Source organism: Escherichia sp. E13S3, assembly GCF_004212325.1.
Taxonomy (GTDB): Bacteria; Pseudomonadota; Gammaproteobacteria; order Enterobacterales; family Enterobacteriaceae; genus Escherichia.
In genome coordinates this window covers 57,672-173,014 of sequence record NZ_RHJR01000017.1, presented here as the reverse complement: position 1 = coordinate 173,014, position 115,343 = coordinate 57,672, and the positions used below count along the sequence as shown (strand labels likewise).

The window sequence follows — 115,343 nt, the reverse complement described above, 5'->3', positions numbered from 1 at the left end:
TTATTCGTTCAGCCAGCGCATTCTGGTCGCAGTCATAACCAACGGTCATTGAGCAGGTTATCCCGATTCTCTCATGCACTGACTGATAAAGAGCTACCCGGTTCAGAATGTATACTTCATACCCAGCATGGCAGAGGCGTCGCTGTATCCCTCGTCACCGAGTTGTACACCCACATTGCCCCACAGGTTCAGATGGTCATTTATCTGCCCCTCAACACCGGTTTTTACTTCTCCGATATTGCTGGCGCCGTCCTGATGTACCGTCACACCGTTCATGCGAGTGCCAAAATCACGGGTGTTGTGCAGCCAGTTCACCTCAACGAACGGACGGAACTCATGGGATTTGCCGTCATTCATTCTGCTGTGTTCCTTAATCCAGGTCTTCACGCCCAGACGGGTACCGACGTTACCGTCACCGGTGCTTTCAACACGGGTACCATTGCGTTCGCGGTGCTCATCAGCTTTTACGCCCATCCAGATAACCTGAGCCTGAGGCTGGACATACCATTCGTTCAGACTGCCATGGCTGCCGGTAAACTCACCGGCTTTCCAGGCATAACCGGTTTCCAGTGAGGCTGTCAGACCTTTTGATTTCCAGGATTCCCCCGGCAGGCCGTCACCTTTCACATCGTTATCGAACCAACTGTACTGTGCCCAGCTATCCAGATAAGCCCCGCTATGTGTCTCATCATTAGCATACCAGGTGGCATACAGACCTGCGTTGTATCCTTTCACACTGCCTTTTGACCTGTATCCGGTACGTACAGAATCTGTATTGTTATGGTCATTACCGTAACCAGCCATAACTCCCAGATGCCAGCGGTCAGAGCTGTTCCGGCTCCACTGAGCCAGGTCACCGCCCAACTGCAGGACGTAACGGTTACCCTGTGTTTTCAGTTGACCTGTACCGTCACGCCAGCGGTTGTGTTCCCCTTCATGGTGCATCCACATGCTGGTTTTTTCCTGCTCACCAGTAATCACATCGGTGTAATGCATCGGCCCCAGGCGTTCATGAAGACGGGATACGAACATGGTGTTTGCGGCAGCCATGTTCGCCGTATAGGAGCCAGCTTCCGGGCGCAGGTCGTTGTCATGACCACCCGGAGCAGGTTCAGGGGCAGGGGGTTGCATTGCTTTCAGAGCGCGCAGCAGGAACGGAGTGTTTTTACCACTGGTCAGATACCAGTTATCACGGTTGCTTCCCCGACCACGTCCCAGCGTGTAGTCATAAGCCCCGGCGGCAATACGCCCGGCCTGAATAAATTCAGCACTGTCAGCATTTCCGTCGACATGAATCAACTCAATACCGTTCAGTGTCTGTGCTCCGGTACCACCTGCATTTATAACAACCACACGGGTCTGACTGGAAGCATCGCCTCTGATTACCAGTTTGTCTGTTGCGGAGTTGTCATTCCCCAGAGCGGTGTTCATGAGCAGTAAGCCATTATTACCGGTATAGTTACCCCCGATCGTCAGTACATTACCCGGAGCATCGGCTCTCAGGTCAAGAGTACCGCTGTTGGTTACGTTCCCGGCGACACCACCAGAGCCGGAGAGTGTCCCCTGCTGAGCGATGGTGACCTGGCTGTTAGCAAGCATGACAGGTGCATCAGCCTTGCCCAGAATCAGTGTGCCGGCAGTGTTAACCGAGCCTGCTCCCAGTCCGTCAGTATTAAGCACCTTCACTATTGCCTTATCTGCGATAGCAATGGTGGCATTCAGGGCGCGGCTGGCACCAGTAATATCGAACACGCCACCGCTGATGTTCAGGGAGCCAGAGCCGATGAGGGTACCTGCAGACAGGCCTCCACCTGTGAGGGTCAGATTACCGCCATTAATGTTCAGTATGGAACCTGCTGCGCTGTTCAGTTTGCCTGCGGTCTGGCTGTGACCGTTCATATCCAGCATGGTGTCAGCTGCCAGGCGAATCTCGCTGGTCTGCCCCAGAGCACTGTTGCTGTTCATGCGGACATTGCCGCCGCGGATGTCTGTTACACCCGTGTAAGTGTTTTGGGAGGACAGAATCAGTGTTCCTTCGCCGGCTTTGGTCAGCGTTTTTCCATCCCAGCCATGAGATAACTGAGCCGCATTGTTATCTGCAAGTCGTACCTTCAGCTCTAACACCGCGCCATATCTCAGGTCAAACGTGCCATATCCATTTCCTGAAGGGTCATTCCACTTCAGGGAAGAACTCACCTCTTTTACTGTCTGCCCGTTACCACTAAGTGATGTTAAAACATAGTCTTCAGCACCATCACTCAGTAGATTATTATGCTGATAAATATTATTTTCAGAGAGCCCTGTTATGCCCTTGGAGGTCGTCAACAAGCCGTACTCATTTTGCTTCCATATTGTCATGGCAGTATCAACATTAAGCACTGCACCGTTATTGAACTGAATACTTTTGGCAGTTAAATGACTGGAACCTGTGCTCATATTCAGCGATGAATCTGTGTCAAATACCGAACTTCCGCTAAAGGTGACATCAGCTCCCGAAACGGAAACATGTGTACCTGTACCCGCACTCAGATTGCCTTTTATCTCAGAGCTGGCGGAGTCTTTATTTGTAATGGACAGAGAATTACCATCAGCATTATTTTCAACATTATTCAAAACAATATCACCTTGAATGACAGAACCAGCGAAGAGATTCAACGAGTTAGTTCCACCATTCAGAGATATTGCGGTATCACAATCTTGCCCTCTGTTACCAGATACTCCTCCGGAGAAGATAACGTTACTTTCACCTTCCTGTCCGCCACTCCCAGGCAATATCCTGCCATGATTATTTATCGTGATATTACTCCCGGAGATAGCAGTACCACCATTACCTCCGTTGCCACCATTACCTCCGGCACCAGTTTTATTATTTTCATGGGAACGCCCTCCATCGCCACCATTACCACCAGTGCCGCCATTTCCACCAATAATATTTCCATAATTATTTATTTCCATATTATTTCCAGATATGGCAATCCCCCCGGTGCCACCAATACCTCCCGTACCACCAGAACCAAGGGGCGCTGAGTCAGTGTGATCATATTCATCTGTACCACCGCTACCACCTTCACCACCAGTGCCTCCCTGTCCGCCAGTTATATCTCCCGTATTATTTATCTTAATATTATTACCATATATAGCAGACCCTCCAATACCACCACTACCACCGCTACTTCCATTAATATTCTGATCGGTAGTAAATTCGACACTACCTTCACCACCGCGAGCACCATCCCCCCCCTGGCCACCTGTAATGTGATTATTATTTGTTATCTCCATATTATTTCCGGATATTGCCGTGCCTCCATTCCCTCCTGTGCCGGCAGAAGACCCCCATACCGCCCACCAGGCACCACTACTACCTTGCCCGGCAGTGATGTTTCCGTTATTGCTTATTTGAAGATTATTGCCAGATATGGCAGTCCCACCAACAGCAGGAGTCCCCGTTAAACCACCACTCTCATCGCCATAACCACTGGCTCCAGGCATTCCACCATCGCCACCCGTAATGCTTCCGTTGTTCGTAATGGTAAGATCATCTCCGGAAATAGCGGTACCCGCTTCACCTCCATCGCCCCCGCCATTACCATAACCTCCCCAACCACCCTTACCACCGGAAATATCACCATAATTAACAAGAGTAAAATTATTTCCAGTAATAGCTGTGCCGCCCAGGCCTCCTGCAGAACCCATCTTAGTAACATCATCATCACCAGCCCATCCGCCTTCACCGCCACCAATGTAAGTTCCGCTGTTAATTGTCAGGATATTTTCATCCTGTAACGAACCGGGTACAACATTAACAATGAGAGCATCTTCACCGGCTTCTCCATCATCACTACCTGGGGGGTGACGCGCGCCATCAGCACCAATGATATTTTCAGATATTTCAGCAGGGTTTCCTTCAGAAAGAGTAACTTCCTTTTTGGCTCCCAAAGCAGGCTGAATGGCCAGAGTGGCAGATATAAGACTGAATAGTAATGTTGTCTTCATTCCCTCTTGCGTTACGCCGAATGTTTTTCTGTTTTTTATATAGATATCAAATTTTTCTTTTTTATTAATTTTCATTTTCACAAAAGCTCCAATTTTTTTGTTTAAGAATGGTGGGTTAGATGTTTTGACTGTGTAGATGTCATTGGGAATAATATGCATTATCTAATCATCATACAAATGATCGATGCGAGCATTATTGCAAATAAACAGAAAAAATCCATCTCAAGCAATCAGGTTGAATTTTTTTTACGAGTAATTTGAAATTGTAATGTTTTCTGGATGTTAGTTTGTTTAGTGATTGGTGTAATTTTAGATAGTGAGTGTTTCTCTGCTTTTTTATAAGAAAAGTGCCTGAAAATATCGTCAGGGAATATAATATTTTTATCCTAAAAATAGACCTGGATATAAATAATAATTAATGCAGAGATAATGATTACCATATTAATGAACGGGTATTGATAACAGGCTTGATCAACCTAAGATGCCAGGAGAAGTTATCCCCGTAACCAGGGGACATCAGATTTTCTGCTTTATGGACATAAGCAGCCTTTACACCGTTACGTTCCTGATGAACCATCGGACATTCAACAGCATCACGGGACCACAAATCTGATTCTATTAACACACTACCTGCTATCGCCCGGAATCCATGAGTACTACAGTTGCCATATGCTCAACGAAAGACCGAGAAAACTCCAGAGTACGAATCACCCGCAGATCGGTTCAACCAGTGTGTTGCATCCCTCGGTTGAACTCACAGTAGGGAACGTGTCAACGCTATTCTGGACGGGCATAATGACAAAAAAGGGCGCTTTAATCGGTGCATTTTTTATTTATACGTTTCCAGCGTGCATAATAACAAGATCACAACAACACACATCGGAGGCTTTTATGCCACTGCATAATTTAACTCGTTTTCCACGGCTGGAGTTTATCGGCGCACCGACACCGCTCGAATATCTGCCACGTTTTTCTGATTATCTCGGGCGGGACATTTTCATCAAACGGGATGACGTCACCCCGTTGGCAATGGGCGGAAATAAGTTACGCAAACTGGAATTTCTCGCAGCAGACGCCTTGCGCGAAGGTGCCGACACACTGATTACAGCCGGAGCGATTCAGTCTAACCATGTGCGCCAGACTGCCGCAGTGGCCGCAAAACTTGGTCTGCATTGCGTGGCGCTGCTGGAAAATCCCATTGGCACTACCGCAGAAAACTATTTAACCAACGGCAACCGCTTGTTGCTGGATCTGTTCAATACTCAGATTGAAATGTGCGATGTGCTGACCAATCCTGATGCCCAACTGGAAGAGTTAGCGACTCGCGTCGAAGCGCAAGGCTTTCGCCCATACGTCATTCCGGTTGGCGGTTCCAATGCTTTAGGCGCGTTGGGCTATGTGGAGAGTGCGCTGGAAATCGCCCAGCAGTGTGAAGGGGCGGTTAACATATCGTCGGTGGTGGTAGCATCAGGCAGTGCCGGAACTCACGCCGGGCTTGCAGTTGGGCTGGAACAACTGATGCCTGAAACAGAACTGATTGGCGTGACTGTTTCACGTTCTGTTGCTGACCAGTTGCCGAAGGTGGTTAGCCTACAACAGGCGATCGCGAAAGAACTGGAGCTGACTGCATCAGCGGAAATTTTACTCTGGGATGACTATTTTGCGCCTGGCTACGGTGTGCCGAATGACGAAGGCATGGAGGCGGTGAAACTGCTGGCGCGTCTGGAAGGCATTCTGCTTGATCCCGTGTATACCGGAAAAGCGATGGCGGGGCTGATTGATGGTATAAGTCAGAAACGCTTCAAAGATGAAGGGCCGATTCTGTTTATTCATACCGGCGGCGCACCTGCACTGTTCGCCTATCACCCCCACGTTTAGCTCCGGAAACGCTCATGCAAGAAAGCATACAACTGGTTATTGATTCGCTGCCATTCCTGTTGAAAGGGGCAGGGTATACGCTGCAACTCAGCATTGGCGGCATGTTTTTTGGCTTACTGCTGGGATTTATTCTCGCGCTGATGCGCCTGTCGCCCGTCTGGCCAGTGCGCTGGCTGGCGCGTTTTTATATCTCCATTTTCCGTGGTACGCCACTCATCGCACAGCTGTTTATGATCTACTACGGCTTGCCGCAGTTTGGCATTGAATTAGACCCGATTCCGTCAGCGATGATTGGCCTGTCACTGAACACCGCCGCCTATGCAGCCGAAACGCTGCGGGCAGCGATTTCGTCTATAGATAAAGGTCAGTGGGAGGCGGCTGCCAGTATCGGCATGACGCCGTGGCAAACTATGCGTCGTGCTATTTTGCCACAGGCCGCGCGGGTAGCACTGCCGCCGCTGTCGAACAGTTTTATCAGCCTGGTAAAAGATACTTCTCTGGCTGCGACGATTCAGGTGCCAGAGTTGTTCCGTCAGGCGCAGTTGATTACTTCGCGCACACTGGAAGTTTTCACCATGTATCTGGCGGCTTCGCTCATCTACTGGATTATGGCGACGGTGTTATCGACGTTGCAGAACCATTTTGAGAATCAACTTAATCGCCAGGAGAGGGATCCAAAATGAGTGCCATTGACGTTAAAAACCTGGTGAAAAAATTCCACGGTCAGACGGTGCTGCATGGCATAGATCTGGAGGTTAAAATCGGCGAAGTGGTGGCGATTATAGGTCCAAGCGGCTCCGGGAAAACCACGTTGCTACGCAGCATAAATTTGCTGGAACAACCAGAAGCGGGGACGATTACCGTCGGGGATATCACCATTGATACCGCGCGTTCGTTAAGTCAGCAAAAATCCCTGATTCGTCAGTTGCGCCAGCACGTTGGTTTTGTTTTCCAGAACTTTAATTTGTTTCCGCATCGTACGGTGCTGGAAAACATTATTGAAGGGCCGGTGATTGTCAAAGGTGAACCTAAAGAGGAAGCCACGGCGCGCGCACGTGAGTTGTTGGCGAAAGTTGGCCTTGCAGGCAAAGAAACCAGCTATCCACGTCGTTTATCTGGCGGTCAACAGCAGCGTGTGGCGATTGCCCGAGCGCTGGCGATGCGCCCCGAGGTGATTTTGTTTGATGAGCCAACCTCGGCACTGGACCCAGAGTTGGTGGGCGAAGTCCTGAATACTATCCGCCAGCTGGCGCAGGAAAAGCGCACAATGGTGATTGTGACACACGAAATGAGCTTTGCCCGAGATGTTGCTGACCGCGCGATCTTTATGGACCAGGGGCGGATAGTAGAGCAGGGATCGGCGAAAGCGTTATTTGCCAATCCACAGCAGCCCCGTACCCGCCAGTTTCTCGAGAAGTTTCTACTGCAATAATAAGAAAAAATCAGCCCCGGTGAGTTAGTGACCGGGGCGAACCACTCTTCTGAAGACTCAATAAACGGTCAATAAATCAGCATAACTCATTAATAACATAAGAGAATGCGATGTCTTGCAAAAGTAATTCATTATCTGAATAATATAAATTATATATAAATCTTATTTATGTGATAGCTTGAGTTTTCAGTATAAATGATACTCACTCTCAGGGGCATTGCGGTTTACTATGCAGGATACGGATTTTTTTAGCTGGCGTCGCACAATGCTGTCGCGCTTTCAGAGGATGGAGGCCGCAGAAGAGGTCTACCATGAAATAGAGCTTCAGGCTCAGCAGCTCGAGTACGATTACTATTCGTTATGTGTTCGCCACCCGGTGCCATTCACGCGACCCAAAGTGGCTTTCTACACCAATTACCCTGAGTCGTGGGTTAGTTATTATCAGGCAAAAAACTTTCTCGCTATTGATCCCGTGCTCAACCCTGAAAACTTCAGTCAGGGCCATTTATTGTGGAATGATGACTTATTCAGTGAAGCCCAGCCATTATGGGAGGCTGCGCGTGCACATGGTTTACGCAGGGGAGTTACTCAGTATTTAATGCTACCGAACCGGGCGTTGGGATTTTTGTCATTTTCTCGTAGCAGTACGCGCGAAATACCTGTTCTTAGTGATGAGCTGCAATTAAAAATGCAGCTACTGGTGCGCGAAAGTCTGATGGCGCTGATGCGTTTAAATGATCAAATAGTGATGACGCCGGAGATGAATTTCAGTAAGCGGGAAAAGGAAATTTTGAAATGGACCGCGGAAGGTAAGACATCGGCAGAGATTGCGATGATCTTGTCAATCTCCGAGAACACGGTTAATTTTCATCAGAAAAACATGCAGAAAAAAATCAACGCGCCGAATAAGACCCAGGTTGCCTGTTACGCCGCCGCAACTGGCTTAATATGACCTCTATTACATTCTGCGTGCCAGGTGTAAAACCGGCTGAAAGGTGTGCTTTCAGCCGGTTTTATATTACTGACGGTAGGCCTGTTTAATTTGCTTAACCGTTTTGGAAAATACCGCAGCCTGGGTTTCGTCTTCGATCAGCGCAAGCTGTTTTTCCATCTTTAACATCACGCGGCCCGCGTCAGCTTGTCCCATCGCCTGCAGCATCAGCGTCAGCATCGCTTTCAGGCAGGAGACTTCATTTGCCAGTTCTTGATTATTCTCGGCAGTAGAAAAATCAGGCGTACTCATTTATTTTCCTCGTCATGTTGCAATGAAAATTTGCAGTAAAAAATGTTAAGGCGGCGGAGTATACCATAAGCTTTGCTAAAAATAGCAGTGGTTGTTTTTTGCTCACTGAATCATCATTGATATTAAATTAGTTAATATAGTGGTTAATAAATATTTATATCATGAATGTTTTTTGTGCGTATTTATTGAGTTAATTAATGTTACATATTCATGCTGATGATTTTTCATTTGTGCTGAATGAAGTCAATTTTTGTCACATTTCAGTCTAACCGGCAGGTTACAACGCTGCGGAAGCTTTTTGGTGACGGACGTGACCATAACTGCGGACAATCGAATTATCAAAAATGAGAGAAAAATCGAATACCCACCATTTTTAACGTTTCAAAGTTGCAATAAAACCCGCTAATATACGGATGACTAACTATCAGTAGCGTTATCCCTATTTCTGGAGATATTCCTTTGATCAACGTTCTACTTGTTGATGACCACGAACTGGTGCGCGCAGGGATACGACGCATTCTGGAAGATATAAAGGGTATTAAAGTCGTTGGTGAGGCTTCCTGTGGTGAAGATGCCGTTAAGTGGTGCCGGGCAAATTCCGTCGACGTGGTGCTAATGGACATGAGTATGCCTGGCATTGGCGGCCTTGAGGCGACGCGTAAAATCGCCCGTTCAACCGCAGATGTCAAAATCATCATGCTTACGGTTCACACCGAAAACCCTTTACCAGCAAAAGTTATGCAGGCTGGCGCTGCGGGCTATCTAAGCAAAGGTGCGGCCCCGCAGGAGGTGGTGAGCGCGATTCGTTCTGTCTATTCTGGGCAGCGTTATATTGCTTCTGACATTGCGCAACAAATGGCGTTAAGCCAGATCGAACCAGAAAAAACAGAAAGCCCATTTGCCAGTTTGTCTGAACGCGAATTGCAGATTATGCTGATGATTACCAAAGGCCAGAAGGTCAATGAGATTTCAGAACAGCTTAATCTCAGCCCGAAAACGGTGAACAGCTATCGCTACCGTATGTTCAGTAAATTAAACATTCATGGCGATGTTGAGCTGACTCACCTGGCTATTCGCCATGGTCTGTGTAATGCGGAGACGTTAACAAGTCAGTGAGTGTTCAGTTTGACGCAAAAGCGTTTTTAAAAACCGTCACCAGCCAGCCGGGCGTATATCGCATGTATGATGCTGGTGGTACGGTTATTTATGTCGGTAAAGCGAAAGACCTGAAAAAACGGCTTTCAAGCTATTTCCGTAGCAATCTCGCTTCGCGCAAAACGGAAGCGTTGGTCGCCCAGATCCAGCAAATCGATGTCACGGTGACTCATACTGAAACCGAAGCATTATTGCTGGAACACAACTACATCAAACTCTATCAGCCGCGTTACAACGTTTTGTTACGCGACGACAAATCTTACCCCTTTATCTTCCTCAGTGGCGATACACATCCACGTCTGGCGATGCATCGCGGTGCGAAGCACGCCAAGGGAGAGTATTTCGGCCCGTTCCCGAATGGTTATGCGGTGCGTGAAACTCTGGCGTTGTTGCAAAAGATTTTCCCCATTCGACAGTGCGAAAATAGCGTTTATCGCAATCGCTCGCGTCCATGTCTGCAATACCAGATAGGGCGCTGTCTTGGGCCGTGCGTGGCCCGGTTGGTTAGCGAAGAAGAGTATGCCCAGCAGGTTGAATATGTGCGCCTGTTTTTATTGGGTAAAGACGATCAGGTGCTTAAGCAACTGATTAGCCGCATGGAAACAGCCAGCCAGAATCTGGAGTTTGAAGAGGCGGCACGTATTCGCGACCAAATTCAGGCGGTGCGACGCGTCACCGAAAAACAATTTGTCTCTAATACGGGCGACGACCTTGATGTTATTGGCGTGGCGTTCGATGCTGGCATGGCATGTGTCCATGTTTTGTTTATTCGTCAGGGCAAAGTGCTCGGTAGTCGTAGCTATTTCCCGAAGGTGCCGGGCGGTACGGAACTGGGCGAAGTAGTGGAAACCTTTGTTGGTCAGTTCTATTTACAGGGCAGCCAGATGCGCACTCTCCCGGGAGAGATCCTGCTCGATTTTAATCTTAGCGATAAAACGCTGCTCGCCGATTCATTATCAGAACTGGCGGGGCGCAAGATTAACATTCAGACCAAACCGCGTGGCGACAGGGCGCGTTACCTGAAACTGGCGCGGACGAATGCAGCAACAGCGTTAACCACCAAACTTTCGCAGCAATCAACCGTTCATCAGCGACTGACAGCGCTTGCCAGCGTGTTGAAATTGCCGGAAGTGAAACGGATGGAATGTTTCGATATCAGCCATACGATGGGCGAACAAACCGTTGCCTCGTGCGTGGTGTTTGATGCTAATGGCCCACTGCGTGCGGAGTATCGGCGCTATAACATCAATGGCATTACGCCGGGCGATGATTATGCGGCGATGAATCAGGTGCTGCGTCGGCGTTATGGTAAAGCCATCGATGACAGTAAGATTCCGGACGTGATCCTGATTGATGGTGGCAAAGGACAACTTGCGCAGGCGAAAAATGTCTTCGCCGAGCTGGACGTCCCCTGGGATAAAAACCATCCGTTGTTACTTGGCGTTGCCAAAGGGGCCGACCGTAAGGCTGGGCTGGAAACATTGTTCTTCGAGCCTGAAGGCGAGGGCTTTAGCTTACCGCCAGATTCGCCTGCGTTGCACGTCATCCAGCATATTCGCGATGAATCACACGATCATGCGATTGGCGGACATCGCAAAAAACGGGCGAAGGTCAAAAATACCAGCACCCTGGAAACCATTGAAGGCGTCGGGCCAAAACGTCGGCAAATGTTGTTGAAATATATGGGCGGTTTGCAAGGTTTACGTAACGCCAGCGTCGAAGAAATTGCAAAAGTGCCGGGTATTTCGCAAGGTCTGGCAGAAAAGATCTTCTGGTCGTTGAAACATTGATGTCTCTGTAGCAACATAGGGGTAATCTTACTGACAACAGATAGTTACCCGTCATTATGCAATTTAATATCCCTACGTTGCTCACACTGTTCCGTGTCATCCTTATCCCATTCTTTGTATTGGTTTTTTATCTACCTGTTACCTGGTCGCCGTTTGCTGCCGCGCTCATTTTCTGCGTCGCGGCGGTGACTGACTGGTTCGATGGTTTTCTGGCGCGTCGCTGGAACCAGAGTACCCGTTTTGGTGCCTTCCTTGATCCAGTAGCAGACAAAGTGCTTGTCGCCATCGCCATGGTGCTGGTAACCGAGCATTATCATAGCTGGTGGGTGACCTTACCGGCGGCAACGATGATTGCCCGTGAAATTATCATTTCTGCTCTGCGTGAATGGATGGCTGAACTCGGTAAACGTAGCAGTGTGGCCGTATCCTGGATTGGTAAAGTCAAAACGACTGCCCAGATGGTCGCGCTGGCCTGGTTGCTGTGGCGCCCGAATATTTGGGTTGAGTACGCCGGTATTGCTCTTTTCTTTGTGGCTGCGGTGCTGACACTCTGGTCAATGTTGCAATATTTGAGCGCTGCTCGCGCAGATTTGCTTGATCAGTGATCGTTTCGACGCAAATTTCAGCAAACGATCAAAAGTGGTGAAAAATATCGTTGACTCAACGCGTCAGGTAAGTAGAATGCAACGCATCGAACGGCGGCACTGATTGCCAGACGATAATAAAATCAAGTGATTAGCTGATTGCTTGATGATTGCGGGAATAGCTCAGTTGGTAGAGCACGACCTTGCCAAGGTCGGGGTCGCGAGTTCGAGTCTCGTTTCCCGCTCCAGTTTAAAAGGCATCGGCATTAAGCGGGTGTCTGGCTGAAAAGCCTGAAGAATTTGGCGCGTTAACAAAGCGGTTATGTAGCGGATTGCAAATCCGTCTAGTCCGGTTCGACTCCGGAACGCGCCTCCAATTTTTCCCGAGCCCGGATGGTGGAATCGGTAGACACAAGGGATTTAAAATCCCTCGGCGTTCGCGCTGTGCGGGTTCAAGTCCCGCTCCGGGTACCATGGGAAAATAAGAATAAAATCAAAGCAATAAGCAGTGTCGTGAAACCACCTTCGGGTGGTTTTTTTGTATTTTCTTTTTCATTTCCGAAGATGCGTCCGAAGATCTCTGGACGCATCATCATTCATTTTCTCTGGCCACCAACTACGGGCACTACTTTAACTTTCCGGTCATAGGCAGCTGTCTGTCGTGGGTTCTTATGCCCGGAAATTGCTTGCTTCTCTTCCAGGCTGCCTTCCAGATCAGAGATACCTTTTGCTTTCAGATCATGAAATGTGAAGTCTATTTGCAGATGAGGATATTTTTCCTGTGCTGCCGCTTTGACATCACGCCAACGAGAATTAAAACCATCACGGGTGTACTTGCCTCCGGTAGTTCCATATAGCGCCGAATATGTTCAGGTTTGATTTTATCCGGGGCGATCTTCCCGAAGACAGGCAGAACTTTTCCGGAATATTTTGTGTAGTCTTTCCTGGTTTCAGCTGCCAAATTCAGTAAACCAATACACTCATACCAGACCTAAATAGCCTCGTCATCCAGCCTGAAAGTTATTGAGCAACGGTTAATAAGGGCGTTTTTTGTAGGTGTGCCAGTTGGTGGTTCTGAACTTCGGGTTTGCTACGTGACTGCATGTGTTGTCAGCAAATGCTTTAACTGGCCCTACAGCTCAGCAAAAGCTCAATTTTTTCATCAATGCCCAATTGGCGATGAGGATCACCAAAAATGACATATAACTTATATATACAGTACCAAATTCAAATTTCTCCCTATAAGATAGATCTCAATTCCGCGGATGTGGTTTACAAGGAAAGACGGTCAACATGCATCGCACTATTTCTGAGTTTTATCGCATTCCCCCTTTACTTATTCGGGCGCTAAAAAGCGGAGTCTCCTCCGTAGTGGAGTTTCATCTCAGCAGGGGATTGCCGAAAGATTCACGAGATTCTCTGGGAAATAGCCCATTGATGATCGCAGCCCAGAATGGTCATTTCGCTATTTGCGAAATGTTGTTGTGCGAGGGTGTCGATGTAGAACATCGAAACGACCTCGGGTTGTGTGCCAGTGACCTCGCGCAGGAGCAAACGTTGCGCGATCTGTTGGCCCGTTATCGACAATCTCCTTCGCCTGCCGGGCAGCAACCTGCAGGGGAGCCAGTTGAAATTGAAGCCAAAGCCGAATCAGATGTTGACGTTGAAACAGAGCCTCCCGAAACCGAAGCCGCAATGGATTTTATGCAATGGGATGCTGAAGTCGAATCGGAACCCGCCGAAGATAATCTGACATTACGACAAGCTTCCGCGAAGGCTCAGCAATTATTATCACACTATCGCCCGAAAGATGACTCTGCAGAGTGGAGCGATATCGAACTCACCCTCCCTGATCCACCGACACCAGTTTCTCACTCCCCGCAAAATTACCCTTGTCTCTCAACGTTGCTCACCGGCGCACTGGATACCGGTCGTGTCTCTGTGCGTGACATCCGGCATGCCGGGGAAGAGGATTTCGGTATGCCGTGGTCTGAATTCCGGCTCAGCGTAGAGGCATTGATTAGGGACTTACCGACGATTGTGGATGGCGATGATACTTTTCCGGAAAGTGACGCCTGTGGGGAATTAGCGGCGAGTGATGATCTCGAGCCCTGGTTTGACGCTTTCGGGGCATTGCGGCAGCCCGGTATATTTGAACGTTATCTTGTGGACATTCGGCAATGGGATGTTGTCGATAAAACAAAGGAAGAGCGATTCGGGCAGCGCATGGATACGGCGCTTATCAATTTGATGACGATCCTGGCGGGATTACCCGAAGCAGAATATCTTCAGTTGCTGCATCCGTATCGCCTTCCGCCGCCAGCGCCTGAGAAAACTGAAGAGGAAGACTACGAGGAAGAAGCGGATGAGGAGATCTCTTCCGCAGCCGATGACGATTACGATGACGCCATCAGCTTTAACGATCTGCTCTTTCTGCTTAGAAGTGGGAAAGCAGAAGAGTACCAGGATAATCATATCCCCCGCCCGGAGTACGCAGACCTGCAACAGATAGTCGAGCGCGCCCAAAAGCTCATCCCTGATGAATGCCTTAAAGTGAGTCTGTATGTCAGTAATTACAGAGACGCATGGGAGGGATTAATCCACGCCAATTTACGTCTTGTAGTCGCGATTGCGAAAAAACACTGCGGGCGAGGATTAGATATTGAGGACCTGATCCAGGAAGGTAATTTGGGTTTGATCAAGGCAGTTGAAAAATTCGACTATCGGCGTGGATTTAAATTCTCCACCTATGCCTCCTGGTGGATCCGCCAGAAAATCACCCGTGCGATTGCCGATCAGGCGCAGCTCATTCGTTTACCCGTTCACTTCTATGATCAATTCAGACGCTGGCGGAGCAGTCGGGATCAGCTGCTGCATCGCCAGGGGATAACGCCCCTCCTTAGACAGTTGCAGGAAATGACCGACCTGTCAGAGCGTCAACTTCTTCAGATGGCTAAATATGAAGAACAGACGGTGCTGATTGGTGATTTTCATGATGACGCCCAGGACCTGTCGGGAGACGTGCTGTTGACCAGAAGGGATTTCACCAGTGCTCCTGTTCAGTCTCTGGAGCTAAGAGAACATATTTCATCGGTTCTGGATACGCTGTTGCCACGCGAAGCACAGATCATAAAAATGCGTTTTGGTATCGGTATGACGCAAGATTTCACGCTGGAAGAGGTGGGTAAACAGTTTGATGTCACGCGAGAAAGGATACGTCAGATAGAAGCCAAAGCGCTCCGTAAGCTCCGCTATCACAGCCGGGCGTCGAAATTAGGCGGCTTTGTCGAACAATGGGAAACCGCGTTGAGCGAGATGCAGGAAGAAGAAGAATGACGACCATGCGCCATGCGCCACCGAATGCAGCTATTATGATCGAAGCGCTGCGGGGACTCGGTTACAACACCGCCACCGCACTGGCTGATATCATCGACAACAGTATTAGTGCCGGTGCTCGTAAGGTCGATCTGACCTTTCACTGGCGTGAGTCGGATAGCTATATCGTGGTTCGGGATAATGGTTGCGGCATGTCGGCCGCTGAACTGGATGTTGCGATGCGGCTGGGTGTCAAAAACCCGCTGACAAAGCGCCCGGGACACGATCTGGGCCGCTTCGGTCTTGGACTCAAAACCGCCTCCTTTTCGCAATGTCGCCGTCTGACTGTCTCCTCCAAAAAAGAGGGGATAACGACTGTCCTGCGGTGGGATCTGGACATTCTCGCCGCCAGTACGGACGACGGTTGGTATTTGCTTGAAGGTGCTGACCCAGGAAGTCAGGATGCGTTAGCAAATGCGGAACCTGACTCCCAGGGTACGCTAGTGCTGTGGGAAGTTTTAGACCGAATTGTCACACCCGGTTACGGTGAGAAAGATTTCCTCAATCTGATGGATGGCGTTGAACAACATCTGGCGATGGTATTTCACCGATTCCTTGAGGGGCACTCTCCCCGGCTCACTCTCACCCTTAATGGTCGCAAAATTAAAGCCTGGGATCCCTTTCTCAGCGGGCATCCTTCCAAGCCCTGGCATTCGCCTTTGGCAATGGCGCCAGGTGCTCCTGCCGTGAAGGTGGAGTGTCATGTTCTGCCGCATCAGGATCATCTGACGACGCAGGAGTATCAACAGGCTCAAGGACCGGCAGGATGGACGGCTCAGCAAGGATTCTATGTATATCGGAATGAGCGATTGCTGGTCGCGGGCAACTGGCTTGGACTCGGTAGCCCCCGGGCCTGGACGAAAGATGAAACCCACCGCCTTGCGCGGATCCGTCTGGATATCCCTAATGATGCCGACATAGACTGGAAGATTGATATTCGTAAGTCGATGGCGCGCCCGCCGGTTTCGCTGCGTCCCTGGTTATCCCAACTGGCGCAATCAACACGCGATCGTGCGGTAAGGACATTTGCAAAACGCGGGAAAATGAATAAGCGCAAGCCCGGGGAGGAACTCGTTCATCTCTGGCAAGCTCAGAAGACGCAATCCGGTGTTCGTTACCAGATTTCGTTACAACATCCTGTCATCAGCAATGTCCTTTCCCTGGCTGGTGAATTATCCCCACAAATTCAGGCCATGCTAAGACTGATTGAGGAAACCGTTCCTGTTCAGCAAATCTGGCTTGATACGGCTGAGACAAAAGAGACGCCGCGAACAGGCTTTGAAACCGCACCGCCCGCAGAGGTGTTGTCCGTATTGCAGGTCATGTACCAGACTATGGTTGGACAGCAGGCGATGTCACCAGCGCTGGCGAAACAGCACCTGCAAAATATGGAACCCTTCGATAATTATCCCGAATTAATTGCACAACTCCCCGACGATCAACATGAGAAATCGCTATGAGTCTTAATCCCCTGGATGACACGCAGCTGAGCGTATTGCAGATTGTGCAAACGTTCCTGCAAAGTCAGGATAAAAGCACGATCACGCCCGGTATTCTGCGCCAACATATTGATATGGTTTGTCAGATGAAACCTGAGTGGAGCAGCCTTGATAGCCGTGAGATTCTGGTCGAAGAGTTGATCCGCCGTTACAGCATCTGGATGGGGGAAGATTCTTCTCTGAGTAATGACGAAGGCCATCAACCCTGGTTGACCGCTGATGCGAAACGCGAATGGCGCTACTGGCATCGATATCGCCAGTGGCTTGGCAAAACGATGCCCTGGGGAGTCCTGGATACCCTGGACCGTTCAACGGATCGTGTTCTTGGATTACTTGAGCAACCGGGGCGGGAAGGGCGCTGGGACCGGCGTGGACTGGTGGTCGGCCATGTTCAGTCGGGGAAAACCAGCCACTATACCGGTCTAATCTGTAAAGCCGCGGATGCGGGATATAAGATAATCATTGTGCTCGCTGGTTTGCATAATAACCTTCGATCGCAGACCCAAATGCGTCTTGATGAAGGATTTCTTGGTTACGAGACAAGTCCACTCAGAGAAAAAGTGACCATCATTGGGGTGGGCGATATTGATAGCGATCCTGTCATTCGTCCCAATTATGTCACCAACCGATCTGAAAAGGGCGACTTCAGTGCCGGAGTGGCTAAGAATCTGGGAATCAGCCCCGAGCAACGGCCCTGGCTGTTCGTGGTAAAGAAAAATAAGTCTATTTTGAAACGTCTGCATACCTGGATTGAAAACCATGTAGCCACCAGCGTTGATCCCGTCACCGGAAAGCGTTTTGTTTCGGAATTACCGTTGCTGATGATTGATGATGAAGCGGATAACGCCTCAGTTGATACAGGGGAAATCGTCTACGATGACGATGGAAAACCGGATGCTGAACATCAGCCAACGGCAATCAATAGCCTGATTCGTAAGCTGTTGATGCAGTTCAGCCGAAAGGCGTATGTCGGCTATACCGCCACGCCCTTTGCCAATATTTTTATTCACGAGAGCAATGAAACGCGTGATGAAGGCCCGGATTTGTTCCCTTCCGCCTTTATCATTAATCTCGGCGCTCCCTCTAACTACATCGGCCCTGCGAGGGTATTTGGGCGGGCCGCCGCGGAAGGGCGGACCGGTGAACTGCCTTTGATCAGGCGGGTGAGCGATCATTGCAGCGATGACGGAAAAAGAGGGTGGATGCCGGTTTCTCATAAGAGCTCGCACTATCCCACACTGGATACGCTAACTCATTTCCCGGACTCGTTAAAACACGCCATCGATAGCTTTTTGCTGGCGTGCTGTGTCAGAGAATTACGTGGTCAGGGAGAAAAACACAGTTCGATGCTGGTCCATGTGACCCGCTTCAATAAAGTGCAATCGGTTGTTTATGAAAATATTGATGCCTACATTCAGGACGTGAGGCAGCGACTGACGCGAAAGATTGGACACGAACCTTTTTTACATCAGCTTGAGTCACTCTGGCAGGCCGATTTTTTGCCGACGAGTCAGGTGATCCGCGACGTTATGCCGCAGCAGTTTCCGGACGACGCCTTTGAGTGGCGGGAGATCGTCGACAAGCTATATACCGTGATCGAAAACGTGTCGGTAAGAATGATAAACGGAACGGCGAAGGATGCGCTTGATTATTCGGACAGTGCGACAGGTTTAAAAGTCATTGCGATTGGCGGAGACAAACTGGCTCGAGGGCTAACGCTTGAGGGATTATGCACCAGTTATTTTTTACGCGCCTCCCGCATGTATGACACGTTAATGCAGATGGGACGTTGGTTTGGTTATCGCCAGGGATATCTGGATGTATGCCGGCTTTATACCACCGATGAGCTGATTGAATGGTTTGAGCACATTGCGGATGCATCGGAAGAGCTGAGAGAAGAGTTTGACAATATGGTTGCCAGCGGCGGAACCCCACGTGATTTTGGGCTAAAAGTGAAATCACACCCGGTGTTAATGGTGACATCCCCCTTAAAAATGCGTAGCGCGCGCTCACTATGGCTCTCTTTCAGTGGCACGGTGGTCGAAACGATTTCGTTGTTTAAAGAGCCGGAGTACCACAAGCGTAACTATGCGGCCTTCCAGCATCTGACCGGGCGCGTCGGCGCTGGTGCGCCGATACCTGAGAGACGGCGCGGAGAGAAGATTGAAAAATGGAAAGGGGTCATTTGGCAAAACGTCTCTCCCGAGCCGATCATTGATTTCTTATCGGAATATGAAACCCACACTCAGGCCAGGAAGGCCAACAGCAAACTGCTGGCGGATTTCATTGTGCGGATGAATCGTGTCGATGAACTTACCCAATGGACGGTGGCGGTTATTGGGGGGGGCGTCGATCGTCATCATGATGTCTGTGGCTTCCCGGTCCCGCTTATGATGCGTAAAACGTCTGAGGGGGTCACTGACCGCTATTCCATTGGCCGTTTACTTTCCCCACGCGATGAAGGGATTGACTGCGATGAATCGACCTGGCTTGCCGCGCTGGCAGAAACGCGGCGTATTTTTCATGCTGATCCCGGACGCAATGAAGGGCGAGAGGAGCCCGTCATTCCTGGTGGCGTAGTACTGCGTCGGATTAAAGGATTTGGCATAAACGACATCCCGGCACAGCGTCAAAAAGGGCTACTGCTCATTTACTTACTGGACCCGCAACAGGCATTGTCGCCAGCGGAATATCAGGATGATGCCTTGCCTGTGGTGGCTTTTGGCATCAGTTTTCCGGGAAGTAGCAGTGGGGTAACGGTGGAGTACAAAGTGAACAACGTACTGTGGGAGCAAGAGTATGGTGCGGCTGAGTAAAGATGATCTGCTGGCGGCCTGGAAAGCCTTAGACCGATCTCAGATAGACGAACAGCACGGCGCTCAGGGCTGGCGCGGGATTCGGCTTTTTACACACCAGGGTTGTAACTTTCATGCCGGACGTCGTCAGCCTGATAATGAAGAAATGCTGATTGCCGTGTTTCCTCATCCTCTTTCGCCGGGGTCGACGGCGCTGCCGTCCTGTAAAGGATTTCGCGTTGAGATGACTGGAACAGAGGAGGGGCGGCAGAACGGTTTGATGATCCGTCGCCAGCAAACGGGGAATGCGGATGTTTTTACGACGATGATTCTGGATATTCTCCATTCGCTCCTGAACGTTTCTGAACCGCGTCTATTTGAAACCCTGCTTCGTCGGATTCGTTTATGGCAGGCGTTTATGGAACGCGATACCCGTCCACTCAGCCACGAAGAAGAAGTGGGGTTAATCGGGGAATTGACGTGTCTGGAGCGGTTGATCGAGAGCGGTCTTGCGTCGTCAACGGCAGTCGAAGCATGGGTAGGCCCGCAGCATGGCCTACAGGATTTTGAACTCGATGAACGCGCCATTGAGGTAAAAAGCACCACTGCAGAGCAGGGTTTTTGCGTAACCATCCACGCTCTGGAACAACTGGACTGGCAGCGACCTGGCTCGCTCATGTTATGCGGTTTGCGCTTCAGCGAGCATCCTACCGGCGCGACCCTGAATCACCTCATTCACCGTCTTCGTCAGCGGTTTGAGGGAAACGCTCCGGCGACCTGTCTTTTTGAGGGATCGCTTTGTCACGTCGGATATTTCACTGAACATGCTGAATTCTATACACGTCATTTCTTGCTGACAGAGGCGTTCGCACTCCCCATTGAAGCGGATTTTCCCTCTTTGACGCATGCCAATGTCCCGTTGCCGGTGGTGAGTGCGTGCTATCAACTCGAACTCCAGACACTTATTCCCCAGGCTCAAAATTTTAACCATTGCTTGTCAGACTTTGCAGGATTACCACATGGAACTTATTGATTTTTTACGTCAAACCCAGAATGAGATTCGCAAGGAATATCAGGATCAAATGGCGCAGCCTGGGGTAGAGTCGCCTTTTCCGGAGCTGATTTTTACCGATATTGTTATGCGTCATATGGCCGAGATCGGCATGACATTCGACGATGCTGAGACGTGTCACTTTATGGCGAAAGTCAGTGGACACAATGTGCGTCTCAGCGGTTATGCCTTCTCAGAAGATGGCGATCAACTTGACCTTTTTGTCAGTATTTATCACGGTAGCGACGAGCTTTGTCACGTCCCGGATGCTGAGACAAAAGCGATTGCCGGTCACTGCATTCAATTTTTGCAGAAGTGCGTTGACGGTAAATTATCATCCACGCTCGATCAATCCAATGATGCCTGGCAACTGGTGACGACCATCGAACAGTCGTATACGGAACTGGAGCAAATCAGAATCTATGTTCTGACTGATGGTCAGGTGAAAACCCGATGGTATCAGTCCCGAGACGTGGCCGGTAAAACTATTAAATTAGAGGTTATGGACATTGTCCGCCTGTTCAACCACTGGCAGGAGGGTAAGCCACGCGACGAACTGCAGGTTAATTTTGATGAGGTAGCGGGTGGCGCACTCCCCTGCGTCTGGATCCCGGATGAAATGGGTGAGTACGATTATGCGCTGACGGTGGTTCCGGGCGAGACGCTGCGATTTATCTATGAAAAATATGGCAACCGGATTCTGGAAGCGAACGTTCGCTCATTTTTGAGCCAGACGGGGAAAGTCAACAAGGGGATTCGCGACACTTTACGTGAGCAGCCTGAGCGTTTTATGGCTTATAACAACGGCATTGTGATTGTTGCTGATCAGGTCAGGCTTGGTGAAGCGCCGGGAGGTGGCCCCGGTATTGCGTGGATGCAGGGGATGCAGATTGTCAACGGTGGGCAGACTACGGCTTCCATGTTTTTCACCAAAAAGAAATTTCCGGCAACCAATCTGCGTAACGTGCGTGTACCCGCAAAAGTCATTGTGCTGAAACAGACGAATAATGCACAAGAGGAGATGCTAATTGCGGATATTTCGCGCTTCTCGAATAGCCAGAACAAAGTCAATATTTCCGATCTGTCAGCCAATCGACCGGTACATGTACAGCTGGAAAAAATGGCAAACACAGTGTATTGCCCGGACGGATACAGCCGTTGGTTTTACGAGCGAGCGAACGGCAGTTATAAGGTTATGCTGGAACGGGAAGGTAAAACACCCGCTGGAATCAAACGGCTAAAAGACGCGATACCTCCCTCTCGTCGAATAACGAAAACGGATTTCGCAAAATATCACTGTGCCTGGCTCCAGCGTCCGGATTTAGTCAGCCTTGGCGGACAGAAGAACTTTGCCGCATTAATGACGATGATCGACAAGGATACTGAGCGTTATGGGAATGAATTGAACATTGAGAGTTTTAAAAATTACATCGCGCAGGCCATTATTTATAAGAAAGCCTATAAGCTGATTAATTCACTTTTCCCAGCATTTAAGGCGAATATCGCCGCCTATACGGTGGCCGCCTATTCACATCTTTATGGCAACCAAACGGATCTGGCAGAGATCTGGAATCAACAAGGCATTGATAAAACGATGGGGAACCGCCTTGTCAGCTTAGCCTATCGGGTGAATAGTCTTCTGGCTGAATCCGCGAATGGCAGGATGATTTCGGAGTGGGCGAAGAAACCTGAATGCTGGGAGTATGTGCGCAGTAAAATCTATTTCTCCGTACTTGAAAAAATGGAAGATCACATGAGTAGTTAAATTGTCCACTGAGTTCATTATTGAAGCCCTGCGTGTGTATTATGGGTTGCTCGCTGCGGGGCTTTGTTGAATAAACCGAACTTTTTCTTAGTTGAAGACTCAGATTACACATCATCTTTCTTTAAAATATTCTCAGGCAGGAAACTGTTCTCCTGAGCTGTTCCTGTGCACAACATTATCCATGCCTATCTATTTACTGCCAGGCCAATTACAGTAAAGTAGAGGGGCAATTTCAGCAAAGTTTCGCAATGCACTGCTATATAACTCATAGAGTGTGCTTAGGGTTTAAAATCCCCTGGAAGCAGTGTCGTGAAACCACCTTCGGGTGGTTTTTTTGTGTCTGCAACTTGTCGTTACACCCTCTCTGATTTTTAATCTCCGGGTAATCCACTCGAAAAGTATCTCTATGCCAGACCGACATGTAATATAGGCGCTGGCGAGTCGAGATCCACAAGGAAAAGCGTATGAAAACTGGACCGTTAAACGAAAGTGAGTTGGAATGGCTGGATGATATCTTGACCAAATACAACACAGACCACGCCATCCTTGATGTGGCAGAGCTGGACGGTTTGTTGACGGCGGTGTTGAGTTCTCCGCAAGAAATTGAACCAGAACAGTGGCTGGTTGCTGTGTGGGGTGGGGCGGATTATGTGCCGCGCTGGGCGTCAGAGAAAGAGATGACGCGCTTTATGAACCTGGCGTTTCAACATATGGCCGATACTGCAGAGCGCCTCAATGAGTTTCCTGAACAGTTTGAACCGTTATTTGGTCTACGAGAAGTTGACGGTAGGGAGCTGACGATTGTCGAAGAGTGGTGCTTTGGCTATATGCGTGGCGTTGCGCTTTCTGACTGGTCAGCATTGCCTGACTCATTAAAACCGGCGCTTGAAGCGATTGCGCTGCATGGTTCTGAGGAAAACTTCGAGCGCGTAGAGAAGATGTCGCCAGAAGCGTTTGAAGAAAGCGTGGATGCCATTCGACTGGCGGCGCTTGATTTGCATGCTTACTGGATGACGCATCCTCAGGAAAAAGCTGTTCAGCAACCGATTAAAGCTGAAGAAAAACCTGGTCGTAACGACCCTTGCCCATGTGGTAGTGGCAAGAAATATAAGCAGTGCTGCCTGCATTAAGAGGCTATATTGGGTGTCAGAATTAACTCTGGCACCCATGTTTTAAGGATGCGGACAAAAATCTGGACTATGTCCATATACACGGCAAAGCGTTTATCCCACTTCTGGCAACAATCCTGCCGCAATCAAAAATTGCACACCAATCACACCAATGCCACAGATAAACACCAACACCAGTGCGGGACGTCCACCTTTCACCCGATAGCTTGCTTGTGGATTATGCTTCCTGCTCTGCCAGGTCAGCAGTGAAGGAATTATCAACGCCAGTACTGCCAGCGCTACGCCAGCATACCCGAGCGCCATTACAAAACCACGTGGATAAAACAGCGCAAACGCCAGTGGCGGCAGAAAGGTAATTACACCGGTTTGCAGTCTTCCACCAACGGTATTGGAACGCTGAAACAAATCCGCCAGATAATCAAATAAGCCTAACGCTACGCCCAGAAAAGATGTGGCGAGGGCTAAATCAGCGAATAAATGCACTGCCAACTCGACATGCGGCGAGGCCACCACTTCGCGTAATGCCTGTAACAGCCCATTTAATCCAGCATGATTCGCCAGCAGTCCCATAAAGGTTGTTGAATCAATGCTGCCCAGAGTCGCCAGTTGCCAGAAAATATATGCCACCAGAGGGATCGCGCTACCGGTAATAAACACCCAGCGCAATTTACGAATGTTGCCATCCATATAGCTGACGATGCTCGGTACGCTACCGTGAAAACCAAACGAGGTAAAAATCACCGGAATTGCAGACAATGCCAGACCCTGTTGCAGTGGCAGCGTTAGCAGATTGATATTATGAATATGTGGTAGCAGCAATACCAGCATTAGCACCAGGAAAATAATCTTGGCGCTGAACAAAAAACGGTTAAACAAATCGACCAGCGACGTCCCAACACAAACCACACCACCGGCAACAAAAGTAAACAACAGCACACCAGCGGTTGTGGTCATTGAAATGCCTGTCCAGTCGCTGATGCTGGAGGCGAGCAATTCACCGGCACCGCTGATATATGCTGCGGTCAGGGCATACATTAAAAACATCATACTGAAGCCGGTCAGCCACTGACCGTAGCGGCCCAGATAGCGTTTTGCCAGCGTACCTAAGCCGGTATCTGCAGGGACATGCTGATACACTTCCAGCAGTAACAGCGCGGTGTAACACATCAAGGCCCACAGGCCAATTAACAATGTCAGAGTGACGGTAAAACCGACGCCAGCCGCTGCCAGCGGCATTGCCAGCATACCTGCGCCAATTGTGGTTCCCGCCACGATAAAAACACTTCCCAGAGTTCTGTTTTTCACGCTTTCTTCTGTCCTGACGATCTTTATGAGTGATATCTGCGGCGCAGGTTAAGGCATTATCCAAACTTCGTCAAATCGACGTTACATCTAGTGTAAATAAAAATGTACGATAAATGCATTCAGAACTGAGCTGGCGCAAAGCCATAAGGCGCGGGGATCGTTACGCTATGCTTTTCTTGAGGAGGAACGATGGAATCGATTCACGGTCATGAAGTGTTAAATATGATGATTGAATCAGGTGAGCAATATACGCACGCCAGCCTGGAAGCGGCGATCAAAGCGCGTTTTGGTGATCAGACACGTTTTCATACTTGCTCGGCTGAAGGGATGACTGCGGGAGAGTTGGTGGCTTTTCTGGCGGCAAAAGGCAAATTTATTCCCTGTGAAGAGGGGTTCTCAACCGATAAAAGTAAGATTTGTCGTCACTAATCTGAAACGGCGGCAGAAAATCTGCCGCCAGAGAAGATTAGTTTTGTGCGTCGAGGGTAGAGAGTTCTTTATCGATGAAATAAAGTCCTTCGCCGCTTTTCCCCGCCAGGCTCAATTTATCAATAATAGATTTGAACAATTTCTCTTCTTCGTGTTGTTCAGATACATACCATTGCAGGAAATTGAACGTTGGGTAGTCCTGATTGGTCATTGCAGCATGAGCCAGTTCGTTAATTTTTTGCGTAATTAATTGTTCGTGTTTATAGGTTTCCTGGAATAATTCATCAAGTGAAGAATATTCAGCAAACGGTGATTCAACGGTATTAATTCGCGGTAAATTTCCGGTATCGGTCAGGTAATCAAACAGACGCTGCATATGCGTCATCTCTTCCTGGGCGTGGCGACGCAGAAACGCGGCAGCACCTTCGAAGGTGTGATAGCTGCACCATGCGCTCATTTGCTGATAAAGCAGTGAAGAGTAGAGTTCCAGGTTCATCTGCTCATTAAGTTTTTCAATCATTTCTGGTTTCAGCATGATAGTGCTCCACAAAGGTTATATTTGTTGCTGTGGCGCCACTATAATTTGTTATTTTATTATTTGCAAAAGGTAAAATATTAAATTCAATTATTAAAAATGCGAATGTGAATAAAACGCATTAACGCTATTTGTGATGTTAATTAACCAGCGAAGCCTCCCTCGCTGATTAAAATCTTTATTGATAAGCCGAGGGTGTTAAGTATCGGCACTGATACGATAGTGTAAATTGCGTATTCAGACATAATGATCCCGCAAACAAACTACAGTTACTTACAGGTTGCCCAAACGCAAAGGCGCGGTTAAATCCAACCTGCTGACATGCGCGGTTCGCGATTCCCTGATCGAGATAGTTGTCAGTGCGGGCGTGTTGTAAAAAAGCCTGATTATAAACGAGGCGTACAATGCCACTCGTGGCGTCAACATCGCTCAGGTGAGCCTGACGAGTTACGGTACAGCCCGCTACTGTTAAAAGTGAAAAAACAATTATCAGATGTTTCATGTCACAGCCTGAAGAGGGAGAAGAAACAGGTATTGTACTTGTGGACACAGCCAGGCTATGGACAGAAAAGACGACGGATTAGCGCTATTCCTTGCTTTCTGCAGAATGTACACGCCTTGTGGTTATCATTTACGTAACATCAAAGTGGTATTTATGTGATTTGTATCACATAAAGATTGATTTTTGTGATGGGTGTCATATTATAAGCAGCAAGAACAATAACATCTGCATAACAAATAATCGGAGTGGCGCGATGAAACTGCGTAAGATCCTGAAAAGCATGTTCAATAATTATTGCAAGACGTTCAAAGACGTACCGCCTGGCAATATGTTCAGATAACAAAAAAACCTGCTTCGGCAGGTTTTTTTGTACCCTGATGCGGGCTGATGTGACTATCGTTGAGGAAGGGAAGCCGCTACTATAACGGCTTTCAAAATGCTATCAGGAGTTTAGGATGTCCCAGCCGCTGAATGCCGATCAGGAACTGGTTTCTGATGTTGTTGCTTGCCAGTTGGTGATCAAACAAATTCTCGACGTGCTCGATGTGATCGCGCCTGTTGAGGTACGTGAAAAAAGGTCCAGCCAGCTGAAGAATATTGATTTTACTCACCATCCGGCTGCTGCTGACCCAGTCACTATGCGCGCTATTCAAAAAGCCATCGCGTTGATTGAGCTAAAGTTCACCCCACCAAACGAATCCCATTAAAAAAACCGCTGCCTCAGTAATGTGAGGCAGCGGTTTTCACCACTTTTTTGTATTCGGCGCATCTTTTTATGCGCCGATTTTATTAATGTATCTGATGCGACACGACATTCAGAACATGCTGGTCGGTCTGGACAGGGCACATACCGGCCAGTTTCGCACTGCGTACTTCATCAAGAATGGTTTGCAGTAAGAGGCCATCGTGCTGCTGTTCTTTTTCCAGATCGCGCAGAAAATCGACAGTAGAATCATCATTCAATTCTTTAGCTTCATTTGCTAATTGCGCCAGCGTGCTTGAACGCTGCTCATATTCTTCCAACGTTTTTTGGAAGAGTTCTTCCAGAGAGTTCAGTTTTTCTCCAGGTACATCAATGGCTTTAACGATGGGCGTCGCTCCGACACTTTTCATGAAGTTAAACATGCGCATCATTTGAGTCACGTTACTTTGTGCCTGGGAGCGAAGAAAAGTCGCGGTGCCATTCAGACTTTGTTCAGAACACCAGTTGCTCAGGTGAAGGTAGAGATTGGATGCATAAAACTCGCGGTTCATTTGGGTGTTGAGTTTGAGAAGCATTCCAGTGGTTGCCATACCTAATATCCTTATATCCAGAAGACGAGAGGTGCAAGATAAATCAAAACACCGTAATTACTGTTTGCAGAATAATTCCTTTCTGCGGGTCCGAAATGTGATCCTGGAGTCAATTCTGACGATGATCTGAAATAAGCATAACGTCTGAAGCATTATAAGAAAATCCTTAAATCACCAAGTTTATATTTTTTTACATTTCATTGATTAGGGTTATTGATTTGCAATAACTCTCAATGTTGTGAATTTCTGGATGTTATTGATATTAAATGAATTTATCAATTTCATGATGCTGTTCTTATATTTTCAGTTATTTTTTCAGTTTTGCGATGATGCTCGCATTATGGATTTATCCTTCATTAATGAAGGTGGTGATAATTAACAGCGAAAGGAATTTTGTCTGGAGTTTTTATTCTTCTTACATCATTCACCATTCAGCTGTAATGAGCAGCTTCTTGCCCGAGCAAATTAGATTAAAAAGAAGACACGCCAGAGCTATCAAATGATGCCACAAGGATTTCCAGGCTAATCTTATGGACTAATCTGCTAAGTCATTTCTCATTTGTCATACAATTGACGTCTTCCGTATGTCTTTTATTGCTAAATTCATGCACGTTCTCACTGTAATTCTGCGGTGTGATATTGCTCTCCTATGGAGAATTAATTTCTCGCTAAAACTATGCCAACACAGTCACTTATCTTTTCGCCAAAGGTAATGCTTTGTTTTCCGATTGAATTAACAAAAGTTCTTAGGTTTTGCCCTACACAAAATGATGCTAAAGCTGGAGATAACCATGCACAAATTTACTAAAGCTCTTGCAGCCATCGGTCTGGCTGCCGTTATGTCACAATCCGCTATGGCGGAAAATTTGAAACTCGGTTTCCTGGTGAAGCAACCAGAAGAACCGTGGTTTCAGACTGAATGGAAGTTTGCCGATAAAGCCGGGAAAGATTTAGGCTTTGAAGTTATTAAGATAGCCGTACCTGATGGCGAAAAAACACTGAACGCTATTGATAGCCTGGCAGCCAGTGGCGCGAAAGGTTTTGTTATCTGTACTCCGGACCCGAAATTGGGTGCAGCCATCGTGGCGAAAGCGCGTGGCTACGATATGAAAGTTATTGCCGTGGATGATCAGTTTGTTAATGCCAAAGGTAAGCCGGTTGATACCGTTCCATTGGTGATGATGGCGGCGACGAAAATTGGCGAACGTCAGGGCCAGGAACTGTATAAAGAGATGCAGAAACGTGGCTGGGATGTGAAAGAAAGCGCCGTAATGGCGATTACTGCCAACGAACTGGATACCGCCCGTCGTCGTACCACCGGTTCTATGGATGCGCTGAAAGCCGCCGGATTCCCGGAAAAACAAATCTATCAGGTTCCTACCAAATCTAACGATATTCCGGGGGCGTTTGACGCCGCCAACTCAATGTTGGTTCAGCATCCTGAAGTTAAACACTGGTTGATCGTCGGTATGAACGACAGCACCGTGCTGGGTGGCGTACGCGCGACGGAAGGTCAGGGCTTTAAAGCAGCTGATATTATCGGTATCGGTATTAACGGTGTGGATGCGGTGAGCGAACTGTCAAAGGCACAGGCTACGGGTTTCTATGGTTCACTGCTACCAAGTCCGGACGTTCATGGCTATAAATCCAGCGAAATGCTTTACAACTGGGTAGCAAAAGACGTTGAACCGCCAAAATTCACTGAAGTTACCGACGTGGTGCTGATCACGCGTGACAACTTTAAAGAAGAACTGGAGAAAAAAGGTTTAGGCGGTAAGTAATCTGCCGGAAAAATTCCCCTCTGCGTTATGCAGAGGGGGTGTAAAACGACCAGTGATTCACGGAGACGTTATGCAACAGTCTACCCCGTATCTCTCATTTCGCGGCATTGGTAAAACCTTTCCAGGCGTCAAGGCGCTTACGGATATCAGTTTTGACTGTTATGCCGGTCAGGTTCATGCATTGATGGGTGAAAATGGCGCCGGAAAATCAACACTTTTAAAAATCCTTAGTGGAAACTATGCGCCAACCACGGGTTCTGTAGTGATTAATGGGCAGGAAATGTCCTTTTCCGATACCACCGCAGCACTGAATGCGGGTGTCGCGATTATTTACCAGGAACTGCATCTCGTGCCGGAAATGACCGTCGCGGAAAACATCTATCTCGGCCAGCTTCCTCATAAAGGCGGCATCGTGAACCGTTCACTGCTGAATTATGAAGCTGGGATACAGCTCAAACATCTGGGTATGGATATTGACCCGGATACACCGCTGAAATATCTCTCCATTGGGCAATGGCAGATGGTTGAAATTGCCAAAGCTCTGGCACGTAACGCCAAAATTATCGCTTTTGATGAACCAACCAGCTCCTTATCCGCGCGTGAAATAGACAATCTGTTTCGCGTCATTCGTGAACTGCGAAAAGAGGGACGGGTGATCTTATACGTTTCTCACCGTATGGAAGAAATTTTTGCGCTCAGCGATGCCATCACTGTCTTTAAAGATGGTCGTTACGTCAAAACCTTTACCGACATGCAGCAGGTAGATCATGACTCGCTGGTACAGGCAATGGTTGGTCGCGACATCGGCGATATCTACGGCTGGCAACCGCGCAGCTACGGCGAGGAGCGGTTGCGTCTGGATGCGGTAAAGGCACCAGGCGTGCGTACGCCAATAAGCCTGGCTGTTCGCAGTGGCGAAATCGTCGGTCTGTTTGGTCTGGTGGGGGCAGGGCGCAGCGAATTAATGAAAGGCATGTTTGGCGGTACGCAAATTACCGCTGGTCAGGTTTATATCGACCAACAGCCGATCGATATCCGTAAACCGGGCCACGCCATTGCCGCGGGCATGATGCTCTGCCCGGAAGATCGCAAAGCGGAGGGCATTATTCCAGTGCATTCGGTGCGCGACAATATCAACATCAGCGCTCGTCGCAAACATGTGCACGGCGGGTGCGTGATCAACAACGGCTGGGAAGCCAATAATGCCGATCACCACATTCGTTCTCTCAACATCAAAACACCAGGTGCAGAGCAATTGATCATGAATCTTTCCGGGGGTAATCAGCAAAAAGCCATTTTGGGGCGCTGGTTATCCGAAGAGATGAAAGTCATTTTGCTTGATGAACCTACTCGCGGCATCGATGTGGGGGCTAAACATGAAATTTATAACGTGATTTATGCGCTGGCCGCGCAGGGCGTGGCGGTACTGTTTGCCTCCAGTGACCTGCCCGAAGTCCTTGGTGTCGCCGACCGCATCGTAGTTATGCGGGAAGGTGAAATCGCCGGTGAATTGCTACACGAGCAGGCAGATGAGCGTCAGGCACTAAGCCTTGCTATGCCTAAAGTCAGCCAGGCAGTTGCCTGAGTAAGGAGAATAAGATGTCTTCTGTTTCTACATCGGGTTCTGGCGCACCTAAGTCGTCATTCAGCCTCGGGCGTATCTGGGATCAGTACGGTATGCTGGTGGTGTTCGCAGTGCTTTTTATCGCCTGTGCCATCTTCGTGCCGAACTTTGCCACCTTTATTAATATGAAAGGGCTGGGACTGGCAATCTCCATGTCGGGGATGGTGGCTTGCGGTATGTTGTTTTGCCTGGCCTCAGGTGACTTTGACCTTTCTGTTGCCTCGGTGATTGCCTGCGCAGGCGTAACCACTGCGGTGGTTATTAACCTGACCGAAAGTTTGTGGATTGGCGTGGCGGCAGGTCTACTGCTGGGCGTTCTCTGCGGCCTGGTGAATGGCTTTGTTATCGCTAAATTGAAAATCAACGCCCTGATTACCACGCTGGCGACGATGCAGATTGTCCGTGGTCTGGCGTATATTATCTCTGACGGTAAAGCGGTGGGCATCGAAGATGAAAGCTTTTTTGCACTCGGTTATGCCAACTGGTTCGGCCTGCCTGCGCCAATCTGGCTCACTGTGGCTTGCCTGGTCGTTTTTGGTTTGCTGCTGAACAAAACCACTTTTGGTCGTAATACATTGGCAATTGGCGGTAACGAAGAGGCGGCACGTCTCGCGGGTGTACCGGTGGTCCGTACCAAAATTATTATCTTCGTTCTCTCTGGTCTGGTATCGGCGATTGCCGGGATCATTCTGGCTTCTCGTATGACCAGCGGCCAGCCAATGACGTCTATTGGTTATGAGCTGATTGTTATCTCTGCCTGCGTTTTAGGTGGCGTTTCTCTGAAAGGCGGCATCGGAAAAATCTCATATGTAGTGGCGGGTATCTTAATTTTAGGCACCGTGGAAAACGCCATGAACCTGCTTAATATTTCTCCGTTTGCACAGTATGTTGTCCGTGGCTTAATCCTGCTGGCTGCGGTGATCTTCGACCGTTATAAGCAAAAAGCGAAACGCACTGTTTAATGGTTTATCCGACCATTATTTAGTTCAAAAATCCTCCACAGCCAACCGCCACAACGGTTGGCTGTTCTTTTTGCCAATGGCGAGCCTCGTCACACTGTCTATACTTACATGTCTGTAAAGCGCGTTCTGCGCGAACAATAAAAAGATAAGGAGGAGTACCGGGTGACAGAACCGTTAACCGAACCCCCTGAACTATCCGCGAATTATGCCTGGTTTTTTGATCTCGATGGAACGCTGGCGGAAATCAAACCGCATCCCGATCAGGTCGTCGTACCTGAAAATATTCTGCAAGGACTCCAGCTGCTGGCAACCGCAAGTGATGGTGCATTGGCATTGATATCAGGGCGCTCAATGGTAGAGCTTGACGCTCTGGCGAAACCTTATCGCTTCCCGTTAGCGGGTGTGCATGGGGCGGAGCGCCGTGACATCAATGGTAAAACGCATATTGTTCATTTGCCGGAAGCGATTGCCCGGGATATTAGCGTTCAACTGCATACGGCTATCGCCAGGCTTCCCGGTGTAGAGGTTGAGGCTAAAGGGATGGCGTTTGCGCTGCATTATCGTCAGGCACCGCAGCATGAGGACGCCTTGTTGACATTAGCGCAACGCATTACCCAGATTTGGCCGCAAATGGCGTTACAACAGGGAAAGTGTGTCGTTGAGATAAAACCAAGAGGTACCAGCAAAGGGGACGCGATTGCCGCATTTATGCAGGAAGTTCCCTTTATTGGCCGCAAGCCTATTTTTTTAGGCGATGACTTAACCGATGAGTCTGGTTTCTCGGTCGTTAACAGGCTGGGCGGAATGTCAGTGAAAATTGGCACAGGCGCAACTCAGGCATCATGGCGGCTGGCGGGCGTGCCGGATGTCTGGCGCTGGCTTGAAATGATAACCAACGCATTACAACAACTAAAAAGAGACAATAACAGGAGTGATGACTATGAGCCGTTTAGTCGTAGTATCTAACCGGATTGCACCACCAGACGAGCACGCCGCCAGTGCCGGTGGTCTTGCTGTCGGTATACTGGGGGCGCTGAAAGCCGCAGGTGGACTGTGGTTTGGCTGGAGTGGCGAAACAGGGAATGAGGATCAGCCGCTAAAAAAGGTGAAAAAAGGAAATATCACCTGGGCCTCTTTTAACCTCAGTGAAAAGGATCTCGACGAATACTACAACCAATTCTCCAATGCTGTTCTCTGGCCCGCATTTCATTATCGACTCGATCTGGTGCAATTTCAGCGTTCCGCCTGGGAAGGCTATTTACGCGTGAATGCATTGCTGGCAGATAAATTACTGCCATTGCTGGAAGACGATGACATTATTTGGATCCACGATTATCACCTGTTGCCATTTGCGCATGAACTCCGTAAACGTGGCGTGAATAATCGTATTGGTTTCTTCCTGCATATTCCTTTCCCGACGCCGGAAATTTTCAACGCGCTGCCGACTTATAACACGTTGCTTGAACAGCTTTGTGATTATGATTTGCTGGGGTTTCAGACAGAAAACGATCGCCTGGCGTTTCTGGATTGCCTTTCCAACCTGACGCGCGTCACGACGCGTAGTTCGCGCAATCATACGGCCTGGGGCAAGGCATTTCGCACCGAAGTTTACCCTATTGGTATTGAACCGGATGAAATAGCCAAACAGGCTGCCGGACCGCTGCCGGCCAAACTGGCGCAATTAAAAGCGGAGCTGAAAAGCGTACAAAATATCTTTTCTGTCGAACGACTGGATTATTCCAAAGGTCTGCCTGAGCGTTTTCTCGCCTATGAAGCCTTGCTGGAAAAATATCCGCAACATCATGGCAAAATACGTTATACCCAGATAGCGCCAACCTCGCGTGGTGATGTGCAGGCGTATCAGGATATTCGTCATCAGCTGGAAAATGAAGCCGGGAGAATTAACGGAAAATATGGGCAATTAGGCTGGACACCGCTTTATTATCTGAACCAGCATTTCGACCGTAAATTACTGATGAAAATCTTCCGCTATTCCGATGTCGGATTAGTGACGCCGCTGCGTGACGGGATGAATCTGGTGGCGAAAGAATATGTCGCCGCCCAGGATCCTGCCAATCCCGGCGTATTGGTACTTTCACAATTTGCGGGGGCGGCGAATGAACTGACGTCAGCGTTAATCGTTAACCCATACGATCGTGATGAAGTCGCGGCGGCGTTGAATCGGGCATTGACTATGTCGCTGGCAGAACGTATTTCCCGTCATGCAGAAATGTTGGAAATTATCGTGAAAAACGATATTAACCACTGGCAGGAGTGCTTTATTAGCGACCTAAAGCTGATAGTTCCGCGCAGCGCGGAAAGCCAGCAGCGCGATAAAGTTGCGACCTTTCCAAAGCTGGCGTAATTGCGCTTAATCTCCCTTAAGCGGAACCAACAGCACATCAACCTCACTTGAGGCAATCACACTTTTCGCAGAGCAGGATGCTCGCGAAAAGAAACTGTGATTATGATTACCGCAAATCACCAAATCGAATTTATGTTTACGGCATACCGCCAGAATATGTTCGCTCAACTCTCCGTAAGCTATAAACTTTTCTTCAACGGGATATCCAGCATCCTGAATTAATTTGTCCAGAAAGTTTTGTGTTTCTTCATGCATCACACTGCGTAAATCCTCAAGCATCGGCGCGGCTAATTGATTGTACATTTCTGGATCGGAAGCGAGGGTGATTAAACTGATACGCCCATTAACGGGACGGGCGATAGATACCGCTTTTGCTAACAGTTGCTGGCTTTCCGGTGAGACAGCAACGGCAACAAGAATATTGGCGTAACTCATAACCTGCTCCTTATTCTATGAACTTCAGGTGAGATCACAGCTTTACCCTGAATGAGCTATAGATGCAATAACAACTTGGTCAAAAATGCAAATATTAGCATGGTCATTAATAAATATATTTAATCAATTGCGTAGTGTTACTGTGTAGTCATGCGGGGGATGATGAGGAAGTGGATAAATTTATTTCTCTCATTAAACAAATGGTTAATTTTAATAAAACATCTTGTTAACATTGGTGTTGTTGGCAGCCTTAATTTTTCTTAAATGGAAGCGTATTATTTAATTGACTGTTTTTTAATGATTTACAGAGATCAACGATATTTATCCCATATCCGGGATATGGTTATTCACGGTGATTTATATTAACAGTGCGCAACATCTCAATTTTATCCCTTCTCATCATTTTTGCTGACAGATAAGCTGAAAAACTTTTTAACAGAATGAAATATACGCAAAACAAAAGTATGACTTATACATCAATGTTAAGTAATTGAGTGTTTTGTGTGATCCGTGTCACACATTGTCGAAAATCGCAGCTCCGCTCCGTTGTATGTATGAGTGGTGACGAGTACAGTTGCGTCGAATTAGGAAAAATCTTAGATAAGTGTAAAAAGCATCACTCTGTGTAAGACGTGTTTCACCTCTTATGATGTCTGTGTGTTTTTTCGTTGATCGCTACTATTCCATTTTTATTTACTTTTTACCGGGATTTCCCGGCGACATCACGGGGTGCGGTGATACCGCATAAAAAATAAAGTTAGTTCTTCTGGGTGGGAATAATGCATACCTCCGAGTTGCTGAAACATATTTATGACATCAATTTGTCATATTTACTTCTTGCACAGCGTCTGATCGTTCAGGACAAAGCGTCCGCCATGTTTCGTCTCGGTATTAATGAAGAAATGGCAACAACGCTGGCGACGCTGACTCTTCCACAAATGGTTAAACTGGCCGAAACCAATCAACTGATTTGTCAATTCCGCTTTGACAGCCACCAGACTGTTAACCAACTGACGCAGGATTCCCGTGTTGACGATCTCCAGCAAATTCATACCGGTATTATGCTCTCCACGCGTTTGTTGAATGATGTTAATCAGCCCGAAGAAGTACAACGTAAGAAAAGGGCCTGATCATGAGTGAAAAAAGCATTGTTCAGGAAGCCCGTGATATTCAACTCGCCATGGAGTTGATAACCCTCGGTGCTCGTTTGCAGATGCTGGAAAGCGAAACACAATTAAGTCGCGGACGCCTGATCAAACTCTATAAAGAGCTGCGCGGAAGCCCACCGCCGAAAGGTATGTTGCCGTTTTCCACCGACTGGTTTATGACCTGGGAACAAAATGTCCATGCGTCGATGTTCTGTAATGCATGGCAGTTTTTACTGAAAACCGGGCTATGTAATGGCGTTGATGCGGTAATCAAAGCCTATCGTTTATACCTTGAACAGTGCCCACAAGCCGAAAACGGACCACTGCTGGCGCTAACCCGCGCCTGGACTCTGGTGCGATTTGTCGAAAGTGATTTACTACAACTTTCCAGCTGCAACTGCTGCGGTGGTAATTTTATCACCCATGCTCATCAACCTGTCGGCAGTTTTGCCTGCAGCTTATGTCAACCGCCATCGCGCGCCGTAAAAAGACGTAAACTTTCTCAGAACCCTGCCGATATTATCCCTCAACTGCTGGATGAACAGAGAATACAGGCTGTTTAACTCATACGGTGTGGCGAAACACTCCAGCAGCGGTAAGCAATTGCCGCTGCTTTTTTTTCTCCAGCCGTAAGGTAACGTCTGCCGACTGAACATCCTGTCATGGTCAACAGTGGAAGGATGATGTCGTGCTTATCTTATTAGGTTACCTGGTTGTTCTCGGTACAGTTTTCGGCGGTTATTTGATGACCGGTGGAAGCCTTGGAGCACTCTATCAACCCGCTGAACTGGTGATTATTGCCGGTGCAGGCATTGGGTCGTTTATCGTCGGCAATAATGGCAAAGCAATCAAAGGTACGCTGAAGGCGCTGCCATTATTGTTTCGTCGCTCTAAATATACCAAAGCAATGTATATGGATTTGCTGGCGCTGCTTTACCGCCTGATGGCGAAATCGCGACAAATGGGCATGTTCTCACTGGAGCGCGATATTGAAAATCCACGAGAGAGCGAGATCTTCGCCAGTTATCCGCGCATCCTCGCGGATGCCGTTATGCTGGATTTTATCGTCGATTATCTGCGCCTGATTATCAGCGGCCACATGAATACCTTCGAAATTGAAGCCCTGATGGACGAAGAGATAGAAACGCACGAAAACGAAGCGGAAGTCCCGGCGAACAGCCTGGCGTTGGTCGGAGACTCTCTTCCTGCGTTTGGTATCGTTGCGGCTGTAATGGGGGTGGTGCACGCACTAGGATCAGCCGATCGTCCTGCCGCCGAGCTGGGGGCGCTTATCGCACATGCGATGGTGGGGACTTTCCTCGGTATCTTATTGGCTTATGGATTTATTTCCCCGTTGGCGAGTGTTTTGCGCCAGAAAAGCGCCGAAACCAGCAAAATGATGCAGTGCGTCAAAGTCACCCTGCTTTCTAATCTGAACGGTTACGCGCCGCCTATCGCCGTTGAATTTGGTCGCAAAACGCTCTATTCCAGTGAACGTCCGTCGTTTGTTGAACTGGAAGAGCATGTGCGCGCGGTGAAAAATCCGCAGCAGCAGACGACAACCGAGGAAGCATGAAGAATCAAGCGCACCCGATTATTGTCGTCAAACGACGCAAAGCGAAATCCCACGGCGCAGCACATGGTTCGTGGAAGATTGCTTATGCTGACTTTATGACCGCGATGATGGCTTTTTTTCTGGTGATGTGGCTTATCTCCATCTCTAGCCCAAAAGAGCTGATTCAGATTGCGGAATACTTCCGTACGCCGCTGGCGACAGCGGTAACGGGCGGCGATCGAATTTCTAATAGCGAAAGCCCAATTCCCGGCGGCGGTGATGATTTCACCCAAAGCCAGGGGGAAGTGAATAAGCAGCCGAACATTGAAGAACTTAAAAAACGCATGGAGCAAAGTCGGCTGCGGAAATTGCGTGGCGATCTCGACCAGCTTATTGAATCAGACCCGAAACTACGGGCGATGCGTCCACATCTCAAAATCGATCTGGTCCAGGAAGGTTTACGTATCCAGATAATTGATAGCCAGAATCGCCCGATGTTTAAAACCGGCAGTGCTGATGTCGAGCCCTATATGCGCGACATTCTGCGCGCCATTGCGCCGGTGCTGAACGGTATTCCTAACCGTATCAGCCTTTCAGGCCATACCGATGATTTCCCTTACGCCAATGGTGAGAAAGGTTACAGCAACTGGGAGCTTTCCACTGAACGCGCTAATGCGTCGCGCCGTGAGCTAATGGTGGGAAGTCTGGCTGATGGCAAAATTTTACGTGTTGTCGGCATGGCGGCGACCATGCGCTTAAGCGATCGCGGCCCGGATGATGCCGTTAATCGTCGAATCAGTCTGTTGGTGCTGAATAAACAAGCCGAACAGGCCGTTTTGCATGAAAACGCCGAAAGCCAGAATGAGCCAGTAAGCGTCCTGGAAAAACCTGGGGTAACACCGCAGGTCAGTGTTTCCACAATGCCATCAGCCGAACCGAGGTGACAGCGTGAGCATGGATATAAGCGATTTTTATCAGACATTTTTTGATGAAGCGGACGAACTGTTGGCCGATATGGAGCAGCATCTGCTGAATTTACAGCCAGAAGCGCCAGATGCCGAACAATTGAATGCCATCTTTCGTGCGGCCCACTCCATCAAAGGAGGGGCGGGAACCTTTGGCTTTAGCGTATTGCAGGAAACCACGCATCTGATGGAAAACCTGCTCGACGAAGCCAGACGCGGTGAAATGCTGCTTAACACCGACATTATCAATCTGTTTTTGGAAACGAAGGACATCATGCAGGAACAGCTCGACGCTTATAAACAGTCGCAAGAGCCGGATGCCGCCAGTTTTGACTATATCTGCCAGGCCTTGCGTCAACTGGCAATTGAATCGAAAGGCGAATCGACACCCGCTATGGCCCGGTTAAGTGTGGTTGCCAAAAGTGAACCGCAAGATGAACAGGGTAACAGTGAGTCGCCGCGACGAATTCTACTTTCGCGTCTGAAAGCGGGAGAAGTCGATCTACTGGAAGAAGAGCTGGGTCATTTGACAACGTTGACTGATGTGGTGAAAGCCGCTGATTCTCTTTCGGCAATATTACTGGGCGACATCGCGGAAGATGATATTAAAGCTGTGCTCTGTTTTGTGATTGAGGCCGATCAGATTGCCTTTGAAACAGTAGAATCCGCGCCAAAAATATCCCCGCCACCGGTACTTAAACTGGCAGCCGAACAAGCGCCAGCAGGACGTGTGGAACGGGAGAAACCGACGCGCGGTAGCGAATCTACCAGTATCCGCGTGGCGGTTGAGAAGGTTGATCAGCTGATTAACCTCGTTGGCGAACTGGTGATTACTCAGTCGATGCTGGCCCAGCGCTCCAGTGAACTGGACCCGGTGAATCATGGGGATTTGATTACCAGCATGGGGCAGTTACAACGTAACGCCCGCGATTTGCAGGAATCAGTGATGTCGATTCGCATGATGCCGATGGAATATGTCTTTAGCCGCTATCCCCGGCTGGTGCGCGACCTGGCGGGTAAACTTGGCAAACAGGTGGAGCTGACGCTGGTGGGCAGTTCCACCGAACTCGACAAGAGTCTGATAGAACGCATTATCGATCCTCTGACCCACCTGGTACGCAATAGCCTCGACCACGGTATTGAACTGCCAGAAAAACGACTCGCTGCGGGTAAAGATAGCGTTGGAAATTTAACCCTGTCTGCTGAACACCAGGGGGGCAACATCTGCATCGAAGTGACCGACGATGGCGCGGGGCTTAATCGAGAGCGGATTCTGGCAAAAGCTGTCTCGCAAGGTCTGAGCGTTAGCGACAACATGACTGACGACGAAGTGGCGATGTTGATATTCGCCCCTGGTTTTTCCACGGCGGAGCAGGTCACCGATGTTTCCGGGCGCGGCGTCGGCATGGATGTTGTTAAACGTAATATCCAGGAGATGGGTGGCCACGTTGAAATCCAGTCGAAGCAGGGCGTTGGTACCACAATCCGCATTTTACTGCCACTAACGCTGGCGATCCTCGATGGCATGTCGGTACGCGTTGCTGACGAAGTTTTCATTCTGCCGCTGAACGCCGTCATGGAATCACTACAACCTCGTGAAGCCGATCTCCATCCACTGGCAGGCGGCGAGCGAGTACTGGAAGTGCGTGGTGAATATCTGCCCATCGTCGAACTGTGGAAAGTATTCAACGTCGCAGGCGCGAAAACCGAAGCTACAGAGGGGATTGTTGTCATTCTGCAAAGTGGCGGTCGCCGCTACGCCTTGCTGGTGGATCAGTTAATTGGTCAACATCAGGTGGTTGTTAAAAACCTTGAAAGTAACTATCGCAAAGTCCCTGGCATTTCTGCTGCAACCATTCTTGGCGACGGCAGCGTGGCACTGATTGTTGATGTTTCCGCCTTGCAGGCGATAAACCGCGAACAACGTATGGCGAATACCGCCGCCTGATTGAGTAAAAAGGGAATAAATATGACCGGTATGACAAATGTAACAAAGCTGGCCAGCGAACCGTCAGGCCAGGAGTTTCTGGTATTTACCCTCGGTGACGAAGAGTACGGCATCGATATTCTGAAAGTGCAGGAGATCCGTGGCTACGATCAGGTTACGCGGATTGCCAATACACCCGCGTTTATCAAAGGCGTCACTAATCTGCGCGGCGTGATTGTGCCAATTATCGATTTGCGTATTAAGTTCAGCCAGGTGGATGTGGAGTACAACGATAACACGGTGGTTATCGTTCTGAATCTTGGGCAGCGGGTGGTCGGCATTGTGGTAGATGGCGTTTCAGATGTTCTTTCGTTGACGACGGAACAAATTCGCCCGGCACCGGAATTTGCTGTGACGCTTTCCACAGAATACCTCACCGGCCTGGGCGCACTGGGCGATCGCATGCTAATTCTGGTTAATATCGAAAAATTGCTGAATAGCGAAGAGATGGCTCTGTTGGATAGCACGGCATCAGAGGTCGCATAATTTATCCCGCTGTACTCAAATGAAATGAGCCCGATACCCTGCGGATCGGGTTTTTCATTTTAATTTCGCCATGACTGGCATCAGAAATAAAGTTTCCCTCCTTCCTGCCGATAACGGAATCAACTTGTTTTCAGGAAGGTGCCTTATGATTAACCGTATCCGCGTAGTCACGCTGTTGGTAATGGTGCTGGGGGTATTCGCACTGTTACAGCTTATTTCCGGAAGTCTGTTTTTTTCTTCTCTTCACCATAGCCAGAAAAGTTTTGTGGTTTCCAATCAATTACGGGAACAACAGAGCGAGTTGACCTCAACCTGGGATTTAATGCTGCAAACGCGCATTAATCTGAGTCGTTCAGCGGTGCGGATGATGATGGATTCATCCAATCAACAAAGTAACGCCAAAGTTGAATTACTTGATAGCGCCAGGAAAACATTGGCCCAGGCAGCGACGCATTATAAAAAATTCAAAAGCATGGCACCGTTACCTGAAATGGTCGCTACCAGTCGTAATATCGATGAAAAATATAAAAACTATCACACAGCATTAACAGAACTGATTGATTATCTTGATTATGGCAATACTGGAGCCTATTTCGCTCAGCCAACCCAGGGAATGCAAAATGCGATGGGCGAAGCCTTTGCCCAGTACGCCCTCAGTAGTGAAAAACGGTATCAAGATATCGTCACTGACAACGCGGATGATTACCGATTTGCCCAGTGGCAACTGGCGGTTATCGCGCTGGTGGTGGTATTGATTCTGCTGGTGGCGTGGTACGGCATCCGTCGCATGCTACTTAACCCGTTAGCGAAGATCATTTCTCACATCCGAGAAATTGCTGGTGGCAATCTGGCGAATACCCTCAGCATTGCCGGGCGTAGTGAAATGGGCGACCTGGCACAGAGCATTTCACATATGCAAGGTTCTCTGACTGACACGGTCAACCATGTGCGAGAAGGTTCAGACGCTATCTATGCCGGTACACGTGAAATTGCTGCGGGTAATACCGATCTTTCCTCCCGTACTGAACAGCAGGCATCGGCGCTGGAAGAAACGGCCGCCAGCATGGAACAGCTCACTGCAACGGTGAAACAGAACGCCGATAACGCCCGTCAAGCCTCGCAACTGGCGCAAAGTGCCTCCGATACTGCTCAGCATGGTGGCAAAGTCGTGGACGGTGTGGTGAAAACCATGCACGAAATTGCCGACAGTTCGCAGAAAATTGCCGACATTATTAGCGTTATTGATGGCATTGCTTTCCAGACCAATATCCTGGCACTGAACGCGGCTGTTGAAGCCGCCCGAGCAGGGGAACAGGGGCGTGGTTTTGCCGTGGTGGCGGGCGAAGTGCGTAATCTCGCCAGTCGCAGCGCCCAGGCGGCAAAAGAGATCAAAGCGCTGATTGAAGATTCTGCCTCCCGCGTTGATACCGGTTCGGTGCTGGTAGAAAGTGCCGGGGAAACCATGACGAATATTGTCAATGCCGTCACCCGTGTTACCGACATTATGGGCGAGATTGCCTCGGCATCGGACGAACAGAGTCGCGGTATCGATCAAGTGGCGTTGGCAGTGTCGGAAATGGATCGCGTCACCCAACAAAACGCATCGCTGGTGCAGGAATCAGCTGCCGCCGCAGCTGCGCTGGAAGAACAGGCCAGTCGTTTAACGCAAGCGGTTTCCGCTTTCCGTCTGACTGCCCGCTCGCAAACGAATAAACCACAATCACAGTCCCGCCCTGGTACTGAACAACCACCCGCACAGCCGCGATTGCGTATTACTGAACAAGATCCAAACTGGGAAACGTTTTGATGGTTTTTTACTCAAGCACCATCGCCGCCAGATGAGGCTGATGATGCAACAGAACCTCGCGCTTATCATCTCTGGTGGCGTTATTTATAGGTCGTTATACAACACAATTGGCGCAGTTACAGGCTGCGCCAGGGTTATCCTGAAGTGACTGAGAAGGCGCTATGACATCATCTCTGCCCTGTGGGCAAACGTCTTTATTGTTACAGATGACCGAGCGCCTGGCGCTTTCCGACGCGCATTTTCGGCGGATAAGTCAATTGATCTATCAACGTGCGGGGATTGTCCTGGCGGACCACAAACGCGACATGGTTTACAACCGCCTGGTGCGCCGTTTGCGCTCGCTGGGGCTTGCAGACTTCGGCCATTATCTGAATTTACTGGAATCTAATCAGCACAGCGGCGAGTGGCAGGCGTTTATTAATTCGCTGACTACAAACCTGACGGCATTTTTCCGCGAGGGGCATCATTTCCCATTGCTCGCGGAGCACGCCCGCCACGCCTCTGGTGAATATCGCGTATGGAGTGCGGCGGCATCGACAGGTGAAGAACCGTACAGCATTGCCATTACACTGGCGGACACGCTGGGCTCCGCGCCCGGACGCTGGAAAGTGTTCGCCAGCGATATCGACACCGAAGTGCTGGAGAAAGCCAGAAGCGGCATTTATCGCCATGAAGAGCTGAAAAACCTGACGCCGCAACAACTCCAGCGCTACTTCATGCGCGGCACAGGGCCGCATCAAGGGCTGGTGCGTGTGCGTCAGGCACTGACGAACTACATCGATTTTTCCCCGCTGAATTTGCTGGCGAAACAGTACGCTGCGCCCGGGCCGTTCGATGCGATCTTCTGTCGTAACGTCATGATCTACTTCGATCAAACGACCCAGCAGGAGATTTTGCGCCGCTTTGTACCGCTGCTTAAGCCCGACGGATTATTGTTTGCGGGTCACTCTGAAAACTTTAGCCACCTTGAGCGCAGCTTCACATTGCGTGGACAGACGGTGTATGCGCTAAGTAAGGATTAACGATGAGTAAAATCAGGGTGTTGTCGGTCGATGACTCGGCACTGATGCGCCAGATAATGACAGAAATCATCAATAGTCATAGTGACATGGAAATGGTAGCGACGGCTCCCGATCCGCTGGTCGCGCGTGATTTGATTAAGAAATTCAACCCTGATGTGCTGACGCTGGATGTCGAAATGCCGCGTATGGATGGACTGGATTTCCTCGAAAAATTAATGCGTTTGCGACCGATGCCAGTAGTGATGGTTTCTTCTCTGACAGGCAAAGGTTCCGAAGTCACGCTGCGTGCTCTGGAGTTGGGGGCGATAGATTTTGTCACCAAACCGCAACTGGGGATCCGCGAAGGAATGCTGGCGTATAGCGAAATGATTGCCGAAAAGGTGCGTACGGCAGCAAGGGCGAGCCTTACTGCGCATAAACCGTTATCGGCACCGACAACGCTGAAGGCCGGACCGCTCTTGAGCTCAGAAAAGCTGATTGCGATTGGCGCCTCAACGGGGGGAACTGAGGCGATTCGTCACGTACTGCAACCGTTGCCGCTTTCCAGCCCGGCACTGTTAATTACCCAGCATATGCCGCCCGGTTTTACCCGCTCTTTTGCCGACAGACTTAATAAGCTGTGCCAAATCGGCGTGAAAGAAGCCGAGGACGGAGAACGCGTCTTGCCGGGGCATGCCTATATCGCCCCGGGTGATCGGCATATGGAACTGGCGCGTAGCGGCGCGAATTATCAAATCAAAATTCACGATGGTCCGGCGGTTAATCGCCATCGGCCATCGGTAGATGTGTTGTTCCATTCGGTGGCCAAACAGGCGGGGCGTAATGCGGTTGGGGTGATCCTGACGGGCATGGGCAACGACGGCGCGGCGGGAATGTTAGCAATGCGTCAGGCGGGGGCATGGACTCTTGCGCAAAATGAAGCAAGCAGCGTGGTGTTCGGCATGCCGCGCGAGGCCATCAATATGGGTGGCGTCTGCGAAGTGGTCGATCTTAGCCAGGTAAGCCAGCAAATGCTGGCAAAAATCAGTGCCGGACAGGCGATACGTATTTAAATCAGGAGTGTGAGATGGCGGATAAAGAGCTTAAATTTTTGGTTGTGGATGACTTTTCCACCATGCGACGCATCGTGCGTAACCTGCTGAAAGAGCTTGGATTTAATAATGTTGAGGAAGCGGAGGATGGCGCCGATGCTCTCAATAAGTTGCAGGCGGGAGGATATGGTTTTGTTATCTCCGACTGGAACATGCCAAACATGGACGGCCTGGAATTGCTGAAAACGATTCGTGCTGATGGCGCGATGTCAGCCTTGCCGGTGTTAATGGTGACTGCGGAAGCGAAGAAAGAAAACATTATTGCCGCAGCACAAGCGGGGGCCAGTGGCTACGTGGTTAAGCCATTTACCGCCGCGACGCTGGAGGAAAAACTCAACAAAATCTTTGAGAAACTGGGCATGTGAGGATGCGACTATGATGCAACCATCAATTAAACCTGCTGATGAAAATTCTGCTGGCGATATCATTGCGCGCATCGGCAGCCTGACGCGTATGCTGCGCGACAGTCTGCGGGAGCTGGGGCTGGACCAGGCCATTGCAGAAGCGGCGGAAGCCATCCCTGATGCTCGCGATCGTTTGTACTACGTTGTGCAGATGACTGCCCAGGCTGCGGAGCGGGCGCTGAACAGTGTTGAGGCTTCACAACCGCATCAGGATCACATGGAGAAATCAGCAAAAGCGTTAACCCAACGCTGGGATGACTGGTTTGCCGATCCCATTGACCTTGCCGACGCTCGCGAACTGGTGACCGATACACGGCAATTTCTGGCGGATGTGCCGACGCATACCGGTTTTACCAATGCGCAGTTACTGGAAATCATGATGGCGCAGGATTTTCAGGACCTCACCGGGCAGGTCATTAAACGAATGATGGATGTCATTCAGGAGATTGAACGCCAGTTGCTAATGGTGCTGCTGGAAAATATCCCAGAGCAGGATGCACGTCCGAAACGTGAAAGCCAGAGTTTGCTGAATGGACCGCAGGTTGATACCAGCAAAGCCGGTGTGGTAGCCAGTCAGGACCAGGTCGACGATTTGTTGGATAGCCTTGGATTCTGATTTGTATTGCCTGATGTGACGCGGCCGCGTCACATCGATCTTCAAGGTTGGATAAGGCGTTTACGCCGTACCCGACAAACATGTCACCATGCCTAATGTGCTGTGGCAAAAGCCCTAAATCCCGCCTTTTTTACCCCTTACTCAAACCATTGAACGCTTTGCGCTCTGGCATCATTCACGCTTATTACTCTTTCCAGGATTGGCGACGTGTCTGACGAGAGCGACGACAAAACAGAAGCCCCCACACCTCACCGACTTGAAAAAGCGCGGGAAGAGGGGCAAATCCCGCGTTCCCGTGAACTGACTTCACTGCTGATTTTGCTGGTGGGCGTTAGTGTTATCTGGTTTGGCGGTGTGTCGCTGGCTCGTCGATTGTCGGGCATGCTCTCCGCGGGATTGCATTTTGATCACAGCATCATCAATGACCCGAATCTGATCCTCGGGCAGATTATTCTGCTGATCAGAGAAGCCATGCTGGCGCTGCTGCCGCTGATTAGCGGCGTGGTGCTGGTGGCGCTCATTTCTCCGGTGATGCTGGGTGGGCTGGTATTTAGCGGCAAATCCTTGCAACCGAAGTTTTCCAAACTCAACCCGCTACCGGGCATTAAACGGATGTTCTCGGCACAGACTGGCGCGGAGTTGCTGAAAGCGATACTGAAATCCATCCTGGTCGGCAGTGTGACGGGGTTTTATCTCTGGCACCACTGGCCGCAGATGATGCGCTTAATGGCCGAGTCTCCGATTACCGCCATGGGTAATGCGATGGATCTGGTTGGGCTATGCGCGTTGTTGGTGGTGCTTGGCGTTATTCCGATGGTGGGATTTGACGTCTTTTTCCAAATCTTCAGCCACCTGAAAAAGCTGCGTATGTCACGGCAGGATATTCGTGATGAGTTCAAACAAAGCGAAGGCGACCCTCATGTCAAAGGGCGAATCCGTCAGATGCAGCGAGCTGCGGCGCGGCGGCGGATGATGGCCGATGTGCCGAAAGCGGACGTTATCGTCAATAACCCAACTCACTACTCAGTGGCTTTGCAGTACGACGAAAACAAAATGAGTGCGCCAAAGGTCGTTGCCAAGGGCGCGGGGCTGGTGGCATTACGCATTCGTGAAATAGCCGCTGAAAATAATGTCCCGACCCTCGAAGCGCCGCCGCTGGCGCGTGCGCTGTATCGACATGCTGAAATCGGTCAACAAATACCGGGTCAACTCTATGCCGCCGTGGCGGAAGTGCTGGCCTGGGTCTGGCAACTGAAACGTTGGCGTCTGGCTGGTGGACAGCGCCCAGTACAACCAACTCATCTTCCGGTGCCGGAAGCCCTGGATTTTATTAACGAGAAACCGACCCATGAGTAATCTGGCCGCGATGCTGCGCCTGCCTACAAACCTGAAATCGACACAATGGCAGATCCTTGCCGGACCGATTTTGATCTTGCTGATTTTGTCGATGATGGTGCTGCCATTGCCTGCATTCATTCTCGACCTGCTGTTTACCTTTAATATCGCGTTGTCGATTATGGTGTTGCTGGTGGCGATGTTTACCCAGCGTACGCTCGAGTTTGCCGCTTTTCCGACAATCCTGCTGTTCACCACGCTGTTGCGTCTGGCTCTTAACGTGGCTTCAACCCGTATCATTTTGATGGAAGGCCATACCGGCGCGGCGGCGGCAGGGAAGGTGGTCGAAGCGTTCGGTCACTTCCTCGTTGGTGGCAATTTCGCTATCGGTATCGTGGTGTTCGTCATTCTCGTGATCATCAACTTTATGGTTATCACCAAAGGTGCCGGGCGTATCGCGGAAGTGGGCGCGCGCTTTGTTCTCGATGGTATGCCGGGTAAGCAGATGGCGATTGACGCCGACCTTAACGCTGGATTGATTGGTGAAGATGAGGCGAAAAAACGCCGCTCCGAAGTGACTCAGGAAGCCGACTTTTACGGCTCAATGGACGGGGCAAGTAAATTTGTTCGCGGCGATGCCATCGCCGGGATCCTCATCATGGTCATTAACGTTGTCGGCGGATTGCTGGTCGGTGTGCTGCAACATGGCATGAGCATGGGACACGCGGCGGAAAGTTATACGCTATTGACCATTGGCGACGGTCTGGTGGCACAAATCCCGGCGCTGGTGATTTCTACCGCCGCAGGGGTCATCGTTACGCGCGTCAGCACCGATCAGGATGTTGGCGAGCAGATGGTGAATCAGCTTTTCAGTAACCCAAGCGTTATGTTGTTAAGCGCCGCAGTGCTCGGTTTACTCGGCCTGGTGCCTGGAATGCCAAACCTGGTATTTTTGCTGTTCACAGCCGGATTGCTCGGGCTGGCCTGGTGGATACGCGGACGCGAACAAAAAGCGCCTGCCGAACCCAAACCGGTAAAAATGGCAGAGAATAATGCCGTTGTTGAAGCGACGTGGAACGATGTACAACTGGAAGATTCTTTGGGAATGGAAGTGGGCTATCGACTGATCCCGATGGTTGATTTCCAACAAGATGGCGAGTTGCTGGGCCGTATTCGTAGTATTCGTAAGAAATTTGCTCAGGAAATGGGCTTCCTGCCGCCGGTGGTCCACATTCGCGACAATATGGATCTGCAACCGGCACGTTATCGTATTTTGATGAAAGGCGTAGAGATTGGCAGTGGCGATGCTTATCCGGGGCGCTGGCTGGCAATTAACCCTGGTACCGCTGCCGGGACGTTACCTGGTGAAGCGACCGTCGATCCGGCTTTTGGCCTGAATGCTATCTGGATCGAAAGTGCGCTAAAAGAACAGGCGCAGATTCAGGGGTACACCGTGGTTGAGGCCAGCACAGTGGTGGCAACGCATCTTAACCATCTCATTAGCCAGCATGCCGCAGAGTTGTTTGGTCGCCAGGAGGCGCAACAACTGTTGGATCGCGTCGCCCAGGAGATGCCAAAGCTGACGGAAGATCTCGTTCCTGGCGTCGTCACGCTCACCACACTGCATAAAGTGCTGCAAAATCTGCTCGATGAAAAAGTGCCGATTCGCGATATGCGCACCATTCTCGAAACGCTGGCGGAACATGCACCCATTCAGAGCGATCCACATGAATTAACCGCCGTCGTGCGCGTGGCGTTGGGACGGGCGATTACCCAGCAGTGGTTTCCTGGCAAAGATGAAGTCCATGTTATTGGCCTCGATACACCGCTGGAACGTTTGTTACTACAGGCGTTGCAGGGCGGGGGCGGACTGGAGCCGGGGCTGGCGGATCGTTTACTGGCGCAAACTCAGGAAGCGCTATCCCGTCAGGAGATGTTGGGTGCGCCGCCAGTATTGTTGGTGAACCACGCGCTGCGACCATTATTGTCTCGCTTTCTGCGCCGCAGCTTGCCGCAGTTAGTGGTGCTGTCGAATCTTGAACTATCTGATAACCGACATATCCGCATGACGGCGACGATTGGCGGTAAATGATGAGAACTTTATTAGCAATATTATTGTTTCCGCTGCTGGCGCAAGCCGCCGGGGAGGGGATGTGGCAGGCAAGTAGTATCGGAATTACGCTAAATCATCGCGGGGAGTCGATGTCTTCTGCGCCTCTTTCTTCGCGACAACCTGTTTCAGGATTGGTGACGCTGGTGGCGTGGCGTTATCAGCTTATCGGTTCGACCCCCGCGGGACTGCGGGTACGTTTATGCTCACAATCTCGTTGTGTCGAATTAGAGGGGCAGGGCGGAACCACCGTGGCCTTTTCCGGTATAGCGGCAGCAGAACCGTTGCGATTTATCTGGGAAGTGCCTGGCGGTGGGCGGTTAATTCCGCCGCTGAAAGTACAACGTAATGAAGTGATTGTGAATTATCGGCGGTGATAAAAAAGCCGATGTCCGTAACTGCGACATCGGCCTTTGACACATAACGCGATTACATACGCTCTACAGTCTCAATACCCAGCGTATCCAGACCCAGCTTCAGCGTCTTCGCCGTCAGTTGTGCCAGTTTCAGACGGCTGTTACGCACTTCTTCGTTTTCTGCGCTGAGGATCGGGCAGTGCTCGTAGAAGCCAGAGAACAGACCAGCCAGATCGTACAGGTAAGCACACATCACGTGCGGCGTGCCTTCACGGGCAACCACGGTGAGGGTTTCTTCAAACTGCAGCAGGCGAGCTGCCAGTTGCGCTTCACGATCTTCACGGATGATTACCGGAGCTGAAGCCAGTTGCTCTTCGTTAATTTCTGCTTTACGGAACACAGACAAAACACGCGTGTAAGCATACTGCATGTATGGCGCGGTATTACCCTCAAACGCCAGCATGTTGTCCCAGTCGAAGATGTAGTCGGTAGTGCGGTTTTTAGAGAGATCCGCGTATTTCACCGCGCCGATACCCACCGCATTGGCCAGTTTTTCCAGCTCGTCAGCTGGCATATCCGGGTTCTTTTCTGCCACCAGACGACGTGCACGCTCCAGGGCTTCATCCAGCAGATCGGCCAGTTTCACCGTACCGCCCGCGCGGGTTTTGAACGGTTTGCCGTCTTTGCCCAGCATCATGCCGAACATGTGGTGTTCCAGCGGTACGGATTCCGGTACATAGCCTGCTTTGCGGACGATCGCCCATGCCTGCATCAGGTGTTGATGCTGACGGGAGTCGATGTAATACAGCACGCGATCGGCATGCAGTGTTTCATAACGATATTTCGCACAGGCGATATCAGTAGTGGTGTAAAGATAGCCGCCATCTTTCTTCTGAATGATCACGCCCATCGGTTCGCCTTCCTTGTTTTTGAACTCATCAAGGAATACAACGGTCGCGCCTTCACTTTCTACTGCCAGACCTTTGGCTTTCAGGTCCGCCACGATACCCGGCAGCATTGGGTTGTAGAGACTTTCACCCATGACGTCATCGCGGGTCAACGTCACGTTCAGACGATCGTAGGTGATCTGGTTCTGCGTCATGGTGATGTCGACCAGTTTGCGCCACATCTCGCGGAAGTATTCGTCACCGCTTTGCAGTTTTACCACGTAGTTACGTGCGCGCTCGGCGAACTCTTCATCTTCATCGTAATGCTTTTTCGCATCGCGGTAGAAACCTTCAAGGTCAGCCAGTTCCATTTCACCGGCGTTTTCCTGCTGCTGTTTTTCCAGCCACGCAATCAGCATACCGAACTGAGTACCCCAGTCGCCGACGTGGTTCGCGCGAATCACTTTGTGACCGAGGAACTCCAGAGTACGCACTGCCGCGTCACCAATAATGGTAGAGCGCAGGTGACCGACGTGCATCTCTTTCGCCACGTTCGGTGCGGAGTAGTCAACCACAATGGTCTGTTTTTCTGGCGTAGCAACACCGAGACGATCTGACGCCAGCGCCTGCTGAACATGTTCAGCCAGGAATGCCGGATCAAGGAAAATGTTGATAAAGCCTGGACCGGCGATCTCAACTTTGCTGGCGATACCGTTAAGATCCAGATGAGTCAGCACCTGCTCTGCTAATTGTCGCGGTGCCATACCCAGTTTTTTAGCAACTGCCATCATGCCGTTAGCCTGATAGTCGCCGAACTGAACTTTTGCTGACTGACGAACCTGCGGTTCGCAATCCGCAGGCGCGCCTGCCGCAATCATGGCCTGACGGACTTTTTCTGAGAGAAGAGCCTGAATATTCACCGGAATACCTTACATTGATGAAGCGAGCAAAAATTGCCCGCACCAGTTAAAGAAATTAGGGCGGGAGTATACTGCAAATGGCTGTTTTCGTCAGCAACGTGCGCGCGGCGTATTGCCGTTTTCACTATTGCATCAGAAGCGGCGTGAAATCAGCGGTTGGTTGGCGCAGGGCAACAGGGTAAATTAACGCTTTTACTGAAAGACGAAGAGTGATTATGGCGAACTGGCAATCTATCGACGAGCTGCAGGATATTGCATCGGATTTACCGCGATTTACCCACGCATTAGATGAACTTTCCCGCCGTCTGGGGCTGGATATCACTCCGCTGACTGCCGATCACATTTCTTTGCGTTGCCATCAAAACGCCACCGCTGAACGCTGGCGTCGCGGATTTGAACAGTGCGGCGAACTCCTGTCAGAAAATATGATCAATGGCAGGCCGATTTGTCTGTTTAAATTGCATGAACCGGTACAGGTTGCGCACTGGCAGTTTTCCATTGTGGAGCTACCGTGGCCCGGGGAAAAACGTTACCCGCACGAAGGTTGGGAACATATTGAAATCGTTCTGCCGGGCGAGCCAGAAACGCTGAATGCCCGTGCGCTGGCGTTGCTTTCTGATGAAGGACTCAGCCTGCCAGGGATCTCAGTTAAAACCAGTTCGCCAAAAGGTGAGCATGAGCGATTACCGAATCCGACGCTGGCGGTCACCGATGGCAAAACGACGATTAAATTTCATCCGTGGTCCATTGAAGAGATCGTCGCCAGCGAGCAGTCGGCGTAATTAAGGAGCAAAAATGGCATTACTGGAAATTTGCTGTTACAGCATGGAATGCGCACTAACGGCGCAGCAAAATGGCGCTGACAGAATTGAATTGTGTGCGGCACCGAAAGAAGGGGGCTTAACGCCGTCGCTGGGCGTGCTTAAATCCGTGCGTCAGCAGATAACGATTCCCGTGCATCCGATCATCCGCCCGCGCGGTGGTGATTTTTGCTACAGCGACGGCGAGTTTGCCGCCATTCTTGAGGATGTTCGTACTGTCCGCGAATTAGGCTTTCCGGGACTGGTGACGGGCGTTCTCGATGTTGACGGTAATGTCGATATGCCACGAATGGAAAAAATAATGTCTGCTGCCGGTCCGTTGGCCGTTACTTTTCATCGTGCCTTCGATATGTGTGCTAACCCATTAAATACACTGAATAATCTTGCGCAATTGGGCATTGCCCGGGTACTGACTTCCGGGCAAAAATCAGACGCTCTGCAAGGTTTATCAAAAATTATGGAACTTATTGCCTATGGTGATACTCCAATCATCATGGCCGGAGCAGGAGTCCGTGCAGAAAACCTGCACCACTTCCTCGATGCCGGAGTGCTGGAAGTCCATAGCTCCGCGGGAGCGTGGCAAGCCTCACCGATGCGTTATCGTAATCAAGGATTGTCCATGTCATCAGATGCACACGCGGACGAGTATTCGCGTTATGTCGTAGACGGGGCGGCGGTTGCTGAAATGAAAGGAATCATTGAACGCCATCAGGCCAAATGATTTTTACCGTTGCATCATGTCGCCCAATATGATGCTTGCTCGTACCAGGCCCCTGCAATTTCAACAGGGGCCTTTTTTTATCCCTAAACAGTATAAAAAACGAACGATGACTGTGATGTGTAGAACGGGTGACAGTGCGCATAGCGTGGTGCTTAAAATGTTTTATATATTCACATTAATTATGCGATTTAAATTACTAAAACTGACAAATATATATTATAAATAACGGCTGGGTTATTCTTTCGCAATTAATGATTACATTGTAATAAATCATATTCTTTATCGATTATTTCAGGCAGTGTTGTGCCGAATTAAGCAAGTAGTCAATTCGTTGTATATTTATTTATATAATGACTTCGGTGTCCTGGAATTTAATTAGAGGAATCTATGCGAGGGAAAAAACGCATTGGGTTATTTTTTCTGCTGATAGCGGTTGTGGTTGGTGGCGGTGGGTTATTGCTTGCGCAAAAAGCCTTACATAAAACGTCGGATACAGCATTTTGTCTTTCCTGCCACTCGATGAGTAAACCTTTTGAGGAATATCAGGGAACTGTCCACTTTTCGAACCAGAAAGGGATACGTGCGGAATGTGCCGATTGCCATATTCCAAAGTCAGGGATGGATTATTTATTTGCTAAATTAAAAGCATCTAAAGATATTTATCATGAATTTGTTAGTGGCAAAATAGACAGTGACGATAAGTTCGAAGCTCATCGCCAGGAAATGGCCGAAACAGTATGGAAAGAATTAAAAGCAACTGACTCTGCAACCTGCCGTAGTTGCCATTCTTTTGATGCGATGGATATTGCCTCGCAAAGTGAATCTGCGCAGAAAATGCATACCAAAGCGCAAAAGGACGGTGAAACGTGTATTGATTGTCATAAAGGAATTGCCCATTTCCCGCCAGAAATAAAAATGGATGGCAACGCGGCGCATGAACTGGAAAGTCAGGCTGCCACTTCTGTGACCAATGGCGCACATATTTATCCTTTCAAACCTTCCCGCATAGGCGAACTGGCCACTGTGAATCCTGGTACCGATCTCACCGTCGTTGATGCCAGTGGCAAACAGCCGATCGTTCTGTTGCAGGGTTATCAAATGCAGGGCAGTGAAAACACGCTCTACCTGGCGGCAGGTCAACGTCTGGCGCTAGCCACATTAAGTGATGAAGGTATCAAGGCGCTAACGGTAAACGGGGAATGGCAGGCTGACGAATACGGTAATCAATGGCGTCAGGCGTCATTACAAGGGGCGCTAATCGATCCCGTATTAGCGGATCGTAAACCGTTATGGCAATACGCTGAAAAACTCGATGACACCTATTGTGCTGGCTGCCATGCGCCTATTGCCGCTGACCATTACACCGTCAATGCCTGGCCCTCTATCGCCAAAGGAATGGGGGCGCGAACCAGCATGAGCGAAAACGAACTGGACATTTTGACGCGGTACTTCCAGTACAACGCCAAAGATATTACCGAAAAACAGTGATCCTCGTAGATCAGGGAGGAAGTTATGACATTAACAAGACGTGAGTTTATTAAACATAGCGGTATTGCTGCCGGGGCGCTGGTGGTGACATCGGCTACGCCGTTACCCGCATGGGCAGAAGAGAAGGGCGGAAAAATCCTCACCGCGGGTCGTTGGGGAGCGATGAACGTAGAAGTGAAGGACGGTAAGATTGTTTCTTCTACAGGCGCGCTGGCGAAGACCATCCCGAACTCCTTACAGTCTACGGCGGCGGATCAGGTACACACTACGGCGCGTATTCAGCATCCGATGGTGAGAAAAAGTTATCTCGACAATCCACTGCAACCGGCAAAAGGTCGTGGCGAAGACAGTTACGTTCAGGTGAGCTGGGAACAAGCATTAAAACTGATTCATGAGCAACACGATCGCATCCGCAAGGCCAACGGTCCATCGGCCATTTTTGCAGGGTCTTACGGCTGGCGCTCTTCTGGCGTGTTGCATAAAGCGCAAACCTTACTGCAACGTTATATGAATCTGGCGGGGGGATATTCCGGGCATAGTGGCGATTATTCTACCGGGGCTGCGCAGGTGATCATGCCGCACGTTGTCGGTTCTGTGGAGGTCTATGAACAGCAGACTTCCTGGCCGCTGATTCTGGAAAACAGTCAGGTGGTGGTGTTGTGGGGCATGAACCCGCTGAATACCTTAAAAATTGCCTGGAGCAGTACCGATGAGCAAGGGCTGGAATACTTCCATCAGCTGAAAAAATCGGGCAAACCAGTGATTGCCATCGACCCTATCCGTTCCGAAACAATCGAGTTCTTTGGCGATAACGCGACCTGGATTGCGCCGAATATGGGGACCGACGTGGCGCTGATGTTAGGCATCGCGCATACCCTGATGACACAAGGTAAGCACGATAAAGCCTTCCTTGAGAAATACACCACCGGCTATTCGCAGTTTGAAGAGTATCTGACCGGCAAGAATGATAATACGCCGAAGAGCGCGGCCTGGGCGGCAGAAATTACTGGCGTACCGGAAGCGCAGATTGTCAAACTTGCAGAACTGATGGCGGCGAATCGCACGATGCTGATGGCTGGTTGGGGGATCCAACGCCAGCAATACGGTGAACAGAAACACTGGATGCTGGTGACGCTGGCGGCGATGTTAGGGCAAATTGGTACACCGGGCGGCGGTTTTGGATTCTCTTATCATTACTCCAACGGTGGCAACCCGACGCGAGTTGGCGGCGTACTGCCAGAAATGTCTGCGGCGATTGCCGGACAGGCAAGTGAGGAAGCTGATGATGGCGGAATGACCGCGATTCCGGTCGCCCGTATTGTCGATGCGCTGGAAAATCCTGGCGGGAAATATCAGCACAACGGTAAAGAGCAAACGTACCCAAATATCAAAATGATCTGGTGGGCGGGTGGCGGTAACTTTACCCATCACCAGGATACTAATCGTCTGATCAAAGCATGGCAGAAACCGGAGATGATCGTCGTTTCTGAATGCTACTGGACCGCAGCAGCCAAACACGCAGATATCGTATTACCGATCACCACATCGTTTGAGCGCAATGACCTGACGATGACCGGTGATTACAGCAACCAGCATATTGTGCCGATGAAGCAGGCTGTCGCTCCGCAATTTGAAGCGCGTAACGATTTTGACGTGTTTGCCGATCTTGCGGAATTACTGAAACCTGGCGGTAAAGAGATCTATACCGAAGGTAAAGATGAAATGGCGTGGCTGAAATTTTTCTATGATGCCGCTCAGAAAGGTGCGCGTGCGCAACGCGTGACTATGCCAATGTTTAATGCCTTCTGGCAGCAAAATAAACTGCTTGAAATGCGCCGCAGCGAGAAGAGCGAGCAATATGTTCGCTATGGTGATTTCCGCGCCGATCCGGTGAAAAATGCGCTGGGTACGCCAAGCGGCAAAATTGAAATCTATTCAAAAACGCTGGAAAAATTTGGCTATAAGGATTGCCCGGCACACCCGACCTGGCTGGCTCCTGATGAGTGGAAAGGTACCGCCGACGAGAAGCAGTTGCAGCTTCTGACCGCGCATCCGGCGCATCGTCTACACAGTCAGCTTAACTATGCGGAGCTGCGTAAAAAATATGCGGTTGCCGATCGTGAGCCGATCACAATTCACACCGAAGATGCTGCTCGCTTTGGTATTGCGAATGGCGATCTGGTCCGTGCCTGGAATAAACGTGGTCAGATCCTGACAGGCGCTGTGGTGACTGACGGGATCAAAAAAGGCGTGGTATGCGTGCATGAAGGTGCATGGCCGGATCTGGAAAATGGCTTGTGTAAAAACGGCAGTGCGAACGTGTTAACGGCGGATATCCCCAGCTCGCAGCTGGCGAATGCCTGTGCCGGTAACTCTGCGCTGGTGTATATCGAAAAATATACGGGTAATGCGCCGAAGTTAACGGCGTTTGATCAGCCAGCTATTCAGGCATAAGAAGTGAATAGCGCCCGGAAACGGGCGCTGAGGTTATGCAAACGCAAAACTGCCTGATGCGCTATGCTTATCAGGCCTACATAGTCCCTGCAATATATTGAATTAACAAGGCTTTGTAGGCCGGATAAGGCGTTCACGCCGCATCCGGCAGTAATACCAGACCTTTACGGCTTGCGCGCAATCAGTACCGCGCGTTTAGGCGCAGGATAACCTTCCACCGTTTTACCCGGATCATGTGGGTCGAGGAAATCGGCCAGCGATTCGGTGACCATCCACTCGGTACGACGCTGCTCTTCTGTAGTGGTGACGCTCACATCCGCAATGCGAATATCAACAAAACCACACTTCTTCAGCCAGTTTTTCAACGCCAGGGCCGACGGGATGAAATAAACATTACGCATTTGTGCGTAACGATCGCCTGGTACCAGCACCGTGTTTTCGTCGCCATCAATAACCAGCGTTTCAAGCACCAGTTCACCTTCATTGACCAGTTGGTCTTTTAACTGCCAGAGATGCTCCAGCGGTGAACGACGATGATAAAGCACGCCCATCGAAAAGACGGTATCAAAGGCTTTCAGTGCCGGAAGTTGTTCAATCCCTAACGGCAGCAGATGCGCCCGTTGGTCGTTACCTAACAGTTTACGCACTGCTTCAAACTGGCAGAGGAATAGTTGTGTAGGGTCGATACCCACCGCAAGGTGTGCGCCTGCGCCAATCATGCGCCACATGTGATAGCCGCTGCCGCAGCCGACATCAAGAATGGTGCGCCCGGTTAAATCAGAAAGATGGGGCAGAACACGATCCCATTTCCAGTCGGAACGCCACTCGGTATCGATGTTGACGCCATACAGTGAGAACGGCCCTTTGCGCCACGGCATCAGGTTGCGCATCAGCGTTTCAATGCGCTTAATCTGCCCGGCGCTCAGTGGTTCTTCGCTTTCTGCCGTCACGCTATGCAGTAAATCAAGACGATACGGTTTAATTTCAGGCAGAAATTCCACCGCATTGGACCACTGTTTAAACAGACCGTGCTGCTGTTCGCGCTGCCAGCTGGCAATCTGCGCGGGCAGGGTTTCCAGCCAGTGTGAAAGATGATTTTTGGCAATCAGAGAATAAAAGTTACCAAAGTCGATCATGCAGCGTCCTCTGCTTTTAATGCCACCAGTGAACCAAAATTAAAGCACTGGAACCACAGCTCGCTATGCTCAAAACCGGCTTTATGCAGGCGTGCCTTGTGGGTTTCCACGGAATCGGTCAGCATTACGTTTTCTAACATGCTGCGCTTCTGGCTGATTTCCAGCTCGCTGTAGCCGTTGGCACGTTTAAAGTCGTGGTGCATGTTGAACAGCAGTTCACCAACTTTGGCATCTTCGAAACTGAATTTTTCCGAAAGCACCAGCGCGCCACCCGGGTTTAGCCCTTGATAAATTTTATCCAGTAACGCCTGGCGCTCGGAAGGTTCCAGGAATTGCAGGGTAAAATTCAGTACCACCATCGACGCGTTTTCAATGGCAATATCGCGAATATCACCTTCAATAACGTCAACAGGCGTAGGCGCTTTATAGGCGTCAATATGACGACGGCAGCGTTCAATCATTGCCGGGGAGTTGTCGATGGCGATAATTTTACAATTATCATGATGAATGTTGCGACGCACTGAGAGCGTCGCTGCGCCCAAAGAACAGCCCAGATCGTAAATCTGCGTACCCGGTTGAACGAAGCGTTCAGCTAACATACCAATCATTGAAATAATATTGGAGTAGCCGGGAACGGAACGTTGGATCATATCCGGGAAGACTTCAGCTACCCGTTCATCAAAGGTCCAGTCGCCCAGTCTGGCGATAGGAGCAGAAAATAGCGTGTCGCGGTGAGACATAACGTAAAAATCCGGGAAAAAGAAAGTGGCGTATTGTGCGCTAACGCAGGGAGAAAACCAACTCCCAGGGCATATACCAAAGATTCGCCAGCACCATCAGCAATAGCGCACACCAGGTGGCGCTCATACCAGAACGTCGCCAGCGAAACAGACGGTGATGGAAACCGTAATAATGCATCAGGCGACCTGCAAGCAAAACGAGGCCGCAAATATGCACCATCCAGGTTTCAGCACCATTCATTTCCATAAATAGCATCAATACAATCGCGATGGGAATATATTCCACCGCATTGCCATGAATACGAATAGCACTTTGTAGTTCGCTAAAACCGCCGTCGCCATAGGCAACGCGATACTGCATTCGCAGGCGAACAACATCAAAAGAGAACTTCATTAATAACAACGCACTTAAAACGGCATACAGCGCGCTTACCATACAAACTCCCTTTAAAATGGCCGATGGCACTTGTCTATGATAGGTGGCAAATTCAGAAAAGAGAAGATTGCTGTGGAATAGCCGGGACTGCTCCGATCTCTGGAAGCATTTTACGTAAGTCTTCCCACAGTGTATGTACCAGTTCCGGGGCCTGAGCAATATCTGGCGTGTGCAGAAAAAGATAAGGCGTGGTGTTCTGCTGCCACTGCGCTAATTTTTGTAACCAGACCTGAAATAATTCCCTGTTTTGCGCCATATCATCGCTGCCGATAAAACGGATCAGCGGATTTGTCGCCGTTAGTACGGCATGTACCGGAACCTTCGGTTTCTTCCGTTGAGCGTCGCGTATGGCTTCATTATGCGGACGTGCAGCATGAACCGGGCGGCTGTCTAAAATCACCCGATTAACGCCGCGCTGATGTAATCCGCGATTAAGCGTTTGTTCCTCTTCCCCTTTGGCGAAAAACTGCGGATGACGCACTTCCACACCATAATTAAATTCGCCGGGAAGAGTATCGAGAAAATGCCAAAGCGCAGGCAAATCCCGTGGGCCGAATGTGGCAGGCAGTTGCAGCCAGTATTGCCCAATGCGCGGAGCCAGCGGTGACATACGGGTCAAAAATTCACTGGTTAAATCATCGCAATGACGCAACGCTGCCTGATGCGAAATGGTCGCCGGAAACTTAAAACAGAAGCGGAAGTCATCTGTGGTCTGCTCCCGCCAGCGCAGGACAACCTCGGGTTTCGGCAAGGCGTATAGCGTGGTGTTGCCCTCCACGCAATTAAAGTAGCGGGCATACTCTTCCAGGCTGGTTATCCCCAGACGCACCCATTTAGGATGCGACCATTGCGGCAGACCGATATAAATCATAACGCGTTGAGGATCTCTTCCACGCTGCGCACACGGGCGATGCGTGGATAGATATGGTTGATGCTGTTATTGTGCTGCTCGGCACTGGCGGCGCTACAGGCATCTTCGGCAATCACCAGATTAAAACCGAGTTCCCAGGCATTGCGGGCGGTGGACTCAACGCCGATATTGGTCGAGATCCCACATAACACTATTGTATCGATACCTCGGCGGCGTAATTGCAACTCCAGATCCGTACCGTAAAACGCACCCCATTGACGTTTGATGATTTCGATATCGCTGTCGGTTGCACCTAATGCAGCAGGATGTTGCCACCAATTTTCGGGCAACACTTTAGCGGGAGAGGGGGCATCAACCGGCTGTTTTAATGCTTCAGCATAATCGACAGACCAGCCAACACGCACCAGAAACACGGGCTGACCGCTCGCGCGAAATTTCGCCGCCAGCTTCCCGGCGCGATTTACCACGTCTTCGGCAGTATGCGGACCACCGGCAAAAGGCAAGATGCCTTCCTGTAAATCAATCACCACTAGCGCTGTGGATTTGGCATTAAGTTCAAGCATGATCACTCCAGATAAAACAAAATCGTGCCTCTCACCTTAATGCGATTAGCCGATGGCGGAACGACAAATTTTGTTAATTTTTATGAGTTCGGGCAACACCTTTATAGCAAACTGGCGTAGAGTCTGAATCCAGGACCGATATAAAGTGGTAACGAGGCGTTCCAGCGCGGGCCAGGCTCTTACGGTGCGGCAGAATTTCCAGTATAATAGCCGCCTTTTTTCATTCAGTTGTGACATACAGCTAACGCTGCGACTCAGGTCACCTGCACAGCAGGGGACATCCGCCAGCAGCTAAGTTAAGGGATATCTCATGCGTACAGAATATTGTGGACAGCTCCGTTTGTCCCACGTGGGGCAGCAGGTGACTCTGTGTGGTTGGGTCAACCGTCGTCGTGATCTTGGTAGCTTGATCTTTATCGATATGCGCGACCGCGAAGGTATCGTGCAGGTATTTTTCGATCCGGATCGTGCGGACGCGTTAAAGCTGGCCTCTGAACTGCGTAATGAGTTCTGCATTCAGGTCACGGGCACCGTACGTGCGCGTGACGAAAAAAATATCAACCGCGATATGGCGACTGGCGAAATCGAAGTGCTGGCTTCCTCGCTGACCATCATCAACCGCGCAGACGTTCTGCCGCTTGACTCTAACCACGTCAACACCGAAGAAGCGCGTCTGAAATACCGCTATCTTGACCTGCGTCGTCCGGAAATGGCTCAGCGCCTGAAAACCCGCGCTAAAATCACCAGCCTGGTGCGTCGTTTTATGGACGACCACGGCTTCCTCGATATCGAAACTCCGATGCTGACTAAAGCCACGCCGGAAGGCGCGCGTGACTACCTGGTGCCTTCTCGTGTGCACAAAGGTAAATTCTACGCGCTGCCGCAATCCCCGCAGTTGTTCAAACAGCTGCTGATGATGTCCGGTTTTGACCGCTACTATCAGATCGTTAAATGCTTCCGTGACGAAGACCTGCGCGCTGATCGCCAGCCTGAATTTACTCAGATCGATGTGGAAACCTCTTTCATGACCGCGCCGCAAGTGCGTGAAGTGATGGAAGCGCTGGTGCGTCATTTGTGGCTGGAAGTGAAGGGCATTGATCTGGGCGATTTCCCGGTAATGACCTTTGCGGAAGCTGAACGCCGTTACGGCTCCGACAAACCGGACCTGCGTAACCCGATGGAACTGACCGACGTTGCCGATCTGCTGAAATCCGTTGAATTCGCGGTATTTGCGGGTCCGGCGAACGATCCGAAAGGCCGTGTTGCCGCTCTGCGTGTTCCGGGTGGCGCATCGCTGACCCGTAAGCAGATCGACGAATACGGTAACTTCGTTAAAATCTATGGCGCGAAAGGTCTGGCTTACATCAAAGTTAACGAACGCGCGAAAGGTCTGGAAGGTATCAACAGCCCGGTAGCGAAGTTCCTTAATGCGGAAATCATCGAAGCCATCCTGGATCGTACTGCCGCGCAGGATGGCGATATGATTTTCTTCGGTGCCGACAACAAGAAAATTGTTGCCGACGCGATGGGCGCACTGCGTTTGAAAGTGGGTAAAGACCTTGGCCTGACCGACGAAAGCAAATGGGCGCCGCTGTGGGTTATCGACTTCCCGATGTTTGAAGACGACGGTGAAGGCGGCCTGACGGCAATGCACCATCCGTTCACCGCGCCGAAAGACATGACGGCGGCAGAGCTGAAAGCTGCACCGGAAAATGCGGTGGCGAACGCTTACGATATGGTCATCAATGGTTACGAAGTGGGCGGTGGTTCAGTGCGTATCCATAATGGTGATATGCAGCAGACGGTGTTTGGCATTCTGGGGATCACCGAAGAGGAACAGCGCGAGAAATTCGGCTTCCTGCTCGACGCCCTGAAATACGGTACTCCGCCGCACGCAGGTCTGGCATTCGGTCTTGACCGTCTGACCATGCTGCTGACCGGCACCGACAACATCCGTGACGTTATCGCCTTCCCGAAAACCACGGCGGCAGCGTGTCTGATGACTGAAGCACCGAGCTTTGCTAACCCGACTGCACTGGCTGAGCTGAGCATTCAGGTTGTGAAGAAGGCTGAGAATAACTGATATGACTCAAATACACGAAATCATTCGCGTTGCATCGAGGCGGCAACTGAGTGAACTCCCATGAGCATAGATAACTATGTGAATGGGATGAGCGAAGGCAGTCAACGAAGAGGCAGCGTGAAGGATAAAGTGTATAAGCGTCCCGTTTCGATCTTAGTGGTCATCTATGCACAAGATACGAAACGGGTGCTGATGTTGCAGCGGCGTGACGATCCCGATTTCTGGCAGTCGGTAACCGGCAGTGTGGAAGAGGGTGAAACCGCGCCGCAAGCTGCCATGCGCGAAGTAAAGGAAGAGGTCACCATCGATGTTGTCGCTGAACAACTGACCTTAATTGACTGTCAGCGCACGGTAGAGTTTGAAATTTTTTCACATTTACGTCATCGCTATGCGCCGGGCGTGACGCGCAATACGGAATCATGGTTCTGTCTTGCGCTCCCGCACGAGCGCCAGATTGTTTTCACTGAACATCTGGCTTACAAGTGGCTTGATGCGCCTGCTGCGGCGGCGCTCACTAAGTCCTGGAGCAACCGACAGGCGATTGAACAGTTTGTTATTAACGCTGCCTGAACAGGCAGGGCTATCTGGAGATATTTTTATGGCAGGTCATAGTAAATGGGCCAACACCAGACATCGTAAAGCTGCGCAGGATGCTAAGCGCGGTAAAATCTTCACTAAAATCATTCGTGAGCTGGTAACCGCGGCTAAGCTGGGCGGTGGCGATCCGGACGCTAACCCGCGTCTGCGTGCAGCAATTGATAAAGCACTGTCTAACAACATGACCCGTGACACCCTGAACCGCGCAATTGCACGTGGTGTGGGCGGTGATGATGATGCAAACATGGAAACCATCATCTACGAAGGTTACGGCCCAGGCGGCACGGCAATCATGATTGAATGTCTGTCTGACAACCGCAACCGTACCGTTGCTGAAGTGCGTCACGCATTCAGCAAATGTGGCGGTAACCTCGGTACTGACGGTTCCGTAGCCTATCTGTTCAGCAAAAAAGGCGTGATCTCCTTCGAGAAAGGCGACGAAGACACCATCATGGAAGCAGCACTGGAAGCAGGTGCTGAAGACGTTGTGACCTATGATGACGGCGCAATCGACGTCTACACTGCATGGGAAGAGATGGGTAAAGTACGCGACGCTCTGGAAGCGGCAGGTCTGAAAGCAGACAGCGCAGAAGTTTCCATGATCCCGTCAACCAAAGCCGATATGGATGCAGAAACTGCACCGAAACTGATGCGTCTGATCGATATGCTGGAAGACTGTGACGACGTGCAGGAAGTTTACCATAACGGTGAGATCTCTGATGAGGTTGCAGCGACCCTCTGATGAGGCCGGCTAAACAACAAAACGGAGACGCGTGATGTCTATTATTCTCGGTATTGACCCGGGTTCGCGCGTTACCGGCTACGGTGTTATCCGTCAGGTGGGCAGGCAACTGTCCTACCTGGGTAGTGGATGCATACGCACCAAAGTGGATGATTTACCGTCTCGACTGAAGCTGATCTATGCGGGCGTGACGGAAATCATCACCCAGTTCCAGCCCGATTATTTCGCAATCGAACAAGTCTTTATGGCGAAGAACGCTGACTCTGCTCTGAAACTGGGGCAGGCGCGAGGCGTAGCGATTGTGGCAGCGGTGAATCAGGAATTGCCGGTGTTTGAATATGCTGCGCGTCAGGTGAAGCAAACAGTGGTGGGCATTGGTAGCGCCGAAAAAAGCCAGGTGCAGCATATGGTGCGTACCTTGCTGAAATTACCTGCTAATCCACAGGCGGATGCCGCCGATGCGCTGGCGATTGCCATCACCCACTGCCATGTCAGCCAGAATGCGATGCAGATGAGCGAATCGCGGCTGAACCTGGCGAGAGGGCGACTGCGCTAAATTATCACGCTTCAGTCAGTTCAGGCTGAGGCGTTTCTACTCCCTCCGCATGAATCAACATTAGACTCGGATGATGCCACAAACTCGCTGGCGTAACCGTTTTACGATCCCACGGAATAGAACCTAAGAACCAGAATTTCCAGAAAGTGAGTTTTACATTCGGATTGCTATTTAACAATTCTCCAAATGTCTCTATTTCGCCAACCGGAATACATAGCGCCTCTTTATAAATATCAAAGACAAATTTTGAACAGAACTGGCGTGAAGATTCGTATTTAAAACCGGTGTGGTAGAGTTTGCGTAGCCGGGAGGGAACCTGTTCAACAATTCGTTGTTTTTGTTGTTCTGTTAGCCCTGCGTCTAATCGCTTTATAGCATAGCGTTGGTTAGAAGAACGTTTAATAAAACGGGATAGAGTAGTGATGGTTGAGAGGGGAACACGGCTTTCTGCAACCAGGAAGTCTTCACCGTTATGACCGATAATGATCCCGACGTGATTACTCCAGCAATTTGATGCTGCTGATATTTGACCAAATAAGGCAGCACCTATACATGTAAAGACGATATCACCAATTTCATATTCAGCAGGGTAATTAATATTCACGTTGTCATTCCATTGAAATAAATATGAATACACGTAATAACATAAAAAAGTTTATTTTTCAGGAGTCGAAATGTATATTTTTTTACGCATTAACTCACTGAATATGTAATATTAAAATATTTGCTTCCAATATAACTTGTAGAATAAATTATACTGTGCCATTTTTCAGAACATCGGGACGCCTCGCAAGTTTTCTTCATCCTTCGCTGGATATCTATCCAGCATTTTTTTATCATACAGCATTATCTTTGATTCGTTACGCAGGAGCGTCATGTGATAGGCAGGCTGAGAGGCATCATTCTGGAAAAACAACCCCCGCTGGTGTTAATTGAAGTGGGCGGCGTAGGCTATGAAGTGCATATGCCGATGACCTGTTTTTATGAACTCCCTGAAGCGGGTCAGGAAGCGATTGTTTTCACCCACTTTGTGGTGCGTGAAGACGCGCAACTGCTGTACGGTTTTAACAATAAACAAGAGCGCACGTTGTTCAAAGAGTTGATCAAAACCAACGGCGTCGGCCCGAAGCTGGCGCTGGCGATCCTCTCCGGAATGTCAGCGCAGCAGTTCGTTAATGCCGTTGAACGTGAAGAGGTGGGAGCACTGGTGAAACTGCCGGGCATTGGTAAAAAAACCGCCGAGCGTTTAATTGTCGAAATGAAAGACCGATTTAAAGGTTTGCACGGCGATCTCTTTACGCCAGCCGCCGATCTGGTGCTCACGTCGCCTGCCAGCCCGGCAACCGATGATGCTGAACAGGAAGCGGTTGCTGCGCTGGTGGCGCTGGGCTATAAACCACAAGAAGCCAGCCGCATGGTGAGCAAAATCGCTCGCCCTGACGCCAGCAGTGAAACATTAATTCGCGAAGCCCTACGCGCCGCGTTATGAGGTAAAGGATGATTGAAGCAGACCGTCTGATTTCTGCCGGTACGACGTTGCCGGAAGATGTAGCAGATCGCGCCATTCGCCCCAAATTACTGGAAGAGTATGTTGGTCAGCCGCAGGTTCGTTCACAGATGGAGATTTTCATCAAAGCAGCGAAACTGCGCGGCGACGCCCTCGATCATCTGTTGATTTTTGGCCCTCCGGGTTTAGGTAAAACCACGCTTGCTAATATTGTCGCCAATGAAATGGGCGTTAATTTACGCACGACTTCCGGTCCGGTGCTGGAAAAGGCGGGCGATCTGGCAGCAATGCTCACTAACCTTGAACCGCATGACGTGCTGTTTATTGATGAGATCCACCGTCTTTCACCAGTGGTGGAAGAGGTGTTGTATCCGGCAATGGAAGACTACCAGTTAGATATCATGATTGGTGAAGGTCCGGCTGCACGCTCCATTAAAATTGATTTGCCCCCGTTTACACTGATTGGCGCAACCACGCGCGCAGGTTCGCTGACATCACCGTTGCGCGACCGTTTTGGTATTGTGCAACGTCTGGAGTTTTATCAGGTGCCGGATCTGCAATATATCGTTAGTCGTAGTGCACGCTTTATGGGGCTTGAGATGAGTGATGACGGCGCGCTGGAAGTGGCGCGTCGGGCGCGTGGTACGCCACGTATTGCCAACCGCCTGCTGCGTCGAGTGCGTGATTTCGCCGAAGTGAAGCACGATGGCACCATCTCGGCAGATATCGCCGCCCAGGCGCTGGATATGCTGAATGTCGATGCCGAAGGTTTCGATTATATGGACCGCAAATTGTTGCTGGCGGTAATCGATAAATTCTTTGGTGGGCCTGTAGGTCTGGATAACCTGGCGGCGGCTATTGGCGAAGAACGTGAAACCATTGAGGATGTGCTGGAGCCTTATCTGATTCAGCAAGGCTTTTTGCAGCGTACACCTCGCGGGCGTATGGCGACAGTGCGGGCGTGGAACCACTTTGGAATTACGCCGCCAGAAATGCCGTAGTTCAAATAAGGCGCTCGCGCCGTATCCGACATTGGCAATATGCCTGATGCGACGCCGTTCGCGTCTTATCAGGCCTATCAGGTATAGAGCCGTAAGTCGGATAAGGCGTTCACGCCGCATCCGACATTGGCAATATGCCTGATGCGACGCCGTTCGCGTCTTATCAGGCCTACCCGGTATAGCGAACCGTAGGTCGGATAAGGCGTTCACGCCGCATCCGACACTGGCAGTGTGCCTGATGCGACGTCGTTCGCGTCTTATCAGGCCTACCTGATATAGCGAACCGTAGGTCGGATAAGGCGCTCGCGCCGCATCCGACACTGGCAATGTGCTTGATGCGACGTCGTTCGCGTCTTATCCGACAATTGTGTTTAGGTACAAATTAGCTGGCCTGTTTTTTCATCATACTCAAAATAAACAACAGCGCAGCGCACAGCACCACTGACGGACCCGCAGGCGTATCGTAAAACGCTGAAAAAGTTAAACCGCCAGTTACAGCAATCATCCCCACTAAAACGGCGACACCTGCCATCTGTTCCGGCGTACGGGCAAAACGACGTGCGGTAGCAGCTGGAATGATCAGCAGCGAGGTAATAATCAACGCCCCGACAAATTTCATTGCCACACCAATCGTCAATGCTGTTACCAGCATCAACAGCAATTTCACTCGCTGTAATTTCACACCATCGACAAATGCCAGATCCGGGCTAATGGTCATCGACAGCAAATTGCGCCATTGCCAGAACAGAATTGCCACCACAATGACCACGCCAATGGCGATGGAGATGAGATCTTCCGGCGTCACTGCCAGCAAATCACCGAACAGGTATGCCATCAAGTCAACGCGAATGTTAGACATCAGACTGACAACGACCAGGCCCAGCGACAAGGCACTGTGCGCCATAATTCCCAATAACGTGTCGATCGCCAGCTGCGGGCGCTTCTCCAGCCATACCAGACCGCCCGCCAGCAGCAGCGTAACGGTAATCACTGCATAGAAGGGATTCACGTCCAGCAACAGACCAAACGCCACGCCAAGTAAAGACGCATGGGCCAGCGTATCGCCGAAATAAGACATACGACGCCAGACAACAAAAGAACCCAAAGGACCTGCGGCACAGGCCAGCATAATCCCGGCTAACCAACCGGGAAATAATAATTCAATCATGAGCGATCACTTCCCCGACGCAGAACAATTCGCCCCTGTAAATCGTGGCGGTGATTATGATGATGGCGATAAATACCCAGCTGTTCAGCTCCGCGAGGCCCGAACATCGAAATAAATTCCGGATGCAGGGAAACGACTTCTGGTGTGCCAGAACAACAGATGTGATGGTTAAGGCAAAGTACTTCATCGGTTTTTGCCATTACCAGATGCAGATCGTGAGACACCATTAAAACGCCACAGTCCAGTTCGCGACGTAACTGGTCAATAAGGTCATATAACGCCACCTGACCATTCACATCCACGCCCTGGGTGGGTTCGTCCAGAACTAATAACTGGGGTTGATTTAACAATGCGCGCGCGAGTAGTACACGCTGCGTTTCACCGCCAGAGAGCTTTTGCATTGGCGCGTCAATAAGATGCCCAGCCTGAACGCGTTTTAGTGCAGGCAGAATATCTTCCTTATGTGTTCTGGGGCGTAAGCGTAAAAAACGGTTTACGGTCAGTGGCAACGTGGTGTCGAGATACAGCTTCTGCGGCACATAACCAATGCGCAGTTTTCCGTGGCGCTTGATAACTCCTTCATCTGGTGTTACCAGCCCGAGTACAACCCGAACCAATGTCGACTTACCTGCGCCGTTCGGCCCAAGTAAGGTCAAAATTTTACCAGGCTTGAGTTCCAGCGACACATCAGAGAGGACGCGGCGTTGGCCAAATGAAACCGAGACATTTTCCAGGGAAACCAGACTTGTCATGTTAATTTTAGTCTTGCAGTAGTCATGAAATGTTATAATATCACACTTCTTATATTCATTACGATGATTGGTCGCATTATGTTACATAAAAAAACGCTTCTTTTCGCAGCATTATCTGCTGCTCTCTGGGGCAGTGCAACTCAGGTAGCAGAAGCTGCCGTTGTCGCTTCGCTTAAACCTGTTGGATTCATCGCTTCCGCTATTGCTGATGGAGTAACAGAGACGGAGGTGTTACTTCCTGATGGGGCCTCTGAACATGATTATTCACTGCGTCCATCTGATGTAAAACGCTTACAGAACGCGGACTTAGTTGTCTGGGTTGGGCCGGAAATGGAAGCGTTTATGCAAAAGCCCGTGAGTAAATTACCCGAAGCGAAGCAGGTAACCATTGCGCAGCTTGAGAGTGTAAAACCGCTGCTGATGAAAAGCATTCACGACGCTGATGATGATCATGACCACGCGGAAAAAAGTGACGAAGATCACCATCACGGCGATTTCAACATGCACGTTTGGCTTTCCCCAGAGATAGCGCGGGCTACAGCGGTTGCAATCCATGGAAAATTAGTGGAACTTATGCCGCAAAGTCGAGCCAAACTTGACGCCAACCTGATGGAATTTGAGGCACAATTAGCTTCAAGTAGGAAACAGGTTGGTAACGAGCTCGCGCCGCTCAAGGGAAAAGGTTATTTCGTTTTTCATGATGCTTACGGCTACTTCGAAAAACAATTCGGACTGACACCGCTTGGTCACTTTACCGTAAACCCTGAGATTCAACCTGGCGCGCAGCGTTTACATCAAATAAGAACACAGTTGGTTGAGCAAAAAGCAACCTGCGTTTTTGCTGAGCCACAGTTCAGGCCTGCGGTCGTTGAAAGCGTCGCACGAGGGACATCCGTTCGTATGGGAACGTTGGATCCCCTTGGGACGAATATCAAACTGGGCAAAACAAGCTATTCAGAATTCCTGAATCAATTAGCTAACCAGTACGCGAGCTGCCTGAAAGGAGATTAATGAGGAAGTGATTACGTGCAACAGATAGCCCGCTCTGTCGCCCTGGCGTTTAATAATTTACCGCGACCACACCGCGTTATGTTGGGGTCGCTTACCGTTCTTACTCTGGCCGTCGCTGTCTGGCGGCCTTATGTTTACCACCGAGACGCCTCGCCTATTGTCAAAACCATTGAGCTTGAACAGAACGAAATTCGTTCTCTCTTACCTGAGGCCAGTGAGCCGATTGATCAAGCCGCGCAAGAAGATGAAGCCATTCCCCAGGACGAACTCGACGACAAAATCGCTGGTGAAGCCGGCGTTCATGAATATGTCGTTTCTACGGGCGACACGTTAAGTAGCATCCTTAATCAATATGGTATTGAGATGGGTGATATCACCCAACTTGCTGCTGCTGATAAAGATCTGCGTAACCTGAAAATTGGTCAACAACTCTCCTGGACATTAACCGCTGATGGCGAGTTACAGCGTCTGACCTGGGAAGTGTCTCGCCGCGAAACCCGTACCTATGACCGCACCGCCGCTAATGGTTTTAAAATGACCAGCGAAATGCAGCAAGGGGAGTGGGTTAACAATCTGGTGAAAGGAACCGTTGGGACAAGTTTTGTTGCCAGCGCCAAAAATGCAGGTTTAACCAGTGCTGAAGTGAGCGCGGTGATTAAAGCAATGCAGTGGCAGATGGACTTCCGCAAAGTGAAAAAAGGTGACGAATTTGCGGTATTAATGTCACGTGAGATGCTTGATGGCAAACGTGAACAAAGCCAACTGCTGGGCGTGCGTTTGCGTTCAGAAGGCAAAGATTACTATGCTATTCGCGCTGAAGATGGCAAATTCTACGACCGCAACGGCACGGGCCTGGCGAAAGGGTTCTTACGATTCCCGACGGCAAAACAGTTCCGCATTTCGTCTAACTTTAACCCGCGTCGTCTGAACCCGGTAACCGCTCGCGTTGCGCCGCACAGAGGCGTTGATTTTGCGATGCCGCAGGGTACGCCGGTGCTTTCGGTGGGAGACGGTGAAGTGGTAGTTGCTAAACGCAGTGGCGCAGCGGGTTATTATGTCGCGATTCGTCATGGTCGCAGCTACACCACGCGATATATGCACCTGCGTAAGATTCTGGTTAAACCGGGGCAGAAAGTGAAGCGTGGCGATCGTATCGCGCTTTCCGGTAACACCGGGCGTTCAACTGGGCCACATCTGCATTATGAGGTATGGATTAACCAGCAGGCGGTGAACCCGTTGACAGCGAAACTGCCGCGTACTGAAGGGCTGACCGGTTCAGATCGTACCGATTTCCTGGCGAAGGCCAAGGAGATTGTACCGCAGCTACAGTTTGATTAATTAATACCCATTGGCAGCCGGTACGCAGTCAGTGCCGGCTTTTTTATTTGGTGCGGGGCAAGTTGCGCCGTTACACTACCACCAGATTGATTATTGCCTTATCCGAAACTGGAAAAGCATGGAAACGAAAAAAAATAATAGCGAATATATTCCTGAGTTTGATAAATCCTTTCGTCACCCTCGTTACTGGGGAGCCTGGTTGGGCGTGGCGACAATGGCCGGTATTGCCTTAACACCAGCGAAATTCCGTGATCCAATTCTTGCGCGGTTGGGGCGTTTTACCGGGAGACTGGGTAAAAGCTCACGTCGTCGGGCGTTGATCAATCTGTCTCTCTGTTTTCCAGAACGTAGCGAAGCCGAACGCGAAGCGATTGTTGATGAGATGTTTGCCACCGCGCCACAAGCGATGGCAATGATGGCTGAACTGGCGATACGTGGGCCGGAGAAAATCCAGCCTCGCGTCGACTGGCAGGGGCTGGAGATCATCGAAGAGATGCGGCGTAACAACGAGAAAGTGATCTTTCTGGTACCGCACGGCTGGGCAGTTGATATTCCCGCTATGCTGATGGCCTCACAAGGGCAGAAAATGGCAGCGATGTTCCATAATCAGGGCAACCCGGTTTTTGATTATGTCTGGAACACGGTGCGTCGTCGTTTTGGCGGTCGTCTGCACGCGAGAAATGATGGTATTAAACCTTTCATCCAGTCGGTTCGTCAGGGCTACTGGGGCTATTATTTACCGGATCAGGATCATGGACCTGAACACAGCGAATTTGTTGATTTCTTCGCAACGTATAAAGCAACGCTGCCAGCAATTGGTCGCCTGATGAAAGTATGTCGCGCGCGTGTCGTTCCGCTGTTCCCAATCTATGATGGCAAGACCCATCGTCTGACGATTCAGGTTCGTCCACCGATGGATGACCTGTTAGAGGCGGATGACGCTACCATTGCGCGGCGTATGAATGAAGAAGTCGAGATTTTTGTTGGTCCGCGACCAGAGCAGTACACCTGGATTTTAAAATTGCTGAAAACGCGCAAACCGGGCGAAATCCAGCCGTATAAGCGTAAAGATCTTTATCCCATCAAATAAAAAAAGCCTCTCGTGAGGAGAGGCCTTCGCCTGATGATAAGTTCAAGTTTGCTTCAGAAGATTAGAAATCTATTGAATTATCATTGAGCTGTAGGCCGGATGAGGCGTTTTCGCCACATCCGGCAACGTACTTACTCTACCGTTAAAATACGCGTGGTATTCGTCGAACCCACGGTACTCATCACGTCGCCCTGGGTGACAATCACCAGATCACCAGACATCAGGTAGCCTTTATCGCGCAGCAGATTTACTGCTTCGCTGGCAGCAACCACGCCTTCATTTGCACTGTCAAAATAGACCGGCGTAACACCACGATAAAGCGCAGTCAGGTTCAGAGTGCGTTCATGACGAGACATGGCGAAAATCGGCAGACCGGAGCTGATACGAGAAGTCATCAGCGCGGTACGACCAGATTCGGTCATGGTGATGATCGCGGTAACGCCTTTCAGGTGGTTAGCTGCGTACATTGCGGACATCGCGATAGCTTCTTCCACATTGTCGAACTGAACGTCCAGGCGGTGTTTAGACACATTGATGCTCGGGATTTTTTCGGCACCCAGGCAAACACGCGCCATTGCAGCAACGGTTTCAGATGGATATTGACCTGCGGCGGTTTCCGCAGACAACATTACGGCGTCAGTACCATCCAGAACGGCGTTCGCCACGTCCATGACTTCTGCACGCGTCGGCATTGGGTTGGTAATCATCGATTCCATCATCTGGGTAGCAGTAATGACTGCGCGGTTCAGCTGACGCGCGCGACGAATCAGCGCTTTCTGAATCCCAACCAGTTCCGGATCGCCAATCTCTACGCCGAGGTCACCACGTGCGACCATCACCACGTCAGAAGCGAGGATAATGTCGTCCATTGCATCCTGGCTGCAAACGGCTTCCGCACGTTCAACTTTGGCGACAATTTTCGCATCACAACCTGCATCGCGCGCCAGACGACGAGCATAATTCAGATCTTCGCCGCAGCGTGGGAAAGAGACAGCCAAATAATCTACGCCAATCAATGCCGCAGTTTTAATGTCTGCTTTGTCTTTCTCTGTCAGCGCTTCAGCAGACAGACCGCCACCGAGTTTGTTGATCCCTTTATTATTGGAAAGAGGGCCGCCGACGGTCACTTCGGTGAACACTTTCATGCCCTGAACTTCCAGTACTTTTAACTGTACGCGACCGTCGTCCAGCAGCAGAATGTCGCCAGGCACGACGTCAGCAGGCAGACCTTTATAGTCGATACCGACTTTTTCTTTATCGCCTTCACCTTTGCCCAGGTTGGCATCCAGCAGGAATTTATCCCCAATATTGAGGAAAACCTTACCTTCTTTAAAAGTTGATACGCGAATCTTTGGCCCCTGAAGGTCACCGAGAATAGCCACATGACGACCCAGTTTTGCGGCAATTTCACGAACTTTATCCGCGCGCATTTTATGGTCTTCAGGCGAGCCATGAGAAAAGTTCATTCGTACGACGTTTGCACCCGCTGCGATGACCTTTTCAAGGTTATTATCGCGATCGGTAGCCGGGCCTAACGTGGTAACGATTTTGGTTCTGCGAAGCCTTCTGGACATGTAATACTCCGTTGACTGAAACAACCAGGTGTTGCTTGAACATGAATTCGCATAAACTAAAACCATTATGGTTGTAATTTAAACACATGCGAATATCGTATAAGGATAGAACAGTGATAATCGATTTAGCGATCGTCACTCAATTTAAGTAACTGCTTATCAAAGCGCGATTCCTTGAGCGCTTCCTTGACCCGCTTCAAGTTATCTCTGAATTTTGTGCCGCGTCGCAAAGTAAATCCTGTTGCCAGCACATCTATCACGGTCAACTGCGCAAGTCGAGACACCATGGGCATATAAATGTCAGTATCTTCAGGTACGTCGAGGGTAATTGCCAGCGTTGCTTCCCGGGCGAGTGGCGTACCGGCGGAGGTGAGGGCAATTACCATCGCGTCGTTTTCCCGTGCTAACTGCGCCAGTTCAACCAGATTTTTGGTTCTTCCGGTGTGAGAAATCAGCACAACCACGTCTCCGTCGCTACAATTCATACAACTCATGCGTTGCAACACAATATCGTCGGAGTAAACCACTGGAACATTAAAGCGAAAAAACTTATTCATCGCATCGTGGGCGACGGCGGCAGAAGAGCCCAGACCGAAAAAGGCGATTTTTTTGGCCTGAGTCAGGAGATCGACGGCACGGTTGACGGCAGATTTGTCCAGCGAGTGACGGACGTGATCGAGCGTGGCCATTGCCGACTCAAATATTTTCCCCGTGTATGATTCAACGCTGTCATCTTCATTAACGTTGCGATTAACATAGGGCGTGCCATTTGCCAGGCTTTGTGCCAGATGGAGTTTAAAATCAGGAAAACCGCGGGTGTCCATGCTGCGACAGAAACGATTCACCGTTGGTTCGCTAACATTGGCCTCAAGTGCCAGAGCAGCAATACTCGAATGGATCGCGTTGTCAGGCGAAGCAAGAATGACCTCGGCGACTTTTCGTTCTGATTTGCTCAAATGTTCCAGTTGAGACTGGATTTTTTCCAGCATATTCATGATGTAAAGAGACTCACGGTAATGACGATTTCCACACTGAAAGAAATCGAAATGCAGTTTGGTCTGATATTACGCCTGTGTGTCGTATTAATGACAAAAGCGGATAAAAAAGTTGTCATTTTTTTTCATAACATGATCAGGGTCAGATTTTTACCCAATGGAAAACGATGATTTTTTTATCAGTTTTGCCGCACTTTGCGCGCTTTTGCCGTAATCGCACGGGTGGATAAGCGTTTACAGTTTTCGCAAGCTCGTAAAAGCAGTACAGTGCACCGTAAGAAAATTACAAGTATACCCAGGCTTAAGTACCGGGTTAGTTAACTTAAGGAGAATGACATGGCGGTAACGCAAACAGCCCAGGCTTGTGACCTGGTCATTTTCGGCGCGAAAGGCGACCTTGCGCGTCGTAAATTGCTGCCTTCCCTGTATCAACTGGAAAAAGCCGGTCAGCTCAACCCGGATACCCGTATTATCGGCGTAGGGCGTGCTGACTGGGATAAAGCGGCATATACCAAAGTAGTCCGCGAAGCGCTGGAAACCTTCATGAAAGAAACTATTGATGAAGGTTTATGGGACACCCTGAGTGCACGTCTGGATTTTTGTAATCTCGATGTCAATGACACCGCTGCATTCAGCCGTCTTGGTGCGATGCTGGATCAAAAAAATCGTATCACCATTAACTACTTTGCCATGCCGCCAGGCACTTTTGGCGCAATCTGCAAAGGGCTTGGTGAGGCGAAACTGAACGGCAAACCGGCGCGCGTGGTGATGGAAAAACCGCTGGGGACGTCGCTGGCGACCTCGCAGGAAATCAACGATCAGGTTGGCGAATACTTCGAGGAGTGCCAGGTATACCGTATCGACCATTACCTTGGTAAAGAAACGGTGCTGAACCTGTTGGCGCTGCGTTTTGCTAACTCCCTGTTTGTGAACAACTGGGACAACCGCACTATTGATCATGTTGAGATTACCGTGGCAGAAGAAGTGGGGATCGAAGGGCGCTGGGGTTATTTTGATAAAGCCGGTCAGATGCGCGACATGATCCAGAACCACCTGCTACAAATTCTCTGCATGATTGCGATGTCTCCGCCGTCTGATCTGAGCGCAGACAGCATCCGCGATGAAAAAGTGAAAGTACTGAAGTCTCTGCGCCGCATTGACCGCTCCAACGTACGCGAAAAAACCGTACGCGGGCAATACACTGCGGGCTTCGCCCAGGGCAAAAAAGTTCCGGGCTACCTGGAAGAAGAGGGCGCGAACAAAAGCAGTAACACGGAAACCTTCGTGGCTATCCGTGTCGATATCGACAACTGGCGCTGGGCTGGCGTACCGTTCTACCTGCGTACCGGTAAACGTTTGCCGACCAAATGCTCTGAAGTGGTGGTCTATTTCAAAACGCCAGAGCTCAATCTGTTTAAAGAGTCGTGGCAGGACCTGCCGCAGAACAAACTGACTATCCGTCTGCAACCTGATGAAGGCGTGGATATTCAAGTGTTGAACAAGGTCCCGGGGCTTGATCACAAACATAACCTGCAAATCACCAAGCTGGATCTGAGCTATTCAGAAACCTTTAATCAGACGCATCTGGCAGATGCCTATGAACGTCTGCTGCTGGAGACCATGCGCGGTATTCAGGCGCTGTTTGTACGTCGTGATGAAGTGGAAGAAGCCTGGAAATGGGTGGACTCCATTACTGAAGCATGGGCGATGGATAACGATGCGCCGAAACCGTATCAGGCCGGAACCTGGGGACCGGTTGCTTCGGTGGCGATGATTACCCGCGATGGCCGTTCCTGGAATGAGTTTGAGTAATATCTGCACTCATCCTTTATGGTTATTTTACCGGTAACATGATCTTGCACAGATTGTAGAACAATTTTTACACTTTCAGGCCTCGTGCGGATTCACCCACGAGGCTTTTTTTATTACACTGACTGAAACGTTTTTGCCCTATGAGCTCCGGTTACAGGCGTTTCAATCATAATATCCATGTATGAAACGCGTTGTGAATCATCCTGCTCTGACAACTCAATTTCAGGAGCCTTTATGAATCCACAATTGTTACGCGTAACAAATCGAATCATTGAACGTTCGCGCGAGACTCGCTCTGCTTACCTCGCCCGGATCGAACAAGCGAAAACTTCGACCGTTCATCGTTCGCAGTTGGCATGCGGTAACCTGGCTCACGGTTTCGCCGCTTGCCAGCCAGAAGACAAAGCCTCCCTGAAAAGCATGTTGCGTAACAATATCGCTATCATCACCTCCTACAACGACATGCTCTCCGCCCACCAGCCTTATGAACATTATCCCGAGATCATTCGTAAAGCACTGCATGAAGCTAATGCGGTTGGGCAGGTTGCGGGTGGTGTTCCGGCGATGTGTGATGGTGTCACCCAGGGGCAGGATGGTATGGAACTGTCGCTGTTAAGCCGCGAAGTCATTGCGATGTCTGCGGCTGTGGGGCTGTCCCATAACATGTTTGATGGCGCGTTGTTCCTCGGCGTGTGCGATAAGATTGTCCCTGGGCTGACGATGGCAGCGCTGTCGTTCGGTCATCTGCCTGCGGTATTTGTGCCGTCAGGTCCGATGGCAAGCGGGTTGCCAAATAAAGAAAAAGTGCGTATTCGCCAGCTTTATGCCGAAGGGAAGGTGGATCGAATGGCACTGCTGGAGTCAGAGGCTGCGTCTTATCATGCCCCTGGTACATGTACTTTCTACGGTACTGCCAACACCAACCAGATGGTGGTGGAGTTTATGGGGATGCAGTTGCCGGGCTCTTCTTTTGTTCATCCAGACTCCCCGTTACGTGATGCATTAACCGCAGCCGCTGCGCGCCAGGTTACACGCATGACCGGCAACGGCAATGAATGGATGCCGATCGGTAAGATGATCGACGAGAAAGTGGTGGTGAACGGTATTGTTGCGCTGTTGGCGACCGGTGGTTCCACTAACCACACGATGCACCTGGTGGCGATGGCGCGTGCGGCCGGTATTCAGATCAACTGGGATGACTTCTCTGACCTTTCTGATGTCGTACCTCTGATGGCGCGTTTGTATCCAAACGGTCCGGCCGATATTAACCACTTCCAGGCGGCGGGTGGTGTACCGGTTCTGGTGCGTGAACTGCTCAAGGCGGGCCTGTTGCATGAAGATGTCAATACGGTGGCGGGCTTTGGTCTTTCGCGCTATACCCTCGAACCATGGCTGAATAACGGCGAGCTGGACTGGCGCGAAGGTGCAGACAAATCGCTCGACAGCAATGTGATTGCTTCCTTTGAACAACCTTTCTCGCATCATGGCGGGACAAAAGTGTTAAGCGGCAACCTGGGCCGTGCCGTCATGAAAACCTCTGCAGTGCCGGTTGAAAACCAGGTGATTGAAGCGCCTGCTGTTGTTTTCGAGAGCCAGCATGACGTTATGCCTGCTTTTGAAGCAGGTATGCTGGACCGTGATTGTGTGGTTGTTGTCCGCCATCAGGGGCCAAAAGCGAACGGAATGCCAGAATTACATAAACTCATGCCGCCACTTGGTGTATTATTGGACCGGCGTTTCAAAATTGCGTTAGTTACCGATGGACGACTCTCTGGTGCTTCAGGTAAAGTGCCGTCAGCTATCCACGTAACACCAGAAGCCTACGATGGTGGGCTGCTGGCAAAAGTGCGCGATGGGGACATCATTCGTGTGAATGGACAGACAGGCGAACTGACGCTGCTGGTAGACGAAGCTGAACTGGCTGCTCGCGAACCGCACATTCCTGACCTGAGCGCGTCACGCGTGGGAACAGGACGTGAATTATTCAGCGCCTTGCGCGAAAAACTGTCCGGTGCCGAACAGGGCGCAACCTGTATCACTTTTTAAGACGACAAAATTTGTAATCAGGCGAGAGAAAACTCTGATGAAAAACTGGAAAACAAGTGCAGAATCAATCCTGACCACCGGCCCGGTTGTACCGGTTATCGTGGTAAATAAACTGGAACACGCGGTGCCAATGGCAAAAGCGTTGGTTGCTGGTGGGGTGCGCGTTCTGGAAGTGACTCTGCGTACGGCGTGTGCAGTTGATGCTATCCGCGCTATCGCCAAAGAAGTGCCGGAAGCGATTGTCGGTGCCGGTACGGTGCTGAATCCGCAGCAACTGGCAGAAGTGACTGAAGCGGGCGCACAGTTCGCAATCAGCCCGGGTCTGACTGAACCACTGCTGAAAGCGGCGACAGAAGGGACTATTCCTCTGATTCCAGGTATCAGCACTGTTTCCGAACTGATGCTGGGTATGGACTACGGCCTGAAAGAGTTCAAATTCTTCCCGGCAGAAGCTAATGGCGGCGTGAAAGCACTGCAGGCAATTGCGGGGCCGTTCTCTCAGGTTCGTTTCTGCCCGACTGGCGGTATTTCTCCGGCTAACTACCGTGATTACCTCGCGCTGAAAAGCGTACTGTGCATTGGTGGTTCCTGGCTGGTTCCGGCAGATGCGCTGGAAGCGGGCGATTACGACCGCATTACTAAGCTGGCGCGTGAAGCAGTAGAAGGCGCGAAGCTGTAACAGTCAAAATGCCCGATCGTGGATCGGGCATTTTTGTCGCGTTTTTGCCAGATTTAACCTTGTACTTTTACCTGTGCGGCGGCGTGCTTCGCGCGTTCAATCGCTTCATCAACACTTTCTGCTGTAGCCAGCGCAACCCCCAGACGACGGCTACCATCAATTTCCGGCTTACCAAATAAACGAATCTGCAAACCTGCGCCAACGGCCTCCTGCACGTTGTCAAACGTGACATTCTGGCTGGTCAGTTGCGGCAGGATAACGGCTGAAGCGGCAGGACCATACTGGCGAATCCCGCCCACCGGCAGTCCCAGGAAAGCACGCACATGCAGGGCAAACTCAGAAAGATCCTGAGAAATTAACGTCACCATCCCGGTGTCATGTGGGCGAGGGGAGACTTCACTAAAAATCACTTCATCACCACAGACAAACAACTCGACACCAAACAGCCCATAACCACCCAGTGCAAGCACCACCTTGCGGGCAATCTCCTGCGCACGTTCGAGGGCCAGTGGACTCATTTGCTGCGGTTGCCAGGATTCACGATAGTCACCGTCTTCCTGGCGATGACCTACAGGCGCACAGAAATGAACACCATCTACCGCGCTGACGGTCAGCAGGGTAATTTCGAAATCAAACTTAACGACGCCTTCAACAATCACGCGACCCGCTCCGGCGCGACCACCTTGCTGGGCGTACTCCCATGCCTGAGTCAGTTGTTCGGCAGAGCGAATAAACGTCTGCCCCTTGCCGGAAGAACTCATCACCGGTTTAACAATGCAGGGATAGCCAATGGCGGCGACCGCCTCGCGGAAAAGGTCTTCGCTATCAGCAAAACGATAAGTTGAAGTGGGAAGCTGAAGCTCTTCCGCAGCCAGACGACGAATACCTTCGCGGTTCATCGTCAATTGTGTTGCACGCGCGCAGGGGACAACATTTAGCCCTTCCTCTTCAAGCTGGATCAGCATATCGGTAGCAATAGCTTCGATCTCCGGCACGATATAATGTGGTTTTTCCAGTTCAACAACACGGCGCAATGCGTCGCCATCCAGCATATTAATGACATGGGCGCGATGCGCGACATGCATGGCGGGCGCGTCGGCGTAGCGATCGACCGCAATCACCTCTACGCCGAGGCGTTGGCATTCGATAGCCACTTCTTTACCCAGTTCACCGGAGCCCAATAACATCACGCGAGTTGCTGCCGGACGCAGCGCAGTGCCTAATAACGTCATAACGAATATCCCCTGATTAATTCCGCGTGAAGTATAAACGAAAACGTTTGCGCGTGTCTTTATTGCTTGATTGCTTGCGTTGATTTCTCGACTGAAAAGAAATATACTGTATAAAATTACAGTTATGATGAGAGGCTGCAAATGGCGGTTGAAATTAAATACGTAGTCATTCGTGAGGGCGAAGAGAAGATGTCGTTTACCAGCAAAAAGGAAGCCGATGCTTATGACAAAATGCTCGATACAGCGGATCTACTCGACACATGGTTGGCGAATTCTCCGGTGACAATGGAAGACGAGCAGCGTGAGGCGCTTTCTTTGTGGTTGGCGGAACAGAAAGATGTGCTTAGTACCATTCTGAAAACCGGTAAATTACCTTCTCCTCAGGTGGTTGATACTGACACGGATGGGGAAGGTGAAACTCACGCCGCCTGAAGCAACTTGCGCTCCTGATAATTTGTACCATGCTTTCTCCTGAATCATTGTGCTATGGAGAAAAACATGAAAAAAAGAGGAGCGTTGTTGGGGCTGTTGTTGGTTTCCGCCTGTGCATCAGTTTTCGCTGCCAATAACGAAACCAGCAAGTCGGTAACTTTCCCGAAATGTGAAGGTTTAGATGCAGCCGGAATCGCTGCGAGTGTAAAACGTGATTATCAGCAAAACCGCGTGGCGCGCTGGGCCGACGATCAAAAAATCGTCGGTCAGGCCGATCCGGTGGCGTGGGTTAGTTTGCAGGATATTCAGGGGAAAGATGATAAATGGTCGGTACCGCTGACCGTGCGTGGTAAAAGTGCCGATATTCATTATCTGGTTAATGTGGATTGTAAAGCGGGAATGGCGGAATATCAGCGGCGCTAATGGCTTCTGATAATTCGGTTTACCGCTGGCGGATGCGGCGCGAGCGCCTTATCCGCCCAACAATGCACTAACTCCCCAGAATCCTGATAAGAAACGCCAGGTTCGCATAAGACAATCACAATCAAATCTACAAGCCTCAAATTAATCACATCACCCGGCACCTTACCTGACGTGAATTTCCTGTGAGGACTGCCTCCCGTCCCGCTTATTTGCGCATCTTTTGTCTCTATATACACTTTCTGACATCCTCATTCGCTATGCTATTGCCATTAAAATGGTGAATTGAGGAGCAAAAATGGCTAACTGGTTAAATCAACTGCAATCCCTTCTTGGGCAAAGCAGTTCTTCCACTTCGTCTACAGATCAGGGATTGGGCAAACTTTTAGTACCCGGCGCATTAGGCGGGTTGGCAGGACTGCTGGTTGCGAATAAATCAGCGCGTAAACTATTAACGAAATACGGTACAAACGCGTTGCTGGTTGGCGGCGGAGCGGTCGCCGGTACAGTACTGTGGAACAAATACAAAGATAAAATTCGTGCGGCGCATCAGAACGAACCGCAATACGGCACCCAAAGTACGCCGCTGGATGAACGTACAGAACGTTTAATCCTCGCCCTGGTTTTTGCTGCCAAAAGCGATGGTCATATCGATAGTAAAGAACGCGCGGCTATCGACCAGCAATTGCGTGAAGCTGGTGTTGAAGAGCAGGGGCGTGTACTTATCGAACAGGCAATCGAGCAACCATTGGATCCACAGCGCCTGGCCCAGGGGATTCGCAACGAAGAAGAGGCACTGGAGATCTATTTCCTGAGCTGTGCGGCTATTGATATTGACCATTTTCTGGAGCGCAGTTACCTGAATGCACTGGGGGATGCGCTGAAAATTCCCCAGGAAGTCCGTGAAGGAATTGAACGCGATCTCGAACAGCAAAAACGCACTTTGTCTGAATAATATCTCACTCCGTATAGCCTGATATGCCTGTTTATCGGGCTATACAAAACCGCACAGCTATTTGAGCGAATTAATTTTCGCTGGCGACATCCTTTCGATTTTCACGCCATTACCTGTCATCATCTATACAATGACCGCCCTGTTTCGCTTGCATCCCGGGTGAGTTTTGCCACCCTTATAAGATGTTTCAACCAGAAAGAACAATAACATGCTACCAAAAGCCGCCCGCATCCCCCATGCCATGACGCTTCATGGCGACACGCGCATCGATAATTACTACTGGCTGCGGGACGACACACGCTCGCAGCCGGAAGTGCTGGATTACCTGCAACAAGAAAATAGCTACGGTCATCAGGTCATGGCGTCGCAACAAGCTTTGCAGGATCGGATATTAAAAGAAATCATTGACCGCATACCGCAAAGAGAAGTCTCTGCACCTTACGTCAAAAATGGCTATCGCTACCGGCAAATTTATGAACCTGGTTGTGAATATGCAATCTACCAGCGTCAGTCGGCGTTCAGTGAAGAGTGGGACGAATGGGAGACTCTGCTCGATGCGAACAAACGGGCGGCGCACAGTGAATTTTATTCAATGGGCGGAATGGCGATTACGCCCGATAACACGATTATGGCACTTGCAGAAGATTTTCTTTCCCGACGCCAGTACGGTATCCGTTTTCGCAATCTGGAAACGGGCAACTGGTATCCCGAACTGCTGGATAACGTGGAACCCAGCTTCGTCTGGGCGAATGACTCATGGACATTTTATTATGTTCGCAAGCATCCGGTAACGTTGTTGCCGTATCAGGTCTGGCGGCATGCCATTGGCACTCCAGCATCTGAAGACAAACTGATTTACGAAGAAAAAGACGATACCTTTTACGTCAGCCTACATAAAACGACGTCGAAACACTATGTGGTTATTCACCTTGCCAGCGCAACTACCAGTGAAGTTCGGCTGCTGGATGCAGAGCTGGCCGATGCCGAGCCGTTTGTCTTTTTACCGCGTCGCAAAGATCACGAATACAGTCTTGATCACTACCAGCATCGGTTTTATCTGCGCTCCAACCGCAACGGCAAAAATTTTGGCTTATACCGTACCCGTATGCGTGATGAGCAAGAGTGGGAAGAGTTAATCCCACCGCGCGATAACATCATGCTCGAAGGCTTTACGCTGTTTACTGACTGGTTGGTGGTTGAAGAGCGTCAGCGTGGGTTAACCAGTCTGCGGCAAATCAACCGCAAAACGCGGGAGGTTATCGGCATTGCCTTTGATGATCCGGCTTACGTTACCTGGATTGCCTATAACCCGGAACCTGAAACCTCACGATTGCGTTATGGCTATTCCTCCATGACTACGCCAGATACATTGTTTGAACTGGATATGGATACCGGAGAGCGTCGGGTATTAAAACAAACGGAAGTCCCCGGTTTCGATGCGGCGAATTACCGCAGCGAACACTTGTGGATCACCGCCCGTGATGGTGTCGAAGTGCCTGTTTCGCTGGTCTATCATCGCAAGCATTTCCAGAAAGGCCACAACCCGCTGCTGGTATATGGATATGGCTCTTACGGCGCAAGCATTGATGCCGATTTTAGTTTTAGCCGCCTGAGTTTGTTGGATCGCGGTTTTGTCTACGCCATTGTCCATGTCCGTGGTGGCGGCGAGCTGGGGCAGCAATGGTACGAAGACGGTAAATTCCTGAAAAAGAAAAATACCTTTAATGACTATCTCGATGCCTGCGACGCATTGTTAAAGCTGGGCTACGGTTCACCTTCACTCTGTTATGCGATGGGGGGCAGTGCTGGCGGTATGTTGATGGGCGTTGCAATTAATGAGCGCCCCGAGTTATTCCACGGCGTGATTGCCCAGGTACCGTTTGTTGATGTTGTAACAACGATGCTTGATGAGTCGATTCCTCTTACTACCGGCGAATTTGAAGAGTGGGGAAATCCGCAGGATCCGCAATATTATGAGTATATGAAAAGCTACAGCCCGTATGACAATGTCACGGCTCAGGCTTATCCGCATCTGCTGGTAACGACCGGATTACACGATTCACAGGTGCAATACTGGGAACCGGCAAAATGGGTGGCTAAGCTGCGCGAGCTTAAAACTGATAACCATCTATTATTGCTTTGTACCGACATGGATTCAGGGCATGGCGGTAAATCCGGACGTTTTAAATCCTACGAAGGTGTGGCGATGGAATATGCTTTTCTGATAGCCCTGGCGCAGGGGACATTACCAGGCCAATCAGCGGGTTAAACACTCTCCAGATAATGCTTCAAGGTTAAACGTAACTCCGGGCTCATACTGTCAAGGTTGTTAAACAACCAGCGCAGATAGCCCGGATCGCGCTTTGCAACGTCTGATACGGCTTTACCGCGATACTTGCCAAACGTGAACGTCGTCAACAACGACGGCCGCCCGGTGATATCCGCCATCTGCTCCGCCGTCCAGCCTGATGTGTTCATAATATCGATAAGCAGGGCTGCGGTAATATAGCAATCATACAGCGCGCGGTGGTGATGCAGACCCGATGGTGTCTGGACATTCAGCTTGCGTGATTTATACAGTGCCATATTGCTGTACTTGATTCCTGGCCACAAACGACGAGCCAGTTTCATGGTGCAAATCCACTCACCGGGCATTTCTGGCAACACCCGGCGGTCAAAGCTGGCATTGTGGGCGACATACCATTCGCTACCGTAATAGTGCGGGATAACTTCTTCAATCCACGGTTTGTCGGCAACCATGGACTCTGTGATACGGTGAATCGCCATGGCTTGTGGACTGATGGGACGGTCGGGACGCACCAGGTGGCTCATCGGGTTGACGATTTTCCCGTTAACAACATCAACAGAGGCAATTTCAACGATCCCTCCCTGCAAACCGCAGGTTTCTGTATCGATAATGCGCAACATGGTCATGCTCCAGGAAGAAAACGCCTAGCGTAATGGAATGATATCGCCTTGCCAACCCTGCGAAGAGCGCTGGCCAACCAACAAAAGCGAACCGCGATCGGCGCGAACAATAAGGCGGCCATGTTCATCCCACAGTGCGCTGTTACCACGGGCGTTCGCCATTAGCACAGCGATGGAGTATTGATGTGAGAAAAACTCTAAGCGTCGGGTCGAAGCCAATAGGTCAGGTTCACCGATGCATTGCCCGGTTGTAAAAAGTGAACAAGTCGGGTCCATATCAATACCTTCCGGTTGGCCATCCACTACAGTGATGGTTTCGGAACGTTGACCCAGGCATGCACCATGACTTTGATGATAAATTCCTGGCGTTTTCATCCAGGGGGCGAATACTGCAATACCGCGAATAAACCGCTCATTATATTCAACGGGAAGGCCAGCAATAATGGTCATTCGCGAGGTTGTTGCTGCATAACAAAGCGGGTCTAAAAGCGAGAGATCGGGCGGAGACGGAAGCGGACGACGTTTGTAATCGCATCCCAGTAGAGAAAGTGAGGGAAAAACCAACAGTTCGCACTGGTGCTTGGCGGCAGCCCTCACGAACTCCAGATGACGGGCTACCTGTTCAGTGAGTGAAGCATTACGAGGCTCATATTGTGCTGCTGCAACTTTCCAGTACGACATGATGACTTCCTTTTCATAGTGTCTGCGAATAATGGCGTGTATGAGAAAATACTTATAATTTAGCAGGCACCATGTAAGAAAGTGTAACTTAATATAAGGTTTATTTAAGTTTGGGCTCGTAAGGTAAACGTGACAGATTTACAGAGGCGAGACGGTGGGCAATAAGGCGCTCACGAAACCAGCCACGCAAGTGCTCCGGTTGTTCACGTTCAACCGCTTCAGCAATCACCGGCATATTGTACCGTTCTTTAAATGCCACTCCGGCAGCGGCCAGATCGACATTTACTTTATCCATTTCAGTTTGATCCAGTTTGGCCAGATTCTTCAGCATACGGTGTCTCCTCGTTAATTGCGGGCAAAAGTTACTAAGAGTCAGCCAGGATGGCAAGCCTGAATTGATGATCCTCGACTCTCTCATTAGACAAGGTTATGCTCTGTAAAAAACTCATTACAAAAAGGAATAGATAATATGGTTTCAACTGCGCGTTCTCTTCGTTATACGCTGGCAATCATTGCCGGTTTGCTGGCGGCCCCTTCCGTCTGGGCTCATGCGCACCTGACTCACCAGTATCCTGCGGCGAATGCGGCGGTCACTGCTGCCCCACAGGCCGTTACTTTAAATTTCTCTGAAGATATTGAACCTGGATTCAGTGGGGCCAAAATCATCGGCCCGAAGAATGAAAATGTTAAAACATTACCCGCGAAGCGTAATGAACAAGACAAAAAGCAATTGATCGTTCCGCTTGCCGACGCCCTGAATCCCGGAAGTTATACCGTTGACTGGCATGTTGTTTCGGTGGACGGGCATAAAACCAAAGGGCAGTACACCTTTACTGTGAAATAAAGCATGCTAGCGCTTACCTGGGTCACACTGCGATTTATCCATTTTATCTCTCTGATGCTGGTTTTTGGCTTCGCGATGTACGGGGCATGGTTGGCACCAGTGACGATTCGTCGATTATTGACGAAGCGTTTTTTGCGTTTACAACAGCACGCAGCCGCATGGAGTTTGATCAGTGCCGCAGCGATGTTCGCCGTTCAGGGTGGGTTGATGGGCGCGGGATGGCCAGATGTCGTTTCGCTGAGCATCTGGCAGTCGGTGTTACAAACGCACTTCGGAGGCGTCTGGATTTGGCAAATCGTTCTCGCTCTCGTTACGTTGACCGTCGTTCTGATGCAACCACGGAATATGTTGCGGTTACTGTTTATGCTGACTACCGCGCAATTTATCCTGATGGCGGGTATGGGACACGCGACATTAAATGAAGGATTAACCGCAAAAATTCATCAGACCAATCACGCCGTACATCTTATCTGTGCTGCCGCATGGTTTGGAGGGCTATTGCCGGTTGTCTGGTGTATGCGGCTGGTGAAAGGGCGCTGGAAACGCCCGGCCATTCATGCGCTGATGCGTTTTTCCTGGTGCGGACATTTTGCTGTCATTGGCGTGCTAGTGAGTGGTGTGCTCAATGCATTACTTATCACGGGATTTCCCCCCACGCTTGCCTCTTACTGGGGCCAGCTCTTATTGCTCAAAGTCATACTGGTTATGATTATGGTGGTTATCGCGCTGGCAAATCGTTATGTTCTGGTCCCAAGAATGCGGCATGATGAAGTCCGGGCTGTTCCCTGGTTTGTATGGATGACTCAACTCGAATGGGCGATAGGCGCGGTGGTACTGGTGATTATCAGCCTGCTAGCGACTCTGGAACCGTTTTGATGGATTACGATAAATGATGAAAAAAAGTATATTGGCGTTTTTGTTGCTCACCAGTTCCACTGCGGCGCTGGCGGCTCCTCAGGTGATTACCGTCAGCCGTTTTGAAATTGGCAAAGACAAATGGGCGTTTAATCGCGAAGAAGTGATGTTGACATGCCGAGCGGGTAATGCGCTGTATGTCATTAACCCCAGCACCCTGGTGCAATACCCTTTGAACGATGTTGCGCAAAAAGAGGTTTCCAGTGGGAAGACTAAGGCCCAGCCTATTTCAGTGATCCAGATTGAAGATCCCAACAAACCCGGTGAAAAAATGAGCCTGATGCCATTTATAGAACGAGCTGAAAAACTTTGCTGATTACCTGAATTAGTCTTTTGATTTGCCAAAAAAAACGCCCAGGATCTTTTATCAGATCGGGCGTTTTTTTTACTTTTAAAACGATGATTAAGACGCTTTTTTCTGACCACTTTTCGTGTGGACTGGAAAACCTGGCGTCGTCATCTATTCTTAAAGGGCAAGGCAACTAAGCCTGCATTAATGCCAACTTTTAGCGCACGGCTCTCTCCCAAGAGCCATTTCCCTGGACCGAATACAGGAATCGTATTCGGTCTCTTTTTATCTATTAAGCCAGCGGATGAATACATCACTGTTTTCCCTGTGCTGACTTCACAATCAACCATAACACACACTCTACTGCTTCAGTCCAGCCTTTTTTAACATTTATGTTAAAATAATGTGATCTTCTGCGCGGGAGTAAAAAATTGATGAAAGAGGCAGGCCGCACCTATCAGAAAATTGATGGCAGCCATTGGCGACATATCTGGTTGGTGGGGGATATTCATGGCTGCCTTGGGCTACTGCGTATCAAATTATGGCATTGCCGTTTTGACCCGTGGCAAGACTTATTGATCTCGGTAGGTGATGTTATTGATCGTGGTCCGGAGAGTTTGCGTTGTCTTCAACTACTGGAGCAATGCTGGGTCAGAGCGGTAAGAGGCAATCATGAGCAGATGGCGATAGATGCGCTGGCCACGCAGCAGATGTCTTTATGGTATATGAACGGTGGCGACTGGTTTGCTGCACTGGCAGATAAGCAACAGAAGCAAGCAGAAAGGGCGCTCAGCAAATGCCAGCATTTGCCTTTTATTCTTGAATTAAACAGTCGCACTGGCAAACACGTTATTGCCCATGCTGATTATCCTGACGACGTTTATCAATGGCAAAAGGACGTCGATTTGCACCAGGTATTGTGGAGTCGTTCGCGATTACGTGAAGGCCAAAAAGGGCAGGGAATTACCGGTGCTGACCATTTCTGGTTTGGTCATACGCCGTTACCTCATCGCGTAGATATTGGAAACTTGCATTATATAGACACCGGCGCCGTCTTCGGAGGGACACTCACAGTGGAACAACTCCAGTAATTAAAAGTCACTGTACTCCTGCGCGGGCCGCCAGAACCCATCAATAAAATCCTCAACAGGAAAGCAGCCGCCGTGGCGGATCCGTTGATCGTCCATTGAGTAGACGCACTGCTGTTCCGTGTTGTAAACATCAACAACAATATCTTCACAGCCAGCATCCAGATAGCAAACAAAAAGTACCAGCGCGAACATTTCATCCTCGAAGTGTGGTGCCGTACCGTTAAGTTTAGGAGAGGATTTTACTTCGGGGAAATAACCAGAATAAATAACCCGCCATGCCGACGGGTTCTTTTTGGATCATGCAAGACGCATAATCCAGGCATCAGACTTTTGATCGTAGCGGGTACGGTACAGGACAGAGTGTTCGCCGTTTAGTAGAGCTGGAATGCTGGTTTCGGCGTCCCAGGCATCCAGTTGCATACATAAATCGGGGTCAGATTTACAAGGAATTGTTAATGTTCGATCACCTGGCGATTCGCCGTGTAACTCGCCGTCATCGATTTCAAAAGCGCCTATGCGCACACTGGTTTTCATCTTCGTGCTCTCCATTTATCTGCCGGTTGTGGTACGACCAGTCCGATCGCACCATTTTTCAGCGTAGTTGAGGCAGGCGAATGTGCCAGTCAAAAAGTGCGCTTTTTTTGTGCGCTATCAGGCGTTACCGGTAAAAAGTTTCCCATCGCGCACCAGTTCACGCGGGTAACTGTTTTTCAGTCGCGAGCCAATACGTTTGGCTAAACCTATTGGCTGATTCTGGAAGGTTACCAGCACATCATCCGTAGTTGGCACGGTTTGCGGGTAAACATCGCGCCCGCGATACCACTCTTCCGCTTCCTGAGGCGTCAGTTCGAAAGCGTTCGTATGGTTCGGGGATGCCAGGGCAATAACCGCTTCATGCTGCCAGCGATAACCTTTGTTATGCGTTTCGGCCAGCTTAATTCCCAGACGGGAAAATCGGACTTTACCGATCAGGGCTTCAATGCCCGCCGGGAACAGCCAGAGTTCTTTATCGCGCTGCCAGAGACGCAGATTTTCATCCCACTGTAAGCCAACGGCAGTTGCCGCCTGGCGAATTTGTGTGGCTTCGCGATCTTTGATTGGGCTAAACGGGAAATTACCCACTTTGTATTTCGGTGCGGGTAAGGCGGGAATCGACTGTGTTTTGCGTAGCCGGGCAACGAAGAAGCCTTCGCAGTCGTAAATTTGTGGGAAAACGTGCAAAAAGCCTTCTTCGGTGAGCGCCTTGTCCGCGCCAGGGAAGAGATCGCCAAGCGGTAAAAACTCTACTGCGTCGGGGTAAGTCTCTTTCAGCCACAGGCAAACGGCTTCGTTTTCTTCCCGGTTTAAGGTACAGGTCGAGTAAACCAGCGCACCGCCAGGGCGTAATGCATGAAAGGCACTGTCGATCAGTTCCCGTTGGGTGGCAGCAATTTCCTGATTGCTTTCCGGTGACCAGTTTTTCAGTGCGTCGGGATCTTTACGCACCACGCCTTCGCCAGAGCAGGGGGCGTCCAGTAAAATGGCGTCGAACATTTCTGGTAACGCCGCACCAAAGACGCGGCCATCAAAATGAGTCAGAGACACGTTACGGATACCGCAGCGACTGATATTGGCATGTAACACTTTTACCCGGCTGGCGGAAAACTCATTGGCAAGAATCGCCCCTTCGTTATTCATGCGAGCGGCAATTTGCGTCGTTTTTGAACCAGGTGCGGCGGCGACATCCATCACCCGCTGTGGGGTATTATCGTCGGCAAACAATGCGGCAACGGGCAACATTGAACTGGCTTCCTGAATATAAAACAGGCCGCTTAAATGCTCGGCGGTACTGCCCAACGGCAATGCATCTTCATCGTCGCGTTCAATCCAGAAACCTTCTTCACACCACGGAATCGGCGTTAGCGTCCAGCCGTAAGGGGCGGTTAATTGCAGGAAATCAGCAACGGAGATTTTCAGGGTATTTACGCGAATGCTGCGGCGCAACGGGCGCTGACAAGCGGCGAGAAAATCATCAAAAGAGAGCGTCGAAGGCATGGCTTCGCGCATTTGTGTCAGAAAGGCGTCCGGGAAATAAACGGTGTGTTGGGCCACGAGCATGTACCACTGGCAAAAAAACAGGCGCGCAGTTTAGCATAAACGCTCCGGCGCAGGCACGCCGGAGCAATGTGGCTTATCGGGGGAGTGCTGTTCCCCATTCACGCCACTCTTTCGGTTCACTTTCCTGCAACAGGAAGTGTTTGCCTTCCTGGGCTTTCGGTGCCAGCGGCGTACCTGGAGGCGTGGCGAAGGCGATCCCGCCACGGATAAACTGGTTAAAGGTACCGGTTTTCACCACGCCGCCCGTCAGACCGAAGTCCAGACTGTAGCCCGAAGCTAGCCAGAAGACGGAATTGTTACGTACCAGGTGCTGGTAACGTTTACTGATGCGCATCGCAATCATCACGCGATCTGACAATGTACCCAGCGTCATTCCGGTGACTGTACCTACTTCCAGACCACGGAACAGTACTGGCGTACCAACACCTAACGAACCGGCTTCCGGCGCTTCAACAATAATGCTTAAGCCATCAAGGTAACGAGAGTCAGTAATGGTGGCTTCTTGCAATTCAAAGTCACGGCGAGGATTACCCCGACCTGGTTCGACGTTGATATACGGCTGGAGGATCGTATCAAGATGCTCAACGCCTGCTGCCGAAATTTGCGGTGTGACCACTGAGAAGCGTGTACCACCGCGCGCAAAGGTCTGGACATATTCCGGATAGAGCACCGCCTTTGCCTGTACTTCATTGCGCGCGGTGATCAGATCCAGAGTCTGGATTTGCCCGATATCAATACCGAGATAGCGAATTGGCATACCGACCGCCAGTTTTCCGGCATCGAAAGCGTGGAGCGTAATCTGCCCGCCAACCGCACGAGCTGCTGTTTCGGAAGCATACAGAATCCGCTTATCGCCTTTACGTTGGCTGGCGCTGGCACCGCTGAGATTATCGAAGCTGATGGCTCCCTTTAACGCCCGCGAAAGCGGTGACGCCTGAACGGTCAGGCCGCTGCCGTTAAGTTGAACTTTCGCGCCGCCTTCAGCCCAGAACACGCTGTTGCTGGTCAGCAGGTTACGATATTCCGGTTTAATATGCAAATCGATATCGAACGCATTGGCCCGTGGACGTACGGTAATCACTTCACCGACCTCAAATTTACGGTACAGCACTACCGACCCTGCCTGCACATCCGGCAGTGTCTCCGCACTTAAACTCACGGTCGTGGTAGGTAAATCACTAAGACTATTTTCGAGGGCTTTTTCCAGATTGGCATACAGTGGGTAACTGGCTTTCATCTCACCTTTGTCGCCGGGCAGAATACGTATCCCGCCGTTGAGCCATTCTGAGGCGCTGGCACCGAGAAACTCGACACCATCCAGACCTACTTTCACGTCGACACGACTATTAACGACAAATTTGCTGTCGCCTTTTACCAGTTCGCGATGCTGGGGTTCGATAGCGATGGTAAATGTCACGCCTTTGCTGGTGAGTTTACGGTCGATAACCTGACCTACCTGTACGCCGTGAAGAATGAGCGGCTGACCGGCATCAATTCCATAGCTTTCTGGTGCAGTCAGGGTAAGCGTCAGAACATCGGGTTCATGCAGTAAAGCTTTCTCGCCAGGCACAACGACAAACTCTTTGCGTGGCTCGCCATCACCCGGTACCAGTTCGAACGTTTTGCCGGTCAACAAGGCGCTGAGATTGGCGTCGTTGAGAGATAACTTCGGGTTACGTAATTCGATGCGGGTGTTTTCACGAAGCAGGGTGACGACGCTGGGATCAACGGTCATTTCCCCGGTGACTTTGCCACCTGGGTTTAAATTCAGTTTGGTCAGTTGCCCGACTTCCAGTCCCTGGTACATGAGCGGCGTTGAATCGGCGTTTAATCCGGCTCCACCTGGTAGATCCAGCTTTATGATCACCCCACGCTGGCTGTGGGCGAGATCCTCATACAGACCAAAGGTATCTTCCGGATCGGCAGGTTTCGACTCTTCTGGTGAATCGAAGGCAATCGCACCGTTAACCAGGGCAGCCAGACTTTCCAGTTTCACCTTCGCGCCACTGATACTGACATTGGCATCAACGCCGGAAACGTTCCAGAAGCGGCTACCTTTTTTCACCAAATCGGTGAAACGCCGCTCAATCAGGACATCAATCACCACGCCTTGCTTATTGGGATTGATCGCATAGTCATAGACGCGTCCCACCGGAATTTTGCGGAAATAGACCAGCGAACCGCTGTTCAATGAACCGAGATCGGGGGCTTGCAGGTGGATCATCAGATCACCATTATCCAGCCGATACTTTGGCTGGGTATCGAGCGCCACAAAGTGATCCTGCTCTTTACCTTTACCGGGCATCATGCCGATATAGTTACCACCGACCAGCGCATCCAGCCCGGAAACACCTGCCAGTGAGGCTTTCGGCGTTACCAGCCAGAACTGCGTCTCTTCGCGCAGCGCATCTTTCATGTCGGACTTGATGCTGACCTTCACTTCAATCTTACGTAGATCGTCGCTGAGGCTGACATCCTGCACCGTTCCGACTTCAACGCCCTGATAACGCACAGGCGTGCGACCTGGAACAATGCCGTCTGCCGACATAAAGTCGATGGTGACGGTATTGCCTCTATCCTGATAACTACCCCAAATCAGCCAACCGGCAATCATTAGCGCGATGAACGGCAACAGCCAGAAAGGTGAGATACGGCGTTTAGTTTTAATTTGCGCTTCAGTCGTCGAAGCGGGCGTTTCCTGACTCATGTGCATCCCAAAGTAAGCGGCTGTCCAGCCATTCCACAGCAAGAATAGTCAAAATAACCGCTGCGCCGAAATAAAACGCAGCGGGTCCCATAGTAAAAGCAAGGATCTGATCGCGATTAATCAGCGACATGGTTAATGAAATGACAAACAGATCGAGCATCGACCAGCGACCAATCCAGGTCACCATCCGCAATAGCAAAATCCGCGTGCGTAAGCCTTGCTGGCATTTAAAATGAATGCTTACCAGTAAAGTAAACATGACGATGACTTTGGTGAACGGCACCAGGATACTGGCGATAAAAACAATGCCGGCAACTGCAATATTGCTGTTTGCCAGCGACATAATTCCAGAAAGAATCGTATCTTCTTGTCGTCCACCGTTCAGGTAGATGATCGAAATAGGCAGCAGGTTGGCAGGTAACAATAAGACAATTGAAGCCAAAAGCGCCGCCCAGCATTTTTGAATACTATGATGGCGACGCAAGCGAAGTGGGATATGGCAACGGGGGCAACGACCGCGCGGATCGGGATAGCCGGTAAAGTGACAACCCAGGCAAACGCGTAATTTCTCGTCCCTACGCGTGGCAGGGCGCTGCGGATAAAATCGCTCCCACAGCTGTTCAACATTAAGATGTGACAATGTCACCGTTGTTAAAATCACCAGCGCGAAAAAAGAGAATAGCCCGACGCCCGCCTGGATATGGGCGTAATCCTGTACCTTTATAGAAGCAACGCCAATGCCGACCAGATAGATATCCAGCATTACCCACTCTTTTAGTCGCTCCAGCATCAGCAACACCGGGCGTAAATTCATTCCCAGTCGATTGCCAAACCATAAATAAGCAATAGAAGTCACCAGTATGAGAGGTGCACCTATAACGCAGAAAAACACCATTGCGCCGGTTATCGCATCGCCCTGTTTGGTCATCTGCCAGATGCCTTGCATTACATTGGCGTCGATACGGATACCTAACAGCCAGATATGTAATAGAGGTTCGCCCCAGGCAAAAGGCATAAGCAACAACATAGTAAAAGCCATTGCTGCCAGCCTTGTGAGCGACCAGTCACGCCCATCGCGAATTTTCGCCTGACAGCGCGGGCAATAGGCACTCTGGTGAGAATTTATCTCGGGCAGGCTAAACAGCATGTCACATTGCGGGCAACGTTGATAATCACCACGCGGTAGTTCCTCGCCAATTGCGCTCACTGTTATCTTTTTTGTCGGCGTAATTTGTGGGGTGTTAAGAGCCATGACATGCCAAATGTGATAAGAATTAACATTTATCTTAACCCATGATGGGAATGATCTTGAGCATTAACGCATTTAATGCTTATTTTAATAGGCTGGCAGTTCCAGGTAAGACAACTAAGTGATTATATAATGAACAAAACAGAATTTTACGCGGACTTAAACCGCGACTTTAATGCGTTGATGGCGGGAGAAACCAGCTTTCTGGCAACGCTGGCGAATACCAGTGCTTTGTTATACGAGCGTCTGACTGACGTAAACTGGGCTGGGTTTTATTTACTTGAGGACGATACGCTGGTACTCGGGCCGTTTCAGGGCAAAATTGCCTGCGTACGGATCCCGGTAGGGCGTGGCGTGTGTGGCACTGCAGTTGCCCGCAATGAAGTACAGCGAATCAAGGATGTTCACGCCTTTGATGGGCATATCGCCTGTGATGCGGCGAGTAATTCTGAAATCGTTCTGCCGTTGGTGGTGAAAAATCAGATTATTGGCGTTCTCGATATCGACAGTACGGTCTTCGGTCGTTTTACAGACGAGGACGAGCAAGGCTTACGTCAGCTTGTGGCACAGCTTGAAAAGGTGCTTGCAACGACGGATTACAAAAAATTCTTTGCGAGCGTCGCAGGATAATCAACGGATAACGTAGCATTTACTGATGACGTCATTATAATGACGCCTGTTCATGCCTGCGCTTGTTGGCTACGTCCGTTGTAATCAGGAAATTTCATGGAAAATCAACCTAAGTTGAATAGCAGTAAAGAAGTAATCGCGTTTCTGGCCGAACGTTTTCCCCACTGTTTCAGTGCGGAAGGTGAAGCGCGTCCGCTGAAAATCGGTATTTTTCAGGATTTGGTCGATCGCGTTGCTGGGGAAATGAACCTTAGCAAAACGCAACTGCGATCCGCTTTACGTCTCTACACTTCGAGCTGGCGCTATCTGTATGGCGTTAAACCAGGCGCGACGCGTGTCGATCTCGACGGCAACCCATGCGGTGAGCTGGACGAGCAGCATGTAGAACATGCTCGCAAGCAGCTTGAAGAAGCGAAAGCGCGCGTCCAGGCGCAGCGTGCCGAACAGCAGGCGAAAAAACGCGAAGCTGCCGCAGCTGCAGGTGAGAAAGAAGACGCACCACGCCACGAACGCAAGCCACGTCCTGCTGCGCAACGCCGTAAAGAAGGCGCCGAGCGCAAACCTCGCGCGCAGAAACCGGCTGAGAAAGCGCCAAAAACAGTAAAAGCACCTCGCGAAGAACAGCACACCCCAGTTTCTGACATTTCAGCTCTGACTGTCGGACAAGCCCTGAAGGTGAAAGCTGGTCAAAATGCGATGGATGCCACCGTATTAGAAATCACCAAAGACGGCGTCCGCGTCCAGCTGAATTCGGGTATGTCTTTGATTGTGCGCGCAGAACACCTGGTGTTCTGAAACGGAGGCCGGGCCAGGCATGAACATGTTTTTTAGGCTTACCGCGTTAGCTGGCCTGCTTGCAATAGCAGGCCAGACCTTCGCAGTAGAAGATATTACGCGTGCTGATCAGATTCCGGTATTAAAGGAAGAGACGCAGCATGCGACGGTGAGTGAGCGCGTAACGTCGCGCTTTACCCGCTCCCATTATCGCCAGTTCGACCTCGATCAGGCATTCTCGGCCAAAATCTTTGACCGCTACCTGAACCTGCTTGATTACAGCCACAATGTGCTGCTGGCAAGCGATGTTGAACAGTTCGCGAAAAAGAAAAATGAGCTGGGCGATGAACTGCGCTCCGGTAAACTTGACGTTTTCTACGATCTTTACAATCTGGCGCAAAAACGCCGTTTTGAACGTTACCAGTACGCCTTATCGGTACTGGAAAAACCGATGGATTTTACCGGCAACGACACTTATAACCTGGACCGCAGCAAAGCGCCCTGGCCGAAAAACGAGGCCGAGTTGAACGCGCTGTGGGACAGCAAAGTCAAATTCGACGAGTTAAGTCTGAAGCTGACAGGAAAAACGGATAAAGAAATTCGTGAAACCCTGACTCGTCGCTACAAATTTGCCATTCGCCGTCTGGCGCAAACTAACAGCGAAGATGTGTTCTCGCTGGCAATGACGGCGTTTGCGCGCGAAATTGATCCGCATACCAATTACCTTTCCCCGCGTAATACCGAACAGTTCAATACTGAAATGAGCTTGTCGTTGGAAGGTATTGGTGCGGTGCTGCAAATGGATGATGACTACACCGTTATCAATTCGATGGTGGCAGGTGGCCCGGCAGCGAAGAGTAAAGCTATCAGCGTTGGTGACAAAATTGTCGGTGTTGGTCAAACCGGCAAGCCGATGGTTGACGTGATTGGCTGGCGTCTTGATGATGTCGTTGCCTTAATCAAAGGGCCGAAAGGCAGTAAAGTTCGTTTAGAAATTTTACCTGCCGGTAAAGGGACTAAAACCCGTACGGTAACACTGACGCGTGAACGCATTCGTCTGGAAGACCGCGCAGTTAAAATGTCCGTGAAGACCGTCGGCAAAGAAAAAGTGGGCGTACTGGATATTCCAGGCTTCTATGTTGGCTTGACAGACGATGTCAAAGTTCAGTTGCAGAAGCTGGAAAAACAGAATGTCAGCAGCGTCGTCATCGACCTGCGTAGCAATGGCGGCGGGGCGCTGACCGAGGCAGTATCGCTCTCTGGTTTGTTCATTCCTTCCGGTCCGATTGTTCAGGTCCGTGATAACAATGGTAAAGTCCGCGAGGACAGTGATACCGACGGCCAGGTGTTCTATAAAGGCCCGCTGGTGGTATTGGTTGACCGATTCAGTGCTTCGGCTTCAGAAATCTTTGCCGCAGCGATGCAGGATTACGGTCGCGCGCTGGTTGTGGGTGAACCAACATTCGGCAAAGGTACTGTCCAGCAGTATCGTTCTCTGAATCGTATCTACGATCAGATGTTACGTCCTGAATGGCCGGCGCTGGGGTCAGTGCAGTATACAATCCAGAAATTCTATCGCGTTAACGGTGGCAGTACCCAACGTAAGGGCGTCACGCCGGACATCATCATGCCAACGGGCAATGAAGAGACGGAAACGGGAGAGAAATTCGAAGATAATGCGCTGCCGTGGGATAGCATTGATGCTGCAACCTATGTGAAATCAGGCGATTTATCGGCGTTTGAGCCGGAATTGCTGAAGGAACATAATGCGCGCATCGCGAAGGATCCTGAATTTCAGAACATCATGAAGGATATTGCTCGTTTCAATGCCATGAAGGACAAACGCAATATTGTTTCTCTGAATTACGCTGTGCGTGAGAAAGAGAACAATGAAGATGATGCGATGCGTCTGGCACGATTGAACGATCGCTTTAAACGTGAAGGCAAACCGGAGTTGAAGAAACTGGATGATTTGCCAAAAGATTACAAGGAGCCAGATCCGTATCTGGACGAGACAGTGAATATCGCACTCGATCTGGCGAAGCTGGAAAAATCCAGACCAGCGGAACAGCCCGCTCCCGTCAAGTAACATCAATCAGGCACAAGAAATTGTGCCTGATTTTTTAACAGTGGCAAGATGCCGTAAATCAGATGCTACAAAATGTAAAGTTGTGTCTTTCTGGTGACTTACGCTCTATCCAGACTTGAAAATAGTCGCGTAACCCATACGATGTGGGTATCGCATATTGCGTTTTGTTAAACTGAGGTAAAAAGAAAATTATGATGCGAATCGCGCTCTTCCTGCTAACGAACCTGGCCGTCATGGTCGTTTTCGGGCTGGTACTGAGCCTGACAGGGATACAGTCGAGCAGCGTTCAGGGGCTGATGATTATGGCCTTGCTGTTCGGTTTTGGTGGTTCCTTCGTTTCGCTTCTGATGTCCAAATGGATGGCATTACGATCTGTTGGCGGGGAAGTGATCGAGCAACCGCGTAACGAAAGGGAACGTTGGCTGGTCAATACTGTAGCAACCCAGGCCCGTCAGGCGGGGATTGCTATGCCGCAAGTAGCTATCTACCATGCGCCGGATATCAACGCCTTTGCGACAGGTGCTCGTCGTGATGCCTCTCTGGTTGCTGTCAGCACCGGTTTGCTGCAGAACATGAGCCCGGATGAAGCCGAGGCGGTAATTGCCCACGAAATTAGCCACATTGCGAATGGTGACATGGTTACCATGACGCTGATTCAGGGCGTGGTAAACACCTTCGTTATCTTTATTTCACGTATTCTGGCGCAGCTTGCCGCGGGCTTTATGGGCGGTAACCGTGATGAAGGTGAAGAGAGCAACGGTAACCCGCTGATCTACTTTGCGGTTGCGACGGTTCTGGAGCTGGTATTTGGTATTCTGGCGAGCATTATCACCATGTGGTTCTCGCGTCACCGTGAATTCCATGCCGATGCAGGTTCAGCCAAACTGGTTGGTCGTGAGAAAATGATTGCTGCGCTGCAGCGTCTGAAAACCAGCTATGAGCCGCAGGAAGCAACCAGCATGATGGCTTTTTGTATCAATGGTAAGTCCAAATCGCTGAGTGAGCTGTTCATGACTCACCCGCCGCTGGATAAACGTATTGAAGCCCTGCGTACCGGTGAATACCTGAAGTAATTTGCAGTAAATTATAAAAAAGCGCGTCCTGGTTGACGCGCTTTTTTTTAGCCTTGTGCGCGCGGTTGGGTAATGCGTAAACCACTGACACAGGCGGCGATCACTGCCAGAATAGCCGCAGCCGTCAGCGAGACGTGCGTACCATTATCACCAAACTGATTCAACATCAGCGCCACCAGAGCTGCGCCGCTACTCTGACCAAGCAGACGCGCTGTACCCAACATTCCACTGGCACCACCGCTACGCTCACGCGGGGCGGAGGTAATAATGGTGTGATTATTGGGGGACTGGAATAACCCAAAGCCTGCACCGCATAAGATCATCGGCCAGATGATATTGATATCGGCAGGTGAAGCTGGCAACAGGACCAGTGAAAAAAGTCCCGCCGCCATGATGAACAGCCCTAAAGCACCAAGCAATCCTGCATGGACGCGCTCTATCAAATAACCTGCCAGCGGAGCCATTACCATCGTTGCCAACGGCCACGGGGTCAGGAGCAAACCTGTCTCAACTTCACTACGCCCAAGTACGGTTTGCAGATAAAAAGGCAGGGAAACCATCGCCAGCATTTGCGCGCAGAAAGAACAAATGGAGGTACAAATTGATAGTGTAAACAGCGGAATACGCAGTAAATCCACTGGTAGCAGTGGAACAGGAAGGGAAAGCTGGCGGCGAATAAAGAAAATACCAACAATAATCATTACCGCCAGTTCAGCACCGATCAGCGTCAGTGATTGCCCCTGAGCAAAACCACTCAACGCGGTAATAAGCAGGCCAAATGTCAGCGCATTCATCACGGCGCTGGGCAGATCAAACCGCGGCTTACTGGCACGAGAACCATTTGGCGGCAGAAAACGCATCGCCAGGAGTAGGGCGATAATACCCAATGGTACGTTAATTAAAAATAACCACTTCCAGGACGCAATTGAAAGGATTGCGGCGGCGATCGTCGGCCCGGCAGCGGAGGAGACGGCGACGATAAAAGAGTTAATTCCCATCCCTCGCCCCAGAAAACGTTGTGGGTAGATTAAGCGGATGAGTGCAGTATTGACGCTCATTAACGCCGCGCCGCCAAAACCTTGTATTACACGCGCCAGGGTTAGCATTTGCAGTGAATCAGAAAGAGCGCAGAACAACGATGAGAGCAGAAAAACCACCAGACCGAATTTATAAATTCGTCGATAGCCAAACATATCGCCCAAAAAAGAGAACGAGAGTAAGGAGATAACAATCGCGATTTGGTAGGCATTCACCACCCAGATGGAACTGGCTGGTGTGGCGTGGAGATCGGTTGCAATGGTTGGCAAGGCGACATTAGCGATAGCGCCGTCGAGAACCGCCATCGAAATACCAATAATAATGGTTAAAATTGCGCCGTACCGCTGAGGCAACGGCAGGCCATCGGCCTGAACTTTTGGCATAGGAATTTTATATCTTTTGGTAATAATCAACAGGGGTATGATTTTAGCACTGATATTCACGGCGAATGTCGCAGAATTGTAACTAACCGGCAAAAGATGGATTGCGACCACCCTGGCGCGAAATTATAATAAAAAACAGTTCTGATTTTTATAAAACACTCGCAATGAGGTGATAAATGGCTAACGCAGATCTGGATAAACAACCTGATTCTGTATCTTCCGTACTGAAGGTTTTTGGCATTTTGCAGGCGCTGGGCGAAGAGCGCGAAATAGGGATAACCGAGCTGTCACAGCGCGTCATGATGTCAAAAAGCACCGTTTATCGCTTTTTACAGACCATGAAAACCCTGGGCTATGTCGCGCAGGAAGGGGAGTCGGAGAAATACTCTCTGACCCTGAAATTATTTGAGCTGGGCGCTCGTGCGCTACAAAACGTCGATCTTATTCGCAGTGCTGATATCCAGATGCGTGAGATCTCCCGTTTGACCAAAGAAACCATTCATCTTGGCGCACTGGATGAAGACAGTATCGTTTACATCCACAAAATTGACTCTATGTACAATTTGCGTATGTATTCACGGATTGGCCGTCGTAATCCTCTGTACAGCACTGCGATTGGTAAAGTGCTGCTGGCCTGGCGCGATCGTGATGAAGTGAAGCAAATCCTTGAAGGCGTGGAATATAAACGCAGCACCGATCGGACCATCACCAGCACTGAGGCGTTATTACCCGTGTTAGATCAGGTCCGTGAGCAGGGATACGGCGAAGATAACGAAGAACAGGAAGAAGGACTGCGTTGCATCGCCGTTCCGGTGTTTGACCGCTTTGGTGTGGTGATTGCCGGCTTGAGTATTTCCTTCCCGACGCTGCGTTTTTCTGAAGAACGTTTGCAGGAGTATGTGGCTATGTTGCATACGGCAGCGCGCAAAATATCCGCACAAATGGGGTATCACGACTATCCATTCTGATTAAAATAAGAACCTGCCTGCATAAAATTCAGACAGGTTCTTCATTTAGCGTGGATTAAATAATGTTAATAGTGATATCGTTCGAGCAGAAGATGAAAGTACTTTATATCCATTAGTTTTGATGTGGATATTTGTACCGTTATCTATCAATCATTATCGACGACGATATTGCTTTTACGTAGCAGCGGGCAATCTGTAATCCCCAAAAATCCACTTTTAGTATGCAGATATTGCACCGTGCTTGTGCTTCGGGCGGTGAGATATGTGCATTGCAGTCCTAACCCGGCAGCATTTTCCTTGCTTCCAATCAGAACGCCATATCCGCTGAGTAATAATCCTGTCCATACCAGTGCTATCAAGATAATTGTGCGAATGATGAATCGCATTACGACCTCTTCTCTTTTTGTTTGCTTAATCGTAGCGGCAATATGGACTGAAGCAAGCGTATCATTCCGAAAAAGCACGAATATCGACATGGTTAGACGTTGTTTAACTAACGCATGATAGTTTAAAGGCAGAAGAGAGGTTAAACGGAGATTGGAGTGAAAAAGTTTCGATGGGTCGTTCTGGTTGCCGCTGTGCTGGCTTTCTTGCTGTTATGGATGCAGGTATTCAACATAATGTGCGATCAGGATGTGCAATTTTTCAGCGGAATTTGTGCCATCAATCAGTTCATCCCATGGTGATATCATTTTTTCATCAGTAGATTTCCTTCCTGCGTAGCAGTGGTAAAATGGCGCCTCTACTTAGAGGTGGTTAAATGAACGAAGTTGTAAATTCAGGCGTGATGAACATTGCGTCTTTGGTCGTATCGGTAGTAGTTCTTATTATTGGGCTCATCTTGTGGTTTTTCATCAACCGTGCCAGTTCCCGGACTAACGAACAGATTGAACTGCTTGAGGCATTGCTGGATCAGCAAAAACGGCAGAATGTACTGTTACGCCGCTTGTGCGAAGCTAACGCACCTGAAAAAGCCGATGAAAAGGTGACTGAGAACCAAAAAACGGGTGAAGATGAAGATATTATTCGTCTGGTAGCAGAACGGTAATCCTTCCTGCAATTTGAGTAACCCTGTGTTGATGGGTTACTCATCTCATCATTCTTACATGCACTATAATGATGCAATTGATTAAAATTAATCCTTTATTGAATTTTGATTATTTTCTCTGTTATTTATTCATTTATTTTGACATCAGAAAAAGTTATTTTTTGTACTTGCTGATTGGGATGTTTGCATCGGAATATTGATTAATTACAGCATTGTTTATAAGCGAAACGTTTCTCTTCTCATTTTTTTATCATTCATCATTTTTTCTTATTTTACATTATTAACATGCTTTGAATATGGCATCGGCATTGCATCTATGTATGTTGTTAACTGACTGTTTTATGAGATAAAGTTATATAACACTTTATCATTACATCGTATAAAAAGTGATATCACACACATTGTGTAATTAAATTGTATTTCTGAACTGGAAGATTAGAACTTATTGAACTATGTTAGAAACCACATCAGTTCAGGCATCTGTTTGTACTGGTATGCTTTAGTGTCTCGATATATCGACACGCATTCCGTTGCATAAATGTGCAAAAAAAGTGGAAGGCGCATCGAGATTTGTGCAGCTGATCGAGACATGTTTAAAAATGGCTTGCCATAATTAACGTTGTATGTGATAACAGCTTTGGGTTAAACGAGGTACAGTTCTGTTTATGTGTGGCATTTTCAGTAAAGAAGTCCTGAGTAAACACGTTGTCGTTGAATACCGCTTCTCTGCCGAACCTTATATTAGTGCCTCAAGCAGTAATGTGTCAGTTTTATCTCTGTAATGCCTGCGGGCGAAGAAAACAATCTAAGGAATTTTTCAAATGGCAAAGATTAAAGGTCAGGTTAAGTGGTTCAACGAGTCTAAAGGTTTTGGCTTCATTACTCCGGCTGATGGCAGCAAAGATGTGTTCGTACACTTCTCCGCTATCCAGGGTAATGGCTTCAAAACTCTGGCCGAAGGCCAGAACGTTGAGTTCGAAATTCAGGACGGCCAGAAAGGTCCGGCAGCTGTTAACGTAACCGCTATCTGATCGAATTCACTGATCTGAAGTGTCAACGCACTTCAATCTCGCTATAAAGCCTCGTCGAAAAGCGAGGCTTTTTACTTTGTTTAATGCTCGCTTACGACCTTCGAATATTTGCCCGCAGCGCGATTCGCGTTACACTTGCGGCATTTAGTATCCCGCCGGAGTTTTCATGTCGTTTTCCTGTCCACTTTGCCACCAGCCTCTATCTCTTGAAAAAAATAGCTATATCTGTCCGCAGCGGCATCAATTTGATATGGCGAAAGAGGGATATGTCAATCTGCTGCCCGTTCAATATAAACGATCCCGCGATCCGGGAGACAGCGCGGAAATGATGCAGGCGCGACGTGCGTTTTTAGATGCCGGTCATTACCAGCCGCTTCGTGATGCGATAGTCGCTCAATTGCGTGGATGTCTTAATGAGCACGCAACAGCGGTACTGGATATTGGCTGTGGGGAAGGGTATTACACTCATGCTTTTGCCGATGCCTTGCCAGTAGTGACAACCTTTGGTCTTGATGTCTCTAAGGTCGCAATTAAAGCTGCGGCGAAACGCTATAAGCAGGTTACCTTTTGTGTCGCTTCCAGCCACCGTCTGCCTTTTGCCGATGCCAGTATGGATGCCATTATTCGCATCTACGCGCCATGCAAAGCAGAAGAGTTAGCGCGTGTCGTCAAACCGGGAGGGTGGGTAATTACCGTTACTCCAGGGCCACGACATTTAATGGAGTTGAAAGGGCTGATTTACGACGAAGTACTTCTGCATGCCCCCCATACTGAACAACTGGAAGGTTTTGCATTACAGCAGAGCGATGAACTGCGGTATCCGATGCGTCTTCGCGGCGATGAAGCTGTTGCATTGTTGCAGATGACGCCGTTTGCCTGGCGTGCGAAGCCTGATGTCTGGCAAACGTTGGCGGCAAAAGAAGTATTCGACTGCCAGACGGATTTTAATATTCACCTCTGGCAGCGAACAAATTAACCGTGGTAGTGCGTCCAGAGGATCTGGACGCCGATGCCGATCAGTACCAACCCGCCGAGAATTTCCGCTTTTTTCCCAATAATTGAGCCGATAAAGCGACCAACCATCATCCCTAATGTCGACATAATCAAGGTTGCACAACCAATGGCTAATGCGGTCGCGATAATGTTGACCTGCAGGAAGGCAAGACCTACACCCACAGCCATGGCATCCAGGCTGGTGGCAATCGCGGTGGTTACCAGTAGCCAGAAACCGTGTCGACGGCGCGGTTCTTCATCTTCATCATCTGCGCCACGAAAACCCTCAATAATCATTCGCCCGCCGAGGAATATCAGCAGCACAAACGCAATCCAGTGGTTCCATTCTAGGACAAAGCGGCTGGCTAACATGCCCATTCCCCAGCCGATCAGCGGCGTCAGGGTTTCGACGGCACCAAAAATAAGGCCGGTTCGCAACGCTTCAGAAAATTTCGGTTTATGGAGGGTGGCACCTTTACCGATTGATGCAGCAAATGCATCCATCGACATACCAAACGCAAGAAGAACAGTAGCAGTGATATTCATGACAACGTCCTGACCGGGGTATCCATAAAACACATCTTCGCCCCCCGCAAACATGCACACATGAACGACAAGACGCGCTCATGCAGGCATAGCGATTGATGTGCATATGGTCTCGCCTGACTGAAAATGTTCAGTCCGTACGTGCCACGTTTTGCAACGAGTATGTTGACACGTACATTTCCGGAGTCTGGAAATCGGCTACTCCCCAAATGAGGTCGCAACCTTAACATATTTTGAGAATATAAAACAACTGTTGGAATATATTATTTCATCACTTCATTGATAACGATTTTCATTTAGATTTATATATAAATGAAACGTTAAAATAAATAACAAATGATCGAAGAGATAATATAGCCTAAGCTATGTCTGGTTATTAAAAATACACTTAACATAGCTTTGGCTAAAGATGTAACTTATTGAGTTGAAACAAGAAGTTTATAAATCTTTTCCAGATCGTCGATATTTCGAACGCGGATTAACAACCGACTCTGTTCTAATTGCATAACCAGGACACCATCTTCCGATAAGTTCATTGCTTTTATCCGGCTATATTCAATCCAGACATTGGCGAAGAAAAAACCTTTCTGTTTAAAGATGATCTTCGGAACGCGGATCCAGAATATATAAAAACCCATCAGCGCCAGAGCACTTAATAACCAGGTGGTAATTTGTGCGCCATGACTGGTCACATTATTGTAGATAAGAATGACAATCAGCCCGACGAAGATAACGCTGTCGATGCGACCGCGCCGCAGCAAAGGAATTGCCAGCAGGGTGGGGCCATTGCGGCGGGGCATAATGAACTGATCGTATATCGCAAAGGCAAGCAGTGCGGCGATGAATAGAATCAGCACCAGTTCCGTGATTGTCATTAATCCTCCAGATAAAAAAACGGGGCCAAAAGGCCCCGGTAGTGTACAACAGTCTTACAGTCCAAGCAGGCCGCAAGCGTAACCAGCGATACCGATGACGAAGAAGCCAACGATGATCCACAGCGGGTTCACTTTTTTGCGCAGCAGCCACATACAGGCGAAGGTCAGCAGCAGCGGTACCAGGCCCGGCATTAACTGGTCAAGAATGGTCTGTACAGTGGTAACGTGCTCTTTACCCGTCTGGTCAGTGATGCGTGAGACGACCAGCGGGATGTTGACATGTGTCCACTTGTTAACCAATGCCCCCATGACAAACAGGCCGAGAATAGACGCCCCTTCCGTCAGTTTTTGCAGGAAGCCGCCGCCCATATCTTTAACGATATCGATGCCCTTGGAGTAACCATATGCTACGCCGTAGTAACGCGTTGCCAGACGTACCAGGTTAAACAGGATAAAGAACAGCAACGGACCTAACAGGCTGCCGCTCATCGCGATACCGGCGCCCAGCGCTGCGAATACCGGACGTACCGTACCCCAGAAGATTGGGTCGCCTACACCTGCCAGCGGACCCATCAGACCTACTTTGATACCGTTGATTGCGCCATCGTCGATCTCTGCACCGTTAGCACGCTGTTCTTCCAGCGCCAGGGTTACGCCCAGAATTGGCGCCGCCACGAACGGTTGGGTGTTAAAGAATTCGAGGTGACGTTTAATCGCCTGTTTACGGGCATCGTTATTTTCCGGGTAGAGGCGACGAATCGCCGGCACCATAGAGAAGCAGAAGCCCAGCGCCTGCATACGCTCGAAGTTCCATGAACCCTGGAAGAGGTTAGAACGCAGGAAGACGCCACGAATATCACTCTTAGTGAGTTTTTTCTCAGTGGTAGTTTGAGTTGTATCAACCATTTCGCTCACCTGTTAGTCCAGTTCGTTGTCGAGATCGTTGTTACCAGCAGCCTGAACTGGCGCACCGGCGACACGGTTATATTTCGGGCTCAGCTGAATGTAGAGCACCGCCATAACGGTACCGATGACACCCAGAGCAACCAGGTTAAAGTTGGTGAATGCTGCGGTTACGAAGCCGAGGTAGAAGAACGGCATCAGGTAGCCAGCACGCATCATGTTGATAACCATCGCATAACCAACTACCACGATCATGCCACCGGCAATGTTCAGACCATTGGTCACCACTTCCGGAATGGCGTTCAGCATGTTTTGAACTTCGCTGGTACCAACAGAAAGCGCAACGATAACGGCCGGAATAGCCACACGCATTGCTTGCAGGAACAGAGACGAAACGTGGATCCATGAAATCGCCGTCAGGTTGCCGTTTTCAGCTGCCTTATCCGCAGCGTGCTGGAAGGCAACGGTAATAGTACGAACGATAATGGTCAGAACCTGGCCTGCTGCTGCCAGAGGGATTGCCAGCGCGATACCGGCACCGATGCTCTGATGACCAGCAATAACCAGAATGGTAGAAATAATTGATGCCAGGGCGGCGTCAGGTGCAACAGCGGCACCGATGTTCATCCAGCCCAGCGCGATCATTTCAAGGGTACCACCGATAATAATACCGGTTTTCATATCCCCAAGAACGATACCCACCAGGGTACACGCGATTAGCGGACGGTGAAACTGAAATTCATCGAGGATTGATCCCATACCTGCGATACAGGCTACGATAAATACCAGCACAATTTGAAGAGCGGTAATCTCCATTGTACTTCTCCTGTTTACGTAAGACTTAAGTGTGAAAACTGAGTGATAATCAACACAATACGTTACTTATCGATTTTGCTGATCAGATCCATCATTTTCAGTTTCTGGTCGGTGGAAACCTTACGGACTTCCAGCTCGATGCCGCGTGCATTCAGTTTCTTGAACGCTTCGATATCTTTTTCATCAACCGAAACTGCGTTATTCACCTGAGTTTTGCCCTGACGGAATGCCATACCACCGACGTTGACTGAGGTGATTTTCACGCCGCCTTCAACGAGACGCTCAACATCTGTCGGGTTGGTAAATAACAGCATCACGCGTTCGCCCGCATATTTCGGGTTGTTGTAGACGCGAATCATTTTGGCGACATCAACTACATGCGCTGTTACGCCGGGAGGTGCAACCTGGGTGAGCAGTGTCTTACGAACGGTATCCGCAGCCACTTCGTCACTAACTACGATGATACGGGAGACATTAGTTTCTTTGGTCCAGCGGGTAGCAACCTGACCGTGAATCAAACGATCGTCGATACGCGCGAGGCCAATTACCATATAGTCGTTTGGTCCCATTGGTTTTGCCGGTGCAGGAGCCGCTTTCGGTGCCGCTGCGGCGGGGGCTGGCGCTGCTTTTTCAACGGGTTTCGCTTTCAGAGCTTTCACACCTTCGCGGCCTGTTTCTACGGCCAGTGCTACCAGTTCGTCAAAGCTTGGGTCATCATCACGAGCCATTAACGTTTCCACTAACATTGGAATGTTAACGCCTGCGATCACTTCATAATGCTCTTTGTCGACGACAATGCGGCTGGCAGCATTGAACGGACTGCCTCCCCATGTATCAACGAGAAACAGCACGCCTTTAGTGGTGTCGAGTTTTGCCAACTGAGCGTTGTACTTTTCGATTAGCGTTTCGGCATTTTCGCCAGGAACAAAATCGATCCAGCCAACGTTTTCCTGCTCGCCTAACAGCATCTCTGCCGTTTTAAGCAACTGCTCTGCAGCCCAACCATGTGTGCCTATAACAATAGCAATGGTCACTTGCTACCTCCTTATTATTGTTAACATCTCAACGTGCCAGATGTATTTTTGAATCGTCGTCCACAATCGAATCGATTCAGATAAGGGCTACAACCGGAAACCCCCTGTGCCTCGCGATTTATTTTAGATATCGAAAAAAATATTTTATGTGATGAAGATCCGTAAATTAACTTTGAATTGACAAAATTCCGAAAGAGTAAAAAAAGTTGTCACATTCATTTGCAAAGGAAGGTAAATCTTTGCCAAATCAGAGATCTCTCTGATATGTTTAACTCCCGTTTAACAACCAAGGAGTATAGGGCTGCAGCCCGCAGTATGGATCGTCACCGACGTCACTTCAGCATCAGGCCATATAGCGCCTGCCTTACTGGCATTTTTTGCCGCACCTTTTGTTTGTATTTTCTCGTTTCGCCTGCATTATTTCTGGCGCCGATTAGCTATTCCTTAAGCAGGAGCTTGTCATGGAATTCTTAATGGATCCCTCGATTTGGGCGGGGCTGCTCACGCTTGTCGTCCTTGAAATCGTGCTGGGTATCGATAACCTGGTTTTTATCGCCATCCTTGCCGATAAACTGCCGCCGAAACAACGTGATAAAGCGCGTTTGTTGGGGCTGTCACTGGCGTTGATTATGCGCCTGGGGCTGTTATCGCTTATTTCATGGATGGTCACGCTGACCAAACCGCTATTTACCGTAATGGATTTTTCTTTCTCCGGGCGCGATCTGATTATGCTGTTCGGGGGGATATTCTTGCTGTTCAAAGCGACAACCGAGTTGCATGAGCGGCTGGAAAATCGCGATCATGACTCTGGTCACGGTAAAGGTTATGCCAGTTTCTGGGTGGTCGTCACACAGATTGTCATCCTTGACGCTGTCTTCTCGCTGGATGCAGTGATTACTGCCGTAGGGATGGTCAACCATCTACCGGTAATGATGGCTGCGGTAGTGATTGCGATGGCAGTTATGTTGCTGGCATCGAAACCGCTGACGCGATTCGTTAACCAGCATCCAACAGTTGTAGTGCTCTGTTTGAGCTTCCTGTTGATGATTGGTCTGAGCCTCGTAGCTGAAGGTTTTGGTTTCCATATTCCAAAAGGCTACCTGTATGCAGCAATTGGTTTCTCGATCATCATCGAAGTGTTTAACCAGATTGCGCGCCGTAACTTTATTCGCCATCAGTCGACTTTACCGCTGCGTGCGCGTACCGCCGATGCCATTCTGCGTTTGATGGGGGGTAAACGTCAGGCAAATGTTCAACACGATGCCGATAACCCGGTGCCAATTCCGGTTCCAGAAGGTGCCTTTGCCGAAGAAGAGCGTTATATGATTAACGGCGTTCTGACTTTGGCGTCACGTTCTCTGCGCGGCATTATGACGCCACGCGGCGAGATCAGTTGGGTAGATGCTAACCTTGGCGTTGATGAAATCCGCCAGCAACTGCTCTCTTCACCGCACAGCCTGTTTCCGGTATGTCGTGGTGAACTGGATGAAATCATCGGTATCGTGCGTGCCAAAGAACTGCTGGTGGCGCTGGAAGTCGGTGTCGACGTGACGGCAATTGCTTCTGCTTCTCCGGCGATAATCGTTCCGGAAACCCTCGACCCGATCAACCTGCTGGGCGTGTTGCGTCGTGCTCGTGGTAGTTTTGTTATCGTCACCAACGAGTTTGGTGTGGTGCAAGGTCTGGTTACGCCGCTGGATGTACTGGAAGCTATTGCTGGTGAGTTCCCGGATGCAGATGAAACGCCGGAAATTGTTATCGATGGCGACGGTTGGCTGGTAAAAGGTGGTACAGACTTACATGCCTTACAGCAGGCGCTTGATGTTGAGCACCTTACCGATGATGATGATATTGCGACGGTTGCAGGTCTGGTAATTTCGGCAAATGGTCACATTCCTCGCGCAGGCGACGTGATCGATGTTGGACCGCTGCATATCACCATCGTAGAAGCCAATGATTATCGTGTTGATCTGGTTCGCATTGTTAAAGAGCAACCGCCGCACGATGAAGACGAATAGCACTAACGCAATGGCATAACGGGCGTAACGTGTCTGTTATGCCTGGTGGGCGGCGGTTGGCTGCCCGCCAGCCATTTCGGGAAATCACGCAGCGGCATGGGCTGCGCGTACAAATACCCTTGTAAAATATGCACGCCATGACGGCGCAAATACTTCGCTTGTTCTTGCGTTTCAACGCCTTCCGCCACCAGTTCAATATTCAGTCTTTGCCCCAGCGCAATAATGATATCTGTCACCGTCGAGTTAACTGCATCTGAACCAATCGCCGCAGTGAAAGACTTATCAATTTTCAGCACGTCAGGACGTAACGTTTCAAGCCAGGAAAACGAACTGTTGCCGGTGCCGAAGTCATCAATCGCCAGCTTGACGTTTTTACGATGCAGTTCGCGGGCAATCCGATAATCAACATCCAGTAAGGCATCGCGCTCGGTAATTTCGAGGATTAGTGGCTGAATCGGGTTAGCACTAAACCAGTAACGATTGAGATCTTTTAACAATACGCCACGGCGAAAATGGCTGGGGGCGACGTTAATGCCGATGTGGAACTGGCTGCTCATTGGAAAAACGTGGAGTTGACGGATGGTTTCCATCATCACATAACGGGTAAGCGGCACTATCAGGTGATGTTCTTCCGCAATGGGGATAAAAACATCCGGCGAGATCCATCCCTGACGCGGATTATTCCAGCGCAGCAATATCTCTACACCAATACATTGCTGCGAGCGTGCATTGAGCAGGGGCTGACAAAATAACTCAAATTCGCGCTGTGCCAGCCCGAGATTTATCTCGCGTGAAAAGCTCATTCTATGGGCCGTGGCCAACCATGCGATGTACCCCACCAGTAAACTCAACAGTACCGCTAGTGGAAACTGGCTGGGAAGATATTGCAACGCCAGCGCTGTCGCACCAGGTCCACTAACGCTGATGATAAAAGGAAAATTCTGCGATGAAACCTGGTAACGTTCATTGCCATTAAGCGGAGGTAAAGAATCAACCAGACCATCATCATAGAGTAAATGGCGATCGGCTACCGTCAGGCTGGCCGTTCTTATTTGCGGCAATTGCGGCTCCAGCAACATTGCCATCAACAGGTCGATGTTGATCATCTCCATCACGCCATCTCGACCATTGCCCGGTAAAGGCGTCCACTGAATCAATACCGGGCTGTCTTTAATTAATACGCGGTCGGTAGTTAAGCGTAAAAGGGGCTGCGGCGCGGGTAAATCAGCCTGGATATCTTCAGCAGGAACATTGCGATAACCAAAAATGCTGGAACAATAAAGCGTGCCGTCTTGCACCAGGCCAATTGACCGTACAGTTTGCAGTTTTGCCGCCTGTTTTCGTAAGGGGAGATGGGCGACTGAGCAGGGGAGTCCAATCAGGGGAAGCAGTACGTTGTTACCCGCCTGAAGTGGAAGCAGGACTTTGTCTAATTCCTCAACGGCGTGATTGGCAAAGAGCACTACCCGCTGCTGATTTAAGTTCCGCTGTGAAATAAATCGCACGCTCAGTGTTGCCACAAACGTAAAGAGTGCGCAAATCGTACAAACAATCATTCGATTACGGCGATAGGTTTTAATGATCCGTTGTGCTTTTTGCATGCGGGCCACCCGGTAAGCGTATGGCGACAAACGCCTGACGCAACAGTGGAAGTGTAGTGGGGAAAATTACAGCAGACGAGAAAGCGAGGGTAAATTCGCCCATCCGTTGCAGATGGGCGAGGATAAAGTATTAGTCACACTGGACTTTAATCGCCAGACCACCGCGTGAGGTTTCGCGATATTTAGCGTTCATATCCTTTCCTGTTTCGTACATCGTTTCGATGACTTTATCCAGTGAGACGCGTGGTGCACTAGTACGACGCAGAGCCATCCGCGCGGCGTTAATCGCCTTCACTGATGCAATAGCGTTACGTTCAATGCACGGAACCTGAACCTGACCCGCAACCGGGTCGCAAGTCAGACCAAGGTTGTGCTCCATGCCAATTTCCGCCGCCACGCAAACCTGTTCAGGGCTACCGCCCAACAGTTCTGCAAGACCCGCCGCAGCCATTGAACAGGCAACGCCCACTTCGCCCTGGCAACCGACTTCCGCACCGGAAATAGACGCGTTCATTTTGTACAGTGCGCCAATCGCTCCGGCCGCCATAAAATAGCGGGTATAAATATCAGGGCTCACCGATTCAATAAAGTGGTCATAGTAAGCCAGTACCGCCGGAACAATGCCACAAGCACCGTTGGTTGGTGCAGTCACCACGCGGCCACCTGCGGCGTTCTCTTCGTTAACTGCCAGCGCAAACATGTTTACCCAGTCGATGACATTCATCGGATCGTTAGACAGTTTATCGCTGGAAACCAGCATACGGCGCAGGGCAGACGCACGGCGCGGAACACGCAGCGGACCAGGTAATACGCCTTCGGTGTTCATCCCACGATCGATACATGCCTGCATGGTTTGCCAGACATGGGCGAAGTACTCGTCGATCTCTTTCTTGCTGTGCAACGCCAGTTCGTTCTGCATTGCCAGACCGGAAAGGGAATAACCGGTTTCATTACAGTACGCAAGCAGCTCGGTGGCGGATTTGAACGGATACGGCACACTGACTTCGTTGGCGGCATCGTGACCAAAATGTTCTTCATCGACGATAAAACCGCCGCCGATGGAATAATAAGTTTTGCTGTAAACAACGGTATCGCCGTTATAGGCGTGGATTTGCATCCCGTTTTCATGCAGCGACAGGTTACCGTTATGAAAACACATCCCGTTGTCGCGTGGGAAATCCACTTCATGCCGTCCCTGTGCCAGCAGCAGACGTTCGCGCTCTTCTACGTCGCGAATAAAACCGGGAATACTGTCGATATCCACGGTGGCAGGTTCGTTACCTGCAAGACCCATAATAATGGCGATATCGGTGTGGTGGCCTTTACCCGTCAGCGACAGTGAACCATAAACGTCCACGGCAACTCGGGTAACGCTATCCAGTAAGCCTTTTTCGACCAGATCATCGACGAACTGTTTACCCGCCTTCATAGGCCCTACAGTATGGGAAGATGAGGGACCAATCCCCACCTTAAACATGTCGAATAGACTAATCACGATAATACTCCTGACAAGGTGACTGGACTTCCAGTAACGAACTAATAACAGCGCATAGTGTAAGAGGGAACGCGGCGACAGGCTTAACTATTCACATGAATTAAACTAATCAAAAACCGCGATTTAACTAATATTGCGATGATTGTCTCAAGTAGTGTTTTGTAGATGTAAAGATAAGTATAGTCAGGGTTTCACACCAATTTGTAGCGCCAGTTCACGAATTATGCCTGCGGTCATTCCCCATACAAAATACTGTTCGTACCAGGACAGCCATACCCGATGTGAATCGCCACGGCGGTAGATATCTAAAGGGTGATAACGACCCAGATGTAATGCCTGGGCTAGCGGCATTTCAAACACCGCCGAGACTTCATCTTCACTGGCGCGATACGGCAGA

At 49.9% G+C, this 115,343-nt stretch carries 109 protein-coding genes, 3 tRNA genes and 3 pseudogenes (2 of these 115 cut by a window edge); 74 read left to right on the top strand and 41 right to left on the bottom strand.

Translation table 11 applies throughout. From position 1 onward, the window contains the following. The 3 genes and pseudogenes from D9597_RS17140 to D9597_RS23350 all read right to left on the bottom strand — a co-directional run. Nucleotides 1-91: pseudogene (locus D9597_RS17140) on the bottom strand (integrase core domain-containing protein) (its annotated part extends 155 nt beyond the left edge of the window); the annotation flags it as partial. Between the two features lie 11 nt (nucleotides 92-102). Further along, the gene (locus D9597_RS23540) at nucleotides 103-4,152 is read right to left on the bottom strand and encodes an autotransporter outer membrane beta-barrel domain-containing protein (RefSeq protein WP_276320018.1); all 4,050 of its coding nucleotides are present in this window, start codon (nucleotides 4,150-4,152) and stop codon (nucleotides 103-105) included. Between the two features lie 361 nt (nucleotides 4,153-4,513). Further along, nucleotides 4,514-4,645 (bottom strand): annotated as a pseudogene (locus tag D9597_RS23350) (integrase); the annotation flags it as partial. Nucleotides 4,646-4,884: 239 nt separating this feature from the next. Here D9597_RS23350 and dcyD point away from each other — a divergent pair. The 4 genes from dcyD to sdiA all read left to right on the top strand — a co-directional run bounded on the left by dcyD (nucleotide 4,885) and on the right by sdiA (nucleotide 8,255). Beyond that, nucleotides 4,885-5,871 (top strand): D-cysteine desulfhydrase, encoded by a 987-nt coding sequence (gene dcyD, locus D9597_RS17125; protein ID WP_130223597.1) that lies wholly within the window; start codon nucleotides 4,885-4,887, stop codon nucleotides 5,869-5,871. A gap of 14 nt (nucleotides 5,872-5,885) precedes the next feature. Next, nucleotides 5,886-6,554: a cystine ABC transporter permease gene (tcyL, locus tag D9597_RS17120; RefSeq protein WP_130223595.1), complete on the top strand. Its 669-nt coding sequence runs from the start codon at nucleotides 5,886-5,888 to the stop codon at nucleotides 6,552-6,554. After that, complete coding sequence (tcyN, locus tag D9597_RS17115; RefSeq protein WP_130223593.1) at nucleotides 6,551-7,303, top strand: L-cystine ABC transporter ATP-binding protein TcyN; 753 nt, start codon at nucleotides 6,551-6,553, stop codon at nucleotides 7,301-7,303. The genes tcyL and tcyN overlap by 4 nt, the downstream gene beginning before the upstream one ends. Nucleotides 7,304-7,532: 229 nt before the next feature. Further along, a complete protein-coding gene (gene sdiA, locus D9597_RS17110; RefSeq protein WP_130208555.1) occupies nucleotides 7,533-8,255 on the top strand; it encodes a transcriptional regulator SdiA in 723 nt (240 codons plus the stop codon). A gap of 66 nt (nucleotides 8,256-8,321) precedes the next feature. Here sdiA and yecF read toward each other — a convergent pair whose 3' ends face one another. Beyond that, nucleotides 8,322-8,546: a DUF2594 family protein YecF gene (gene yecF / locus D9597_RS17105; RefSeq protein WP_000106474.1), complete on the bottom strand. Its 225-nt coding sequence runs from the start codon at nucleotides 8,544-8,546 to the stop codon at nucleotides 8,322-8,324. Then, on the bottom strand, nucleotides 8,533-8,667 hold the full coding sequence (locus D9597_RS17100) for a hypothetical protein (RefSeq protein ID WP_240731068.1): 135 nt from the start codon (nucleotides 8,665-8,667) through the stop codon (nucleotides 8,533-8,535). The genes yecF and D9597_RS17100 overlap by 14 nt, the downstream gene beginning before the upstream one ends. A 338-nt stretch (nucleotides 8,668-9,005) precedes the next feature. Between D9597_RS17100 and uvrY the strand changes: the two genes are divergently transcribed. From uvrY to D9597_RS17070, 6 genes are all read left to right on the top strand, one after another. Beyond that, nucleotides 9,006-9,662 carry a UvrY/SirA/GacA family response regulator transcription factor gene (uvrY, locus tag D9597_RS17095; protein WP_064529316.1) on the top strand — a complete coding sequence of 219 codons (657 nt, stop codon included), beginning with the start codon at nucleotides 9,006-9,008 and terminating at the stop codon, nucleotides 9,660-9,662. After that, on the top strand, nucleotides 9,659-11,491 hold the full coding sequence (gene uvrC, locus D9597_RS17090) for an excinuclease ABC subunit UvrC (protein ID WP_130223591.1): 1,833 nt from the start codon (nucleotides 9,659-9,661) through the stop codon (nucleotides 11,489-11,491). The genes uvrY and uvrC overlap by 4 nt, the downstream gene beginning before the upstream one ends. Nucleotides 11,492-11,547: 56 nt before the next feature. Further along, nucleotides 11,548-12,096 (top strand): CDP-diacylglycerol--glycerol-3-phosphate 3-phosphatidyltransferase, encoded by a 549-nt coding sequence (gene pgsA / locus D9597_RS17085; RefSeq protein ID WP_001160187.1) that lies wholly within the window; start codon nucleotides 11,548-11,550, stop codon nucleotides 12,094-12,096. Nucleotides 12,097-12,247: 151 nt separating this feature from the next. After that, nucleotides 12,248-12,323 (top strand) — tRNA-Gly (locus tag D9597_RS17080). A 54-nt stretch (nucleotides 12,324-12,377) separates the two neighbouring features. Then, nucleotides 12,378-12,451, top strand: a tRNA-Cys gene (locus tag D9597_RS17075). Between the two features lie 11 nt (nucleotides 12,452-12,462). Continuing rightward, nucleotides 12,463-12,549 (top strand) — tRNA-Leu (locus D9597_RS17070). 122 nt (nucleotides 12,550-12,671) lie between these two features. Here the strand turns inward: D9597_RS17070 and D9597_RS23345 are convergent. Then, nucleotides 12,672-13,042: pseudogene (locus D9597_RS23345) on the bottom strand (hypothetical protein); the annotation flags it as partial. A gap of 326 nt (nucleotides 13,043-13,368) precedes the next feature. Between D9597_RS23345 and mzaA the strand changes: the two are divergent. The 6 genes from mzaA (at nucleotide 13,369) to yecA (ending at nucleotide 23,690) form a co-directional block, all read left to right on the top strand. Beyond that, nucleotides 13,369-15,411 (top strand): MZA anti-phage system associated sigma-70 family RNA polymerase sigma factor MzaA, encoded by a 2,043-nt coding sequence (gene mzaA / locus D9597_RS17060; protein WP_130223589.1) that lies wholly within the window; start codon nucleotides 13,369-13,371, stop codon nucleotides 15,409-15,411. After that, entirely contained in the window at nucleotides 15,408-16,910 is a 1,503-nt protein-coding gene (mzaB, locus tag D9597_RS17055; RefSeq protein WP_130223587.1) for an MZA anti-phage system associated ATPase MzaB, read from the top strand. Before mzaA ends, mzaB begins: the two co-directional genes overlap by 4 nt. After that, nucleotides 16,907-19,765 carry an MZA anti-phage system associated Z1 domain-containing protein MzaC gene (gene mzaC / locus D9597_RS17050; protein WP_130223585.1) on the top strand — a complete coding sequence of 953 codons (2,859 nt, stop codon included), beginning with the start codon at nucleotides 16,907-16,909 and terminating at the stop codon, nucleotides 19,763-19,765. Before mzaB ends, mzaC begins: the two co-directional genes overlap by 4 nt. Further along, a complete protein-coding gene (gene mzaD / locus D9597_RS17045) occupies nucleotides 19,749-20,777 on the top strand; it encodes an MZA anti-phage system associated PD-(D/E)XK motif protein MzaD (RefSeq protein ID WP_130223583.1) in 1,029 nt (342 codons plus the stop codon). Before mzaC ends, mzaD begins: the two co-directional genes overlap by 17 nt. Then, entirely contained in the window at nucleotides 20,764-22,560 is a 1,797-nt protein-coding gene (gene mzaE / locus D9597_RS17040) for an MZA anti-phage system associated AIPR family protein MzaE (protein ID WP_130223581.1), read from the top strand. The genes mzaD and mzaE overlap by 14 nt, the downstream gene beginning before the upstream one ends. 464 nt (nucleotides 22,561-23,024) lie before the next feature. After that, the gene (gene yecA, locus D9597_RS17035) at nucleotides 23,025-23,690 is read left to right on the top strand and encodes a UPF0149 family protein YecA (RefSeq protein WP_130223579.1); all 666 of its coding nucleotides are present in this window, start codon (nucleotides 23,025-23,027) and stop codon (nucleotides 23,688-23,690) included. A 93-nt stretch (nucleotides 23,691-23,783) separates the two neighbouring features. Here the strand turns inward: yecA and tyrP are convergent, their stop codons facing one another. Then, nucleotides 23,784-24,995 (bottom strand): tyrosine transporter TyrP, encoded by a 1,212-nt coding sequence (gene tyrP, locus D9597_RS17030; RefSeq protein WP_130223577.1) that lies wholly within the window; start codon nucleotides 24,993-24,995, stop codon nucleotides 23,784-23,786. Nucleotides 24,996-25,184: 189 nt separating this feature from the next. Between tyrP and D9597_RS17025 the strand changes: the two genes are divergently transcribed. Then, nucleotides 25,185-25,424 (top strand): YecH family metal-binding protein, encoded by a 240-nt coding sequence (locus D9597_RS17025; protein WP_064529312.1) that lies wholly within the window; start codon nucleotides 25,185-25,187, stop codon nucleotides 25,422-25,424. Nucleotides 25,425-25,461: 37 nt separating this feature from the next. On the opposite strand, the gene ftnA is transcribed toward D9597_RS17025, so the two are convergent. Together ftnA and yecR are read right to left on the bottom strand one after the other, a co-directional pair. Beyond that, nucleotides 25,462-25,959 carry a non-heme ferritin gene (gene ftnA, locus D9597_RS17020; protein WP_000917207.1) on the bottom strand — a complete coding sequence of 166 codons (498 nt, stop codon included), beginning with the start codon at nucleotides 25,957-25,959 and terminating at the stop codon, nucleotides 25,462-25,464. A gap of 178 nt (nucleotides 25,960-26,137) precedes the next feature. Next, nucleotides 26,138-26,461, bottom strand: a complete 324-nt coding sequence (gene yecR / locus D9597_RS17015; RefSeq protein ID WP_130223575.1) for a YecR family lipoprotein — start codon at nucleotides 26,459-26,461, stop codon at nucleotides 26,138-26,140. A 253-nt stretch (nucleotides 26,462-26,714) separates the two neighbouring features. On the opposite strand from yecR, the gene azuC reads away from it, so the two are divergent. Both azuC and yecJ read left to right on the top strand, forming a co-directional pair. Then, a complete protein-coding gene (gene azuC / locus D9597_RS17010) occupies nucleotides 26,715-26,801 on the top strand; it encodes a stress response protein AzuC (protein WP_010723106.1) in 87 nt (28 codons plus the stop codon). A gap of 115 nt (nucleotides 26,802-26,916) precedes the next feature. Continuing rightward, complete coding sequence (yecJ, locus tag D9597_RS17005; protein WP_130223573.1) at nucleotides 26,917-27,168, top strand: DUF2766 family protein YecJ; 252 nt, start codon at nucleotides 26,917-26,919, stop codon at nucleotides 27,166-27,168. An 82-nt stretch (nucleotides 27,169-27,250) separates the two neighbouring features. Here the strand turns inward: yecJ and D9597_RS17000 are convergent, their stop codons facing one another. Next, a complete protein-coding gene (locus D9597_RS17000; RefSeq protein ID WP_130208543.1) occupies nucleotides 27,251-27,754 on the bottom strand; it encodes a non-heme ferritin-like protein in 504 nt (167 codons plus the stop codon). Between the two features lie 791 nt (nucleotides 27,755-28,545). Between D9597_RS17000 and araF the strand changes: the two genes are divergently transcribed. From araF to otsA, 5 genes are all read left to right on the top strand, one after another. Further along, nucleotides 28,546-29,535 (top strand): arabinose ABC transporter substrate-binding protein AraF, encoded by a 990-nt coding sequence (gene araF, locus D9597_RS16995; protein ID WP_130208541.1) that lies wholly within the window; start codon nucleotides 28,546-28,548, stop codon nucleotides 29,533-29,535. Between the two features lie 70 nt (nucleotides 29,536-29,605). Continuing rightward, entirely contained in the window at nucleotides 29,606-31,120 is a 1,515-nt protein-coding gene (gene araG, locus D9597_RS16990) for an arabinose ABC transporter ATP-binding protein AraG (protein WP_130218664.1), read from the top strand. 14 nt (nucleotides 31,121-31,134) lie between these two features. Continuing rightward, nucleotides 31,135-32,121, top strand: coding sequence for an arabinose ABC transporter permease AraH (gene araH, locus D9597_RS16985; protein ID WP_130208537.1), 987 nt, complete (start codon nucleotides 31,135-31,137; stop codon nucleotides 32,119-32,121). A gap of 162 nt (nucleotides 32,122-32,283) precedes the next feature. Further along, nucleotides 32,284-33,087 carry a trehalose-phosphatase gene (otsB, locus tag D9597_RS16980; RefSeq protein WP_130208535.1) on the top strand — a complete coding sequence of 268 codons (804 nt, stop codon included), beginning with the start codon at nucleotides 32,284-32,286 and terminating at the stop codon, nucleotides 33,085-33,087. Further along, nucleotides 33,062-34,486 carry an alpha,alpha-trehalose-phosphate synthase gene (otsA, locus tag D9597_RS16975; protein ID WP_130218668.1) on the top strand — a complete coding sequence of 475 codons (1,425 nt, stop codon included), beginning with the start codon at nucleotides 33,062-33,064 and terminating at the stop codon, nucleotides 34,484-34,486. Before otsB ends, otsA begins: the two co-directional genes overlap by 26 nt. Before the next feature lie 6 nt (nucleotides 34,487-34,492). On the opposite strand, the gene uspC is transcribed toward otsA, so the two are convergent. Next, entirely contained in the window at nucleotides 34,493-34,921 is a 429-nt protein-coding gene (uspC, locus tag D9597_RS16970; RefSeq protein WP_130208531.1) for a universal stress protein UspC, read from the bottom strand. A gap of 779 nt (nucleotides 34,922-35,700) precedes the next feature. On the opposite strand from uspC, the gene flhD reads away from it, so the two are divergent. The 14 genes from flhD (at nucleotide 35,701) to flhe (ending at nucleotide 49,824) form a co-directional block, all read left to right on the top strand. Continuing rightward, nucleotides 35,701-36,051: a flagellar transcriptional regulator FlhD gene (flhD, locus tag D9597_RS16965; protein WP_130218670.1), complete on the top strand. Its 351-nt coding sequence runs from the start codon at nucleotides 35,701-35,703 to the stop codon at nucleotides 36,049-36,051. A 2-nt stretch (nucleotides 36,052-36,053) separates the two neighbouring features. Beyond that, nucleotides 36,054-36,632, top strand: a complete 579-nt coding sequence (flhC, locus tag D9597_RS16960) for a flagellar transcriptional regulator FlhC (RefSeq protein ID WP_064529301.1) — start codon at nucleotides 36,054-36,056, stop codon at nucleotides 36,630-36,632. A gap of 125 nt (nucleotides 36,633-36,757) precedes the next feature. Beyond that, complete coding sequence (motA, locus tag D9597_RS16955; RefSeq protein WP_130208527.1) at nucleotides 36,758-37,645, top strand: flagellar motor stator protein MotA; 888 nt, start codon at nucleotides 36,758-36,760, stop codon at nucleotides 37,643-37,645. After that, complete coding sequence (gene motB / locus D9597_RS16950; RefSeq protein WP_130223571.1) at nucleotides 37,642-38,568, top strand: flagellar motor protein MotB; 927 nt, start codon at nucleotides 37,642-37,644, stop codon at nucleotides 38,566-38,568. Before motA ends, motB begins: the two co-directional genes overlap by 4 nt. A 4-nt stretch (nucleotides 38,569-38,572) precedes the next feature. Next, nucleotides 38,573-40,537, top strand: coding sequence for a chemotaxis protein CheA (gene cheA, locus D9597_RS16945; protein ID WP_130223569.1), 1,965 nt, complete (start codon nucleotides 38,573-38,575; stop codon nucleotides 40,535-40,537). 21 nt (nucleotides 40,538-40,558) lie between these two features. Beyond that, complete coding sequence (cheW, locus tag D9597_RS16940) at nucleotides 40,559-41,062, top strand: chemotaxis protein CheW (RefSeq protein ID WP_130218676.1); 504 nt, start codon at nucleotides 40,559-40,561, stop codon at nucleotides 41,060-41,062. A 145-nt stretch (nucleotides 41,063-41,207) separates the two neighbouring features. Beyond that, entirely contained in the window at nucleotides 41,208-42,869 is a 1,662-nt protein-coding gene (gene tar, locus D9597_RS16935; protein WP_130223567.1) for a methyl-accepting chemotaxis protein II, read from the top strand. Nucleotides 42,870-43,030: 161 nt separating this feature from the next. Beyond that, nucleotides 43,031-43,891, top strand: coding sequence for a protein-glutamate O-methyltransferase CheR (cheR, locus tag D9597_RS16930; RefSeq protein WP_130223565.1), 861 nt, complete (start codon nucleotides 43,031-43,033; stop codon nucleotides 43,889-43,891). Nucleotides 43,892-43,893: 2 nt separating this feature from the next. Then, the gene (gene cheB / locus D9597_RS16925; RefSeq protein ID WP_064529294.1) at nucleotides 43,894-44,943 is read left to right on the top strand and encodes a protein-glutamate methylesterase/protein glutamine deamidase; all 1,050 of its coding nucleotides are present in this window, start codon (nucleotides 43,894-43,896) and stop codon (nucleotides 44,941-44,943) included. 14 nt (nucleotides 44,944-44,957) lie between these two features. After that, nucleotides 44,958-45,347 carry a chemotaxis response regulator CheY gene (cheY, locus tag D9597_RS16920; protein WP_000763855.1) on the top strand — a complete coding sequence of 130 codons (390 nt, stop codon included), beginning with the start codon at nucleotides 44,958-44,960 and terminating at the stop codon, nucleotides 45,345-45,347. A gap of 10 nt (nucleotides 45,348-45,357) precedes the next feature. Continuing rightward, complete coding sequence (gene cheZ, locus D9597_RS16915) at nucleotides 45,358-46,002, top strand: protein phosphatase CheZ (RefSeq protein ID WP_064529292.1); 645 nt, start codon at nucleotides 45,358-45,360, stop codon at nucleotides 46,000-46,002. 207 nt (nucleotides 46,003-46,209) lie between these two features. Beyond that, complete coding sequence (flhB, locus tag D9597_RS16910; RefSeq protein WP_130223563.1) at nucleotides 46,210-47,358, top strand: flagellar biosynthesis protein FlhB; 1,149 nt, start codon at nucleotides 46,210-46,212, stop codon at nucleotides 47,356-47,358. Then, nucleotides 47,351-49,429: a flagellar biosynthesis protein FlhA gene (flhA, locus tag D9597_RS16905; RefSeq protein ID WP_000067016.1), complete on the top strand. Its 2,079-nt coding sequence runs from the start codon at nucleotides 47,351-47,353 to the stop codon at nucleotides 49,427-49,429. The genes flhB and flhA overlap by 8 nt, the downstream gene beginning before the upstream one ends. Next, nucleotides 49,429-49,824, top strand: coding sequence for a flagellar protein FlhE (flhe, locus tag D9597_RS16900; RefSeq protein WP_165383551.1), 396 nt, complete (start codon nucleotides 49,429-49,431; stop codon nucleotides 49,822-49,824). The genes flhA and flhe overlap by 1 nt, the downstream gene beginning before the upstream one ends. Before the next feature lie 52 nt (nucleotides 49,825-49,876). Here the strand turns inward: flhe and argS are convergent, their stop codons facing one another. Next, on the bottom strand, nucleotides 49,877-51,610 hold the full coding sequence (gene argS / locus D9597_RS16895; protein ID WP_130208507.1) for an arginine--tRNA ligase: 1,734 nt from the start codon (nucleotides 51,608-51,610) through the stop codon (nucleotides 49,877-49,879). A gap of 215 nt (nucleotides 51,611-51,825) precedes the next feature. Between argS and D9597_RS16890 the strand changes: the two genes are divergently transcribed. From D9597_RS16890 to torZ, 4 genes are all read left to right on the top strand, one after another. Continuing rightward, the gene (locus tag D9597_RS16890; RefSeq protein ID WP_130218686.1) at nucleotides 51,826-52,392 is read left to right on the top strand and encodes a VOC family protein; all 567 of its coding nucleotides are present in this window, start codon (nucleotides 51,826-51,828) and stop codon (nucleotides 52,390-52,392) included. Between the two features lie 13 nt (nucleotides 52,393-52,405). Continuing rightward, nucleotides 52,406-53,152 carry a copper homeostasis protein CutC gene (gene cutC, locus D9597_RS16885; protein ID WP_130218688.1) on the top strand — a complete coding sequence of 249 codons (747 nt, stop codon included), beginning with the start codon at nucleotides 52,406-52,408 and terminating at the stop codon, nucleotides 53,150-53,152. A 387-nt stretch (nucleotides 53,153-53,539) separates the two neighbouring features. Beyond that, complete coding sequence (locus D9597_RS16880; protein ID WP_130223559.1) at nucleotides 53,540-54,640, top strand: NapC/NirT family cytochrome c; 1,101 nt, start codon at nucleotides 53,540-53,542, stop codon at nucleotides 54,638-54,640. 24 nt (nucleotides 54,641-54,664) lie between these two features. Continuing rightward, entirely contained in the window at nucleotides 54,665-57,094 is a 2,430-nt protein-coding gene (torZ, locus tag D9597_RS16875) for a trimethylamine N-oxide reductase TorZ (protein WP_130223557.1), read from the top strand. A 164-nt stretch (nucleotides 57,095-57,258) separates the two neighbouring features. On the opposite strand, the gene cmoB is transcribed toward torZ, so the two are convergent. The 5 genes from cmoB to D9597_RS16850 are packed head-to-tail and all read right to left on the bottom strand — an operon-like array spanning nucleotide 57,259 to nucleotide 60,840. Continuing rightward, complete coding sequence (gene cmoB / locus D9597_RS16870; protein WP_000564757.1) at nucleotides 57,259-58,230, bottom strand: tRNA 5-methoxyuridine(34)/uridine 5-oxyacetic acid(34) synthase CmoB; 972 nt, start codon at nucleotides 58,228-58,230, stop codon at nucleotides 57,259-57,261. Then, the gene (gene cmoA, locus D9597_RS16865) at nucleotides 58,227-58,970 is read right to left on the bottom strand and encodes a carboxy-S-adenosyl-L-methionine synthase CmoA (RefSeq protein WP_130208500.1); all 744 of its coding nucleotides are present in this window, start codon (nucleotides 58,968-58,970) and stop codon (nucleotides 58,227-58,229) included. The genes cmoB and cmoA overlap by 4 nt, the downstream gene beginning before the upstream one ends. 40 nt (nucleotides 58,971-59,010) lie before the next feature. Beyond that, nucleotides 59,011-59,406 carry an MAPEG family protein gene (locus tag D9597_RS16860; RefSeq protein ID WP_130218694.1) on the bottom strand — a complete coding sequence of 132 codons (396 nt, stop codon included), beginning with the start codon at nucleotides 59,404-59,406 and terminating at the stop codon, nucleotides 59,011-59,013. Nucleotides 59,407-59,458: 52 nt separating this feature from the next. Next, entirely contained in the window at nucleotides 59,459-60,277 is an 819-nt protein-coding gene (locus tag D9597_RS16855; protein ID WP_130223555.1) for a DUF72 domain-containing protein, read from the bottom strand. Next, nucleotides 60,274-60,840, bottom strand: coding sequence for a hydrolase (locus D9597_RS16850; protein ID WP_130223553.1), 567 nt, complete (start codon nucleotides 60,838-60,840; stop codon nucleotides 60,274-60,276). The genes D9597_RS16855 and D9597_RS16850 overlap by 4 nt, the downstream gene beginning before the upstream one ends. A 310-nt stretch (nucleotides 60,841-61,150) precedes the next feature. Here D9597_RS16850 and aspS point away from each other — a divergent pair, with 310 nt between their 5' ends. From aspS to ruvC, 4 genes are all read left to right on the top strand, one after another. Further along, entirely contained in the window at nucleotides 61,151-62,923 is a 1,773-nt protein-coding gene (aspS, locus tag D9597_RS16840) for an aspartate--tRNA ligase (protein ID WP_130208496.1), read from the top strand. Between the two features lie 117 nt (nucleotides 62,924-63,040). Next, a complete protein-coding gene (gene nudB, locus D9597_RS16835; RefSeq protein WP_001300367.1) occupies nucleotides 63,041-63,493 on the top strand; it encodes a dihydroneopterin triphosphate diphosphatase in 453 nt (150 codons plus the stop codon). A 28-nt stretch (nucleotides 63,494-63,521) separates the two neighbouring features. Then, nucleotides 63,522-64,262 carry a YebC/PmpR family DNA-binding transcriptional regulator gene (locus D9597_RS16830; protein ID WP_000907234.1) on the top strand — a complete coding sequence of 247 codons (741 nt, stop codon included), beginning with the start codon at nucleotides 63,522-63,524 and terminating at the stop codon, nucleotides 64,260-64,262. A 34-nt stretch (nucleotides 64,263-64,296) separates the two neighbouring features. Beyond that, nucleotides 64,297-64,818 carry a crossover junction endodeoxyribonuclease RuvC gene (gene ruvC / locus D9597_RS16825; protein WP_010350951.1) on the top strand — a complete coding sequence of 174 codons (522 nt, stop codon included), beginning with the start codon at nucleotides 64,297-64,299 and terminating at the stop codon, nucleotides 64,816-64,818. A gap of 4 nt (nucleotides 64,819-64,822) precedes the next feature. On the opposite strand, the gene D9597_RS16820 is transcribed toward ruvC, so the two are convergent. Beyond that, nucleotides 64,823-65,422 (bottom strand): YebB family permuted papain-like enzyme, encoded by a 600-nt coding sequence (locus D9597_RS16820; RefSeq protein WP_130223549.1) that lies wholly within the window; start codon nucleotides 65,420-65,422, stop codon nucleotides 64,823-64,825. Between the two features lie 273 nt (nucleotides 65,423-65,695). Between D9597_RS16820 and ruvA the strand changes: the two genes are divergently transcribed. Then, nucleotides 65,696-66,307, top strand: a complete 612-nt coding sequence (ruvA, locus tag D9597_RS16810) for a Holliday junction branch migration protein RuvA (protein ID WP_130223547.1) — start codon at nucleotides 65,696-65,698, stop codon at nucleotides 66,305-66,307. A gap of 8 nt (nucleotides 66,308-66,315) precedes the next feature. After that, nucleotides 66,316-67,326, top strand: coding sequence for a Holliday junction branch migration DNA helicase RuvB (gene ruvB, locus D9597_RS16805; RefSeq protein ID WP_000568522.1), 1,011 nt, complete (start codon nucleotides 66,316-66,318; stop codon nucleotides 67,324-67,326). Between the two features lie 382 nt (nucleotides 67,327-67,708). On the opposite strand, the gene znuB is transcribed toward ruvB, so the two are convergent. Together znuB and znuC are read right to left on the bottom strand one after the other, a co-directional pair. After that, a complete protein-coding gene (znuB, locus tag D9597_RS16800) occupies nucleotides 67,709-68,494 on the bottom strand; it encodes a zinc ABC transporter permease subunit ZnuB (protein WP_130223545.1) in 786 nt (261 codons plus the stop codon). Then, nucleotides 68,491-69,246: a zinc ABC transporter ATP-binding protein ZnuC gene (znuC, locus tag D9597_RS16795; RefSeq protein WP_130208493.1), complete on the bottom strand. Its 756-nt coding sequence runs from the start codon at nucleotides 69,244-69,246 to the stop codon at nucleotides 68,491-68,493. The genes znuB and znuC overlap by 4 nt, the downstream gene beginning before the upstream one ends. A 78-nt stretch (nucleotides 69,247-69,324) precedes the next feature. Between znuC and znuA the strand changes: the two genes are divergently transcribed. The 3 genes from znuA (at nucleotide 69,325) to lpxM (ending at nucleotide 72,685) form a co-directional block, all read left to right on the top strand. Continuing rightward, nucleotides 69,325-70,257: a zinc ABC transporter substrate-binding protein ZnuA gene (gene znuA / locus D9597_RS16790; RefSeq protein ID WP_074399578.1), complete on the top strand. Its 933-nt coding sequence runs from the start codon at nucleotides 69,325-69,327 to the stop codon at nucleotides 70,255-70,257. 15 nt (nucleotides 70,258-70,272) lie between these two features. After that, nucleotides 70,273-71,595, top strand: coding sequence for a murein DD-endopeptidase MepM (mepM, locus tag D9597_RS16785; protein WP_130223543.1), 1,323 nt, complete (start codon nucleotides 70,273-70,275; stop codon nucleotides 71,593-71,595). A 118-nt stretch (nucleotides 71,596-71,713) separates the two neighbouring features. Next, complete coding sequence (gene lpxM / locus D9597_RS16780; RefSeq protein ID WP_130223541.1) at nucleotides 71,714-72,685, top strand: lauroyl-Kdo(2)-lipid IV(A) myristoyltransferase; 972 nt, start codon at nucleotides 71,714-71,716, stop codon at nucleotides 72,683-72,685. A 131-nt stretch (nucleotides 72,686-72,816) separates the two neighbouring features. Here the strand turns inward: lpxM and pyk are convergent, their stop codons facing one another. Both pyk and hexR read right to left on the bottom strand, forming a co-directional pair. Next, on the bottom strand, nucleotides 72,817-74,259 hold the full coding sequence (gene pyk, locus D9597_RS16775) for a pyruvate kinase (RefSeq protein ID WP_130223539.1): 1,443 nt from the start codon (nucleotides 74,257-74,259) through the stop codon (nucleotides 72,817-72,819). A 125-nt stretch (nucleotides 74,260-74,384) separates the two neighbouring features. Then, nucleotides 74,385-75,254 (bottom strand): DNA-binding transcriptional regulator HexR, encoded by an 870-nt coding sequence (gene hexR, locus D9597_RS16770; RefSeq protein ID WP_105289041.1) that lies wholly within the window; start codon nucleotides 75,252-75,254, stop codon nucleotides 74,385-74,387. 336 nt (nucleotides 75,255-75,590) lie between these two features. Between hexR and zwf the strand changes: the two genes are divergently transcribed. The 3 genes from zwf to kdgA all read left to right on the top strand — a co-directional run bounded on the left by zwf (nucleotide 75,591) and on the right by kdgA (nucleotide 79,791). Then, nucleotides 75,591-77,066 carry a glucose-6-phosphate dehydrogenase gene (gene zwf, locus D9597_RS16765; protein ID WP_130208489.1) on the top strand — a complete coding sequence of 492 codons (1,476 nt, stop codon included), beginning with the start codon at nucleotides 75,591-75,593 and terminating at the stop codon, nucleotides 77,064-77,066. Between the two features lie 234 nt (nucleotides 77,067-77,300). Then, nucleotides 77,301-79,112: a phosphogluconate dehydratase gene (gene edd / locus D9597_RS16760; protein WP_130208487.1), complete on the top strand. Its 1,812-nt coding sequence runs from the start codon at nucleotides 77,301-77,303 to the stop codon at nucleotides 79,110-79,112. Nucleotides 79,113-79,149: 37 nt separating this feature from the next. Then, nucleotides 79,150-79,791, top strand: coding sequence for a bifunctional 4-hydroxy-2-oxoglutarate aldolase/2-dehydro-3-deoxy-phosphogluconate aldolase (kdgA, locus tag D9597_RS16755; protein ID WP_064529269.1), 642 nt, complete (start codon nucleotides 79,150-79,152; stop codon nucleotides 79,789-79,791). 53 nt (nucleotides 79,792-79,844) lie between these two features. On the opposite strand, the gene purT is transcribed toward kdgA, so the two are convergent. Then, nucleotides 79,845-81,023 (bottom strand): formate-dependent phosphoribosylglycinamide formyltransferase, encoded by a 1,179-nt coding sequence (purT, locus tag D9597_RS16750; protein ID WP_130223537.1) that lies wholly within the window; start codon nucleotides 81,021-81,023, stop codon nucleotides 79,845-79,847. Between the two features lie 141 nt (nucleotides 81,024-81,164). Between purT and yebG the strand changes: the two genes are divergently transcribed. From yebG to ptrB, 4 genes are all read left to right on the top strand, one after another. Next, entirely contained in the window at nucleotides 81,165-81,455 is a 291-nt protein-coding gene (gene yebG, locus D9597_RS16745) for a DNA damage-inducible protein YebG (RefSeq protein ID WP_130208483.1), read from the top strand. A 66-nt stretch (nucleotides 81,456-81,521) separates the two neighbouring features. Next, nucleotides 81,522-81,878, top strand: a complete 357-nt coding sequence (gene yebF / locus D9597_RS16740; RefSeq protein WP_130223535.1) for a protein YebF — start codon at nucleotides 81,522-81,524, stop codon at nucleotides 81,876-81,878. A 295-nt stretch (nucleotides 81,879-82,173) separates the two neighbouring features. Next, the gene (locus tag D9597_RS16730; RefSeq protein ID WP_130223533.1) at nucleotides 82,174-82,830 is read left to right on the top strand and encodes a tellurite resistance TerB family protein; all 657 of its coding nucleotides are present in this window, start codon (nucleotides 82,174-82,176) and stop codon (nucleotides 82,828-82,830) included. A gap of 208 nt (nucleotides 82,831-83,038) precedes the next feature. Then, nucleotides 83,039-85,099 (top strand): oligopeptidase B, encoded by a 2,061-nt coding sequence (ptrB, locus tag D9597_RS16725; protein ID WP_130208477.1) that lies wholly within the window; start codon nucleotides 83,039-83,041, stop codon nucleotides 85,097-85,099. Here the strand turns inward: ptrB and exoX are convergent. The 3 genes from exoX to holE all read right to left on the bottom strand — a co-directional run bounded on the left by exoX (nucleotide 85,096) and on the right by holE (nucleotide 86,770). After that, nucleotides 85,096-85,758, bottom strand: coding sequence for an exodeoxyribonuclease X (gene exoX / locus D9597_RS16720; RefSeq protein WP_130208475.1), 663 nt, complete (start codon nucleotides 85,756-85,758; stop codon nucleotides 85,096-85,098). The two genes, ptrB and exoX, sit on opposite strands and share 4 nt — an antisense overlap. 24 nt (nucleotides 85,759-85,782) lie before the next feature. Next, nucleotides 85,783-86,439: a carbon-nitrogen hydrolase family protein YobB gene (gene yobB / locus D9597_RS16715; protein WP_130223531.1), complete on the bottom strand. Its 657-nt coding sequence runs from the start codon at nucleotides 86,437-86,439 to the stop codon at nucleotides 85,783-85,785. A gap of 100 nt (nucleotides 86,440-86,539) precedes the next feature. Further along, the gene (gene holE / locus D9597_RS16710; protein WP_000916758.1) at nucleotides 86,540-86,770 is read right to left on the bottom strand and encodes a DNA polymerase III subunit theta; all 231 of its coding nucleotides are present in this window, start codon (nucleotides 86,768-86,770) and stop codon (nucleotides 86,540-86,542) included. 138 nt (nucleotides 86,771-86,908) lie between these two features. Here holE and yobA point away from each other — a divergent pair, with 138 nt between their 5' ends. The 4 genes from yobA to pphA all read left to right on the top strand — a co-directional run bounded on the left by yobA (nucleotide 86,909) and on the right by pphA (nucleotide 89,578). Further along, nucleotides 86,909-87,283 (top strand): CopC domain-containing protein YobA, encoded by a 375-nt coding sequence (gene yobA / locus D9597_RS16705; RefSeq protein WP_130218726.1) that lies wholly within the window; start codon nucleotides 86,909-86,911, stop codon nucleotides 87,281-87,283. Between the two features lie 3 nt (nucleotides 87,284-87,286). Beyond that, a complete protein-coding gene (gene copD, locus D9597_RS16700) occupies nucleotides 87,287-88,159 on the top strand; it encodes a copper homeostasis membrane protein CopD (RefSeq protein WP_130223529.1) in 873 nt (290 codons plus the stop codon). A gap of 13 nt (nucleotides 88,160-88,172) precedes the next feature. Then, the gene (locus D9597_RS16695; RefSeq protein ID WP_130223527.1) at nucleotides 88,173-88,514 is read left to right on the top strand and encodes a YebY family protein; all 342 of its coding nucleotides are present in this window, start codon (nucleotides 88,173-88,175) and stop codon (nucleotides 88,512-88,514) included. Nucleotides 88,515-88,921: 407 nt separating this feature from the next. Continuing rightward, the gene (pphA, locus tag D9597_RS16685) at nucleotides 88,922-89,578 is read left to right on the top strand and encodes a protein-serine/threonine phosphatase (RefSeq protein ID WP_130223525.1); all 657 of its coding nucleotides are present in this window, start codon (nucleotides 88,922-88,924) and stop codon (nucleotides 89,576-89,578) included. Here the strand turns inward: pphA and D9597_RS16680 are convergent, their stop codons facing one another. From D9597_RS16680 to yebS, 5 genes are all read right to left on the bottom strand, one after another. Further along, nucleotides 89,579-89,770: a YebW family protein gene (locus D9597_RS16680; RefSeq protein ID WP_130208463.1), complete on the bottom strand. Its 192-nt coding sequence runs from the start codon at nucleotides 89,768-89,770 to the stop codon at nucleotides 89,579-89,581. 105 nt (nucleotides 89,771-89,875) lie between these two features. Then, nucleotides 89,876-90,112 (bottom strand): YebV family protein, encoded by a 237-nt coding sequence (locus D9597_RS16675; RefSeq protein ID WP_002431586.1) that lies wholly within the window; start codon nucleotides 90,110-90,112, stop codon nucleotides 89,876-89,878. A gap of 117 nt (nucleotides 90,113-90,229) precedes the next feature. Next, nucleotides 90,230-91,669 carry a 16S rRNA (cytosine(1407)-C(5))-methyltransferase RsmF gene (gene rsmF, locus D9597_RS16670; RefSeq protein ID WP_130223523.1) on the bottom strand — a complete coding sequence of 480 codons (1,440 nt, stop codon included), beginning with the start codon at nucleotides 91,667-91,669 and terminating at the stop codon, nucleotides 90,230-90,232. 79 nt (nucleotides 91,670-91,748) lie between these two features. Next, nucleotides 91,749-94,382: a lipid-binding membrane homeostasis protein YebT gene (gene yebT / locus D9597_RS16665; RefSeq protein ID WP_130223521.1), complete on the bottom strand. Its 2,634-nt coding sequence runs from the start codon at nucleotides 94,380-94,382 to the stop codon at nucleotides 91,749-91,751. Next, nucleotides 94,351-95,634, bottom strand: a complete 1,284-nt coding sequence (gene yebS, locus D9597_RS16660) for a membrane integrity lipid transport subunit YebS (protein WP_130223519.1) — start codon at nucleotides 95,632-95,634, stop codon at nucleotides 94,351-94,353. The genes yebT and yebS overlap by 32 nt, the downstream gene beginning before the upstream one ends. A gap of 129 nt (nucleotides 95,635-95,763) precedes the next feature. Between yebS and msrC the strand changes: the two genes are divergently transcribed. The 4 genes from msrC (at nucleotide 95,764) to htpX (ending at nucleotide 100,197) form a co-directional block, all read left to right on the top strand. Beyond that, complete coding sequence (gene msrC, locus D9597_RS16655) at nucleotides 95,764-96,261, top strand: L-methionine (R)-S-oxide reductase (RefSeq protein ID WP_130223517.1); 498 nt, start codon at nucleotides 95,764-95,766, stop codon at nucleotides 96,259-96,261. A 96-nt stretch (nucleotides 96,262-96,357) separates the two neighbouring features. After that, nucleotides 96,358-97,056, top strand: a complete 699-nt coding sequence (proQ, locus tag D9597_RS16650) for an RNA chaperone ProQ (protein ID WP_130223515.1) — start codon at nucleotides 96,358-96,360, stop codon at nucleotides 97,054-97,056. A 19-nt stretch (nucleotides 97,057-97,075) separates the two neighbouring features. Next, nucleotides 97,076-99,124: a carboxy terminal-processing peptidase gene (prc, locus tag D9597_RS16645; protein ID WP_130208453.1), complete on the top strand. Its 2,049-nt coding sequence runs from the start codon at nucleotides 97,076-97,078 to the stop codon at nucleotides 99,122-99,124. A 191-nt stretch (nucleotides 99,125-99,315) separates the two neighbouring features. After that, nucleotides 99,316-100,197 (top strand): protease HtpX, encoded by an 882-nt coding sequence (gene htpX / locus D9597_RS16640; RefSeq protein ID WP_000984517.1) that lies wholly within the window; start codon nucleotides 99,316-99,318, stop codon nucleotides 100,195-100,197. A gap of 47 nt (nucleotides 100,198-100,244) precedes the next feature. On the opposite strand, the gene D9597_RS16635 is transcribed toward htpX, so the two are convergent. Beyond that, nucleotides 100,245-101,618: an MFS transporter gene (locus D9597_RS16635; RefSeq protein ID WP_130208451.1), complete on the bottom strand. Its 1,374-nt coding sequence runs from the start codon at nucleotides 101,616-101,618 to the stop codon at nucleotides 100,245-100,247. 176 nt (nucleotides 101,619-101,794) lie between these two features. Between D9597_RS16635 and kdgR the strand changes: the two genes are divergently transcribed. After that, nucleotides 101,795-102,586 carry a DNA-binding transcriptional regulator KdgR gene (kdgR, locus tag D9597_RS16630; protein ID WP_096849880.1) on the top strand — a complete coding sequence of 264 codons (792 nt, stop codon included), beginning with the start codon at nucleotides 101,795-101,797 and terminating at the stop codon, nucleotides 102,584-102,586. A gap of 146 nt (nucleotides 102,587-102,732) precedes the next feature. Here kdgR and D9597_RS16625 read toward each other — a convergent pair whose 3' ends face one another. Then, on the bottom strand, nucleotides 102,733-102,972 hold the full coding sequence (locus D9597_RS16625; protein ID WP_130208729.1) for a YobH family protein: 240 nt from the start codon (nucleotides 102,970-102,972) through the stop codon (nucleotides 102,733-102,735). A gap of 156 nt (nucleotides 102,973-103,128) precedes the next feature. On the opposite strand from D9597_RS16625, the gene mgrB reads away from it, so the two are divergent. From mgrB to rlmA, 5 genes are all read left to right on the top strand, one after another. Next, nucleotides 103,129-103,272: a PhoP/PhoQ regulator MgrB gene (gene mgrB, locus D9597_RS16620; protein WP_130208449.1), complete on the top strand. Its 144-nt coding sequence runs from the start codon at nucleotides 103,129-103,131 to the stop codon at nucleotides 103,270-103,272. Between the two features lie 74 nt (nucleotides 103,273-103,346). Then, nucleotides 103,347-103,634 (top strand): YebO family protein, encoded by a 288-nt coding sequence (locus D9597_RS16615; protein WP_130223513.1) that lies wholly within the window; start codon nucleotides 103,347-103,349, stop codon nucleotides 103,632-103,634. Between the two features lie 665 nt (nucleotides 103,635-104,299). Next, nucleotides 104,300-104,416 carry a DUF2627 domain-containing protein gene (locus D9597_RS16610; protein WP_064529246.1) on the top strand — a complete coding sequence of 39 codons (117 nt, stop codon included), beginning with the start codon at nucleotides 104,300-104,302 and terminating at the stop codon, nucleotides 104,414-104,416. 39 nt (nucleotides 104,417-104,455) lie between these two features. Continuing rightward, entirely contained in the window at nucleotides 104,456-104,665 is a 210-nt protein-coding gene (gene cspE, locus D9597_RS16605) for a transcription antiterminator/RNA stability regulator CspE (RefSeq protein ID WP_001062678.1), read from the top strand. A 166-nt stretch (nucleotides 104,666-104,831) separates the two neighbouring features. After that, nucleotides 104,832-105,641 (top strand): 23S rRNA (guanine(745)-N(1))-methyltransferase, encoded by an 810-nt coding sequence (gene rlmA, locus D9597_RS16600; protein ID WP_130208445.1) that lies wholly within the window; start codon nucleotides 104,832-104,834, stop codon nucleotides 105,639-105,641. Here rlmA and mntP read toward each other — a convergent pair. The 5 genes from mntP to manX all read right to left on the bottom strand — a co-directional run bounded on the left by mntP (nucleotide 105,638) and on the right by manX (nucleotide 109,832). Then, on the bottom strand, nucleotides 105,638-106,204 hold the full coding sequence (gene mntP / locus D9597_RS16595) for a manganese efflux pump MntP (RefSeq protein WP_001353153.1): 567 nt from the start codon (nucleotides 106,202-106,204) through the stop codon (nucleotides 105,638-105,640). The genes rlmA and mntP overlap by 4 nt on opposite strands. A 416-nt stretch (nucleotides 106,205-106,620) precedes the next feature. Then, nucleotides 106,621-107,079 carry a DUF986 family protein gene (locus D9597_RS16590; RefSeq protein WP_130223511.1) on the bottom strand — a complete coding sequence of 153 codons (459 nt, stop codon included), beginning with the start codon at nucleotides 107,077-107,079 and terminating at the stop codon, nucleotides 106,621-106,623. A gap of 54 nt (nucleotides 107,080-107,133) precedes the next feature. Further along, nucleotides 107,134-107,985, bottom strand: a complete 852-nt coding sequence (gene manZ, locus D9597_RS16585) for a PTS mannose transporter subunit IID (protein WP_130208438.1) — start codon at nucleotides 107,983-107,985, stop codon at nucleotides 107,134-107,136. A 12-nt stretch (nucleotides 107,986-107,997) separates the two neighbouring features. Then, nucleotides 107,998-108,798 carry a PTS mannose transporter subunit IIC gene (gene manY, locus D9597_RS16580; RefSeq protein ID WP_064529241.1) on the bottom strand — a complete coding sequence of 267 codons (801 nt, stop codon included), beginning with the start codon at nucleotides 108,796-108,798 and terminating at the stop codon, nucleotides 107,998-108,000. Nucleotides 108,799-108,860: 62 nt separating this feature from the next. Beyond that, entirely contained in the window at nucleotides 108,861-109,832 is a 972-nt protein-coding gene (gene manX, locus D9597_RS16575; RefSeq protein ID WP_130223509.1) for a PTS mannose transporter subunit IIAB, read from the bottom strand. 315 nt (nucleotides 109,833-110,147) lie between these two features. On the opposite strand from manX, the gene D9597_RS23535 reads away from it, so the two are divergent. Then, complete coding sequence (locus D9597_RS23535) at nucleotides 110,148-110,306, top strand: hypothetical protein (protein ID WP_276319693.1); 159 nt, start codon at nucleotides 110,148-110,150, stop codon at nucleotides 110,304-110,306. Further along, nucleotides 110,294-111,850, top strand: a complete 1,557-nt coding sequence (yoaE, locus tag D9597_RS16570; RefSeq protein WP_130223507.1) for a CNNM family cation transport protein YoaE — start codon at nucleotides 110,294-110,296, stop codon at nucleotides 111,848-111,850. Before D9597_RS23535 ends, yoaE begins: the two co-directional genes overlap by 13 nt. A gap of 2 nt (nucleotides 111,851-111,852) precedes the next feature. Here yoaE and D9597_RS16565 read toward each other — a convergent pair whose 3' ends face one another. The 3 genes from D9597_RS16565 to D9597_RS16555 form a co-directional block, all read right to left on the bottom strand. Next, a complete protein-coding gene (locus D9597_RS16565) occupies nucleotides 111,853-113,451 on the bottom strand; it encodes a cyclic diguanylate phosphodiesterase (RefSeq protein WP_130223505.1) in 1,599 nt (532 codons plus the stop codon). A gap of 130 nt (nucleotides 113,452-113,581) precedes the next feature. Further along, nucleotides 113,582-114,946, bottom strand: coding sequence for an L-serine ammonia-lyase (sdaA, locus tag D9597_RS16560; protein WP_130223503.1), 1,365 nt, complete (start codon nucleotides 114,944-114,946; stop codon nucleotides 113,582-113,584). 183 nt (nucleotides 114,947-115,129) lie between these two features. After that, nucleotides 115,130-115,343, bottom strand: the final stretch of a protein-coding gene (locus D9597_RS16555; protein ID WP_130223501.1) for a CoA pyrophosphatase. 365 nt of this gene lie beyond the right edge of the window; only the last 214 of its 579 coding nucleotides appear in the window; the start codon falls outside the window, past its right edge; its stop codon occupies nucleotides 115,130-115,132.

Coding starts and splice junctions, on each gene's coding strand:
- znuC (WP_130208493.1), bottom strand. CDS start 69,246: ATGACAAGTCTGGTTTCCCTGGAAAATGTCTCGGTTTCATTTGGCCAA.
- yoaE (WP_130223507.1), top strand. CDS start 110,294: ATGGAATTCTTAATGGATCCCTCGATTTGGGCGGGGCTGCTCACGCTT.
- flhC (WP_064529301.1), top strand. CDS start 36,054: ATGAGTGAAAAAAGCATTGTTCAGGAAGCCCGTGATATTCAACTCGCC.
- ptrB (WP_130208477.1), top strand. CDS start 83,039: ATGCTACCAAAAGCCGCCCGCATCCCCCATGCCATGACGCTTCATGGC.
- ftnA (WP_000917207.1), bottom strand. CDS start 25,959: ATGCTGAAACCAGAAATGATTGAAAAACTTAATGAGCAGATGAACCTG.
- mzaC (WP_130223585.1), top strand. CDS start 16,907: ATGAGTCTTAATCCCCTGGATGACACGCAGCTGAGCGTATTGCAGATT.
- D9597_RS16610 (WP_064529246.1), top strand. CDS start 104,300: ATGTGTGGCATTTTCAGTAAAGAAGTCCTGAGTAAACACGTTGTCGTT.
- htpX (WP_000984517.1), top strand. CDS start 99,316: ATGATGCGAATCGCGCTCTTCCTGCTAACGAACCTGGCCGTCATGGTC.
- tar (WP_130223567.1), top strand. CDS start 41,208: ATGATTAACCGTATCCGCGTAGTCACGCTGTTGGTAATGGTGCTGGGG.
- D9597_RS16880 (WP_130223559.1), top strand. CDS start 53,540: ATGCGAGGGAAAAAACGCATTGGGTTATTTTTTCTGCTGATAGCGGTT.
- cheR (WP_130223565.1), top strand. CDS start 43,031: ATGACATCATCTCTGCCCTGTGGGCAAACGTCTTTATTGTTACAGATG.
- pyk (WP_130223539.1), bottom strand. CDS start 74,259: ATGTCCAGAAGGCTTCGCAGAACCAAAATCGTTACCACGTTAGGCCCG.
- lpxM (WP_130223541.1), top strand. CDS start 71,714: ATGGAAACGAAAAAAAATAATAGCGAATATATTCCTGAGTTTGATAAA.
- D9597_RS16890 (WP_130218686.1), top strand. CDS start 51,826: ATGGCGAACTGGCAATCTATCGACGAGCTGCAGGATATTGCATCGGAT.
- proQ (WP_130223515.1), top strand. CDS start 96,358: ATGGAAAATCAACCTAAGTTGAATAGCAGTAAAGAAGTAATCGCGTTT.
- torZ (WP_130223557.1), top strand. CDS start 54,665: ATGACATTAACAAGACGTGAGTTTATTAAACATAGCGGTATTGCTGCC.
- flhA (WP_000067016.1), top strand. CDS start 47,351: ATGAGTAATCTGGCCGCGATGCTGCGCCTGCCTACAAACCTGAAATCG.
- copD (WP_130223529.1), top strand. CDS start 87,287: ATGCTAGCGCTTACCTGGGTCACACTGCGATTTATCCATTTTATCTCT.
- yebG (WP_130208483.1), top strand. CDS start 81,165: ATGGCGGTTGAAATTAAATACGTAGTCATTCGTGAGGGCGAAGAGAAG.
- cheY (WP_000763855.1), top strand. CDS start 44,958: ATGGCGGATAAAGAGCTTAAATTTTTGGTTGTGGATGACTTTTCCACC.
- sdiA (WP_130208555.1), top strand. CDS start 7,533: ATGCAGGATACGGATTTTTTTAGCTGGCGTCGCACAATGCTGTCGCGC.
- D9597_RS23535 (WP_276319693.1), top strand. CDS start 110,148: ATGGATCGTCACCGACGTCACTTCAGCATCAGGCCATATAGCGCCTGC.
- cmoA (WP_130208500.1), bottom strand. CDS start 58,970: ATGTCTCACCGCGACACGCTATTTTCTGCTCCTATCGCCAGACTGGGC.
- mzaA (WP_130223589.1), top strand. CDS start 13,369: ATGCATCGCACTATTTCTGAGTTTTATCGCATTCCCCCTTTACTTATT.
- msrC (WP_130223517.1), top strand. CDS start 95,764: ATGAACAAAACAGAATTTTACGCGGACTTAAACCGCGACTTTAATGCG.
- araF (WP_130208541.1), top strand. CDS start 28,546: ATGCACAAATTTACTAAAGCTCTTGCAGCCATCGGTCTGGCTGCCGTT.
- D9597_RS16695 (WP_130223527.1), top strand. CDS start 88,173: ATGATGAAAAAAAGTATATTGGCGTTTTTGTTGCTCACCAGTTCCACT.
- cspE (WP_001062678.1), top strand. CDS start 104,456: ATGGCAAAGATTAAAGGTCAGGTTAAGTGGTTCAACGAGTCTAAAGGT.
- D9597_RS17000 (WP_130208543.1), bottom strand. CDS start 27,754: ATGGCAACCACTGGAATGCTTCTCAAACTCAACACCCAAATGAACCGC.
- edd (WP_130208487.1), top strand. CDS start 77,301: ATGAATCCACAATTGTTACGCGTAACAAATCGAATCATTGAACGTTCG.
- exoX (WP_130208475.1), bottom strand. CDS start 85,758: ATGTTGCGCATTATCGATACAGAAACCTGCGGTTTGCAGGGAGGGATC.
- D9597_RS16675 (WP_002431586.1), bottom strand. CDS start 90,112: ATGAAAACCAGTGTGCGCATAGGCGCTTTTGAAATCGATGACGGCGAG.
- rlmA (WP_130208445.1), top strand. CDS start 104,832: ATGTCGTTTTCCTGTCCACTTTGCCACCAGCCTCTATCTCTTGAAAAA.
- D9597_RS16680 (WP_130208463.1), bottom strand. CDS start 89,770: ATGTTCGCGCTGGTACTTTTTGTTTGCTATCTGGATGCTGGCTGTGAA.
- D9597_RS16830 (WP_000907234.1), top strand. CDS start 63,522: ATGGCAGGTCATAGTAAATGGGCCAACACCAGACATCGTAAAGCTGCG.
- cheB (WP_064529294.1), top strand. CDS start 43,894: ATGAGTAAAATCAGGGTGTTGTCGGTCGATGACTCGGCACTGATGCGC.
- tcyN (WP_130223593.1), top strand. CDS start 6,551: ATGAGTGCCATTGACGTTAAAAACCTGGTGAAAAAATTCCACGGTCAG.
- azuC (WP_010723106.1), top strand. CDS start 26,715: ATGAAACTGCGTAAGATCCTGAAAAGCATGTTCAATAATTATTGCAAG.
- D9597_RS17025 (WP_064529312.1), top strand. CDS start 25,185: ATGGAATCGATTCACGGTCATGAAGTGTTAAATATGATGATTGAATCA.
- manY (WP_064529241.1), bottom strand. CDS start 108,798: ATGGAGATTACCGCTCTTCAAATTGTGCTGGTATTTATCGTAGCCTGT.
- D9597_RS16855 (WP_130223555.1), bottom strand. CDS start 60,277: ATGATTTATATCGGTCTGCCGCAATGGTCGCATCCTAAATGGGTGCGT.
- D9597_RS23540 (WP_276320018.1), bottom strand. CDS start 4,152: ATGCATATTATTCCCAATGACATCTACACAGTCAAAACATCTAACCCA.
- cheZ (WP_064529292.1), top strand. CDS start 45,358: ATGATGCAACCATCAATTAAACCTGCTGATGAAAATTCTGCTGGCGAT.
- araG (WP_130218664.1), top strand. CDS start 29,606: ATGCAACAGTCTACCCCGTATCTCTCATTTCGCGGCATTGGTAAAACC.
- tcyL (WP_130223595.1), top strand. CDS start 5,886: ATGCAAGAAAGCATACAACTGGTTATTGATTCGCTGCCATTCCTGTTG.
- mntP (WP_001353153.1), bottom strand. CDS start 106,204: ATGAATATCACTGCTACTGTTCTTCTTGCGTTTGGTATGTCGATGGAT.
- flhe (WP_165383551.1), top strand. CDS start 49,429: ATGAGAACTTTATTAGCAATATTATTGTTTCCGCTGCTGGCGCAAGCC.
- D9597_RS16625 (WP_130208729.1), bottom strand. CDS start 102,972: ATGCGATTCATCATTCGCACAATTATCTTGATAGCACTGGTATGGACA.
- yobB (WP_130223531.1), bottom strand. CDS start 86,439: ATGTCGTACTGGAAAGTTGCAGCAGCACAATATGAGCCTCGTAATGCT.
- cheW (WP_130218676.1), top strand. CDS start 40,559: ATGACCGGTATGACAAATGTAACAAAGCTGGCCAGCGAACCGTCAGGC.
- kdgR (WP_096849880.1), top strand. CDS start 101,795: ATGGCTAACGCAGATCTGGATAAACAACCTGATTCTGTATCTTCCGTA.
- D9597_RS16730 (WP_130223533.1), top strand. CDS start 82,174: ATGGCTAACTGGTTAAATCAACTGCAATCCCTTCTTGGGCAAAGCAGT.
- D9597_RS16860 (WP_130218694.1), bottom strand. CDS start 59,406: ATGGTAAGCGCGCTGTATGCCGTTTTAAGTGCGTTGTTATTAATGAAG.
- yebF (WP_130223535.1), top strand. CDS start 81,522: ATGAAAAAAAGAGGAGCGTTGTTGGGGCTGTTGTTGGTTTCCGCCTGT.
- kdgA (WP_064529269.1), top strand. CDS start 79,150: ATGAAAAACTGGAAAACAAGTGCAGAATCAATCCTGACCACCGGCCCG.
- cmoB (WP_000564757.1), bottom strand. CDS start 58,230: ATGATCGACTTTGGTAACTTTTATTCTCTGATTGCCAAAAATCATCTT.
- mzaE (WP_130223581.1), top strand. CDS start 20,764: ATGGAACTTATTGATTTTTTACGTCAAACCCAGAATGAGATTCGCAAG.
- prc (WP_130208453.1), top strand. CDS start 97,076: ATGAACATGTTTTTTAGGCTTACCGCGTTAGCTGGCCTGCTTGCAATA.
- manZ (WP_130208438.1), bottom strand. CDS start 107,985: ATGGTTGATACAACTCAAACTACCACTGAGAAAAAACTCACTAAGAGT.
- holE (WP_000916758.1), bottom strand. CDS start 86,770: ATGCTGAAGAATCTGGCCAAACTGGATCAAACTGAAATGGATAAAGTA.
- ruvC (WP_010350951.1), top strand. CDS start 64,297: ATGTCTATTATTCTCGGTATTGACCCGGGTTCGCGCGTTACCGGCTAC.
- yecJ (WP_130223573.1), top strand. CDS start 26,917: ATGTCCCAGCCGCTGAATGCCGATCAGGAACTGGTTTCTGATGTTGTT.
- yebT (WP_130223521.1), bottom strand. CDS start 94,382: ATGAGTCAGGAAACGCCCGCTTCGACGACTGAAGCGCAAATTAAAACT.
- D9597_RS16615 (WP_130223513.1), top strand. CDS start 103,347: ATGAACGAAGTTGTAAATTCAGGCGTGATGAACATTGCGTCTTTGGTC.
- dcyD (WP_130223597.1), top strand. CDS start 4,885: ATGCCACTGCATAATTTAACTCGTTTTCCACGGCTGGAGTTTATCGGC.
- yecA (WP_130223579.1), top strand. CDS start 23,025: ATGAAAACTGGACCGTTAAACGAAAGTGAGTTGGAATGGCTGGATGAT.
- D9597_RS16590 (WP_130223511.1), bottom strand. CDS start 107,079: ATGACAATCACGGAACTGGTGCTGATTCTATTCATCGCCGCACTGCTT.
- aspS (WP_130208496.1), top strand. CDS start 61,151: ATGCGTACAGAATATTGTGGACAGCTCCGTTTGTCCCACGTGGGGCAG.
- mzaD (WP_130223583.1), top strand. CDS start 19,749: ATGGTGCGGCTGAGTAAAGATGATCTGCTGGCGGCCTGGAAAGCCTTA.
- uspC (WP_130208531.1), bottom strand. CDS start 34,921: ATGAGTTACGCCAATATTCTTGTTGCCGTTGCTGTCTCACCGGAAAGC.
- yobA (WP_130218726.1), top strand. CDS start 86,909: ATGGTTTCAACTGCGCGTTCTCTTCGTTATACGCTGGCAATCATTGCC.
- otsA (WP_130218668.1), top strand. CDS start 33,062: ATGAGCCGTTTAGTCGTAGTATCTAACCGGATTGCACCACCAGACGAG.
- yebS (WP_130223519.1), bottom strand. CDS start 95,634: ATGGCTCTTAACACCCCACAAATTACGCCGACAAAAAAGATAACAGTG.
- yecF (WP_000106474.1), bottom strand. CDS start 8,546: ATGAGTACGCCTGATTTTTCTACTGCCGAGAATAATCAAGAACTGGCA.
- D9597_RS16850 (WP_130223553.1), bottom strand. CDS start 60,840: ATGCTTGAACTTAATGCCAAATCCACAGCGCTAGTGGTGATTGATTTA.
- purT (WP_130223537.1), bottom strand. CDS start 81,023: ATGACGTTATTAGGCACTGCGCTGCGTCCGGCAGCAACTCGCGTGATG.
- flhD (WP_130218670.1), top strand. CDS start 35,701: ATGCATACCTCCGAGTTGCTGAAACATATTTATGACATCAATTTGTCA.
- araH (WP_130208537.1), top strand. CDS start 31,135: ATGTCTTCTGTTTCTACATCGGGTTCTGGCGCACCTAAGTCGTCATTC.
- yecR (WP_130223575.1), bottom strand. CDS start 26,461: ATGAAACATCTGATAATTGTTTTTTCACTTTTAACAGTAGCGGGCTGT.
- pphA (WP_130223525.1), top strand. CDS start 88,922: ATGAAAGAGGCAGGCCGCACCTATCAGAAAATTGATGGCAGCCATTGG.
- hexR (WP_105289041.1), bottom strand. CDS start 75,254: ATGAATATGCTGGAAAAAATCCAGTCTCAACTGGAACATTTGAGCAAA.
- motB (WP_130223571.1), top strand. CDS start 37,642: ATGAAGAATCAAGCGCACCCGATTATTGTCGTCAAACGACGCAAAGCG.
- D9597_RS16635 (WP_130208451.1), bottom strand. CDS start 101,618: ATGCCAAAAGTTCAGGCCGATGGCCTGCCGTTGCCTCAGCGGTACGGC.
- znuA (WP_074399578.1), top strand. CDS start 69,325: ATGTTACATAAAAAAACGCTTCTTTTCGCAGCATTATCTGCTGCTCTC.
- D9597_RS16565 (WP_130223505.1), bottom strand. CDS start 113,451: ATGCAAAAAGCACAACGGATCATTAAAACCTATCGCCGTAATCGAATG.
- cutC (WP_130218688.1), top strand. CDS start 52,406: ATGGCATTACTGGAAATTTGCTGTTACAGCATGGAATGCGCACTAACG.
- pgsA (WP_001160187.1), top strand. CDS start 11,548: ATGCAATTTAATATCCCTACGTTGCTCACACTGTTCCGTGTCATCCTT.
- zwf (WP_130208489.1), top strand. CDS start 75,591: ATGGCGGTAACGCAAACAGCCCAGGCTTGTGACCTGGTCATTTTCGGC.
- mzaB (WP_130223587.1), top strand. CDS start 15,408: ATGACGACCATGCGCCATGCGCCACCGAATGCAGCTATTATGATCGAA.
- ruvB (WP_000568522.1), top strand. CDS start 66,316: ATGATTGAAGCAGACCGTCTGATTTCTGCCGGTACGACGTTGCCGGAA.
- znuB (WP_130223545.1), bottom strand. CDS start 68,494: ATGATTGAATTATTATTTCCCGGTTGGTTAGCCGGGATTATGCTGGCC.